At 40.3% G+C, this 114,576-nt stretch carries 123 protein-coding genes, 1 other RNA gene and 1 riboswitch (1 of these 125 only partly in view); of the genes, 96 read left to right on the top strand and 28 right to left on the bottom strand.

Annotated elements, in window-relative coordinates:
- Positions 1–51: 51 nt before the first annotated feature.
- Positions 52–399: a transfer-messenger RNA gene (gene ssrA / locus AB2B50_RS06420) on the bottom strand.
- Between the two features lie 205 nt (positions 400–604).
- Between ssrA and recJ the strand changes: the two genes are divergently transcribed.
- From recJ to dnaJ, 21 genes are all read left to right on the top strand, one after another.
- Positions 605–2,830 carry a single-stranded-DNA-specific exonuclease RecJ gene (gene recJ, locus AB2B50_RS06425; RefSeq protein ID WP_320692839.1) on the top strand — a complete coding sequence of 742 codons (2,226 nt, stop codon included), beginning with the start codon at positions 605–607 and terminating at the stop codon, positions 2,828–2,830.
- Between the two features lie 238 nt (positions 2,831–3,068).
- Positions 3,069–3,158: a DUF2695 domain-containing protein gene (locus AB2B50_RS06430; protein WP_083500971.1), complete on the top strand. Its 90-nt coding sequence runs from the start codon at positions 3,069–3,071 to the stop codon at positions 3,156–3,158.
- A gap of 230 nt (positions 3,159–3,388) precedes the next feature.
- A complete protein-coding gene (locus AB2B50_RS06435; protein WP_320692837.1) occupies positions 3,389–5,050 on the top strand; it encodes a ribonuclease J in 1,662 nt (553 codons plus the stop codon).
- Positions 5,051–5,118: 68 nt separating this feature from the next.
- A complete protein-coding gene (locus tag AB2B50_RS06440) occupies positions 5,119–5,898 on the top strand; it encodes an alpha/beta hydrolase (protein ID WP_320692836.1) in 780 nt (259 codons plus the stop codon).
- Positions 5,899–6,005: 107 nt separating this feature from the next.
- Complete coding sequence (locus tag AB2B50_RS06445) at positions 6,006–6,707, top strand: M57 family metalloprotease (protein WP_320692835.1); 702 nt, start codon at positions 6,006–6,008, stop codon at positions 6,705–6,707.
- A 70-nt stretch (positions 6,708–6,777) separates the two neighbouring features.
- Positions 6,778–8,601, top strand: a complete 1,824-nt coding sequence (gene uvrC / locus AB2B50_RS06450) for an excinuclease ABC subunit UvrC (protein ID WP_320692834.1) — start codon at positions 6,778–6,780, stop codon at positions 8,599–8,601.
- Positions 8,602–8,672: 71 nt separating this feature from the next.
- On the top strand, positions 8,673–9,623 hold the full coding sequence (gene rsmH / locus AB2B50_RS06455) for a 16S rRNA (cytosine(1402)-N(4))-methyltransferase RsmH (protein WP_320692833.1): 951 nt from the start codon (positions 8,673–8,675) through the stop codon (positions 9,621–9,623).
- A 9-nt stretch (positions 9,624–9,632) separates the two neighbouring features.
- Positions 9,633–9,950 (top strand): cell division protein FtsL, encoded by a 318-nt coding sequence (ftsL, locus tag AB2B50_RS06460; protein WP_049530143.1) that lies wholly within the window; start codon positions 9,633–9,635, stop codon positions 9,948–9,950.
- A 3-nt stretch (positions 9,951–9,953) separates the two neighbouring features.
- Positions 9,954–12,209 carry a penicillin-binding protein PBP2X gene (pbp2x, locus tag AB2B50_RS06465; RefSeq protein WP_320692832.1) on the top strand — a complete coding sequence of 752 codons (2,256 nt, stop codon included), beginning with the start codon at positions 9,954–9,956 and terminating at the stop codon, positions 12,207–12,209.
- A 1-nt stretch (position 12,210) separates the two neighbouring features.
- A complete protein-coding gene (gene mraY, locus AB2B50_RS06470) occupies positions 12,211–13,191 on the top strand; it encodes a phospho-N-acetylmuramoyl-pentapeptide-transferase (RefSeq protein ID WP_320692831.1) in 981 nt (326 codons plus the stop codon).
- Positions 13,192–13,321: 130 nt separating this feature from the next.
- A complete protein-coding gene (locus tag AB2B50_RS06475) occupies positions 13,322–13,849 on the top strand; it encodes an FUSC family protein (RefSeq protein WP_320692830.1) in 528 nt (175 codons plus the stop codon).
- A 75-nt stretch (positions 13,850–13,924) separates the two neighbouring features.
- Positions 13,925–14,281: a transcriptional repressor GlnR gene (gene glnR, locus AB2B50_RS06480; RefSeq protein WP_000659543.1), complete on the top strand. Its 357-nt coding sequence runs from the start codon at positions 13,925–13,927 to the stop codon at positions 14,279–14,281.
- Between the two features lie 35 nt (positions 14,282–14,316).
- Positions 14,317–15,663: a type I glutamate--ammonia ligase gene (glnA, locus tag AB2B50_RS06485; RefSeq protein WP_045763630.1), complete on the top strand. Its 1,347-nt coding sequence runs from the start codon at positions 14,317–14,319 to the stop codon at positions 15,661–15,663.
- Positions 15,664–15,783: 120 nt separating this feature from the next.
- Positions 15,784–16,104 carry a PadR family transcriptional regulator gene (locus AB2B50_RS06490; protein ID WP_320692829.1) on the top strand — a complete coding sequence of 107 codons (321 nt, stop codon included), beginning with the start codon at positions 15,784–15,786 and terminating at the stop codon, positions 16,102–16,104.
- Positions 16,104–16,679, top strand: a complete 576-nt coding sequence (locus AB2B50_RS06495; RefSeq protein WP_320692828.1) for a DUF2812 domain-containing protein — start codon at positions 16,104–16,106, stop codon at positions 16,677–16,679. Before AB2B50_RS06490 ends, AB2B50_RS06495 begins: the two co-directional genes overlap by 1 nt.
- Before the next feature lie 21 nt (positions 16,680–16,700).
- Entirely contained in the window at positions 16,701–17,207 is a 507-nt protein-coding gene (locus tag AB2B50_RS06500; RefSeq protein ID WP_320692827.1) for a DUF2812 domain-containing protein, read from the top strand.
- A gap of 166 nt (positions 17,208–17,373) precedes the next feature.
- Entirely contained in the window at positions 17,374–18,408 is a 1,035-nt protein-coding gene (hrcA, locus tag AB2B50_RS06505; RefSeq protein WP_000255788.1) for a heat-inducible transcriptional repressor HrcA, read from the top strand.
- 26 nt (positions 18,409–18,434) lie between these two features.
- A complete protein-coding gene (grpE, locus tag AB2B50_RS06510; protein WP_320692826.1) occupies positions 18,435–18,950 on the top strand; it encodes a nucleotide exchange factor GrpE in 516 nt (171 codons plus the stop codon).
- A 370-nt stretch (positions 18,951–19,320) separates the two neighbouring features.
- Positions 19,321–21,144, top strand: coding sequence for a molecular chaperone DnaK (dnaK, locus tag AB2B50_RS06515; protein ID WP_320692825.1), 1,824 nt, complete (start codon positions 19,321–19,323; stop codon positions 21,142–21,144).
- A gap of 284 nt (positions 21,145–21,428) precedes the next feature.
- A complete protein-coding gene (locus AB2B50_RS06520) occupies positions 21,429–22,061 on the top strand; it encodes a DJ-1/PfpI family protein (RefSeq protein WP_320692824.1) in 633 nt (210 codons plus the stop codon).
- Positions 22,062–22,328: 267 nt separating this feature from the next.
- Complete coding sequence (gene dnaJ, locus AB2B50_RS06525; RefSeq protein WP_320692823.1) at positions 22,329–23,465, top strand: molecular chaperone DnaJ; 1,137 nt, start codon at positions 22,329–22,331, stop codon at positions 23,463–23,465.
- Between the two features lie 199 nt (positions 23,466–23,664).
- Here dnaJ and AB2B50_RS06530 read toward each other — a convergent pair whose 3' ends face one another.
- From AB2B50_RS06530 to AB2B50_RS06540, 3 genes are all read right to left on the bottom strand, one after another.
- Entirely contained in the window at positions 23,665–24,318 is a 654-nt protein-coding gene (locus tag AB2B50_RS06530; protein WP_320692822.1) for a hypothetical protein, read from the bottom strand.
- Between the two features lie 85 nt (positions 24,319–24,403).
- Entirely contained in the window at positions 24,404–24,691 is a 288-nt protein-coding gene (locus AB2B50_RS06535) for a hypothetical protein (RefSeq protein ID WP_320692821.1), read from the bottom strand.
- A gap of 9 nt (positions 24,692–24,700) precedes the next feature.
- Positions 24,701–25,111: an HIT family protein gene (locus tag AB2B50_RS06540; RefSeq protein WP_070460226.1), complete on the bottom strand. Its 411-nt coding sequence runs from the start codon at positions 25,109–25,111 to the stop codon at positions 24,701–24,703.
- A 67-nt stretch (positions 25,112–25,178) separates the two neighbouring features.
- Between AB2B50_RS06540 and AB2B50_RS06545 the strand changes: the two genes are divergently transcribed.
- Both AB2B50_RS06545 and AB2B50_RS06550 read left to right on the top strand, forming a co-directional pair.
- Complete coding sequence (locus tag AB2B50_RS06545; RefSeq protein ID WP_049508263.1) at positions 25,179–25,910, top strand: ABC transporter ATP-binding protein; 732 nt, start codon at positions 25,179–25,181, stop codon at positions 25,908–25,910.
- The gene (locus AB2B50_RS06550; protein WP_320692820.1) at positions 25,907–26,956 is read left to right on the top strand and encodes an ABC transporter permease; all 1,050 of its coding nucleotides are present in this window, start codon (positions 25,907–25,909) and stop codon (positions 26,954–26,956) included. The genes AB2B50_RS06545 and AB2B50_RS06550 overlap by 4 nt, the downstream gene beginning before the upstream one ends.
- A 308-nt stretch (positions 26,957–27,264) precedes the next feature.
- On the opposite strand, the gene AB2B50_RS06555 is transcribed toward AB2B50_RS06550, so the two are convergent.
- Complete coding sequence (locus AB2B50_RS06555; RefSeq protein ID WP_320692819.1) at positions 27,265–27,594, bottom strand: helicase BlpT; 330 nt, start codon at positions 27,592–27,594, stop codon at positions 27,265–27,267.
- A 280-nt stretch (positions 27,595–27,874) separates the two neighbouring features.
- On the opposite strand from AB2B50_RS06555, the gene AB2B50_RS06560 reads away from it, so the two are divergent.
- The 39 genes from AB2B50_RS06560 to groL all read left to right on the top strand — a co-directional run bounded on the left by AB2B50_RS06560 (position 27,875) and on the right by groL (position 57,886).
- Positions 27,875–28,204, top strand: a complete 330-nt coding sequence (locus AB2B50_RS06560; RefSeq protein ID WP_320692818.1) for a LytTR family DNA-binding domain-containing protein — start codon at positions 27,875–27,877, stop codon at positions 28,202–28,204.
- A 13-nt stretch (positions 28,205–28,217) separates the two neighbouring features.
- Positions 28,218–28,955 (top strand): response regulator transcription factor, encoded by a 738-nt coding sequence (locus AB2B50_RS06565; RefSeq protein WP_320692817.1) that lies wholly within the window; start codon positions 28,218–28,220, stop codon positions 28,953–28,955.
- Between the two features lie 13 nt (positions 28,956–28,968).
- Positions 28,969–30,318: a sensor histidine kinase gene (locus AB2B50_RS06570; RefSeq protein ID WP_320692816.1), complete on the top strand. Its 1,350-nt coding sequence runs from the start codon at positions 28,969–28,971 to the stop codon at positions 30,316–30,318.
- 101 nt (positions 30,319–30,419) lie between these two features.
- On the top strand, positions 30,420–30,776 hold the full coding sequence (locus AB2B50_RS06575; protein ID WP_320692815.1) for a hypothetical protein: 357 nt from the start codon (positions 30,420–30,422) through the stop codon (positions 30,774–30,776).
- A gap of 477 nt (positions 30,777–31,253) precedes the next feature.
- The gene (locus AB2B50_RS06580) at positions 31,254–31,373 is read left to right on the top strand and encodes a PncF family bacteriocin immunity protein (protein ID WP_320692814.1); all 120 of its coding nucleotides are present in this window, start codon (positions 31,254–31,256) and stop codon (positions 31,371–31,373) included.
- A 277-nt stretch (positions 31,374–31,650) separates the two neighbouring features.
- A complete protein-coding gene (locus tag AB2B50_RS06585) occupies positions 31,651–31,803 on the top strand; it encodes a hypothetical protein (protein WP_049504290.1) in 153 nt (50 codons plus the stop codon).
- Positions 31,800–32,204, top strand: a complete 405-nt coding sequence (locus tag AB2B50_RS06590) for an immunity protein (protein WP_320692813.1) — start codon at positions 31,800–31,802, stop codon at positions 32,202–32,204. The genes AB2B50_RS06585 and AB2B50_RS06590 overlap by 4 nt, the downstream gene beginning before the upstream one ends.
- Positions 32,205–32,661: 457 nt before the next feature.
- A complete protein-coding gene (locus AB2B50_RS06595; protein ID WP_320692812.1) occupies positions 32,662–33,264 on the top strand; it encodes a CPBP family intramembrane glutamic endopeptidase in 603 nt (200 codons plus the stop codon).
- Between the two features lie 325 nt (positions 33,265–33,589).
- Positions 33,590–33,901: a role in replication gene (locus AB2B50_RS06600; RefSeq protein ID WP_320692811.1), complete on the top strand. Its 312-nt coding sequence runs from the start codon at positions 33,590–33,592 to the stop codon at positions 33,899–33,901.
- A gap of 224 nt (positions 33,902–34,125) precedes the next feature.
- Positions 34,126–34,815 carry a CPBP family intramembrane glutamic endopeptidase gene (locus AB2B50_RS06605; RefSeq protein WP_320692810.1) on the top strand — a complete coding sequence of 230 codons (690 nt, stop codon included), beginning with the start codon at positions 34,126–34,128 and terminating at the stop codon, positions 34,813–34,815.
- Between the two features lie 224 nt (positions 34,816–35,039).
- On the top strand, positions 35,040–35,834 hold the full coding sequence (gene ccrZ, locus AB2B50_RS06610; RefSeq protein ID WP_320692809.1) for a cell cycle regulator CcrZ: 795 nt from the start codon (positions 35,040–35,042) through the stop codon (positions 35,832–35,834).
- Positions 35,831–36,466 carry a tRNA (guanosine(46)-N7)-methyltransferase TrmB gene (gene trmB, locus AB2B50_RS06615; protein WP_049508543.1) on the top strand — a complete coding sequence of 212 codons (636 nt, stop codon included), beginning with the start codon at positions 35,831–35,833 and terminating at the stop codon, positions 36,464–36,466. Before ccrZ ends, trmB begins: the two co-directional genes overlap by 4 nt.
- A 126-nt stretch (positions 36,467–36,592) precedes the next feature.
- A complete protein-coding gene (gene rimP / locus AB2B50_RS06620) occupies positions 36,593–37,072 on the top strand; it encodes a ribosome maturation factor RimP (RefSeq protein ID WP_000338687.1) in 480 nt (159 codons plus the stop codon).
- A 42-nt stretch (positions 37,073–37,114) separates the two neighbouring features.
- The gene (gene nusA, locus AB2B50_RS06625) at positions 37,115–38,251 is read left to right on the top strand and encodes a transcription termination factor NusA (RefSeq protein ID WP_000032287.1); all 1,137 of its coding nucleotides are present in this window, start codon (positions 37,115–37,117) and stop codon (positions 38,249–38,251) included.
- A 22-nt stretch (positions 38,252–38,273) separates the two neighbouring features.
- Complete coding sequence (rnpM, locus tag AB2B50_RS06630) at positions 38,274–38,567, top strand: RNase P modulator RnpM (RefSeq protein ID WP_000857562.1); 294 nt, start codon at positions 38,274–38,276, stop codon at positions 38,565–38,567.
- Complete coding sequence (locus AB2B50_RS06635) at positions 38,560–38,859, top strand: YlxQ-related RNA-binding protein (protein WP_320692808.1); 300 nt, start codon at positions 38,560–38,562, stop codon at positions 38,857–38,859. The genes rnpM and AB2B50_RS06635 overlap by 8 nt, the downstream gene beginning before the upstream one ends.
- Before the next feature lie 16 nt (positions 38,860–38,875).
- On the top strand, positions 38,876–41,602 hold the full coding sequence (gene infB / locus AB2B50_RS06640; protein WP_320692807.1) for a translation initiation factor IF-2: 2,727 nt from the start codon (positions 38,876–38,878) through the stop codon (positions 41,600–41,602).
- A 167-nt stretch (positions 41,603–41,769) separates the two neighbouring features.
- The gene (gene rbfA / locus AB2B50_RS06645; RefSeq protein ID WP_001273596.1) at positions 41,770–42,120 is read left to right on the top strand and encodes a 30S ribosome-binding factor RbfA; all 351 of its coding nucleotides are present in this window, start codon (positions 41,770–41,772) and stop codon (positions 42,118–42,120) included.
- Between the two features lie 307 nt (positions 42,121–42,427).
- Positions 42,428–43,207 carry a hypothetical protein gene (locus tag AB2B50_RS06650; RefSeq protein ID WP_320692806.1) on the top strand — a complete coding sequence of 260 codons (780 nt, stop codon included), beginning with the start codon at positions 42,428–42,430 and terminating at the stop codon, positions 43,205–43,207.
- Between the two features lies 1 nt (position 43,208).
- Entirely contained in the window at positions 43,209–43,391 is a 183-nt protein-coding gene (locus AB2B50_RS06655; RefSeq protein WP_045763661.1) for a hypothetical protein, read from the top strand.
- Positions 43,392–43,712: 321 nt separating this feature from the next.
- On the top strand, positions 43,713–43,946 hold the full coding sequence (locus tag AB2B50_RS06660) for a DUF1858 domain-containing protein (protein ID WP_000368732.1): 234 nt from the start codon (positions 43,713–43,715) through the stop codon (positions 43,944–43,946).
- Complete coding sequence (locus tag AB2B50_RS06665) at positions 43,946–45,280, top strand: DUF438 domain-containing protein (protein ID WP_316108847.1); 1,335 nt, start codon at positions 43,946–43,948, stop codon at positions 45,278–45,280. The genes AB2B50_RS06660 and AB2B50_RS06665 overlap by 1 nt, the downstream gene beginning before the upstream one ends.
- A gap of 9 nt (positions 45,281–45,289) precedes the next feature.
- Positions 45,290–45,544, top strand: a complete 255-nt coding sequence (locus tag AB2B50_RS06670) for a DUF1912 family protein (protein WP_320692805.1) — start codon at positions 45,290–45,292, stop codon at positions 45,542–45,544.
- Positions 45,545–45,620: 76 nt separating this feature from the next.
- Positions 45,621–45,911: a DUF4651 domain-containing protein gene (locus tag AB2B50_RS06675; RefSeq protein WP_049527035.1), complete on the top strand. Its 291-nt coding sequence runs from the start codon at positions 45,621–45,623 to the stop codon at positions 45,909–45,911.
- Positions 45,908–46,225 carry a thioredoxin family protein gene (locus AB2B50_RS06680; RefSeq protein WP_320692804.1) on the top strand — a complete coding sequence of 106 codons (318 nt, stop codon included), beginning with the start codon at positions 45,908–45,910 and terminating at the stop codon, positions 46,223–46,225. Before AB2B50_RS06675 ends, AB2B50_RS06680 begins: the two co-directional genes overlap by 4 nt.
- Before the next feature lie 13 nt (positions 46,226–46,238).
- Positions 46,239–46,865 (top strand): YtpR family tRNA-binding protein, encoded by a 627-nt coding sequence (ytpR, locus tag AB2B50_RS06685; protein WP_320692803.1) that lies wholly within the window; start codon positions 46,239–46,241, stop codon positions 46,863–46,865.
- A gap of 42 nt (positions 46,866–46,907) precedes the next feature.
- Entirely contained in the window at positions 46,908–47,669 is a 762-nt protein-coding gene (locus AB2B50_RS06690) for an SDR family NAD(P)-dependent oxidoreductase (RefSeq protein WP_320692802.1), read from the top strand.
- Between the two features lie 75 nt (positions 47,670–47,744).
- Complete coding sequence (locus AB2B50_RS06695) at positions 47,745–48,140, top strand: single-stranded DNA-binding protein (protein ID WP_000282453.1); 396 nt, start codon at positions 47,745–47,747, stop codon at positions 48,138–48,140.
- Positions 48,141–48,328: 188 nt separating this feature from the next.
- Positions 48,329–49,312, top strand: a complete 984-nt coding sequence (locus tag AB2B50_RS06700; RefSeq protein ID WP_061862694.1) for a substrate-binding domain-containing protein — start codon at positions 48,329–48,331, stop codon at positions 49,310–49,312.
- The gene (locus AB2B50_RS06705) at positions 49,312–50,628 is read left to right on the top strand and encodes a sensor histidine kinase (protein WP_061862695.1); all 1,317 of its coding nucleotides are present in this window, start codon (positions 49,312–49,314) and stop codon (positions 50,626–50,628) included. Before AB2B50_RS06700 ends, AB2B50_RS06705 begins: the two co-directional genes overlap by 1 nt.
- 6 nt (positions 50,629–50,634) lie before the next feature.
- Positions 50,635–51,318 (top strand): response regulator transcription factor, encoded by a 684-nt coding sequence (locus AB2B50_RS06710; RefSeq protein ID WP_006147185.1) that lies wholly within the window; start codon positions 50,635–50,637, stop codon positions 51,316–51,318.
- Positions 51,315–52,613, top strand: a complete 1,299-nt coding sequence (locus tag AB2B50_RS06715) for an extracellular solute-binding protein (protein ID WP_320692801.1) — start codon at positions 51,315–51,317, stop codon at positions 52,611–52,613. Before AB2B50_RS06710 ends, AB2B50_RS06715 begins: the two co-directional genes overlap by 4 nt.
- Before the next feature lie 138 nt (positions 52,614–52,751).
- Positions 52,752–53,189: a PTS sugar transporter subunit IIA gene (locus AB2B50_RS06720; RefSeq protein ID WP_214262372.1), complete on the top strand. Its 438-nt coding sequence runs from the start codon at positions 52,752–52,754 to the stop codon at positions 53,187–53,189.
- Between the two features lie 14 nt (positions 53,190–53,203).
- Positions 53,204–53,698, top strand: coding sequence for a PTS sugar transporter subunit IIB (locus AB2B50_RS06725; RefSeq protein ID WP_000261775.1), 495 nt, complete (start codon positions 53,204–53,206; stop codon positions 53,696–53,698).
- 56 nt (positions 53,699–53,754) lie between these two features.
- The gene (locus AB2B50_RS06730; protein ID WP_061862698.1) at positions 53,755–54,597 is read left to right on the top strand and encodes a PTS mannose/fructose/sorbose/N-acetylgalactosamine transporter subunit IIC; all 843 of its coding nucleotides are present in this window, start codon (positions 53,755–53,757) and stop codon (positions 54,595–54,597) included.
- Positions 54,581–55,435: a PTS system mannose/fructose/sorbose family transporter subunit IID gene (locus AB2B50_RS06735; RefSeq protein WP_033586897.1), complete on the top strand. Its 855-nt coding sequence runs from the start codon at positions 54,581–54,583 to the stop codon at positions 55,433–55,435. The genes AB2B50_RS06730 and AB2B50_RS06735 overlap by 17 nt, the downstream gene beginning before the upstream one ends.
- A gap of 102 nt (positions 55,436–55,537) precedes the next feature.
- Positions 55,538–55,831: a DUF202 domain-containing protein gene (locus AB2B50_RS06740; protein WP_155458651.1), complete on the top strand. Its 294-nt coding sequence runs from the start codon at positions 55,538–55,540 to the stop codon at positions 55,829–55,831.
- 135 nt (positions 55,832–55,966) lie between these two features.
- Positions 55,967–56,251: a co-chaperone GroES gene (groES, locus tag AB2B50_RS06745; protein WP_320692800.1), complete on the top strand. Its 285-nt coding sequence runs from the start codon at positions 55,967–55,969 to the stop codon at positions 56,249–56,251.
- A gap of 15 nt (positions 56,252–56,266) precedes the next feature.
- Positions 56,267–57,886: a chaperonin GroEL gene (gene groL, locus AB2B50_RS06750; protein WP_320692799.1), complete on the top strand. Its 1,620-nt coding sequence runs from the start codon at positions 56,267–56,269 to the stop codon at positions 57,884–57,886.
- A gap of 98 nt (positions 57,887–57,984) precedes the next feature.
- On the opposite strand, the gene serS is transcribed toward groL, so the two are convergent.
- The 3 genes from serS to AB2B50_RS06765 all read right to left on the bottom strand — a co-directional run bounded on the left by serS (position 57,985) and on the right by AB2B50_RS06765 (position 61,211).
- Positions 57,985–59,259: a serine--tRNA ligase gene (gene serS / locus AB2B50_RS06755; RefSeq protein WP_320692798.1), complete on the bottom strand. Its 1,275-nt coding sequence runs from the start codon at positions 59,257–59,259 to the stop codon at positions 57,985–57,987.
- Between the two features lie 213 nt (positions 59,260–59,472).
- The gene (locus tag AB2B50_RS06760; RefSeq protein WP_153225089.1) at positions 59,473–59,844 is read right to left on the bottom strand and encodes a DUF956 family protein; all 372 of its coding nucleotides are present in this window, start codon (positions 59,842–59,844) and stop codon (positions 59,473–59,475) included.
- 2 nt (positions 59,845–59,846) lie between these two features.
- Positions 59,847–61,211, bottom strand: a complete 1,365-nt coding sequence (locus tag AB2B50_RS06765; protein WP_320692797.1) for an aspartate kinase — start codon at positions 61,209–61,211, stop codon at positions 59,847–59,849.
- 159 nt (positions 61,212–61,370) lie between these two features.
- On the opposite strand from AB2B50_RS06765, the gene AB2B50_RS06770 reads away from it, so the two are divergent.
- The 15 genes from AB2B50_RS06770 to AB2B50_RS06840 all read left to right on the top strand — a co-directional run bounded on the left by AB2B50_RS06770 (position 61,371) and on the right by AB2B50_RS06840 (position 73,807).
- The gene (locus AB2B50_RS06770; protein WP_320692796.1) at positions 61,371–61,931 is read left to right on the top strand and encodes a hypothetical protein; all 561 of its coding nucleotides are present in this window, start codon (positions 61,371–61,373) and stop codon (positions 61,929–61,931) included.
- Positions 61,932–62,041: 110 nt separating this feature from the next.
- Positions 62,042–62,827, top strand: a complete 786-nt coding sequence (locus tag AB2B50_RS06775; protein ID WP_320692795.1) for an enoyl-CoA hydratase — start codon at positions 62,042–62,044, stop codon at positions 62,825–62,827.
- Positions 62,828–62,918: 91 nt separating this feature from the next.
- Positions 62,919–63,353, top strand: coding sequence for a fatty acid biosynthesis transcriptional regulator FabT (gene fabT / locus AB2B50_RS06780; RefSeq protein ID WP_000386343.1), 435 nt, complete (start codon positions 62,919–62,921; stop codon positions 63,351–63,353).
- Positions 63,353–64,327, top strand: coding sequence for a beta-ketoacyl-ACP synthase III (locus AB2B50_RS06785; RefSeq protein WP_320692794.1), 975 nt, complete (start codon positions 63,353–63,355; stop codon positions 64,325–64,327). The genes fabT and AB2B50_RS06785 overlap by 1 nt, the downstream gene beginning before the upstream one ends.
- A 56-nt stretch (positions 64,328–64,383) precedes the next feature.
- Positions 64,384–64,608: an acyl carrier protein gene (locus AB2B50_RS06790; protein ID WP_000257840.1), complete on the top strand. Its 225-nt coding sequence runs from the start codon at positions 64,384–64,386 to the stop codon at positions 64,606–64,608.
- Between the two features lie 116 nt (positions 64,609–64,724).
- Entirely contained in the window at positions 64,725–65,699 is a 975-nt protein-coding gene (gene fabK / locus AB2B50_RS06795) for an enoyl-[acyl-carrier-protein] reductase FabK (protein ID WP_045763680.1), read from the top strand.
- Positions 65,692–66,612: an ACP S-malonyltransferase gene (fabD, locus tag AB2B50_RS06800; protein WP_320692793.1), complete on the top strand. Its 921-nt coding sequence runs from the start codon at positions 65,692–65,694 to the stop codon at positions 66,610–66,612. Before fabK ends, fabD begins: the two co-directional genes overlap by 8 nt.
- Before the next feature lie 32 nt (positions 66,613–66,644).
- Positions 66,645–67,379 carry a 3-oxoacyl-[acyl-carrier-protein] reductase gene (gene fabG / locus AB2B50_RS06805; RefSeq protein ID WP_320692792.1) on the top strand — a complete coding sequence of 245 codons (735 nt, stop codon included), beginning with the start codon at positions 66,645–66,647 and terminating at the stop codon, positions 67,377–67,379.
- A 22-nt stretch (positions 67,380–67,401) separates the two neighbouring features.
- A complete protein-coding gene (fabF, locus tag AB2B50_RS06810) occupies positions 67,402–68,637 on the top strand; it encodes a beta-ketoacyl-ACP synthase II (protein WP_320692791.1) in 1,236 nt (411 codons plus the stop codon).
- Between the two features lie 2 nt (positions 68,638–68,639).
- Positions 68,640–69,122, top strand: a complete 483-nt coding sequence (gene accB / locus AB2B50_RS06815) for an acetyl-CoA carboxylase biotin carboxyl carrier protein (RefSeq protein ID WP_070460151.1) — start codon at positions 68,640–68,642, stop codon at positions 69,120–69,122.
- Complete coding sequence (gene fabZ, locus AB2B50_RS06820) at positions 69,119–69,541, top strand: 3-hydroxyacyl-ACP dehydratase FabZ (RefSeq protein ID WP_000565515.1); 423 nt, start codon at positions 69,119–69,121, stop codon at positions 69,539–69,541. Before accB ends, fabZ begins: the two co-directional genes overlap by 4 nt.
- A gap of 11 nt (positions 69,542–69,552) precedes the next feature.
- Positions 69,553–70,920 carry an acetyl-CoA carboxylase biotin carboxylase subunit gene (gene accC, locus AB2B50_RS06825; protein ID WP_070460145.1) on the top strand — a complete coding sequence of 456 codons (1,368 nt, stop codon included), beginning with the start codon at positions 69,553–69,555 and terminating at the stop codon, positions 70,918–70,920.
- A 253-nt stretch (positions 70,921–71,173) separates the two neighbouring features.
- Positions 71,174–72,037 carry an acetyl-CoA carboxylase, carboxyltransferase subunit beta gene (accD, locus tag AB2B50_RS06830; protein ID WP_301559758.1) on the top strand — a complete coding sequence of 288 codons (864 nt, stop codon included), beginning with the start codon at positions 71,174–71,176 and terminating at the stop codon, positions 72,035–72,037.
- Complete coding sequence (locus tag AB2B50_RS06835) at positions 72,037–72,804, top strand: acetyl-CoA carboxylase carboxyl transferase subunit alpha (protein WP_320692790.1); 768 nt, start codon at positions 72,037–72,039, stop codon at positions 72,802–72,804. The genes accD and AB2B50_RS06835 overlap by 1 nt, the downstream gene beginning before the upstream one ends.
- A 277-nt stretch (positions 72,805–73,081) precedes the next feature.
- Positions 73,082–73,807 (top strand): CPBP family intramembrane glutamic endopeptidase, encoded by a 726-nt coding sequence (locus AB2B50_RS06840; protein ID WP_320692789.1) that lies wholly within the window; start codon positions 73,082–73,084, stop codon positions 73,805–73,807.
- Positions 73,808–73,861: 54 nt separating this feature from the next.
- Here AB2B50_RS06840 and nusB read toward each other — a convergent pair whose 3' ends face one another.
- The 8 genes from nusB to gatC all read right to left on the bottom strand — a co-directional run bounded on the left by nusB (position 73,862) and on the right by gatC (position 80,728).
- Positions 73,862–74,284, bottom strand: a complete 423-nt coding sequence (gene nusB, locus AB2B50_RS06845) for a transcription antitermination factor NusB (protein WP_049503062.1) — start codon at positions 74,282–74,284, stop codon at positions 73,862–73,864.
- Positions 74,277–74,666 carry an Asp23/Gls24 family envelope stress response protein gene (locus tag AB2B50_RS06850; protein ID WP_049503061.1) on the bottom strand — a complete coding sequence of 130 codons (390 nt, stop codon included), beginning with the start codon at positions 74,664–74,666 and terminating at the stop codon, positions 74,277–74,279. Before AB2B50_RS06850 ends, nusB begins: the two co-directional genes overlap by 8 nt.
- A gap of 28 nt (positions 74,667–74,694) precedes the next feature.
- Positions 74,695–75,255, bottom strand: a complete 561-nt coding sequence (gene efp / locus AB2B50_RS06855; protein ID WP_000568646.1) for an elongation factor P — start codon at positions 75,253–75,255, stop codon at positions 74,695–74,697.
- An 80-nt stretch (positions 75,256–75,335) separates the two neighbouring features.
- Positions 75,336–76,463, bottom strand: a complete 1,128-nt coding sequence (locus AB2B50_RS06860) for an SPFH domain-containing protein (RefSeq protein WP_320692788.1) — start codon at positions 76,461–76,463, stop codon at positions 75,336–75,338.
- A gap of 9 nt (positions 76,464–76,472) precedes the next feature.
- Positions 76,473–77,429: a zinc-ribbon domain-containing transport protein gene (locus AB2B50_RS06865; protein WP_320692787.1), complete on the bottom strand. Its 957-nt coding sequence runs from the start codon at positions 77,427–77,429 to the stop codon at positions 76,473–76,475.
- 85 nt (positions 77,430–77,514) lie between these two features.
- Complete coding sequence (gene gatB, locus AB2B50_RS06870; protein WP_320692786.1) at positions 77,515–78,960, bottom strand: Asp-tRNA(Asn)/Glu-tRNA(Gln) amidotransferase subunit GatB; 1,446 nt, start codon at positions 78,958–78,960, stop codon at positions 77,515–77,517.
- Entirely contained in the window at positions 78,960–80,426 is a 1,467-nt protein-coding gene (gene gatA, locus AB2B50_RS06875) for an Asp-tRNA(Asn)/Glu-tRNA(Gln) amidotransferase subunit GatA (protein ID WP_320692785.1), read from the bottom strand. Before gatA ends, gatB begins: the two co-directional genes overlap by 1 nt.
- Positions 80,426–80,728 carry an Asp-tRNA(Asn)/Glu-tRNA(Gln) amidotransferase subunit GatC gene (gatC, locus tag AB2B50_RS06880; RefSeq protein WP_320692784.1) on the bottom strand — a complete coding sequence of 101 codons (303 nt, stop codon included), beginning with the start codon at positions 80,726–80,728 and terminating at the stop codon, positions 80,426–80,428. Before gatC ends, gatA begins: the two co-directional genes overlap by 1 nt.
- A 211-nt stretch (positions 80,729–80,939) precedes the next feature.
- Here gatC and AB2B50_RS06885 point away from each other — a divergent pair, with 211 nt between their 5' ends.
- From AB2B50_RS06885 to AB2B50_RS06895, 3 genes are all read left to right on the top strand, one after another.
- Positions 80,940–81,614, top strand: coding sequence for a YwaF family protein (locus AB2B50_RS06885; protein WP_320692783.1), 675 nt, complete (start codon positions 80,940–80,942; stop codon positions 81,612–81,614).
- 34 nt (positions 81,615–81,648) lie between these two features.
- On the top strand, positions 81,649–82,341 hold the full coding sequence (locus AB2B50_RS06890) for a YwaF family protein (protein WP_320692782.1): 693 nt from the start codon (positions 81,649–81,651) through the stop codon (positions 82,339–82,341).
- A 206-nt stretch (positions 82,342–82,547) separates the two neighbouring features.
- Positions 82,548–84,092, top strand: coding sequence for a peptide chain release factor 3 (locus tag AB2B50_RS06895; RefSeq protein ID WP_001025409.1), 1,545 nt, complete (start codon positions 82,548–82,550; stop codon positions 84,090–84,092).
- A 681-nt stretch (positions 84,093–84,773) separates the two neighbouring features.
- Here AB2B50_RS06895 and AB2B50_RS06900 read toward each other — a convergent pair.
- The 9 genes from AB2B50_RS06900 to trkA all read right to left on the bottom strand — a co-directional run bounded on the left by AB2B50_RS06900 (position 84,774) and on the right by trkA (position 95,936).
- Complete coding sequence (locus AB2B50_RS06900; protein ID WP_320692781.1) at positions 84,774–86,102, bottom strand: dipeptidase; 1,329 nt, start codon at positions 86,100–86,102, stop codon at positions 84,774–84,776.
- A gap of 18 nt (positions 86,103–86,120) precedes the next feature.
- Positions 86,121–87,629 carry a YfcC family protein gene (locus AB2B50_RS06905; protein WP_320692780.1) on the bottom strand — a complete coding sequence of 503 codons (1,509 nt, stop codon included), beginning with the start codon at positions 87,627–87,629 and terminating at the stop codon, positions 86,121–86,123.
- A gap of 90 nt (positions 87,630–87,719) precedes the next feature.
- On the bottom strand, positions 87,720–88,670 hold the full coding sequence (arcC, locus tag AB2B50_RS06910; protein WP_075228481.1) for a carbamate kinase: 951 nt from the start codon (positions 88,668–88,670) through the stop codon (positions 87,720–87,722).
- 257 nt (positions 88,671–88,927) lie between these two features.
- Entirely contained in the window at positions 88,928–89,941 is a 1,014-nt protein-coding gene (argF, locus tag AB2B50_RS06915) for an ornithine carbamoyltransferase (protein ID WP_320692838.1), read from the bottom strand.
- 67 nt (positions 89,942–90,008) lie between these two features.
- A complete protein-coding gene (gene arcA / locus AB2B50_RS06920) occupies positions 90,009–91,238 on the bottom strand; it encodes an arginine deiminase (protein ID WP_320692779.1) in 1,230 nt (409 codons plus the stop codon).
- 356 nt (positions 91,239–91,594) lie between these two features.
- Positions 91,595–92,287 (bottom strand): CPBP family intramembrane glutamic endopeptidase, encoded by a 693-nt coding sequence (locus AB2B50_RS06925; RefSeq protein ID WP_320692778.1) that lies wholly within the window; start codon positions 92,285–92,287, stop codon positions 91,595–91,597.
- 61 nt (positions 92,288–92,348) lie between these two features.
- Entirely contained in the window at positions 92,349–92,981 is a 633-nt protein-coding gene (locus AB2B50_RS06930) for a hypothetical protein (RefSeq protein ID WP_320693308.1), read from the bottom strand.
- A gap of 162 nt (positions 92,982–93,143) precedes the next feature.
- Positions 93,144–94,583 carry a TrkH family potassium uptake protein gene (locus tag AB2B50_RS06935; RefSeq protein ID WP_320692777.1) on the bottom strand — a complete coding sequence of 480 codons (1,440 nt, stop codon included), beginning with the start codon at positions 94,581–94,583 and terminating at the stop codon, positions 93,144–93,146.
- 3 nt (positions 94,584–94,586) lie between these two features.
- A complete protein-coding gene (trkA, locus tag AB2B50_RS06940; RefSeq protein WP_320693309.1) occupies positions 94,587–95,936 on the bottom strand; it encodes a Trk system potassium transporter TrkA in 1,350 nt (449 codons plus the stop codon).
- A gap of 393 nt (positions 95,937–96,329) precedes the next feature.
- Between trkA and AB2B50_RS06945 the strand changes: the two genes are divergently transcribed.
- The 13 genes from AB2B50_RS06945 to AB2B50_RS07005 all read left to right on the top strand — a co-directional run bounded on the left by AB2B50_RS06945 (position 96,330) and on the right by AB2B50_RS07005 (position 107,020).
- Positions 96,330–96,833, top strand: coding sequence for a tRNA (cytidine(34)-2'-O)-methyltransferase (locus tag AB2B50_RS06945; RefSeq protein ID WP_320692775.1), 504 nt, complete (start codon positions 96,330–96,332; stop codon positions 96,831–96,833).
- Between the two features lie 48 nt (positions 96,834–96,881).
- Positions 96,882–97,099, top strand: a riboswitch (FMN riboswitch).
- A gap of 157 nt (positions 97,100–97,256) precedes the next feature.
- The gene (locus AB2B50_RS06950) at positions 97,257–97,820 is read left to right on the top strand and encodes an ECF transporter S component (protein ID WP_320692774.1); all 564 of its coding nucleotides are present in this window, start codon (positions 97,257–97,259) and stop codon (positions 97,818–97,820) included.
- Positions 97,810–98,460 (top strand): phosphatase PAP2 family protein, encoded by a 651-nt coding sequence (locus AB2B50_RS06955; protein ID WP_049503048.1) that lies wholly within the window; start codon positions 97,810–97,812, stop codon positions 98,458–98,460. Before AB2B50_RS06950 ends, AB2B50_RS06955 begins: the two co-directional genes overlap by 11 nt.
- A gap of 26 nt (positions 98,461–98,486) precedes the next feature.
- Positions 98,487–98,906: a chromosome partitioning protein ParB gene (locus tag AB2B50_RS06960; protein WP_320692773.1), complete on the top strand. Its 420-nt coding sequence runs from the start codon at positions 98,487–98,489 to the stop codon at positions 98,904–98,906.
- On the top strand, positions 98,881–99,363 hold the full coding sequence (locus AB2B50_RS06965; RefSeq protein WP_320692772.1) for a GNAT family N-acetyltransferase: 483 nt from the start codon (positions 98,881–98,883) through the stop codon (positions 99,361–99,363). Before AB2B50_RS06960 ends, AB2B50_RS06965 begins: the two co-directional genes overlap by 26 nt.
- 192 nt (positions 99,364–99,555) lie before the next feature.
- On the top strand, positions 99,556–99,981 hold the full coding sequence (rplK, locus tag AB2B50_RS06970; protein WP_001085808.1) for a 50S ribosomal protein L11: 426 nt from the start codon (positions 99,556–99,558) through the stop codon (positions 99,979–99,981).
- Positions 99,982–100,077: 96 nt separating this feature from the next.
- The gene (gene rplA, locus AB2B50_RS06975; RefSeq protein ID WP_001085672.1) at positions 100,078–100,767 is read left to right on the top strand and encodes a 50S ribosomal protein L1; all 690 of its coding nucleotides are present in this window, start codon (positions 100,078–100,080) and stop codon (positions 100,765–100,767) included.
- 211 nt (positions 100,768–100,978) lie between these two features.
- On the top strand, positions 100,979–102,679 hold the full coding sequence (locus AB2B50_RS06980) for an acetolactate synthase large subunit (RefSeq protein WP_049527360.1): 1,701 nt from the start codon (positions 100,979–100,981) through the stop codon (positions 102,677–102,679).
- Positions 102,672–103,148: an acetolactate synthase small subunit gene (ilvN, locus tag AB2B50_RS06985; protein ID WP_001253809.1), complete on the top strand. Its 477-nt coding sequence runs from the start codon at positions 102,672–102,674 to the stop codon at positions 103,146–103,148. Before AB2B50_RS06980 ends, ilvN begins: the two co-directional genes overlap by 8 nt.
- Before the next feature lie 218 nt (positions 103,149–103,366).
- Positions 103,367–104,389, top strand: a complete 1,023-nt coding sequence (ilvC, locus tag AB2B50_RS06990) for a ketol-acid reductoisomerase (RefSeq protein WP_045763621.1) — start codon at positions 103,367–103,369, stop codon at positions 104,387–104,389.
- Between the two features lie 80 nt (positions 104,390–104,469).
- Complete coding sequence (gene ilvA, locus AB2B50_RS06995) at positions 104,470–105,720, top strand: threonine ammonia-lyase IlvA (protein ID WP_045763620.1); 1,251 nt, start codon at positions 104,470–104,472, stop codon at positions 105,718–105,720.
- Between the two features lie 82 nt (positions 105,721–105,802).
- Positions 105,803–106,699: an SPFH domain-containing protein gene (locus AB2B50_RS07000; RefSeq protein ID WP_000243418.1), complete on the top strand. Its 897-nt coding sequence runs from the start codon at positions 105,803–105,805 to the stop codon at positions 106,697–106,699.
- A gap of 105 nt (positions 106,700–106,804) precedes the next feature.
- Entirely contained in the window at positions 106,805–107,020 is a 216-nt protein-coding gene (locus AB2B50_RS07005) for a capsule biosynthesis transcriptional regulator (RefSeq protein ID WP_001140700.1), read from the top strand.
- A 458-nt stretch (positions 107,021–107,478) separates the two neighbouring features.
- Here the strand turns inward: AB2B50_RS07005 and AB2B50_RS07010 are convergent, their stop codons facing one another.
- Positions 107,479–108,219 (bottom strand): amino acid ABC transporter ATP-binding protein, encoded by a 741-nt coding sequence (locus tag AB2B50_RS07010; protein ID WP_000081949.1) that lies wholly within the window; start codon positions 108,217–108,219, stop codon positions 107,479–107,481.
- Positions 108,219–109,784: an ABC transporter substrate-binding protein/permease gene (locus AB2B50_RS07015; RefSeq protein ID WP_320692771.1), complete on the bottom strand. Its 1,566-nt coding sequence runs from the start codon at positions 109,782–109,784 to the stop codon at positions 108,219–108,221. The genes AB2B50_RS07010 and AB2B50_RS07015 overlap by 1 nt, the downstream gene beginning before the upstream one ends.
- A 130-nt stretch (positions 109,785–109,914) precedes the next feature.
- On the opposite strand from AB2B50_RS07015, the gene AB2B50_RS07020 reads away from it, so the two are divergent.
- Entirely contained in the window at positions 109,915–111,810 is a 1,896-nt protein-coding gene (locus AB2B50_RS07020; RefSeq protein ID WP_320692770.1) for a DUF2207 domain-containing protein, read from the top strand.
- Positions 111,811–111,871: 61 nt separating this feature from the next.
- The gene (locus AB2B50_RS07025) at positions 111,872–112,717 is read left to right on the top strand and encodes an undecaprenyl-diphosphate phosphatase (protein ID WP_320692769.1); all 846 of its coding nucleotides are present in this window, start codon (positions 111,872–111,874) and stop codon (positions 112,715–112,717) included.
- 34 nt (positions 112,718–112,751) lie between these two features.
- Here AB2B50_RS07025 and dinB read toward each other — a convergent pair whose 3' ends face one another.
- The gene (dinB, locus tag AB2B50_RS07030) at positions 112,752–113,813 is read right to left on the bottom strand and encodes a DNA polymerase IV (RefSeq protein WP_320692768.1); all 1,062 of its coding nucleotides are present in this window, start codon (positions 113,811–113,813) and stop codon (positions 112,752–112,754) included.
- Between the two features lie 237 nt (positions 113,814–114,050).
- Between dinB and pflB the strand changes: the two genes are divergently transcribed.
- Positions 114,051–114,576, top strand: partial view of a formate C-acetyltransferase gene (gene pflB / locus AB2B50_RS07035; protein ID WP_075227578.1) — the 5' portion only. It continues 1,790 nt past the right edge of the window; the window shows 526 of its 2,316 coding nt (coding positions 1–526); its start codon is at positions 114,051–114,053; its stop codon lies beyond the right edge, outside the window.

Raw genomic sequence — 114,576 nt, forward strand, 5'->3', positions numbered from 1 at the left:
CGAAATCGAGACTTTGTCTATCGATTTCTGTCCCACCGCCTTTTTAAAATATAATGGAGCCGGTGGGAGTCGAACCCACGTCCAAACACCTGCTAACATATTTGTCTACAACCATAGGTTATGTATTGATTTAACAGCCTCTCGACACATAACTCAACCCTAGAAACTGCGAGTCTATAAATCTCTTATCAAACTGCTAGACAAAGCTTGATCGTATCTCGCTAATAATAAGACCTGTCATTGAACACGAGCAATCCAAATCGGGTCACGCCTGCTGGTTTTTAGGCAGCTAGAGCGTAAGAAGTGTTATTTTTTGCAGTTATATTTAACTGAGCGTTTACGTCGCCACACGAGTCGCAAAATATGCCTCATAATGCCTGTCGAATCCGTAACGACCCCAAAAGACAATACAATTATTATACCTTATCTGAGGGGAAATTGCAAAAATCAAGTAAAAAAAGAAATGACACTTTGGCATGTATATGTTTTAAAAGTGGCTGTTTAGAGCGATGAAGAGTCACAAATTAGTTAGAAAATCAAGAGAAAAACTGGAAATCATGTTATAATAAAACGATAGAATCGTAAGAAAGAGTGGATGATTTTTTTGATAATTCCTACTTATAATTGGCAATTTGCTCCGCAAGTTGAGGATGCGGATTTTACAAAGATAGCTAAGAAAGCTGGTTTGGGACCTGAAGTAGCTCGTTTGTTATTTGAACGAGGCATCAAGGATGAGACTAGTCTGAAAAAATTTTTAGAACCTTCTTTGGAGGATTTGCATGATCCCTACCTTTTACATGATATGGAAAAGGCAGTGGAGCGGATTCGCCATGCAATTGAGCAAGGGGAGTTGATTCTCATTTACGGGGACTACGATGCGGATGGGATGACTTCGGCTTCCATTGTCAAGGAAAGTTTAGAGCAGATAGGTGCTGAGTGTCTTGTTTACCTTCCCAATCGCTTTACAGATGGTTATGGTCCAAATGTCAGTGTCTACAAATATTTCATTGAACAACAGGGCGTGTCTTTGATTGTGACGGTGGACAATGGTGTGGCGGGGCATGAAGCCATTGATTTGGCTCAGTCTATGGGGGTGGACGTTATTGTGACCGACCACCATTCTATGCCTGAAGTTTTACCAGATGCCTATGCTATTATTCATCCTGAACATCCAGGGGCGGACTATCCTTTCAAGTATCTAGCAGGTTGTGGAGTTGCTTTTAAGCTAGCTTGTGCCCTTTTGGAAGAAGTGCAGGTTGAGTTGTTAGACTTGGTTGCTATCGGTACAATTGCCGATATGGTCAGCTTGACTGACGAAAATCGCATCCTGGTCCAATATGGTCTTGAGGTCTTGCGCAATACTCAGCGAATGGGTCTGCAGGAAATGTTTGAAATCGCTGGGATTTCGAGTAGTGATGTGACAGAAGAAACGATAGGTTTTCAGTTAGCACCACGTTTAAATGCCCTAGGACGCTTGGATGATCCTAATCCAGCTATTGATTTGTTGACTGGATTTGACGATGAGGAAGTGCATGAAATCGCTCTTTTGATTCATCAAAAGAATGAAGAACGTAAGGAAATTGTTCAGTCCATTTACGATGAAGCCAAGGGCATGGTGGATCCTGATAAAAGTGTTCAAGTTTTGGCTAAAGAAGGCTGGAATCCGGGAGTTCTTGGAATTGTAGCTGGGCGTTTGCTTGAAGAACTAGGTCAGACAGTTATAGTCTTGAATATCGAAGATGGACGCGCCAAGGGGAGTGCTAGAAGCATAGAAGCAGTCGATATCTTTGAAGCCTTGGACCCACATCGAGAACTGTTTATCGCATTTGGTGGTCACGCAGGTGCTGCAGGTATGACTCTTGAAGTGGAAAAGTTGGAAGTCTTGTCTGATGTTTTGGAAGCCTATATCCGAGAAAAAGGTGCAGATGCCCAAGGTAAAAACAATCTATTTTTAGACGAAGAACTGGATTTAGAGACCTTGAGTCTGGAGACGGTGAAAAGTTTTGAACGTCTAGCTCCTTTTGGGATGGATAACCAAAAACCTGTCTTCTATATTCGAGATTTTCAAGTTGAAAATGCTCGCGTTATGGGGGCTGGTAATGCTCATCTCAAGCTGAAGATTTCCAAAGGTGAATCCAGTTTTGAGGTGGTTGCTTTTGGTCAAGGGAAATGGGTGACTGAATACTCACAGACCAAGCAATTGGAACTGGCGGTGACTCTCTCTGTCAACCAATGGAATGGACAAACCACCTTGCAGTTAATGATGGTTGACGCCCGTGTAGAAGGTGTTCAGCTCTTTAACATTCGTGGCAAGAATGCCTTGTTACCAGAAGGGGTAGCCGTTTTGGATTTTACGCAAGAGCTACCTGATGTGACCTCTTGTTCAGCTATTGTCGTTAAGAATATTCCTGAGGATATATCCCTCCTTAAGAAAATCTGTCAGGAGCAGGAATTTTCAGCTCTTTACTTTAAAAATGATATAGCCAAGGCTTACTATTTGACGGGCTATGGCACAAGAGAGCAGTTTGCAAAATTGTATAAAACCATCTATCAGTTCCCAGAGTTTGACATTCGCTATAAACTCAAGGATTTGGCGGCCTATCTCAAGATTGAGCAAATCTTGTTAGTCAAAATGATTCAGATATTTGAAGAGCTTGGCTTTGTGACCATTGAAAATGGAGTCATGAGGGTGAATAAAGAGGCTGAAAAGCGTGATATAGCTGAGAGTCAGATTTATCAAAAGCTGAAACAAACTGTTAAAGAGCAAGAGATTATGGCGCTTGGAACAGTTCAGGAAATCTATGATTTCTTAATGGAAAAAAGTGAATAGAGATAGAAAGAGTTGGCTTGCTGACTCTTTTTTGTTTGCTAACAAAAACCTCTTCAATGAAAGGAATTTAGTGCTATAATGAGAGGAGTGAAGGACTGTTGAACCTTGTTGAAGAAAGTTATACTCTTCGAAAATCTCTTCAAACCACGTCAGCTTTATCTGCAACCTCAAAGCGGTGCTTTGAGCAACCTGCGGCTAGCTTCCTAGTTTGCTCTTTGATTTTCATTGAGTATTAGAAGTGGAAGTGATTTTGGGATTTTTAGAAGCAAATGGAGCCTACTGTGACTGCGAAGTGCTTTATAATGTTGCTGACTTATTTGAAGATTAGACAGGATGGGAGCAACAATTGTCTCATTTGATCCTCTTATTAGTGCTGCTTTGTCCGTTATTGAACGGAAAGAGATAGTTGAAGTGCGATTATCTGTAAGATTCATTTTGAAAATTAGTAAAAAAATGGTATAATGAATGGAAAAGATTCGGCTGAAAGTGAATTGGACTTTCAGAAAAAGAGAGCTTTTAAAGCTCTACAAACAGTTGAAGTGACTATTCGGAGGAAAAATGAATACTATTAAATTAACAACACTTGGTGGTGTGCGTGAAAATGGTAAAAACATGTACATCGCAGAAATTAACGACTCGATTTTTGTATTAGATGCAGGTTTGAAATATCCTGAAAATGAACAGTTGGGTGTCGATGTCGTTATTCCAAATATGGACTATTTGTTTGAAAATAGCGACCGTATTGCTGGGGTTTTCTTAACACACGGGCATGCGGATGCGATTGGAGCCCTTCCATATCTCTTGGCAGAAGCTAAGGTTCCTGTATTTGGCTCAGAGTTGACTATCGAACTGGCTAAACTCTTTGTTAAGGGAAATGACAGCGTCAAGAAATTTGATGATTTCCATGTGATTGATGAAAATACAGAGATTGATTTTGGTGGAACGGTAGTATCCTTCTTCCGTACAACCCACTCTATTCCAGAAAGTTTGGGCGTGGTCTTAAAAACGTCTGAAGGCAACATCGTCTATACAGGAGATTTCAAGTTTGACCAAACGGCTAGTGAATCCTATGCTACTGACTTCGGTCGATTGGCAGAGATTGGTCGCGAAGGGGTCTTAGCTTTGCTTAGTGACTCAGCAAATGCAGATAGCAATATCCAAGTAGCTAGTGAAAATGAAGTTGGTGTAGAAATCACGCAAACCATTTCTGACTGGGATGGACGTATCATCGTTGCTGCGGTTGCAAGTAACCTTTCTCGTATCCAGCAGGTTTTTGATGCGGCTGCAGAGACTGGACGCCGTGTTGTCTTGACAGGATTTGACATTGAAAATATCGTCCGTACAGCGATTCGCTTGAAAAAATTGTCTCTAGCAAGTGAAAATCTTTTGATTAAACCAAAAGATATGTCTCGTTTTGAAGATCATGAATTAATTATCCTTGAAACTGGACGCATGGGTGAACCCATTAACGGCCTACGCAAGATGTCTATTGGTCGTCACCGTTATGTTGAAATCAAAGAAGGTGACCTAGTTTATATCGTTACAACACCATCAATCGCCAAGGAAGCAGTGATGGCACGCGTGGAAAATATGATCTACCAAGCAGGTGGAGTTGTCAAGCCAATTACTCATAGCTTGCGTGTGTCAGGACACGGGAATGCGCGTGATTTGCAATTGATGATCAATCTCTTGCAACCTAAATATCTCTTCCCAATCCAAGGAGAATACCGGGAGTTGGATGCCCATGCTAAGGCTGCTATGGCAGTTGGTATGTTGCCGGAACGGATTTTTATCCCTAAAAAAGGGACTACCATGTCTTATGAGCATGGAGACTTTGTCCCATCTGGTGCTGTTACTGCAGGAGATGTCTTGATTGATGGGAATGCCATCGGAGATGTCGGCAATGTCGTCCTTCGTGACCGTAAGGTCTTGTCAGAAGATGGGATTTTCATCGTGGCTATCACTGTTAACCGTCGTGAGAAGAAAATCATTGCTAGAGCTCGAGTGCACACGCGTGGATTTGTCTATCTCAAGAAGAGTCGGGATATTCTGCGCGAAAGTACAGAGTTGGTGAACCAAACAGTTGAAGACTACCTCCAAGGTGAAGACTTTGATTGGGCAGACCTCAAAGGTAAGGTTCGTGACAATTTGGCTAAATTCCTCTTTGATCAAACAAAACGCCGCCCAGCTATCTTACCAGTGGTCATGGAAGCAAAATAAGGATTAAATAGTAGTAGAGAAAGTCGAGTTTCGGCTTTTTCTTATCTTAAGTGTATAAGGAGCAAGTTATGGCAGTAATGAAGATTGAGTATTACTCAGAAGTTTTAGATATGGAGTGGGGAGTAAATGTTCTCTACCCAGATGCGTCTCGGGTTGAGGAACCAGATTTTACAGATATCCCCGTTCTCTATCTCTTACATGGGATGTCAGGGAATCATAATAGCTGGCTCAAACGGACCAATGTAGAGCGCTTGGTGCGAGGGACTAATCTAATTGTTGTCATGCCAAATACAAGTAATGGCTGGTACACAGATACTCAGTATGGCTATAACTACTATACAGCTTTAGCAGAAGAACTGCCTAAAGTGCTCAAACGCTTCTTCCCTAATATGTCTAGCAAGCGTGAAAAGACTTTTATCGCTGGTTTATCAATGGGGGGCTACGGTTCCTTCAAATTGGCCCTATCAACCAACCGTTTCTCACATGCAGCTAGTCTTTCTGGGGCTCTTAGCTTCGAGGAGTTTTCTCCTGAAAGCCAAGATTTAGGGACGCGTGCCTACTGGCGAGGTGTTTTTGGTAAGCTTGATAACTGGGAAACCAGTCCTTATTCACTTGAAAGTCTTGCTAACAAGTCAGACAAGAAGACCAAACTCTGGGCTTGGTGTGGTGAACAAGATTTCTTGTATGCTGCCAATAACCTCGCGGTGAAGAATCTCAAGAAACTTGGTTTTGATGTGACCTATAGTCACAGTGCAGGGACCCATGAGTGGTATTATTGGGAAAAACAATTGGAACGGTTTTTGGCTACCTTGCCAATTGATTTTGTTTTGGAAGAACGCTTGTCTTAGTTTTAGTTTTCTTTCAGCTTACTCAAGTAAAATAAGGAATCTATCTTTAGAATGGGAATCCATGGTTTAAAGATGGATTCTTATTTTTTTAGGAAAGGCGGGAAATCATGTTCTGGATTATTCGTGTTCTATGTCGATTGTTACTAGGGATTTGGCGCATGTTCTGGCGCCTTGTGTGGACTCTTGTAGTCTTAATTCTCATTACTTTAGGGATTCTCTGGTATATGACAGGGGATTTATCTGGTGTCTTCAATCAAGCGGGGCAACTTGTTCAAGTTGGTCAGGCAGGTTGGCATCAATGGCAAGAAACTGGTAAGTTGCAAGGTTTGTCTCAGACTGATCATCATCAAGATTCAGGAGTAAAATGGCCCCAAGCACAGGCGACTATTTATATTGATCCTCAAATGGATGCAACCTTCCAAAAAGCCTACGCTGAGGCTATTGCCAATTGGAATCAGACTGGCGCTTTTAATTTTGTACTTGTGACAGAACCTGACCAAGCAACTATTTTTGCGACTGAAATGAATGATGGTTCCACATCTGTTGCTGGTGAGGCGGAGAGTCAAACAAATCTTCTAACCAAACAATTCACTTCTGTAACAGTTCGTTTGAATCATTATTATTTATCTAATCCAAACTATGGCTATACCTATGATCGTATCTTGCATACGGCAGAGCATGAGCTAGGTCATGCCATTGGGCTGGAACATACCAATGAAGTTTCAGTCATGCAGCCAGCAGGTTCTTATTATGGTATTCAGGCTCAAGATGTTCAAGCAGTTCAAGAACTTTATGAGTCTGGAGAATAAGTGATTTTCAAACGAAAAATAGAGCTCCTTGATGTAAGCAATGAAGGGGGCTTTTTGCTATAATGGAACTATGAATAACTTGATTAAATCAAAACTAGAGCTCTTGCCGACCAGCCCTGGTTGTTACATTCACAAGGATAAAAACGGTACGATTATCTATGTAGGAAAGGCTAAAAATCTACGTAACCGTGTACGGTCCTATTTCCGTGGGAGTCATGATACCAAGACAGAAGCCTTGGTGTCTGAAATTGTAGACTTTGAGTTTATTGTTACGGAATCCAATATTGAGGCCCTCCTTCTGGAAATCAACTTGATTAAGGAAAATAAGCCTAAATACAATATTATGCTCAAGGACGACAAGTCCTATCCTTTCATCAAAATTACCAATGAGCGCTATCCTCGCTTGATTATCACCCGTCAGGTCAAGAAAGACGGAGGTCTCTATTTTGGACCCTATCCGGATGTGGGGGCGGCCAATGAAATCAAGCGACTTCTGGATCGGATTTTCCCTTTTCGCAAGTGTACTAATCCACCATCGAAGGTTTGTTTTTATTACCATATCGGCCAGTGCATGGCTCACACCATTTGTAAAAAAGATGAGGCCTATTTCAAAGCTATGGCCCAAGAAGTATCTGATTTTCTTAAGGGGCAGGATGACAAAATCATTGATGATCTCAAAAGTAAGATGAACTTGGCAGCCCAGACTATGGAATTTGAGCGTGCGGCTGAATACCGTGATTTGATTCAGGCCATTGGAACTCTTCGGACTAAGCAACGGGTTATGACTAAGGACCTCCAAAACCGTGATGTCTTTGGTTATTATGTGGATAAGGGCTGGATGTGCGTTCAGGTTTTCTTTGTCCGTCAGGGCAAGTTGATTGAGCGTGATGTCAACCTTTTTCCTTACTACAATGATCCAGATGAAGATTTCCTGACCTATGTTGGGCAGTTTTATCAAGAAAAATCTCATCTGGTTCCTAATGAAATTTTGATTCCTCAGGATATTGATGACGAGGCTGTTAAGGCTTTGGTGGATACCAAGGTTCTCAAACCCCAACGTGGAGAGAAAAAACAACTGGTTAATCTGGCTATCAAAAATGCGCGTGTAAGCTTGGAGCAGAAATTTAACCTACTAGAAAAATCAGTTGAGAAGACACAAGGGGCTATTGAAAATCTAGGGCGACTTTTACAAATTCCAACCCCAGTCCGCATCGAGTCCTTTGACAATTCCAATATCATGGGGACTAGTCCTGTTTCTGCCATGGTTGTTTTTGTTAACGGGAAACCGAGCAAGAAGGATTACCGCAAGTATAAGATTAAGACAGTTGTTGGACCAGATGACTATGCCAGTATGCGAGAGGTTATCCGCAGACGCTATGGTCGAGTCCAACGTGATGGCTTGACACCGCCAGATTTGATCGTCATTGATGGGGGGCGAGGTCAGGTTAATATCGCTAAGCAAGTTATTCAAGAAGAGTTGGGGTTAGATATTCCCATTGCAGGTCTGCAAAAGAATGACAAGCACCAAACCCATGAATTGCTTTTTGGAGATCCGCTTGAGGTGGTAGAGCTATCTCGCAATTCTCAAGAATTTTTCCTCCTACAACGCATTCAGGATGAGGTACACCGTTTTGCCATCACCTTCCACCGTCAACTGCGTTCTAAAAACTCTTTCTCCTCTCAATTGGATGGAATTGAAGGCCTGGGTCCAAAACGCAAGCAGAACTTGATGAAATATTTCAAATCTCTGACAAAAATCAAGGAAGCCAGCGTGGATGAGATTGTCGCAGTTGGTATACCAAGAGCAGTAGCAGAGGCTGTTCACCAACACTTGAATCCTCAAGAGCGTGTAGAACTAGCTCAGGTAGCAGAATCGCCTGCTGAATACAAGTGATAAAGTAACAAGAAAAGGTTTTTGCTTTAGCGAGTGCAAGCTAGTCAGAATTGTGGTAAAATAGATAAGATATGACTAAAGAATTTCATCATGTAACGGTCATGCTCCATGAAACCATTGATATGCTTGATGTAAAACCTGACGGTATTTACGTTGATGCGACCTTGGGTGGAGCAGGCCATAGCGAGTATTTATTAAGTAAATTAAGTGAAAAGGGGCATCTCTATGCCTTTGACCAGGACCAGAATGCCATTGATAATGCGCAAAAACGTCTGGCACCTTATATCGAAAAAGGAATGGTCACCTTCATCAAGGACAACTTCCGTCATTTGAAAGCCCGTTTACAAGAAGCAGGTGTAGAAGAAATTGATGGCATTTGTTACGACTTGGGAGTTTCAAGCCCGCAATTGGATCAGCGTGAACGAGGTTTTTCTTATAAAAAAGATGCGCCACTGGACATGCGGATGAACCAAGATGCTAGTTTGACAGCTTATGAGGTTGTCAATCACTATGACTATCATGACTTGGTTCGTATTTTCTTCAAGTATGGCGAGGACAAATTCTCCAAACAGATCGCTCGGAAGATTGAACAGGCGCGTGAGCTGAAGCCGATTGAGACAACGACAGAATTGGCCGAGATTATCAAATCTGCTAAGCCTGCCAAGGAACTCAAGAAAAAAGGTCATCCGGCCAAGCAAATTTTCCAAGCTATCCGTATTGAGGTCAATGATGAATTAGGAGCTGCAGATGAGTCCATCCAACAAGCTATGGAATTACTAGCAGTGGACGGAAGAATCTCAGTCATTACCTTTCATTCGCTGGAAGATCGCTTGACCAAGCAATTGTTCAAGGAAGCTTCAACAGTGGAAGTGCCAAAAGGCTTGCCTTTCATCCCAGATGATCTTAAGCCCAAGATGGAATTAGTCTCTCGCAAACCGATTTTACCAAGCAAGGAGGAGTTGGAGGCCAATAATCGTTCCCACTCAGCCAAGCTACGAGTAGCTCGAAAAATTCATAAGTAAGGGGATAAAATGGTAGAAAAAAGAGAAACGACGAGCCAATTATTGCAAGCTCGTATCAAGAGATTTTCACGTGTTGAAAAGGCCTTTTACCTTTCAATTGCCATTACAGCCCTTGTCTTAGCTATCAGTGTGGTATATATGCAGACCAAGCTCTTGCAAGTCCAGAGTGAACTAACCACTGTTAATGCTCAGATTGAAGAAAAGAAGACAGAGCTGGATGATGCTAAGCAAGAAGTCAATGAATTGATCCGTTCAGAGCGTCTGACAGGAATTGCGGATTCGCAAGAACTAAAATTAAATAATGAAAATATCCGATCGGCGGAGTAGTATATGAAAACCTGGAAAGAAAAAATAGTACACTTTGCCATTAAGAATCGCAAATCTCCCCTTGAAAACCGCAGACGAGTTGGGAAGAGCCTTAGTCTCTTAGCCGTCTTTCTCTTTGCTGTTTTTTTGGTTAACTTTGCGGTGATTATTGGTACGGGGAAGAAGTTTGGTGTTGACCTGGTCAAAGAAGCCAGTAAGGTTCACCAAACGACTCTAACAGTTCCTGCTAAGAGGGGAACCATTTATGATCGTAATGGAACGCCGATTGCAGAAGATGCAACCTCCTACAATGTTTATGCGGTCATTGATAAGGATTATAAGTCAGCTAATGGAGATGTTCTATATGTAGAAGAATCTCAGTACAATAAGGTAGCCGAAATTTTCCATAAGTACTTGGATATGGAGGAGACCTACGTCAAGGATCAACTCTCTCAACCAAATCTCAAACAGGTTTCCTTTGGTGCTAAAGGAAATGGAATTACCTACGCTAATATGATGTCCATTAAACAGGACTTAGAAGCTGCGAAGGTTGAGGGTGTTAATTTTACAACTAGTCCCAATCGAAGTTATCCAAATGGAAAATTTGCTTCATCCTTTATTGGTTTAGCACAGTTACATGAAAATGAAGATGGGACAAAAAGTCTTATTGGTACATCTGGTATGGAGAGCTCCTTAAATAGCTTGCTGGCAGGTACAGATGGTATTATTACATACGAAAAAGACCGTCTAGGTAATATTGTTCCTGGTACGGAACAAGTTACCCAACAAACAGTAAATGGAAAAGATGTCTACACGACCTTATCCAGTCCTTTGCAGTCCTTTATGGAAAGTCAAATGGATGCCTTCCAAGAAAAACTAAAAGGCAAGTATATGACTGCAACCTTAGTCAGCGCCAAGACTGGAGAAATTCTGGCGACAACTCAAAGACCGACCTTTGATGCTGATACCAAAGAAGGAATTACCGAAGACTTTGTTTGGCGTGATATCCTTTACCAAAGTAACTATGAGCCAGGTTCGACCATGAAGGTAATGACCTTGGCGGCAGCGATTGACAACAACACCTTCCCTGGGGGAGAATACTTCAATAGCAGTGAATTTAAAATAGCGGATGCGACGACTCGAGATTGGGATGTTAATGATGGTTTGACTACTGGTGGGATGATGACTTTCTTACAAGGTTTCGCTCACTCCAGTAATGTTGGAATGAGTCTACTTGAACAAAAAATGGGAGATACTACTTGGTTGGATTATCTAAACCGCTTTAAATTTGGGGTCCCAACTCGCTTTGGCTTGACAGATGAATACGCTGGTCAACTTCCAGCTGATAATATTGTCAATATTGCTCAAAGCGCATTTGGTCAAGGGATTTCAGTAACACAAACACAAATGCTTCGTGCTTTTACAGCCATTGCTAATGATGGGGTTATGCTAGAACCTAAGTTTATCAGCGCCCTTTATGATCCTAACGATCAGACAGTGCGGAAGTCGAAAAAGGAAATTGTAGGTAATCCTGTATCCAAAGAAACAGCTAGTTTGACTCGAGAGAATATGATTTTGGTTGGTACAGACCCTGTCTATGGTACCATGTACAATAAAATTACTGGTAAACCAATCGTTACTGTTCCTGGTCAGAATGTTTCTGTCAAATCTGGAACAGCTCAAATTGCCGATGAGCAAAACGGAGGATATTTAGTTGGGAAAACCAATTATATCTTTTCTGTAGTAACCATGCATCCTTCTGAAAATCCAGACTTTATTCTTTACGTGACAGTTCAACAACCAGAACACTTTTCTAACCCTTGGTTTGGAGAGTTTGCTAATCCTATTCTTGAACGAGCTTCTGCCATGAAAGAATCTCTTAATCTTCAGTCTACAGCTAAAAATCTGGATCAAGTTACAACAACAACTAGTTATGCAATGCCAGCGACCAAGGACTATAGTCCGGGAGATATGGCAGAGGAACTGAGACGCAATCTTGTTCAACCAATCGTTATCGGTTCAGGAACAAAAATCAAGGACAGTTCAGTGGCAGAAGGAACAAATCTAGACGCTAATGAGCAAATCTTACTCCTTTCAGACAAGGTAGAAGAGATGCCTGACTTATATGGCTGGTCTAAGAAAAATGTTGAAACCTTTGCCAAATGGTTGAATCTTGAAGTTGAATTTGAAGGTACAGGAGAAATTGTTAAAAAACAAAGTGTTCGTTCTAATACAGCTTTAAAAGATTTACAGAAAATAAAAATAACTTTAGGAGATTAGAATGCTAGTTTCTATCTTTCCTGGAATCCTTACTTTTGTTCTTACAGTGGTAGGAATTCCAGCTTTTATCCGTTTTTACCGTAAAGCACAGATTACTGGTCAACAGATGCATGAGGATGTTAAACAACACCAGGCAAAAGCTGGGACGCCGACAATGGGAGGGATTGTCTTCCTCGTAACAAGCGTTTTAGTTAGTTTAGTTCTTGCACTTTTAACTAATCAACTAACCAACAATGTTGGAATGATCCTCTTTATCCTAGTCTTATATGGTTTGGTTGGTTTCTTAGATGATTTCCTCAAGGTTTTCCGTAAAATCAACGAAGGACTTAATCCTAAACAAAAACTCTTACTCCAGTTAGTCGGAGGAGTGATCTTCTATTTCTTTTATGAAAGAGGAGGAGATATCTTAAATGTATTTGGCTATCCTTTGCATTTGGGTGTTCTGTATATTCTCTTCGCCCTCTTCTGGTTAGTCGGTTTTTCGAATGCTGTTAACTTGACTGACGGGATTGATGGCTTGGCAAGTATCTCAGTAGTGATTAGCCTATCTGCCTATGGAGTCATTGCTTATGTACAAAACCAATTGGATATTCTCCTAGTGATTCTTGCCATGATTGGTGGTCTTCTTGGTTTCTTTGTCTTTAACCATAAGCCTGCTAAAGTTTTTATGGGAGATGTGGGAAGTCTTGCTCTTGGAGGAATGTTGGCAGCTATTTCTATGGCGCTGCACCAAGAATGGACGCTACTCCTGATTGGTATAGTATATGTTTTTGAAACAACATCTGTCATGATGCAAGTTACCTACTTTAAGTTGAGTGGCGGAAAACGTATCTTCCGAATGACACCAGTTCATCACCATTTTGAGTTGGGTGGATTTTCTGGTAAAGGTCAATCCTGGAGTGAGTGGAAGGTCGATTTCTTCTTCTGGGGAGTGGGCTTGCTTGCTAGTCTCGTGACCTTGGCTTTCATGTATTTATTCTAAAATAGAATATTGGAATATAAAAGAGAAGGATTTATACCCTTCTCTTTTTAGTTCCTATTTTCTTCAATTGAGGAATCCTTTTCTCAAAAAAGTAAAATTATGATAAAATGGAAAAAAGAAAGATGAAATGATGAGTTATTTTAAAAAGTATAGATTTGATAAATCTAAGTTTAAGTTAGGGATGCGAACGTTTAAAACAGGAATCGCTGTTTTTTTGGTTCTCATGATTTTTGGTTTTTTTGGATGGAAGGGACTTCAGATTGGGGCTCTTACAGCCGTTTTTAGCTTGAGAGAAGACTTTGATAAGAGTGTCCACTTTGGGACATCACGTATTTTAGGGAATAGTATCGGTGGTTTTTATGCGCTGATGTTCTTTCTCTTGAACAACTTTTTTCATGGAGCCTTTTGGGTAACTCTTCTTGTTGTTCCAATTTGTACCATGTTAACCATTATGACAAATGTTGCCATGAACAATAAGTCAGGAGTTATTGGGGGAGTTGCAGCTATGCTGATTATTACCCTATCAATTCCAAACGGAGAGACTGTTTTGTACGTGTTTGCTCGAGTTTTTGAAACATTTATGGGTGTTTTTGTAGCAATTCTTGTAAATTACGATATTGATCGTTTACGGAGTATTTTATTGAAAAAAACAAAATAATGTCACAAGATATAACATTATTGATTGACGATTGAATTTTTTTAGACTATAATAGACAGAAAGAAGGAAGTGTACATGAAGGAAAAAGAATTTCGTCGCAATATGGCAGTTTTTCCAATTGGTAGTGTTATGAAACTGACCGATCTTTCGGCGCGCCAAATTCGTTATTATGAAGACCAGGAATTGATTAAGCCTGATCGTAACGAGGGCAATCGCCGTATGTATTCTTTGAATGACATGGATCGATTACTTGAGATTAAAGATTATATCTCTGAAGGTCTGAACATTGCTGCCATCAAGAAAAAATATGCTGAACGTGAGGCGAAGTCTAAAAAACCAGTGAGTCAAACTGAAGTACGAAGAGCGCTTCGGAATGAAGTTCTCCAACAAAGTCGCTTCGCTTCTCAACAATCACCTTTTGGTCGCGGTTAGGCAACCGCAAGTCGTCATATATAAGGAGAAAAACCATGCCAATCACAGCTGCAGATATTCGTCGTGAAGTTAAGGAAAAAAATGTAACCTTTATCCGTCTCATGTTTTCAGATATTTTGGGAACTATGAAAAACGTCGAAATTCCTGCTACAGATGAACAACTAGACAAGGTCTTGTCAAATAAGGCTATGTTTGATGGATCTTCTATTGAAGGGTTTGTTCGTATCAACGAATCAGATATGTACCTCTACCCTGACTTGGACACTTGGACAGTCTTTCCTTGGGGAGATGAGAACGGTAGTGTCGCAGGATTGATCTGTGATGTCTATACAACAGAAGGGGAACCATTTGCAGGAGATCCTCGTGGAAACCTCAAACGTGCTCTTCGTCACATGGAAGAAGTTGGATTCAAATCTTTCAACCTTGGACCAGAGCCAGAATTCTTCCTATTTAAGCTTGATGAAAATGGAGATCCAACTCTTGAGGTAAATGACAAGGGTGGTTACTTTGATTTGGCGCCTACTGACCTTGCTGACAACACTCGTCGTGAGATTGTCAATGTCTTGACCAAAATGGGATTTGAAGTTGAAGCAAGTCACCACGAAGTTGCTGTAGGTCAACATGAGATTGACTTTAAGTACGATGAAGTTCTTCGTGCTTGTGATAAGATTCAAATCTTTAAACTCGTTGTAAAAACAATTGCGCGTAAACATGGTCTCTATGCAACCTTTATGGCTAAACCAAAATTTGGTATCGCTGGTTCAGGTATGCACTGTAATATGTCCTTGTTCGATGCGGAAGGAAACAATGCCTTCTTTGATCCAAATGATCCAAAAGGCATGCAGTTGTCAGAAACTGCTTACTACTTCCTTGGTGGTTTGATCAAACATGCCTATAACTATACAGCAATCATGAACCCAACCGTTAACTCATACAAACGTTTGGTTCCAGGCTACGAAGCCCCTGTTTACATCGCTTGGGCTGGCCGTAACCGTTCACCACTTGTCCGCGTACCAGCATCACGCGGAATGGGAACACGTTTGGAGTTGCGTTCAGTGGACCCAATGGCGAACCCATATATTGCTATGGCTGTTCTTTTAGAAGTTGGTTTGAACGGTATCGAAAACAAAATCGAAGCACCAGCACCAATCGAAGAAAATATCTACATTATGACTGCTGAAGAGCGTAAAGAGGCTGGCATCACAGACCTTCCATCAACTCTTCACAATGCTTTGAAAGCTTTGACAGAAGACGAAGTGGTTAAGGCAGCTCTAGGTGAGCACATCTATACTAGCTTCCTTGAGGCCAAACGTATCGAGTGGGCAAGCTATGCGACCTTCGTTTCGCAATGGGAAATTGACAACTACCTAGATCTATACTAATAATAAATCAAAAAGATTGTCCGTGAGGACGATCTTTTTTTTCTTGCATTTTATATCGAGGTGTGATATATTTTGTATAACGAAATGCGATATATCGAACTAAATAGGAGGTCTGGTTAAATGGAATTATCAGATAAGATTAGGCGTGTCTACCTTCCCATGACTGAAACGGGATTTTATATTCTGTTCTGTCTGCAAAAGAAGAACCATGGTTATGGTATTACACAAAAGGTCAAAGAGATGACAGCTTCACAGGTTTCGATTAGTCCTGGAACTATGTATGGAACCCTGTCAAAGATGGAAAAGGATGGTTTGATTTCCTTTGTCCGAGAAGAGGAAAAACGGAAAATCTATCAGATTACAGACTTGGGTCGCAAAGTTTTAGAGATTGAGTTGAAACGTATTGAACGGATCTATAGAAACAGTCGGGAGGAGCTTTGATGGAAAAGAAAGTTGTTTATAGAATTGCTACCATTGCGGATTATGATAGAGAGGCTCTCTATCTCAGGGAAATGCATGCTCAGGGCTGGAAACTTAAGGAAGTAAGTTATTCTAACTTAGTAGTTGCGGTTAAGTATACATTTGAAAAGTGCCAACCGGAGCAGGTGGTTTATCAGTTGGACTTTTATCCTATGAAAAAATCAGAGAGAGCCACCTATTTACAGCTGTTTAAAGATTGTAGCTGGGAGCATATTACAGACTTTAATGGTTTTTCCTATTTTAGAAAACCTTATTCTCAAATTGAATCAGATGCCGAGTTTGAAATTTATAATGATGCGGCCGGGAAGTTAGCTATGGTCAAGCGCATTTTAATAATGCGGATGCTTCCTGTCTTGCTTCTCTTTTCAGCGCTACTACCGGTTTTCTCAAAGTTACTCAGTGGAAGAGGTTCTTTCAGTTGGGGAATGTTTTTGATTGTTAGCATAGACTGTACTTTATTGATCGTTTTTGCGATTCAGATTTCTTATATTTGTTGGAGATTGTTTCAAAAGTGGAAAGAATTATCTGATAAATAAAACCATTTTGGAGGTTAGACAATGAATAGCAAAGTACAATTTCGAATGTTTACCATTTTTGATTTGGATAAGGTAGAAGATTATTTGCATGAGATGCATTTGAAAGGTTGGAAATTTAAATCGAATCGTTTTGGATTTTTCTATTTTGAACAATGCCAACCTGATGATGTGATTTACCGTGTGTGGAATACTAGCTACCTTAGAAAAAATGAGCTAGATTTACAAAGTATTAAGGATAGAGGATGGGAATTTGTGGAAAATTGTTCTTATACTGTTTTTCGAAAAGCAAAGTGTGATTTAGTTCCGAATGATCAATTTTTCATGGACAATCGTCTTAGATGGGATGGTGTGAAATCTGGACTTCGTACATCTACAGTTTCTATCTCTGGTGGTCTTGTTGTTTGTATGAGCCTGTTTCGCGAAAATCTCTCTCGGTCTTTCTTCCTTATTTTTGCCCTATATGCTCTCATGATTTCTTATCTAATCTATAGTTTTTACAGACTTAGACGGAAATATCTGGTTGATTGACATTAGTTTCTAGGTCCTCAGACCGATTTTTAGCACTCTTGATAAAAGAGTGCTAATTTTTTGAGTTTTTGTCTTGACATTCTTTTCTAAGGGTGTATAATAGAATCATAAGTTAGCACTTGGATGTATCGAGTGCTAAAACGATCTATCAGAGAGGAGTAGCGAGATGGTTACAGAACGTCAGCAGAATATTTTAAATCTGATTATTGACATCTTTACCAAAACGCACGAACCTGTTGGATCCAAAGCATTGCAAGAGTCTATCAACTCAAGTAGTGCTACCATTCGAAATGATATGGCAGCCCTAGAAAAGCAAGGTTTGCTTGAAAAGGCTCATACTTCCAGTGGTCGGATGCCGAGTGTGGCTGGATTTCAATACTATGTCAAACACTCCCTATCCTTTGACCGTTTAGCTGAAAATCAAGTTTATGAGATTGTAAAAGCCTTTGATCAAGAATTCTTCAAGCTTGAGGATATTCTTCAAGAGGCAACGAAAATCTTGGCAGACTTGAGTGGTTGTACGGTTGTAGCACTAGATGTCGAACCAAGTAGGCAGAAGCTAACAGCTTTTGATATTGTTGTCCTCGGACAACATACAGCTCTGGCAGTTTTTACGCTTGATGAGTCTAGAACAGTTACCAGTCAGTTTTTGATTCCGAGAAATTTCTTGCAGGAGGATTTAAATCGCCTCAAGACCATGATTCAAGAGCGTTTCCTGGATCAAACTGTTTTGGATATTCACTACAAGATTCGGACAGAGATTCCGCAGATTATCCAACGTTACTTTACAACAACGGATAACGTCATGGACCTCGTTGAACATATCTTCAAAGAAATGTTCAATGAAAATATCGTGGTTTCTGGAAAAGTCAATCTTCTGAATTTCGCAAATCTAGCAGCTTATCAGTTTTTTGATCAGCCACAAAAAGTAGCTTTAGAAATTCGAGAGAATCTGATTGGCGACCAGATGCAAAGTGTCCGAGTTGCGGATAGCCAAGAATCTTGTCTTGCTGACTTAGCGGTGATTAGCAGTAAGTTCCTGATTCCTTATCGTGGATTTGGAATTCTTGCGATTATAGGTCCGGTCAATCTGGATTATCAACAATTAGTCAATCAACTCAATGTCGTCAATCGAGTTCTGACTATGAAGTTGACAGATTTTTACCGCTATCTCAGCAGTAACCACTATGAAGTGAATTAAGATTGAAATCATTAAAGGAGGCGAAAATGGCCCAAGATATTAAAAATGAAGAAGTAAAAGAAGAGGAAGTTGTGGAAACAGCTGAAGAAACAACTCCTGAGAAGTCTGAACTGGACTTGGCAAATGAACGTGCCGAAGAATTTGAAAACAAATATCTTCGAGCTCATGCAGAGATGCAAAACATTCAGCGCCGTGCCAATGAAGAACGCCAACTCTTGCAACGCTATCGCAGCCAAGATTTGGCAAAAGCAATCTTGCCGTCACTGGATAACCTTGAACGTGCCCTTGCCGTCGAAGGGTTGACAGATGATGTGAAGAAGGGCTTGGAAATGGTCCAAGAAAGTTTGATACATGCTCTGAAAGAAGAAGGAATTGAAGAAATTCCAGCAGATGGAGAATTTGACCATAACTACCACATGGCCATTCAAACAGTTCCAGCAGATGACGAACATCCAGCAGATACCATCGCACAAGTCTTCCAAAAAGGCTACAAACTCCATGACCGCATCCTAAGACCGGCTATGGTAGTGGTTTATAACTAGGCAATTCTGACGGTAGCTAAAGCAACTCGTCAGAAAACGGCAATCGCTATGGCGTTTGCCTAGCCTCCTTACTAACTCGTCGTCGAAATAAAATCGATTTCGACTTCTCGTGTCGCAATTTACATAATAGAAACCTTGTCCGAAACGACACTAAACTATGAAAGAAAGATAAACAATGGTTCAGCTTTGCCAATAGTGAGCGAAGCGAACCAAAGGCGATACTCTTCGCCGTGGCGGTATCTTCGCAAACTTTGAGACCTTAGGCTCAAAGTTTAGTCAAAGAGATTGACGAAGTCAAGCTCTGACGGCGTCGCCACTTAAGAAGAGTATCAAAAAGAAAAAAGAGAATAAATAACAAGGAGAAAAACACATGTCTAAAATTATCGGTATTGACTTAGGTACAACAAACTCAGCAGTTGCAGTTCTTGAAGGAACTGAATCAAAAATCATCGCAAACCCAGAAGGAAACCGCACAACTCCATCTGTTGTGTCATTCAAAAACGGTGAAATCATCGTTGGTGACGCTGCAAAACGTCAAGCAGTCACAAACCCAGATACAGTGATCTCTATCAAATCTAAGATGGGTACTTCTGAAAAAGTTTCTGCAAATGGTAAAGAATACACTCCACAAGAAATCTCAGCTATGATTCTTCAATACTTGAAAGGTTATGCTGAAGACTACCTTGGTGAAAAAGTAACTAAAGCAGTTATCACAGTTCCAGCTTACTTCAACGATGCTCAACGTCAAGCAACAAAAGACGCTGGTAAAATCGCTGGTCTTGAAGTAGAACGTATCGTCAACGAACCAACTGCAGCAGCTCTTGCTTATGGTTTGGACAAGACTGATAAAGAAGAAAAAATCTTGGTATTCGACCTTGGTGGTGGTACATTCGACGTATCTATCCTTGAACTCGGTGATGGTGTCTTTGATGTATTGGCAACTGCAGGGGATAATAAACTCGGTGGTGACGACTTTGACCAAAAAATCATCGACCACTTGGTAGCAGAATTCAAGAAAGAAAACGGCATTGATTTGTCAACAGACAAGATGGCCCTTCAACGTTTGAAAGATGCAGCTGAAAAAGCGAAGAAAGACCTTTCTGGTGTAACTTCAACTCAAATCAGCTTGCCATTCATCACTGCTGGCGAGGCTGGACCTCTTCACTTGGAAATGACATTGACTCGTGCGAAATTTGACGATTTGACTCGTGACCTTGTAGAACGTACAAAAGTTCCAGTTCGTCAAGCTCTTTCAGATGCAGGTTTGAGCTTGTCAGATATCGACGAAGTCATCCTTGTCGGTGGTTCAACTCGTATCCCTGCCGTTGTAGAAGCTGTTAAGGCTGAAACTGGTAAAGAACCAAACAAATCAGTAAACCCTGATGAAGTTGTGGCTATGGGTGCTGCTATCCAAGGTGGTGTCATCACTGGTGACGTTAAAGACGTTGTCCTTCTTGACGTAACTCCATTGTCACTTGGTATCGAAACAATGGGTGGAGTATTTACAAAACTCATCGACCGCAACACAACAATTCCAACATCTAAATCACAAGTCTTCTCAACTGCAGCAGACAACCAACCAGCCGTTGATATCCACGTTCTTCAAGGGGAACGCCCAATGGCAGCAGATAACAAGACTCTTGGACGCTTCCAATTGACTGATATCCCAGCTGCACCTCGTGGTATCCCACAAATCGAAGTTACATTTGACATCGATAAGAACGGTATCGTATCTGTTAAAGCCAAAGACCTTGGAACTCAAAAAGAACAAACAATTGTTATCCAATCTAACTCAGGTTTGACAGACGAAGAAATCGACCGCATGATGAAAGATGCAGAAGCTAACGCTGAAGCAGATAAGAAACGTAAAGAAGAAGTTGACCTTCGTAACGAAGTAGACCAAGCAATCTTTGCGACTGAAAAGACAATCAAAGAAACTGAAGGTAAAGGCTTCGATGCAGAACGTGATGCTGCCCAAGTTGCCCTTGATGAGCTTAAGAAAGCCCAAGAAGACAACAACTTGGACGAAATGAAAGCAAAACTTGAAGCTTTGAACGAAAAAGCACAAGGACTTGCCGTTAAACTCTATGAACAAGCCGCAGCAGCGCAACAAGCTCAAGCAGGAGCAGAAGGCGCACAAGCAACAGGAAACGCAGGCGATGACGTAGTAGACGGAGAGTTTACGGAAAAGTAAAACAATCCAGTGGATTGTTTTAGCGGAACCTCCTGAAATAAAGAAAGGTTCCGAGATTTTAGGATTCCTTTAATCCGAAACTCAATTCAGCCTAACTCGTTAAGAAAGACTAATCACTAAAGTGATTGTCATTCTACGGCAATCGCTATGGCGACTTGCCTAAACGCCTTACTAGTTCAAAAACAAAGTATAATCGACTTTGTTTTTGAACGTCGTAATGATAAGAAGAAATCCAGAGGTTGCAACCCAGCCTCTGTTTTTCGGTAAAATAGAGGATGTTGCGTATGAAAAAAGTACTTTGTATCATTTATCCTAATTTTTCTCTTTATGAGATAACCGCTTTAACAAGTACTTTAGCTCTGTCTTTTGACATCACGATTGATTATGTCGCTTCAGATCACTCGATGGTGGTCTCTGAGGATGGTTTGCCCTGTCAACCAACGAAAACACTAGATCAGATCCGTATAGAAGAGTATTCTTGTGTGATTTTGCCAGGAATGGTAAACATAGGACCTGCCCTACAGGATGAGAAATTGATTTCGTTCTTGAGGGGCCTTGGTGAGCAAGATATCCTCATTGCAGCCATTTCTTCAGCGCCTCTTTTATTGGCGAAAGCAGGCTTGTTGAAGGACACGAAATTTACAGGTGGAATTTGGCAAAACTTCTTTGACTATTTTGAATTTCTTCCTCGTGAGAATTTCCAACCTAAAGTGCTTGTGCAAGATAAACAAATCATTACGGCTATAGGCTTTGCGCACCAAGAGTTTGCAAGGAAAGTGATTCTAAGTTTAGGGTTGGCAGAGAATACGGACAACTATTTTAAAGAACAGAATGAGTACGCAGAAAAGGATTTGATATTTACTCTATCAGATGAAGAGTTTGATCAAGTGAAGCGATGTATAGAAAACACCCTCTAAAGATTTACATGAAATTTATAGAAAGGAACAAAGAGTGTTTGGGAAATTGTAGCCGAGCTCTGAAGTTTCTTACTCAATATAAAAGAAAGGAATTGAACCCGACCTACATCGAGGTTTGATTTACAACATCAATAGAAAGGACAAAGAGTGTTCGGGGAATTGAACCCGAGCGGAAAGCTTGGAAATTAGATAAACCGCCTAAGAAATCAGGATTTCTTGTCGGTTTCCTAAATTTCAGTCGCTTTCTGTCCGCTCTTAGTATCTTGTATGAACAATACTGAATTTTACGACCGTTTGGGCGTTTCGAAAAATGCATCTCAAGATGAGATCAAGAGGGCCTATCGGAAATTATCTAAAAAATATCACCCAGATATCAACAAGGATCCTGGTGCTGAGGACAAGTACAAGGAAGTTCAAGAAGCTTATGAAACTTTGAGCGATGAACAGAAACGTGCTGCCTATGACCAATATGGTGCTGCTGGTGCCAATGGTGGTTTTGGTGGTGCTGGCGGTTTCGGTGGCTTCGATGGAGCAGGTGGTTTTGGCGGATTTGAGGATATCTTCTCAAGCTTCTTTGGTGGTGGAGGTGCCTCACGTAATCCAAACGCCCCTCGTCAAGGTGACGACCTCCAGTATCGCGTTCATTTGACTTTTGAAGAAGCTATTTTTGGTACAGAAAAGGAAGTCAAATACAATCGTGAAGCAAGCTGTCGTACTTGTAATGGGTCTGGTGCTAAACCTGGAACAAGTCCAGTTACTTGTGGACGCTGTCATGGTTCAGGTGTGATCAATGTTGATACCCAAACACCTCTCGGCATGATGCGTCGCCAAGTAACCTGTGATGTCTGTCATGGCCGTGGTCAAGAAATCAAAGATCCATGTACAACCTGTCATGGAACTGGTCATGAAAAACAAGCCCATAGTGTACACGTAAAAATCCCTGCTGGTGTGGAAACAGGTCAACAGATCCGCCTAGCTGGTCAAGGTGAAGCAGGATTTAACGGTGGACCATATGGTGACTTGTACGTGGTGGTTTCAGTTGAAGCTAGTGATAAGTTTGAACGTGAAGGAACCACTATCTTCTACAATTTGAACCTCAATTTTGTTCAAGCAGCACTTGGTGATACAGTAGACATCCCTACAGTTCATGGTGATGTAGAATTAGTCATTCCAGAAGGAACTCAGACTGGTAAACGATTCCGTCTACGTGGTAAAGGTGCGCCTAGCCTTCGTGGTGGTGCCCTTGGTGACCAATACGTGACTGTCAATGTCGTGACTCCAATAGGCTTGAACGAACGACAAAAAGCAGCCTTGAAAGAATTCGCAGCTGCAGGTGATCTAAAAGTCAATCCAAAGAAAAAAGGCTTCTTTGACCATATTAAGGATGCCTTTGAAGGAGAATAAAGCATAAAGTAAAAAGAGCCTTCGGGCTCTTTTTCGTGCAATCTTAAGACTTTTATACTCAATGAAAATAAAAGAGCAAACTAGGAAGCTAGCCGCAGGTTGCTCAAAGCACTGCTTTGAGGTTGCAGATAGAGCTGACGTAGTTTGAAGAGATTTTCGAAGAGTATTAGCATGGGAGAAAGAATCTCCAACTAGTTTACTATTGATATTTTTGAATGAGTAAGCCAGCCTCATCCATGTCCTGGATGAGTTGCTTAAGTTCTGCTTCCTTGCCAGGCTTAACGGTGACGGTATCAATGCGCTTAATCGCCGAATTATCCTGGATATCCACCAAGGTCAACGCTTTTTCATAGAATGCGATTCCCTTTTTCATGCTTTCCGAATCATTCAAAGTTAGAATTGTGTAAGAAGGATTTGATTTCTTTCCGTTTTCTCGGAAATACTTCTCGCCTTCCTCCTCTAAAAATTGGGATAAACCATGATTAAACAAGTTATCTTCTACTTTTCTATAGGAAATGTCACCTGCCTGTAGAACGTAGACTTTGAGTCGGTTTTTAGTGAGATTAGGGCTTTCTTTTAGGACTGGGTGGCTATCAATGACCTCGTCTGAGAAAGTCACATAAAAATCTAAGCCCCCACCCTCGAATTGATAGCTTCCATTTGATTCTACTTTTTCAGGAGGTAGGTCAAGGGAGATAAAGATTTGTTTTAAGGCCTCATTTCCTTCTCGGATGTCACTCGGTGAGGCCTTGAACAGATTGGCCAGTATTAGAAATGCCAGGGCTACAAGAAGGCAGAGGACACCACAAATAATCAGGATGATCCGCGTCAAAACTTTAAAAAACTGTTTCATTTTCATGCCCTCACTTGTCTATTAGGATCTGCTAACCCAAAATGGATTTAAAGGGGATATAAGGAAAGTTGGAATTTTCCTCTCCTTAGTTTTTTTCAGTTTCTTGTAATTCTTTTATCACACTAAGTCTTGCTTGAAGGTCTTTTTCAAAGACTTTAAACTTATAGGTCAAATCTTTTTGATATTCCTTGATGAGTTCTTTTTGTTGGTCGATAATTTGCAGGCTATCTTGTATGATATCCAAGTCATCCTTAATGGCTTCAACGCGATCAGTAGTATCTAAAACTTCTTCAGTGATAGCTTGGCGATTCTTAACGAGGAGGTATGAACCGACTGCAGAGCCTGCAAAAAGTAGTAAATTTGATAGTTTCATAGTGACTCCTTAAGCGTTTTTGATTGTTTCAGCGACTTGGGCAAGTTTGTCGAAGTCTGGTTCATGTGCGATAAAGTCAATTTTTAGGTCATCATCTGCACTATAGCGAGGAACGAGGTGGACATGGGTATGGAAAACCGTTTGTCCAGCAACTTCTTCACAGTTGGCGATGATATTCATACCTTCAGCTTTGGTAGCTTTCATGACTTTTTGAGCAATCTTTGGAACTTGGGCGAAAAGTTGGCTAGCACTTGCAGCATCCATTTCTAAAAGATTGCGGTAGTGTTCTTTGGGTACGACCAAGGTGTGACCAGGTGTTACTTGTGAGATATCAAGGAAGGCAAGAACTTGATCATCTTCGTAAACCTTTGATGCGGGAATCTCCCCTGCGATAATTTTACAAAAAATGCAATCTGACATAAAATCTACCTCTACTGTATTGAATTTTGATATAATATAGCTACATTATACCAGATTTGGAGAAAATATGTTAGAAATTAAAAATCTGACAGGGGGCTATGTTCATGTCCCTGTCTTGAAAGATGTGTCCTTTACAGTCGAGAGTGGACAGTTGGTCGGTTTGATTGGTCTCAATGGTGCTGGAAAATCAACGACTATCAATGAAATTATTGGACTTTTGACACCTTATAGTGGAGAAATAAACATCGACGGACTAACCTTAGGTGCAAATCCTCGTGAATATCGTCAGCAGATTGGTTACATTCCTGAAACTCCTAGTTTGTACGAAGAATTAACTCTCAGAGAACATATCGAAACGGTTGCCATGGCCTATGGTATTGAGCAAAACCTAGCTTTTGAACGTGTAGAACCTCTTTTAAAAATGTTCCGTTTGGATCAGAAGTTGGATTGGTTCCCTGTTCATTTTTCAAAAGGGATGAAGCAGAAGGTCATGATTATCTGTGCCTTTGTTGTGGATCCGAGTCTCTTTATCGTCGATGAACCTTTCCTTGGCCTTGATCCCTTGGCAATTTCGGACTTGATTCAGCTTTTGGATCTTGAAAAGAAAAAAGGGAAGTCCATCCTCATGAGTACCCACGTTCTTGACTCTGCTGAAAAAATGTGTGACTCTTTTGTCATTCTCCACAAAGGTCAAGTCAGAGCTAAAGGGGATCTTGAAGAGCTGAGACAAGCTTTTGCCATGCCAGAAGCAAGTCTCAATGATATCTATTTGGCTTTGACCAAAGAGGAGGACCGATGAAAGACTTGTTTCTAAAGCGAAAGCAGGCTTTTCGTAAAGAGTGTGTCGGTTATCTGCGCTATGTGCTCAATGATCACTTTGTCTTGTTTTTACTGGTCTTAGTAGGTTTTCTAGCCTATCAGTATAGTCAGCTACTTCAGCATTTTCCTGAGAATCATTTACCAATCCTAGGTTTAATTGGGATTGTCTCTGTTTTACTCTTACTTTGGGGAGGAATAGCGACCTATGTGGAAGCGCCTGATAAGCTCTTTCTCTTAGTAGCTGAAGAAGAAGTGAGAGAACACATCCAGAAGCAAAGTCTGGCCTCCTTCATCTTTTGGGTCAGTGTACAGACTCTCTTTTTGCTCTTTTTTGCTCCTTTATTTTTAGCCATGGGTTTGGGCTTAGGAGTTTTTGGGGTCTATGTTCTTCTTTTGGGAGTCGGGAAATATTTCCTGCTTCAGAAAAAAGCAGGCAAGTTTTTTAGTGCAAATCATCTGGACTGGGACTGTGTGATTGCCCAAGAAAGTAAACGCAAGCAGTTTTTACTCCGCTTCTTTGCCCTCTTTACCCAAGTCAAGGGAATTTCAAACAGCGTCAAGAGACGAGCTTATCTAGATGTTATCCTAAAAGCAGTTCAGAAGGTGCCGAGCAAGATTTGGCAGAACCTCTATCTTCGTTCTTATCTGCGAAATGGAGATCTTTTTGCCCTCAGTCTTCGCCTCCTCTTCCTATCTTTGCTGGCGTTGATCTTTATCGAGCAGTCTTGGATTGCGACAGCAGTAGTGGTTCTATTTAACTACCTCTTGCTCTTTCAGTTATTGGCCCTTTATCATGCCTTTGATTACCAATATTTGACGCAACTTTTCCCGCTAGATAAGGGGAAAAAGGAAAAGGGATTACAGGCAGTTGTCCGAGGATTGACAGGTCTTGTTTTATTGGTTCAATTGGTAGTTGGGTTGATTACCCTCCAAGAAAAACTAGCCCTTTTAGCCCTGCTTGGAGCTGGATTGGTCTTACACATCTTGTATCTCCCTTATCAGGTGAAACGTCGGATGCAGGATTAAATCTTATAAGATTAGAAAAAAATGAGGTTGGGACAAAAGATCCCGACCTCACTTTTTTATTAGCAATCAAACTTTGACGCGGTAGCTGATTGAACTTTTTGTTCGTCTTTTAGACTCCAAAAAGCTCCTAATCATTCTCGCGGGGCTGGGACTACGAAATCGAGACTTTGTCTATCGATTTCTGTCCCACCGCCATTTTTATTTACGTAACTTCAATGAATACCAAGGAGCAAGCCAGGAAGCTAGCCGCAGATTACTCAAAAAAAAGTTTTAAGGCTAACATGGTTTGAAAAGATTTTTGAAGACTATTAGAAGATAAGGGTTGGCCCGTAGAGACTTAACTTGGTCTTGACTTGGTCAAAGTGGAAGCGGTCATAGGCTCTCCAAGCGGCGCGAGTAAGGGCATCTGGATTGAGGGCACTGAGGCCCATGAGAAGACTGGAGGTCTGGTAAAATTTTTCCAGCTCAATCAAGAATCGATTATCCACTGTCTCAGCTTTAGAGAGAAAGCGGAGGATATTGTCCAGTTGCTCCTGAAAGCGGACATCGTCAGCTGTTGCCTTTTTGCAGACTTGGTAAGCTTTGTTTAACTCAGTTATCAGTGTCTGAGCTCTTTTGATGGGGTCTGAATCCGTCATGAGAATTCCTCCTTTGTGATGGTTTTAAAGTTGTTTTAAGCCTTTGTCTTTCTATAATCCTAGCCTATCACTTTTTACTCTTTTTTTACCTTCAAATCTTTAATTGTCATTGAAATTTCCTGAATGGTAATAGCGGGATTTTATGATAAAATAGTTGTAAGGTTATCATAGTTATTTTGTAAAAACTTCGACACTTTAGGAATTTTTAAGAACCGTTTAGGATTTGGCAAAAAATGGATTCTAGACTTATGCTATCCTCTCTTCAGGAGGATTTTTATCCATGATTTATATCATCATCCAAAAAGAGAAAGAAATTTTCAAATTAAACATAAAGGATATCTACTATATCCAAACGCATCCAAGTAAAGCCCATACCGTGCAAATTGTTACAGAAGACGCTAGCTTTGATTTGTTTCAAAATTTAAGCAAGCTTGAGAAACAATATGGGGAAACCTTAACGAGATGTCATCGAAATTGTCTGGTCAATCTTGAACGAGTAAAATCCATGGAACTCCAGTCAAAGACTCTTTTTCTTGGAGAAGAAGGTCGATATGCCGTTCAGTATTCCAGACGTCGCTATAGAGAAATTCGCCAAAAATGGTTGAAATAAGGAGAGTAAGAAGATGAGAATATTTGTTTTAGAAGATGATTTTTCCCAACAAGCCAGAATTGAAAAGACGATTGAAAAACTTTTGAAAAAACAGAGTATCACTCCCAGTTCTTTTGAAGTCTTTGGGAAACCAGACCAACTGCTGGCAGAGGTGCATGAGAAGGGTGCGCATCAGCTTTTCTTTTTGGACATTGAGATTCGAAACGAAGAGATGAAGGGGCTAGAAGTGGCTAGAAAGATTCGGGATCGGGATCCTTATGCCCTGATCGTCTTTGTGACGACTCACTCGGAGTTTATGCCCCTGTCCTTTCGCTACCAAGTGTCAGCTTTGGACTACATTGATAAGGCCTTGTCGGCAGAGGAGTTTGAATCTCGTATCGAGACAGCCCTCCTCTATGCCAATAGTCAAGATAGTAAAAGTCTGGCGGAAGATTGCTTTTACTTTAAATCAAAATTTGCCCAATTCCAGTATCCTTTTAAAGAGGTTTATTATCTTGAAACGTCGCCCAGAGCCCATCGTGTTATTCTCTATACCAAGACAGACAGACTGGAATTTACAGCGAGTTTAGAGGAGGTTTTCAAGCAGGAACCTCGTCTCTTGCAGTGCCATCGCTCTTTTCTCATCAATCCTGCCAATGTGGTTCGTTTGGATAAGAAAGAAAAACTGCTTTACTTTCCCAATGGTGGAAGCTGTCTGATCGCGCGTTATAAGGTCAGGGAAGTGTCTGAAGCTATCAATAACTTGCATTGAGTTAGGAGAACTTATGTATAATATTTGGATTATATTGTATACACTTGTTACTCAGGGACTAGAAATTGTCATTTTTTTTAAGGTGGATGGAATTGGTCTCACTTTTGAGAGAATTTTTAAGGCTTTTCTTTTTAAGATACTATTGGCCTTTGTTTTTGTAATGATTAGCTATATAGTAGGAAATACTTACCTATCTTATTTTATGGAACCCTTGTACGGCATCGGCTTATCTTTCTTATTGTTAAGGGGGTTTCCTAAAAAACTCCTTGTCTTTTATGGTCTCTTTCCAATGATATTGGTGAATCTCTTTTATAGAGGTGTTTCTTATTTTGTGCTTCCATTTTTGGGACAAGGGCAAGTACATGCTGACTACTCATTTACTTGGTTATGTATAATAATTTTCAATTTCTTCATTTCTCTAGCTTTTTTGAAATGGTTGAACTATGATTTTACTAGTTTGAGAAGGGAGATTCTAGATAAAGATTTTCAAAAGTCCCTGACTAAGATTAACTGGATAATGGGGGCCTACTATCTAGTCATGGAAACTCTGTCTTTCTTTGAATATGAACAAAGCATTCAATCAAAGACTGTTCGTCATCTCATCCTAGTGTTTTACCTGCTCTTTTTTATGGGAATTATCAAGAAATTGGATACCTATTTGAAGGACAAACTCCATGAGAGACTGAACCAAGAGCAGGCCTTGCGTTACAGAGATATGGAGCGGTATAGTCGGCATATAGAGGAGCTTTACAAGGAAGTACGGAGCTTTCGCCATGATTATACCAATCTCTTGACTAGCTTACGTCTGGGCATTGAAGAGGAGGATATGGAGCAGATAAAAGAGGTTTACGACTCCGTCTTGAAGGACTCTAGCCAAAAATTGCAGGACAATAAATATGACCTTGGCAGATTGGTGAATATTCGTGACCGTGCCCTTAAAAGTCTCCTAGCAGGCAAATTTCTAAAAGCCAGAGAAAGGGATATTGTCTTTAATGTCGAAGTTCCTGAGGAGATTCAAGTCGAGAGTATGAGCCTGCTTGATTTTCTGACTATTGTGTCTATCCTATGTGACAATGCCATTGAAGCTAGTGCAGAGGCCAGTCAACCTCGTGTCTCAATCGCCTTTATAAAAAATGGAGCACAGGAAACCTTTATCGTTGAAAACTCCATCAAAGAAGAGGGGATAGATGTTTCTGAAATCTTCTCTTTTGGAGTTAGTTCTAAAGGGGAGGACCGAGGTGTTGGTCTCTATACCGTCATGAAGATTGTGGAAAGTTATCCCAATGCCAGTCTCAATACCACCTGTCAAGATCAAGTCTTTCGTCAGGTTTTGGCGGTTCATTTGCTGTCAAGTTCTGATTAGAGAATGTGTGAACAAGAGGACATAGGCATTTTAGGTTGAAAAACACTGCAACGATTTGTCTTTATCCAGCCTGACTTTTTATAATATTCGAGGAAAAATAAATGAACCAGAAATCTTATTTTATAGCTTGTTCTGTACTAATCATCCTATCCAATCTTCTCATGTTTTCTCTAGTCAACGAGGAAGAAGGTACAGGAGCTAATCTGATTATAATTGTTGCAACCTGTGTCTTGCTACCAGCCTTTTTACATGCAGTTGAAAATCAGCAGACATCATTGGTTAGGGCAGAATCCTTGCTCCTCATTCAGATGGCAGTGATATCCTTAGTCCGTCTCATCAGCCGAATAGAGAGGACACCTGAAATCTTACATACAGGCGTCACCCTTCTAGTTTTAGCAAGCTGGGTAGCCTTTATCGTCCTAGCTATCATGAGAATGTATCAGAAAAAAGGGAAGTAAGGATGAGAGCATTTTGATTGGTTATGGTTTATTAGGGCAAGCATATTTTTGGTGCTTGCTTTTTTTCTACAATTTAAGAAGTTTCGATGACCATTCATGATTTGGGGGAATTTGTAAGCTTAAATAAGGTAAGATAAAACTCACAAATGTAAATGGGTATTTTTATGAAGATCATATTCTATATTATTCTCTTCGCTTTTCAAACCTATCTTATTTATCTATCTTTAAGTATCTCTGATAAAAAACAAAGGACCATTGAATTAACATCATTGAATTGTTTTATCATATTATTTTTAATCTATGATAAATTAATTTTTCTTTTTATTGCTTATATTTTTTTGATAATTTTTATATTAAACTTGTTCCGTGACTGAAAAGTGATATATTATGTGAATATAAAAACAATGTTACAGTTGGCTATTAAAGGTGCTCAAATATTTGAAATTGTAGGTAGAGGGGCTGTATTTGGTGGTAATTATGGATTTTAAAAGTTTTATCATTGGTTTAGTAATTGGTATATTTGGTCGTTATATGGATGATTTAATTAGAAAAATATTTTCAAAATCTCCGAAAAAGAATACGGATAGTACCGCCTAAAAAATTTTCTCCCCTTTATTTGCTAGCTTAATCTACAGGGGAGTTTCTTTAATATTGCTTCGCTTGTCACAATGATATGTGATAGCAGGATAAAAATCTACAAATTAAGTTGGTATCAATATGGTGTAAAGGGCAAGCATATTTTCCGTGCTTGCTTTTTTTCTACAATTAAGGAGGTTTTGATGACCATTTATGATTTGAGTGGTCCAAGGTCAAAATGAGTGCTATACTGGCAGTGTAAAGATTCTTGCTCAACAAATATTTAGGAGGAAGTCTTATGAAGAAAAAAATACTTGTCATTTTCATCTTGTATCTAATCATGTCTCCGCTTGGGGAGAGTAATTGGTATCATTTATTTTATACCATAGCCTATCTGATTGCAGTTATAATCTATTTTGCTTTAATGAAAAAGAAAGGAGCAAAGAAATGAAAACTTTTCTTGCTAAAAAACGGAACATCTTCCTTGCGAGATTGTTCCTAGGTCAGTTGCCCTTGCTTGTCTCTGCTTATCTATTTCTATCACGTCAGTTTTTACATTTTTCCTTAGTTTTCCAATTTCTTTTAGTGATTATTAACTTGGCTTCTATTTTGGTCACTGTTTATCTCACTAGGGAGATGAGAATAAGAGAGTTTGAAGATGATGATTTGGTCAATCCTAGAACCAATCAACTTATGTTTATCGGTTTGACAGGCTTTATGTCGATTATCGGTTTGTATAGAGGTATGACAGCAGCCGAATCTTATCAGCAACTGATTGGCTATATTGGTGCCGTTCTATGCTTGCTTATCATGCTTTTGCTCATTTGGGGTTTGAAGTATTATAAAAAGTAAGATAAAAAAGATTTACAGGCAGTATATTCAGACTACGGGATTTTTTCAAGAGGGGTTCTTGCAATTTAAGATGTCTCGATGACAATTCAAGATTTGGATGAAAAAAACTAAAAAACAGTACTATACTAAAAATTGCAAGGATACCAATGCTAAATAGAAATAAAGGAGTGATTCCTATGGTGAAAAAAATAGTTACGATTCTTGTGTTGTATATAATCATGCAAACCTGTCTTTATCCACTTAGGGGAAATGAGTGGTATTATGTAATGAATGCACTAGCATACTTTGCTTCGGTTTATATCTTCATTCAGTTCAATAAAAAAATGGAGAAAAAACTACTTTGAATCTTGTTTAAAAGAGAATTTTTATGGCTTTAGAATAGATCATCTAAATAGGCTGGATGATTTTAAAATAATATCTGCATTTTGATGACGATAATAGGAGAGAGGTTGTATTTATGACTATTTTTAACAAATGTCATGCTGTGTTTGTTGGATTTTTAGCCTTTATAATAGTTACTACAGTAGGCTATACCATCAATCAAGGGGATTTTTTTCAAAACGAGTACCTATTTATTATCGCAAAGACTTTCTGGATTTCACTGAGTGTCGCCTATGCGAAGTGGTTTGATATGATTTCGCTTAGAAGTTTAACGAAGAAAGAAATTCTACTTTTTATTGGAAGCTTTCTTATTTGTGTGCTGGTAAATATAGGTTATTATAGTTTTTTTACAGTCTCTTCTGGTGCTGGATATCAACACCTTGAGGCTACTAGTACAGGAATTTCCTTATCCTTTATTGCAAGCGTGACAGTTTTTGGGCCTATTTTGGAGGAATTTGTTTTCAGAGGTATCCTTCAAGGTGCGGTTTTTGATAATTCTTGGTTGGGGCTTGTACTGACTGCCTCTCTCTTCTCTTTCCTGCATGCTCCTTATGATGTTCCTTCGTTTATCTATTATCTATTTGGAGGTTTCATGCTGGGCTTTGCTTATAAGAAGATTCAAAATCTATCGGTACCTATTTTAGTCCATATCTGTTACAATTGTTTATCATTCTTCTAGTAGTTGACAGTGCTTAAATTTATAAAGGAATATAGAGGACGGTCAGTTAGTGCCATAGCGACTAGGGAACTAACCTGGTATATGTGAAATCAATAGATGGAGGAATCATATGAAAAAGTATGTGTATTTTTTAGATTGCTTTGCCCGAGTTGTAGTGATATTGATATCGCTTGTTCTTTGTATAAGAGTACTCATGATTTCTAATGAACTCTGGAGAAATGTTCTTGTACTGGTAAGTACTCCTGTTACGATCTATAGTCTGGTAAGACATAGGCCAGGTAAGAAGAACATAAAAATCCCGCAAGAGTCCTGAAAGATTAAAAAGATGCAAGCAAAATATAAAAATCAAATAGTAGAAGTTTGGGAAATTGGTAAAGACACTCCTAAACCAAGTTGGGTAGAAGACGCCTTTCAAAAGAATTACATAGTATGGCTAGACAATCATGTCCGAATTTTAATGGCAGGACTTCAGTCTTCTCTTGTAACCAATCTCAAAATCGGGCTAGTCGGAACGGCAGGAGGAGGTTTTGCTGGTTATAGTATGTATGTCCTTGGCTATCCAGGAGATTATCTTGACCTCACAAATCATAGAGTGGTATCTGCCAATGCTTTTCATCGAGACTATCAAGTTTTATAAAATGATCGTGTGGGAAAAGGATGATTGTCCTATTGAAAAGACTTGGCTACAACTAGACGGAAAACGAGTGACTAGCTAGGTACAGTTTCGAACAGTAACAAAATTAGACTACGGTGGAGAAGTATTAGCTTGTCAAAGGTTTAGTGAGAACTACAGAGACTGAATGTGGAGAATTAAATGATAATTGGTGGCAGTTACGATAGCAAAGCTATGAAGGAGCTTCTATGAAAAAATATTCTATTCTTTTCAAAACGAGTGCAGTCCTTTCTTATTTATTTTTGTTTTTCGGATTGTTTTGGACTACCCAATTTTGGAGAAATTATTGGGAGTTTTCATCTTGGGTAGGAAATGTTATCTGGATTCGAAACATCATCAGTGTTCTCTTTATCGGCCTGATGGTTTGGATTTTGATCAGGTCGGGTCATGCTTATCTCTTTTGTATCCCTAGGAAAAAGTGGTTGAGCTATTCTGTTCTGACGGTGTTAGCAGCTGTCGTGCTTATCTGCTTTAACTATCTGACAGCTAAACACGTTCAGGGGACAAACGAAAGTTGGAATTTGTTTATTGTCTATAGTGAGACGAATTTTGCAGAGTTCGGTGTTTACCTAACCTTAATCGTACTAGGACCTCTGATGGAAGAATTGGTATGTAGGGGACTGCTTCAACATGCCTTCTTTAAGAATTCAAGATGGGGACTGGATATTCTATTTCCGTCGATTTTGTTCGCCTTACCTCATTTTTCAAGTTTTCCTAGTCTACTAGACCTTCTGGTTTATACAGCAGTTGGGTGTATATTTGGTGGTTTGACACGCTATACCAAGACTATCTATCCTTCTTATACGATTCATATTGTTAATAATATCATCGCAAACTTACCATTTATCATGACTTTTTTGCATAGGGTATTTACATGATGAGAACCAGTTGCAAGCTTGAATTATCAGATTAAGCACAGATTTTTCCTTACAATTTACTGATTAAAAATTTGAAAAACCAAGGCTAGGTAGATCTCTCTGCTTGGCTTTTTCTTTTAACAAGATTGGATAAAGGGCTTTTATTTGAGAATCAGGTCTGGACTGGTTGACGAATAGGCTAAAAACTAGTAGAATAGTAAGGAAACTTTATACGGAGGAAAGAAATGGACTTGGGTGATATTGAGCTAACGCTGACCCCTATACCTGGGAAAAGCGGAAAAGCTTATATGGGAAGCTACCCTGATGGGAAGCGCGTCTTTATTAAAATGAACACCTCTCCAATCCTACCTGGTTTAGCCAAGGAACAAATCGCTCCTCAATTATTATGGACTCGCCGTTTATCGGATGGGCGTGATATGTGTGCCCAAGAATGGTTGAATGGTAAAATTTTGACCCCTTATGATATGAATCGCAAGCAGATTATCAATATTTTGAGTCGTTTGCATCGTTCGCGTCCTTTGATGACGCAATTGACTCGTTTGGGCTATTCTTTAGAAACACCTTTAGACTTGCTTCAGGCTTGGTTAAAAGATGCTCCAGAATCCTTGAAGAACAATCAATATCTAAGAATGGTAGTAGAGGATTTGCGAGGAAGTTTGCCAAACTTTAGGGAAGATTATGCAACGATCGTTCATGGAGATGTACGACATAGTAATTGGATTGAGACAGAGAGCGGTCTTATTTATTTAGTGGATTGGGATTCCGTTCGTTTAACGGATCGCATGTTTGATGTGGCGCATATGCTATGTCACTATATTCCAGACTATCAGTGGAAAGAGTGGTTGACTTATTACGGTTACAAATACAACCAAACAGTCATCAGCAAACTATTTTGGTATGCTCAGTTATCCTTCTTGAGCCAGATTGCCAAATATTATACAAATGAAGATCTAGAAAATGTCAATCGGGAGATTTATGCCTTGCGCATCTTCCGTGACAAGTATGGAAAGAAGAGATGAGAGTTAGAAATCGTAAAGGGGCAACAGAATTACTAGAGGCTAATCCTCAGTATGTTGTCTTAAATCCTTTAGAAGCCAAAGGAAAATGGCGAGACCTCTTTGGAAATGACAATCCTATCCATGTTGAGGTTGGTAGTGGTAAGGGAGCCTTTGTGTCAGGTATGGCCAAGCAAAACCCTAATATCAACTATATTGGGATTGATATTCAAAAGTCTGTTTTGAGTTATGCCTTGGACAAGGTATTGGAAGTTGCTGTACCCAATATTAAGTTGTTGTGGGTTGATGGTTCTGATTTGACCGACTACTTTGAAGATGGTGAGATTGATCGCTTGTACCTAAACTTTTCAGATCCGTGGCCTAAAAAGCGCCATGAAAAGCGTCGTCTAACCTATAAGAGTTTCTTAGATACCTTCAAGCGTATCTTGCCTGAACACGGTGAGATTCATTTCAAGACAGATAACCGTGGCTTGTTTGAATATAGCCTAGTGAGTTTTTCTCAATATGGCATGAAGCTCAACGGAGTTTGGTTGGACTTGCATGCCAGCGACTTTGAAGGCAATGTCATGACAGAATATGAAGAAAAATTCTCAAGTAAGGGTCAGGTTATCTATCGAGTTGAGGCAGAATTTTAAGAAAAAGCTTAAAATCAAGCCTTCTGAGTGCTTATACTTTACATAAGTAGTCAAAAGTGCTATACTGTAAGTAAGAATATGAGAAAGTGAGGCGGGGAAATATCTTCGCCTCTTGCTTATGAGGAGGTGGACGCAATCGCAACTATCGTAGAATTAGTCAGAGAAGTCGTAGAACCGGTCATTGAAGCTCCCTTTGAACTCGTGGATATCGAGTACGGAAAGATTGGCAGTGACATGATTCTTAGTATTTTTGTAGATAAACCAGAGGGAATTACCTTGAACGACACAGCGGACTTGACAGAGATTATCAGTCCTGTCCTAGATACTATCAAGCCAGATCCCTTCCCAGAACAATATTTCCTAGAAATCACCAGTCCAGGCTTGGAGCGTCCTTTGAAAACCAAGGAAGCAGTCGCTGGAGCGGTTGGGAAATATATCCATGTTGGACTTTACCAAGCCATCGATAAGCAAAAGGTCTTTGAAGGAACCTTGCTAGCCTTCGAAGAGGATGAGTTGACTATGGAATATATGGACAAGACACGTAAGAAAACGGTCCAAATCCCATACAGTTTGGTGTCAAAAGCACGTTTAGCAGTAAAATTATAGTAAAAGAAAGGAAGCTTTTGAAGATTCAAAAGTGAATAGAAGATGAGTAAAGAAATGCTAGAGGCCTTCCGCATTTTGGAAGAAGACAAGGGAATCAAAAAAGAAGACATCATTGATGCAGTGGTGGAATCACTTCGTTCAGCCTATCGCAGACGCTATGGTCAATCAGACAGTGTAGCCATTGATTTCAACGAAAAGACAGGTGACTTTACAGTTTATACTGTTCGTGAAGTAGTTGATGAAGTATTTGATAGCCGTTTGGAAATCAGCTTAAAAGATGCTCTTGCCATTAACTCAGCTTACGAGCTTGGGGACAAGATTAAATTTGAAGAAGCACCAGGTGAGTTTGGTCGTGTAGCAGCTCAATCTGCCAAACAAACCATCATGGAAAAAATGCGCAAGCAAACACGTGCCATTACCTACAATACTTACAAAGAGCATGAGCAAGAAATCATGTCTGGTACGGTGGAACGTTTTGACAATCGCTTTATCTATGTCAACCTTGGCAGCATCGAAGCACAATTGTCAAAACAAGACCAAATCCCTGGGGAAGTCTTTGCTTCTCATGATCGTATCGAAGTTTATGTCTACAAGGTTGAAGACAATCCTCGTGGTGTGAACGTATTTGTGAGCCGTAGCCATCCAGAAATGATTAAACGTTTGATGGAACAAGAAATTCCTGAGGTCTATGACGGAACTGTTGAAATCATGAGTGTTGCTCGTGAAGCAGGTGACCGTACCAAGGTTGCTGTTCGTAGCCACAATCCAAACGTGGATGCGATCGGGACAATCGTCGGACGTGGTGGTGCTAACATCAAGAAGATTACTAGCAAATTCCACCCAGCTCGCTACGATGCTAAGAGCGATCGTATGGTTCCAATCGAAGAAAACATCGACGTTATCGAATGGGTAGCAGATCCAGCTGAATTTATCTACAACGCTATCGCTCCTGCTGAAGTTGACCAAGTTATCTTTGATGAAAACGACAGCAAACGTGCCTTGGTCGTTGTGCCAGATAACAAGCTTTCTCTTGCGATCGGTCGTCGTGGACAAAACGTTCGTTTGGCAGCTCATTTGACTGGCTACCGTATCGATATCAAGTCTGCAAGTGAGTTTGAAGCCATGGAAGCAGCAGAACAAGCTGACCAGGTAGAAACAGACGAATTGGTCGAAGAATAAGAGCTGATCAGAGGAGGGGAAGATGAAAACTAGAAAAATCCCTTTGCGCAAGTCTGTGGTTTCCAATGAAGTGATTGATAAACGCGATTTACTTCGTATTGTCAAGAACAAAGAAGGACAGGTCTTTATCGACCCGACAGGCAAGGCTAATGGTCGCGGCGCTTATATCAAGCTAGACAATGCAGAAGCCCTTGAGGCCAAAAAGAAAAAAGTCTTTAACCGTAGCTTTAGTATGGAAGTTGAAGAAAGCTTTTATGACGAGTTGATTGCTTATGTCGATCACAAAGTGAAAAGAAGAGAGTTAGGACTTGAATAAGCAAAAAATTATCAATCTCTTGGGTCTTGCTCAGCGAGCAGGGAAAATCATCTCGGGTGAGGAAATGGTAGTCAAAGCCATCCAAGACCAGAAAGTAAAGCTGGTATTTCTCGCTCATGATGCCGCTCCCAACCTGACCAAGAAGATTCAGGATAAAAGTAATTATTATCAAGTAGAAGTTATTACCGTGTTTTCAACACTGGAATTAAGCATAGCAGTCGGAAAATCAAGAAAAGTCTTGGCTGTGACAGATGCTGGATTTACAAAGAAAATGAGGTCTCTTATGGAATAGAAGAGGAGGACATGATTTGTCTAAGAAAAGATTGTACGAAATCGCAAAAGAACTTGGAAAAGAAAGTAAGGAAGTTGTAGCGCGTGCAAAAGAGTTGGGCTTGGATGTGAAAAGCCACTCATCAAGTGTGGAGGAAGCAGCTGCTTCAAAAATTGTAGCAAGTTTTAAACCTGCTCCTGCTCCAAAGCCAGTTGTCACTAAGGAAGAGGCAAAACCAGCAGCAACTGTTGCCCCTAAAGAAGAAAAAGTGGCACCAGCAAAACCGCAGAGTCGAAACTTTAAGGCTGAGCGTGAAGCACGTGCAAAAGAGCAGGCTGAACGACGCAAGCAAAATAAGGGTAATAACCGTGACCATCAACAAAATGGGAATCGTCAAAAAAATGATAACCGTAACGGTGGTAAACAAGGTCAAGGTAATCGCGACAACCGTCGATTCAATGATCAAGGTAAAAAACAACAAGGTCAGCAAAATCGTGGGAATGATCGCCGTCAGCAAGAGGACAAACGTCCAAATCAGGCTGGCCCACGCATTGACTTCAAAGCCCGTGCAGCTGCTCTAAAAGCAGAGCAAAATGCAGAATATGCTCGTTCAAGTGAGGAACGCTTCAAGCAGTCTCAAGCTGCCAAAGAAGCCTTGGCTCAAGCAAACAAACGCAAGGAACCTGAGGAAATCTTTGAAGAAGCTGCTAAATTGGCTGAACAAGTACAGCAAGTTCAACCAGTGGTTGAAGTAGCTCCTGCAGCTAAAGAACCTGTAGTGGATACACGTCGTAAGAAACAAGCCCGACCAGACAAAGATCGTGATGATTACGATCACGAAGAAGATGGTCCTAGAAAACAACAAAAGAATCGAAGTAGTCAAAATCAAGTGAGAAATCAAAGAAATAGTAACTGGAACAATAACAAAAAGAATAAAAAAGGCAATAAGCAAAACAACCGTAGTCAGGCACCAAAACCTGTTACAGAGCGTAAGTTCCATGAATTGCCAACAGAATTTGAATATACAGATGGTATGACCGTCGCGGAAATCGCAAAACGTATCAAACGCGAACCAGCTGAGATTGTTAAGAAACTCTTCATGATGGGTGTGATGGCGACACAAAACCAGTCCTTGGACGGTGAAACAATCGAACTCCTCATGGTAGATTACGGTATTGAAGCTAAACAAAAGGTTGAAGTGGACAATGCTGATATTGAACGTTTCTTTGCTGAAGATGGTTATCTCAATGAAGATGAACTTGTAGAGCGTCCACCAGTTGTTACCATCATGGGACACGTTGACCATGGTAAAACAACCCTTTTGGATACCCTTCGTAATTCTCGTGTTGCTACGGGAGAAGCCGGTGGTATCACTCAGCATATCGGTGCTTATCAGATCGAAGAAAATGGTAAGAAGATTACCTTCCTTGATACACCAGGACACGCGGCCTTTACTTCTATGCGTGCGCGTGGTGCTTCTGTTACCGATATTACCATCTTGGTCGTAGCGGCAGATGACGGGGTAATGCCTCAGACTATCGAAGCCATCAACCACTCAAAAGCGGCTAATGTTCCAATCATCGTAGCTATCAACAAAATCGATAAACCAGGTGCTAACCCAGAACGTGTGATCGGTGAATTGGCTGAACATGGTGTTATGTCAACAGCTTGGGGTGGAGATTCTGAGTTCGTAGAAATCTCAGCCAAGTTCAACCAAAATATCGATGAACTCTTGGAAACTGTTCTACTTGTGGCTGAAATTCAAGAGCTCAAAGCTGATCCAACAGTTCGTGCCATCGGTACTGTTATCGAAGCTCGTTTGGATAAAGGAAAAGGTGCGGTCGCAACCCTTCTTGTTCAACAAGGTACTTTGAATGTCCAAGATCCAATCGTTGTCGGAAATACTTTTGGACGTGTCCGTGCTATGACCAACGACCTCGGACGTCGTGTTAAGGTTGCAGGCCCATCAACACCAGTATCGATCACAGGTTTGAACGAAGCGCCAATGGCAGGTGACCACTTTGCCGTTTACGAAGATGAAAAATCTGCCCGTGCAGCTGGTGAAGAACGTGCTAAACGTGCTCTTATGAAGCAACGTCAAGCTACTCAACGTGTCAGCCTTGAAAACCTCTTTGATACCCTTAAAGCAGGAGAACTCAAGTCTGTTAACGTCATCATCAAAGCCGACGTACAAGGTTCTGTTGAAGCTCTCTCTGCATCACTTCAAAAGATTGATGTGGAAGGTGTTAAAGTAACTATTGTTCACTCAGCAGTAGGTGCTATCAATGAATCTGATGTGACTCTTGCCGAAGCTTCAAATGCCTTTATCGTTGGTTTCAACGTACGCCCTACACCACAAGCTCGTCAACAAGCAGAAGCTGACGATGTAGAAATCCGTCTCCACAGCATCATCTACAAGGTTATCGAAGAGATGGAAGAAGCCATGAAAGGGATGCTTGACCCAGAATTTAAAGAAAAAGTTATTGGTGAAGCGATCATCCGCGAAACCTTCAAGGTATCTAAAGTGGGAACAATCGGTGGATTTATGGTTACCAGCGGTAAAGTTACCCGTGATTCTAAAGTCCGTGTTATCCGTGACGGTGTCGTTATTTACGATGGTGCCCTAGCTAGCTTGAAACACTATAAAGATGACGTTAAAGAAGTTACAAACGGCCGTGAAGGTGGTCTCATGATTGACGGCTACAATGATATCAAGATGGATGATGTGATTGAAGCTTATATCATGGAAGAAATCAAGAGATAATAGAGAAACGATAGCCGATTTGACTCGTCGTCAACAACGCCTTGATGAACCCTTAGTTCTATCTATGGCTTGTTTCCTAGATTCAAATGGCTCTAGTTCCTCTATCTACTAGACAAAGCTAGGTCTGCTGGCCTAGCTTTTGGTTCAATTGAGAGAAAGGAAAAAGCATGGCAAATCATTTCCGTACTGACCGTGTGGGCATGGAAATCAAGCGCGAAGTCAATGAGATTTTGCAAAAGAAAGTCCGCGATCCGCGTGTCCAAGGTGTGACTATCACTGATGTTCAGATGCTAGGTGATTTATCAATGGCCAAGGTTTACTACACTATTTTGAGTAATCTTGCCTCAGATAATCAAAAAGCTCAAGTCGGGCTTGAAAAAGCAACCGGAACTATCAAACGTGAACTTGGTCGCAATTTGAAATTGTACAAAATTCCAGATTTGACCTTCGTCAAAGACGAATCCATCGAATATGGAAACAAGATTGACGAGATGCTACGCAATCTGGATAAAAATTAATACTCTTCGAAAATCTCTTCAAACAACGTCAGCGTCGCCTTACCGTAGGTATGGTTACTGACTTCGTCAGTTCTATCCACAACCTCAAAACACTGTTTTGAGCAACCTACGGCTAGCTTCCTAGTTTGTTCTTTGATTTTCATTGAGTATAAGAAAGAGGGGAAACCCTCTTTTTTTGTGTCTATAAGTAGGTCATTGTCTAGTCAGATTAGATGAGTAGAAATCAATAAAATAAATCTTGAAAATATCATTTATTCCATAAATATGATAAGATAAAGCTTGATACGAATGAAAAACGGAGATAGAGATGGCTAAAGAAGATGTGGCGATGCAAGTGTTGCAACAGGTAGTAAAACTTCCTGTCGTCAAAGTGAACCGGTCAAAATTTTTAATGGATAAATTCTCTAAGAAAGTGGCTTCAAAGGATATTCCTAGATTATTGGAAGAAGGGCCGACAGCTTTATTACCTCAGGAAACCTTAGATCGAGTGGCCAATGCCTGTATTAAAGATAATGTTTTACTGGCAAGTGGGACATCTGTTTTGGCAGGTTTACCTGGAGGTATTGCCATGGCAGTTACCATTCCGACAGATGTAGCCCAGTTTTACGCATTTTCATTAAAACTAGCCCAGGAGCTAGGCTATATTTACGGCTATGATGATCTCTGGGCTTCGCGAAATGAGCTGAGCGAAGAAGCTAAAAATACCCTTTTGCTCTATCTGGGAGTGATGTTGGGAGTAAATGGTGCGGGCGCTCTACTTCGTTCTGGTGGTGTTACAGTTGCTAAGCAAGTGATGAAAATTGTAAACAAAAAGGCTTTGACAAAGACTCTTTGGTATCCAATTTTGGAAAAAGTTCTGAAAATCTTTGGAGTGAATCTGACCAAGGGAGGATTGGCTAAGGGGATGGGAAAAGTTATTCCTATCTTAGGTGGAGTCCTATCAGGTGGCTTAACTTTTGCGACCATGAAACCCATGGGAGAAAGATTGCAAAAAGAATTGTCCAAATTGATTAACTACGATGAAGCACAATATCAAAGAGATGTTGCCACTATCCAAAAAGAGGTTGAAATCATCGAAGGAGAATGACATGGGGATCATAACAGTACTGGCCAAAACCTACGGTAATTATCTTCTTACAAGGCAAGCTTTAAAAGTTGCAGAAACCATAAAAAAAGATGAAAACACAGTAGTTAGTTTGGCGAAATTAGTTCTCGTAGATAAGCTTATGGATACAGCCACTTGGTTGATGAAGCCGGAGGATAAAGAATGAAATCTTTTTGGAGGTTCTTTACTCTTCTTTTTATAACACCAATTGTTGGTTTGATAAAAATTCTCTGGTTTCTAATCTCTTTCGCCTTCCAATTACTGTTCTATAAGATTCTTTTCAAGATCATAGATTGGTTTTTCAAACTTCTCTGATGATCATGGTAAGGATAAGACTTTGAGGTTTTACTAGGAAGAGTCTATATAATTAGAAATAATGAAGTGATACGAAATAAACTAGCAAGTCTTCTACTGCTAGTTTTTTAATCTTTGCCCTTGTGGTATAATAAAAAAGAAAAAACTGTTAGAGAAAATGATGGAGGTTATGATGGACAATATCATTGATGTATCTATTCCTGTTGCTGAAGTGGTGGACAAGCATCCAGAAGTTTTGGATATCCTAGTAGAACTTGGTTTTAAACCTCTTGCAAATCCCTTGATGCGAAATACAGTCGGACGAAAAGTATCGCTCAAACAGGGGTCTAAGCTGGAGGGAACTCCTATGGACAAGATTGTACGCACACTGGAAGCAAATGGTTACGAAGTGATTGGATTAGACTAATGGCAGATGAACGAATTCATGTCCTACGGGATATTTTATTAGAATTACATAATGGAGCCTCCCCTGAATCCGTTCAGGAGCGCTTTGATGCAACCTTTACAGGTGTATCTGCTATTGAGATTTCCCTTATGGAGCACGAGTTGATGAACTCTGACTCAGGCGTAACCTTTGAAGATGTCATGGAGCTCTGTGATGTCCATGCCAATCTTTTTAAAAATGCTGTTAAGGGCGTAGAAGTTGAAGATACCGAGCATCCAGGTCATCCTGTCCGTGTTTTTAAAGATGAAAATCTAGCCCTTCGTGCTGCCTTGATTCGTGTTCGTAGATTATTAGATACATATGAGTCTATGGAAGACGAGGAAATGCTTGCGGAGATGCGTAAGGGTTTGGTTCGGCAGATGGGACTTGTAGGTCAATTTGACCGTCACTACCAGCGCAAGGAAGAGCTCTTCTTTCCTATTATGGAGCGTTACGGACATGATTCGCCACCAAAAGTTATGTGGGGAGTGGATGACCAGATCAGGGAACTCTTTCAAACAGCTTTAGCGTCAACCAAGTCATTGCCAGAAGTGTCCATTAGCATTGTAAAGGAAACTTTTGAAGCTTTTGCGACTGAATTTGAGAGTATGATTTTCAAGGAAGAATCTATCCTCCTCATGATTCTACTAGAATCCTTTACCCAGGATGATTGGATTCAGATTGCTGAGGAAAGTGATGCTTATGGCTATGCTATCATCCGACCATCTGAGAAATGGGTACCTGAACGTAAAAGCTTTGGTGAGAAGAAAAGTGTAGAAGAACCAAGTCAGCCAGAAACTGTAGAAGGCCAAGTTCAGAAGGTTATCGATACGCCAGAAGGGCAGTTTACCATCACTTTTACACCTAAGGAAAAGGAAACGGTGCTAGATCGCAATAGCCAACAGGCCTTTGGCAATGGCTATCTCTCAGTTGAGCAGGCAAATCTTATCCTTAATCACCTGCCTATGGAGATTACCTTTGTTAATAAGGATGATATCTTCCAGTATTATAATAACAATACACCAGCGGATGAGATGATTTTCAAGCGGACACCGTCTCAAGTCGGGCGCAATGTTGAACTATGTCATCCGCCCAAGTACCTTGATAAGGTAAAGACCATTATGAAAGGTCTTCGTGACGGGGTCAAGGACAAGTACGAGATGTGGTTCAATTCCGAGTCACGAGGTAAGTTTGTCCATATCACCTATGCTGCAGTACACGATGAAAATGGAGAATTTCAAGGTGTATTGGAGTATGTTCAGGATATCCAGCCTTACCGTGAGATTGATACAGACTATTTCCGTGGATTAGAATAAGGAGAAAAAATGAGTTACGAACAAGAATTTATGAAGGAATTTGAAGCCTGGGTCAATACCCAGATCATGATTAATGATATGGCGCTCAAGGAAAGCCAAAAAGTCTATGAAGAAGACCAAGATGAGCGTGCTAAAGATGCCATGATTCGCTATGAAAGCCGCTTGGATGCCTACCAGTTCTTGCTAGGCAAATTTGAAAATTTTAAGGCAGGCAAGGATTTCCATGATTTACCAGAAGGTTTATTTGGTGAGAGAAACTATTAAGTTTTCAATATTGGTAAAGGGGAGTGGGACTCCCTTTTTCATTGTTCCTTGAGCCTTTTTGTGTTACAATGTTAGCATGAAAACGAAAAATATTATTAAAACAGGTTTAGTCGTGGTAGGGCTTGGAGCTCTTGCTTTTGGTGCTAAGAAAGTCGCTGATGATCACAAACTCATGAAGAACCAGGAAGAGTTGACAGCTATTGTGCGAGACTACTTTTCAGAAATGGGTGAGATTGGAACTCTCTATGTCCAAGTGTACGAAAGTAGCTTAGAACGTCTTGTTGGTGGTGTTATTTTTGAAGATGGTCGTCACTATACCTTTGTCTACGAAGATGAAGATCTCATCTACGAGGAGGAAGTCTTATGATTTCTCCTAAGAGTATAGAAGAATTAGCAAATCTAGTAGAACAGGATGGCAAGAAGGTCCTCCTTTTTGTTGCGGATTGGTGTGGCGATTGTCGCTATATCTATCCAGCTCTGCCAGAGATTGAAGAGACCAATCCAGAGTTTACCTTTATACGAGTAGACCGTGATGAGTACATGGACTTAGCCAAACTTTGGGATGTTTACGGAATTCCAAGTCTTGTTGTTTTAGACAAGGACAAGGAGATTGGACGCTTTGTCAATCGTGACCGTAAAACCAAGGCACAAATTAACGACTTTTTAGCAGGATTAAAATAGGAGAAAAGAAAGAATGATTTTTACATATAACAAAGAACATGTCGGTGATGTCCTTATGGTCATCGTGAAAAACAGTGGCGATGCTAAACTAGATGTTGAACGTAAAGGCAATGTGGCGCGTGTTTTCCTGAAGGAAACAGGTGAAACTGTTGCTTGGAATATTTTTGAAGTTTCTAGCTTATTCGAAATTGAGGAACGTGGCCAAGTATTCTTGACAGACGACCAAGTAGCTCGTTTGAACCAAGAATTGCAAGCTCAAGATTTTACCGAAGAGATTATCAATGACAAGGAACCGAAATTTGTGGTTGGAGAAATTGTAGAGATGGTGGCACATCCAGATAGTGATCACTTGAACATCTGTCAAGTTGCTGTTGGAAATGAAAAGACAGTGCAAATCGTGGCAGGTGCTCCAAATGCGCGTCTTGGTTTAAAAACCATTGTAGCTCTTCCAGGAGCTATGATGCCAAAAGGCAATCTCATTTTCCCAGGGGAACTTCGTGGGGAAAAGAGCTTTGGGATGATGTGTAGTCCTCGTGAATTGCATTTGCCAAATGCTCCACAAAAACGTGGTGTCATTGAACTGTCAGACGACCAAGTTGTTGGGACTCCGTTCGATCCAGCAAAACACTGGACAGCTTAATCCGTAACAGTTATCTATGCTGTTCGCTTGAGGGAAAATAAGATGGCAAAAAATGTTGTGATAACAGGTGCAACATCAGGTATTGGTGAAGCTATTGCGCGTGCCTATCTAGAAAAAGGTGAGAATATCGTTCTCACAGGGCGTCGAAGAGAAAGACTTGAAGCTCTCAAAACTGAGTTCGCAGAAGCTTTTCCAAATCAAAAAGTTTGGACCTTTCTTTTAGATGTTACGGATATGAGCATGGTTAAGACTGTCTGTTCAGATATTCTAAAAACTGTGGGTCAGATTGATATATTGGTCAATAACGCTGGACTTGCTTTAGGCTTAGCTCCCTATCAGGACTATGAAGAGTTGGATATGCTGACCATGCTGGATACCAATGTCAAGGGCTTGATGGCAGTCACTCGTTGTCTCTTGCCTTCTATGGTGACTGCAAATCAAGGTCATATCATTAATATGGGTTCAACCGCAGGTATTTACGCCTACGCTGGTGCAGCAGTCTATTCAGCAACCAAGGCTGCAGTCAAGACCTTTTCGAATGGACTACGGATTGATACCATTGCGACTGATATCAAGGTGACAACCATTCAGCCTGGTATTGTAGAGACTGACTTTTCTAAGGTCCGTTTCCATGGAGATGAGGAACGGGCGTCGACGGTCTATCAGGGACTCGAAGCCTTGCAGGCACAAGATATCGCAGATGCTGTGGTTTATGTGACCAGCCAACCTCGTCGTGTGCAAATCACAGATATGACCATCATGGCCAATCAACAAGCAACTGGATTTATGATTCATAGAGACTAACATTATTTTAAAAAAGTTACAAATTTTGTAACTTTTTTCTTTTTCCTTCGAATAGATAAGTAGGAGGATGAAAAAATGTATAATAAAGTTATTATGATCGGACGTTTGACGTCTACACCAGAGTTGCACAAAACCAACAATGATAAGTCTGTTGCACGAGCAACTATCGCAGTGAATCGCCGTTATAAAGATCAAAATGGGGAACGTGAAGCTGACTTCATTAATATTGTAGTCTGGGGCAAACTTGCTGAAACCTTGGCTAGTTATGGAAGCAAGGGTAGTCTCATTTCTGTGGATGGGGAACTTCGTACCCGTAAGTTTGAGAAGAATGGCCAGACCAACTATGTAACAGAAGTTCTCTGTACAGGTTTCCAACTCTTAGAAAGCCGTGCCCAACGTGCTATGCGTGAAAATAATGCAGGACAAGACTTAGCAGATTTGGTCTTGGAAGAAGAGGAACTTCCATTTTAATATCAATCAAATAGAAGAGCTGGTTCGCCTATAGACCAGCTTTTTCTATTATTTTTGTGCTATTGTTCGGAAATTAATTCTTAAATAGGTCAAATAAATGCACTTGTACAATAAAATCAAGCACTTTTTTTGAAAAAGTAGTAGAATAAAGTAATATATATTCAAAATTTTCAGAAAAGGAATGAAATTTGACGAAAAATAAAGAGAAAATAGAATTGTTGAAATGGCTGATAAAGCGTCTATTACTGCTGATTCCAGTGGTCTGTGTTCTCTTATGGGTTTTCGGCCGTTGTCAAACAAGTGGCATCAAGGATCAGACTAAAATTGGTGTCACCTATATGACCATGAACAATGGGTTCTATAAAAGTATTCATTCGGAAATTAGTCGAATTGCCGATGAAAGAGGAGCTCTTGTTTATGTCCGAGATCCAGAATTGGACGAAGAAAGACAGAGCCAACAGATTGATGATTTTTGTGCTCAAAAAGTTGATATGATAGTGATCAATCCGGTCAAGGGGGATAGCCAGTCAATTTTAACTGCTCTTGAAAAAGCTAGAAAACAAGGAATTAAAATCATTGCGGTCGATACCCAACTGAAGAATTTTAAGCCAGATGCAAGTATTGTATCCGATAACTACCAAGCGGGAGTATTGATTGCTAAAGAGTTGATGAAACGTTCTTCTAGTGCTCGGGTCCTCCTTTTGGAACATAAGGGGACTGTTTCAGCAGATACGCGGATTCAGGGCTTTAAAGACACTATTGAGGGGCACAGTTCTTATCAGATTGTATCGGAACTGGAAACCAAGGGGCAAACGGAAATCGCCATGCCGGCTGTCCAGAATTTTTTACAATCAGGGGTTGAAATTGATACCTTGGTTGCCTTAAATGATCGCTCAGCTATAGGAGCTCTGGCTGCAATTAAGGAGCAAGGAATAACTTACCCCGTTGCGATTTATGGAATCGATGGTTCACCAGATATGAAATCTTTGTTGCACTCGACGGATGATGTTGTGGGGACCGTTGCTCAGTCCCCTTTGAAGATGGGAGACCGCGTGATGGAGGTTATTCAAGATATTGTTGAAGGGAAGAGCTATACCAAAGAGGTGAGCATTCCAGTTGAAATGATGACAAAGGAAAACATTGATCAGTTTGATGTGAATGGGTGGCAGTAATGAGAAAGTTTAGAGGTGTTCGATACAGTTTGGCCATTCTTATGGTCGTCAATTTTATCGCTGTTATGCTAAACAGTATCATCTATCTTCAAGCAACCAACTATATCATAGCTCAACGCCAAGCCTCTCTATTATTAGAGCGTCTAGAGCGTATTCCCTTTGCTCCATCTACGACTTTTTGGTTGTCTGCAGTTTTGTTTGCTGGGATTGCTTTGATATCGATGAGTCGATATCTGCCTCAAACGAGTCGATGGTCTATTTTTGATAAGAGGAATATTCTGGAGATTCTCCTGATGCTGCTTCTGATGTGGGTTCAAAATGTAGCTTATAACGGGCTCATTCTCTTGGTTTTTGCGGATATCTTCTATGGTTCCAAAGAGTTGAATACCAAGAGAGATCGGAAGTATTGGTTTGCCTTTATCCTAGTGAGCTTCTTGATGCTCCTTGTGACAAATTCAGATGTCTTTTCGCTTTTCTTCCCGATTCCGTCCTTAGATGTCTATATTCATTTTTATCCTGAATCTATTCGCATTCTGGCCTTTTTCTTAAAGAATTCCCTTTATGCCTCGAATATGGTATTCTTCATTATTTCACTTTTGTTTTATATTATGAACGTCCTTGCGGAGAACCACGAAGTAGAGGAAGAATTGGCCATGGTGTCCAAGGTTAATACGGAGTTGAACAATTATATGGCCTTGTCTGAGAAGATTGCAGAGGATCGGGAGCGTAAGCGGATTGCTCGTGAGATTCATGATACTCTGGGGCACGCACTAACAGGCATCTCAGCAGGTTTAGATGCTGTTGGGGTCTTGATCGATATCGATCCAAATCGGGCAAAAGAGCAGGTGAAAAACGTATCAGAAGTGGTCCGTGAAGGAATCCAAGATGTGAGAGGTTCTCTTAATCGTCTTCGTCCGGGAGCCCTTGAGGGACGAACTCTCAAAGATGCTTTAGAAAAGACCATCCGCGAGTATCAAATTCTTTCCAACTTACAAGTTGATCTAAACTATGAATGGGTAGATGTCGATATGGATGTCATGATTGAAGATACGATCTTTCGTGTGATTCAAGAGTCTATGACCAATGCGGTTCGCCACGGTCACGCCAGCCAACTAAAACTCCATTTTTTTGAGGATAAAGAGAATTATTTGATCGCTTTGCAAGATAATGGAGTTGGGTTTAAAACCTTAACTTATGGTTATGGACTCAAACAGATGATGGAGCGTATTTCAATTCTAGGAGGTCAGCTTCAATTTGAAAGTCGCGATGGATTTTTCACACGTGTCAGTTTACCAAAATATAAAGAAGGGAGATAAGATATGGTGATTAAAGTAATGGTGGCAGATGACCAAGCCTTGATTCGAGAATCTTTGAAAATTATTTTGTCGGCTCACTCCGACATCGAAGTAGTAGCTACAGTGGAAGATGGGAATCATGTCTTGTCCAGTATTCCACAGACGCATCCTGATCTGATCCTGATGGATATTCGGATGCCAGGCATGGATGGGGTTTTGGCTACAAAAGAAGTAAAAGAACACTATCCGGATATCAAAATTATTATTTTAACAACTTTTGACGATGATGAATTTATCTATAGTGCACTCAAGTATGGTGCTTCAGGATATCTCTTAAAGGGAGCCTCTACAGAAGAGCTCTATGAGGCTATTAAGGTGGTGCATCAAGGTGGAGCTATGATCAATCCCAATATCGCAAGTAAGGTCTTTCAGATCTTCTCTCAAATGGCCAAATCGAATTTCTCTATTGCTGTGGATGAGGACAACGTCAAGGATTTGAGCACGACAGAATGGCGAATTATTCAAGAAGTCGGCTATGGCGAGTCAAACAAAGAAATTGCTGCCAAACTTTTCTTGTCAGAAGGAACTGTGCGCAATTACTTATCAACGATTTTGGCGAAATTAAACCTAAGAGATCGAACGCAATTAGCAATTTGGTCAGTTCAAACAGGAGTGACTAGACGCGATTTTTCAAAAGGAAATACGGAATGAAATTAAACCGAAAGCATCTTTGTTGGGGAATCGTTCTCCTTTTTGTGCTCTCTTTGAGTACTGGTTTTTATTGGTGGAAACAACAACCGATCGTGCTCCATATAGGCGTTTATGCAGGATCTAGTTGGGATGTACCGACCAGTCAACGCTCCCATGCTTTGGATCTTGCGATTCAAAAATTTGAAAAGTCCCATCCTAATGTCCGTGTGGAATATGAAAATGGGATTCCACAGTCGGATTATTCAGACTGGCTCTCAGAAAAGATTGTTTCAGGAAAGACGCCGGATGTGTTTATGGTTTCTGAGCAAGATCTGTCCTTATTGGCGGCACGTGGCGTTCTAGAAAAGTTAAATGGCTATATGAATCATGAAGACCAAGCTGCTTTTTATCCTGTTGCATTTGAATCAGGTGTCTATCAGGGGCAATCCTATGCCTTACCTTATGAAAGTAATCCTATTTTGATGTGTGTCAATAAAGATTTGCTGGATAAAGAAGGCATTGAGGTTCCCAAGGAAGGTTGGAGCTTGGAAGAGTTCTATACAATTTGTAAAAAACTAACCAAAGATACCAATGGAGATGGTCAATTGGATCAGTTTGGGAGTACAGAATATACCTGGAAAGAAGCTTTGGCAGCAAATGGGGGTAGTCTCTTTCAAGGTGGGATGCTTAAACTTACGGCTCCAGAAGTCAAAGAATCATTGACTTTTCTGCAAAAATTGGAAGACCTGAATAAGAACTACAAGGTGAGTTACAAAGATTTTGACCAGGGGAAAGTCGCTTTTTATCCCATGACTTTGGCTCAATATAGAACCTATAAACCTTATCCTTACCACGTTTATAAATATTCAAACTTTACCTGGACCTGTATCCCTATGCCTGCTAAGTCAAAAACTACAAAGGCGACTTTGGTTACGACGACTTCTTTTGCCATGTCTGCTCGGACTCCTCATTCCAAGTTAGTTTGGGAATTGATGCAATTGTTGACAGAAGATCCAGAAATTCAACAACTCCTCTTTGCTCAATCTCAAGGGATTTCCGTTATGCCACAGGTGGTACAAAGTCAATCTAGTAAAGATCTTCTACAGGTAGATGATTTTGGCACGGATTCCTTGACCAATCAGACCTTGAATCGTATCATGGAACAAGCTGTTGAAAGTAGTCCCAAGAATGTCTCTAAAGAAATGTTGGAAAAGCTGGACTACTTGATTGGCAATGCTTTGCGCTATCAAGATGTCGAGAACCGCTTGCCTCAAATTCAGAGGGAAATTGAAAGTAGTCTTCAGGTAGGAGTTTAAAAAAATAAGATGACATTGTGTCAAGTGACAGATGTCATTTTTTTGTTGCTAAATGTCATGTTTATAATGTGACATTTGACAATGTAAAAACGCTTCCAAATATTCTACAATAGAGTCAAATAAAGGAGGTGTAGCAAAATGAAATATCTCATTTTAGTCAGTCATGGTGGATTGGCAGAAGGACTAAAAACATCGCTAGCTATGTTTGCTGGTGACAAGATGAATCAGGTCATCGCAGTTGGACTTAAAGAAGGAAAATCGGTCGATGACTTTGCAGTTGATTTTAGAGAGAGCATTTCAGAATTGACAGCAGATGATTCTGTGCTAGTCTTAGCAGATATTGTAGGTGGTAGTCCATTAACTACGGCAGCCACTGTCCTAGAAGAAGCTGGAAAGCTAGATGGAGCTTTGATTCTTGGTGGGATGAACCTGACCATGGCCCTGACAGCAGTTGTGATGAAGGATGTGTTGGATGGAGACGATTTGTCAGCAACTATCTTATCAGAAGCACAATCTGCACTACAACCTTTTGAAGTTTCAGCCACTAGTGCTGAAGAAGATGATGACGATATTTAATAGGGAGGTACCTTATGGTAGTAACATTTGTACGGATTGATGACCGCATGATTCACGGTCAAACAGTCACACGCTGGGCAAAAGAAAAACCATGTGATGGTTTGATTGCCGTAAACGATGCAGCAGCATCAAACAAGGTTTTGATCCAAGCTTACAAAGGCGCATCAGACAAGAAAACCTTTGTATGGACAAAAGAAGCCTTTAAAGAAAAGTCAGCAAAAGTAACGGAATCTGACAGTCGGTACTTCTTGATTACCAAAAACCCAATCGATATGAAGGAAATTTTGGTGGATCAAGGTTTTGTCCCAGGTGATGTTAAAGAAATCATCGTTGGCCCTGCAAATGATCGTCCTGGTGCTGTGAAATTGGGCAATAATCAATCCATCACTCAGGAAGAAGCAGAAGCCTTTCAGGCTATTCAGGCAGCAGGTTACAAGGTTAAATTCCAATTGTTGCCGGATGTTTCAATTGGTTACTGGGACGATTTCAAATCTAAATTTGGTTTTTAAACCTAACAGTTTTATTAGTTAGGTAAATAAATTTACAAACATAAGGAGCGTTTGTTATGACAATTTCATGGATTCAAGCAATCTTGCTTGCTGTTTTCGCCAGCTTGTCTTCAATGCCTGGTATGGGAGGTTCCAGTATCGGGAACTATACACTCGGTCGTCCCTTGATCGGTGGGTTGATTTCAGGTTTAATTCTTGGAGATGTGACAACCGGTATTATGGTCGGGGTTGCCCTTCAAGTCGTTTATATCGCCTTGGTAACACCTGGTGGAACCGTATCTGCTGATGTTCGTGCAATCTCTTATATCGGTGTTCCTCTTGCTATCTTGTTTGTGCATGCAAATCACATCACAGACGAAGCTGGAATTGCAGCAGCTGCAGCCCCAATCGGTGCGGCCGTTGGGACAATCGGTACTGTTCTTTTCTACGGTACAGCTACAATGAACTTGCTTTGGCAACACATTGGTTGGAAAGCTGTTGAAGAAGGAAACTTTAAAAAACTCTACGCAGTTGACTGGATTTATCCTTGGATCTCTCACTTCCTCTTCTCTTTCCTTCCAACTATGATTATCACTAAATATGGTGAAAACATGGTTGATTTGATGAAACTTTACCTTCCTATGGATGGTTTCTGGATGAAAGCCCTCTTTACAGTTGGAGCCCTTCTCCCATGTGTCGGTATTGCTATCTTGTTGAAACAAATTGTTACAAAAGCAACTGACTTCATTCCATTCTTTGTTGGATTTACCTTGGCTAAATCTCTAGGATTGAACTTGGTAGCTAGTGCAGTTGTTTCATTGATCTTTGCAGTAATCTACTATGAACTTGAAGTAATCAAATCTATGAAAGCTGCTCCAGCTGGGGTTGTTTACGTAGACGATGATGAGGAGGATATTTAAAATGGCTGATAGAAAGAAAATTTCAAAGAAAACATTAGCAAAAGCATTTCATCATTGGTATTATGGTCATTTGACTTGTTTCTCTCAAGAACACATGCAAACCTTCGGGTACTTGACTTCTATGCTTCCAATCGTAGAAGAAATGTATGATACAAAAGAAGAACAAAAAGATGCTATGCAAACCTATACTGCCTTCTTCAATACTGAACCACAACTTGGCTCTCTCGTTGTAGGGATTACGGCTGGTTTGGAAGAAGCGCGTGCAAATGGAGATGCAGTAGATGGTGAAACCATCAATGGTATGCGTGCCGGTTTGATGGGTCCAATCGCTGGTATCGGTGACTCATTGGTCGTTGGGACCTTGATTCCAGTTCTTTTGGGGATTGCCCTCGGTCTCTCTAAAGGTGGTAACATCGCTGGTGCTATCTTCTACATCGTCGTATGGAACCTCTTAGTATACTTTGGTATGCGCTTTGCCTTCTTCAAAGGATATCAATTGGGGGATAAAGCCGTTGAATTTCTAGTAGGACCAAAAGGACAAGCTCTTCGTAAAGCGATTAGCGTTGTTGGTGGTATGGTTATCGGTGCGGTAGCAGCAACTTGGGTATCTGTTACAACAGCCCTTCAATTCGAGAATTCTGAAGGAAAAGTCTTCTTAAATATCCAAGAAAAGATTGATGGTGTTTATCCAGGTCTCTTGACAGCAACTTTCATCACTATTTGCTGGTGGTTAATGTCTAAGAAAAAAGTTTCACCAAACAAAGTAATGTTGCTTCTAGTTGTTGTCGCTTTGGTTGGTGTTGCTCTAGGTATCTTTGACCCGCATCTTAATTACTAAGCTAAAGAAAAGCACATATTTACTAGTAGAAAATTTTGAGAATGAAGTAGACCAACCTCCTTCTCTTACCCTTCATTCTCAATTTTTGTCAGGAGGATCCTCATGGTTACAAAACAAGAACTTGTTAATGGATATGAAACAGAAATTAAGTATCAACGTCATATGATTGAAAATCTTGGCCGTTGGTTTAGCTTACTCTTTATCATTACCAGTGTAGGTATGGTCTTGATTTATCTCTTTCATAATAGCTTACTCCCAATCTTAATTTTCGGAATTTTACTTGCCTTAGTTGGAATATTGGGAATGGTGGTTTTTGGATATGGTATTTATCGAGGACGGATCAATCTCCAAAAAGTCGTCGATGATTTTAATCGAAAGTTAATAATTCTAAAGTGATCTTTAAGGAACATCTCATTCATTTTGAGGTGTTTTTTTCTTGACTATTTCTGACTAAGTGATACAATAGAACTATGGTTTAGCACTCGTTAGTAAAGAGTGCTAACAATATGATTATGTTATGGAGGAAAACAGATGTTGAAACCATTAGGAGACCGCGTGGTCTTGAAAATTGAAGAAAAAGAACAAACTGTTGGAGGCTTTGTCCTTGCAGGATCAGCTCAAGAAAAAACAAAAACAGCTAAAGTAGTGGCTACAGGACAAGGTGTTCGTACCTTGAGCGGTGAACTAGTTGCTCCAAGTGTAAAAGTTGGAGATCAAGTTTTAGTCGAAGCTCATGCAGGTATCGAGGTCAAAGATGGCGATGAAAAATATGTCATCGTTGGTGAAGCTAGCATTTTAGCAATCGTGGAAGAATAAGAGGAGGAAGTAAGTATGGCAAAAGACATTAAATTTTCATCAGATGCTCGTTCAGCTATGGTACGTGGTGTTGATATCCTAGCTGATACAGTTAAAGTAACCTTGGGGCCTAAAGGCCGTAATGTTGTTCTTGAAAAATCATTCGGCTCACCATTGATTACCAATGATGGTGTAACAATCGCTAAAGAAATCGAACTAGAAGACCATTTTGAAAATATGGGTGCCAAATTGGTGTCAGAAGTGGCTTCTAAAACCAATGATATCGCTGGTGACGGGACAACTACTGCAACAGTATTGACCCAAGCTATTGTTCGTGAAGGGATCAAAAACGTTACGGCTGGCGCAAACCCAATCGGTATCCGTCGTGGAATTGAAGCAGCGGTTGCTACAGCTGTAGAAGCCTTGAAGAACAATGCTATTCCTGTCGCAAACAAAGAAGCTATCGCGCAGGTTGCTGCTGTCTCATCTCGTTCTGAAAAAGTAGGTGAGTACATCTCTGAAGCCATGGAAAAAGTTGGTAAGGATGGAGTCATCACCATTGAAGAATCACGTGGGATGGAAACAGAGCTTGAAGTTGTAGAAGGAATGCAATTTGACCGTGGTTATCTATCACAGTACATGGTCACTGACAATGAAAAAATGGTTGCAGACCTTGAAAATCCATACATTTTGATTACAGATAAGAAGATTTCAAATATCCAAGAAATCTTGCCACTTCTAGAAAGCATTCTTCAAAGCAGTCGTCCCCTCTTGATTATTGCAGATGATGTTGACGGTGAAGCCCTCCCAACGCTTGTCTTGAATAAGATTCGTGGAACTTTCAACGTAGTTGCTGTTAAGGCACCAGGATTCGGTGACCGTCGTAAGGCTATGCTGGAAGATATCGCGATTTTGACAGGCGGAACTGTTATCACAGAGGATCTTGGTCTTGAATTGAAAGATGCTACCATTGAAGCGCTTGGTCAAGCAGCTAAAGTGTCTGTTGATAAAGATAGTACAGTCATTGTAGAAGGTGCAGGTAATCCTGAAGCAATTGCTAACCGTGTTGCTGTCATCAAATCACAAATTGAAACAACAACTTCAGAATTTGACCGTGAAAAACTCCAAGAACGCTTGGCTAAGTTGTCAGGTGGGGTAGCAGTTATCAAGGTCGGAGCTGCGACTGAAACTGAGTTGAAAGAAATGAAACTCCGTATCGAAGATGCTCTTAACGCGACTCGCGCAGCTGTTGAAGAAGGAATCGTTGCAGGTGGTGGTACTGCCCTTGTTAATGTTATCTCTGCTGTTGCGACCTTGGAGTTAGAAGGTGATGAAGCAACAGGACGTAACATTGTTCTTCGTGCCTTGGAAGAACCTGTACGTCAAATCGCTTACAATGCAGGTTATGAAGGTTCAATTGTTATTGATCGTTTGAAAAATGCAGAGCTTGGAACAGGCTTCAATGCTGCAACAGGTGAATGGGTCAACATGATTGAAGCAGGAATTATCGATCCTGTTAAGGTTAGTCGTTCAGCCCTTCAGAACGCAGCTTCAGTAGCAAGTTTGATTCTAACGACAGAAGCAGTCGTAGCTAACAAGCCAGAACCAGCTGCACCAGCGCCAGCTATGGATCCATCTATGATGGGTGGCTACTAAGAAATAAATAAAAACAGGTAGAATGAAAGATTTCTACCTGTTTCTTTTGAATTACTCAAAAAGAGGAAGCACAGCCTCCTCTTTTTACATCTATTTAATTATGGTTTGATAACTTCAGCTCCACCCATGTATGGACGAAGAACTTCTGGAATGGTCACAGAACCATCTTCGTTTTGATAGTTTTCAAGGATAGCAGCGACTGTACGTCCGACAGCAAGTCCAGAACCATTCAAAGTATGAAGAAGTTTAACCTTACCATCGGATTCATCACGGTAACGGATTTGGGCACGACGAGCTTGGAAATCTTCTGTATTTGAACAGCTTGAGATTTCACGGTAGGTATTTTGCGCAGGGATCCATACTTCCAAGTCATAAGTCTTAGCAGCTGAGAAGCCCATGTCTCCTGTAGAAAGAGCAACCACACGGTATGGAAGGTTGAGTTTTTGAAGGATGTTTTCAGCGTTGGCTGTCATCTTTTCCAATTCTTCGTATGATTCTTCAGGTTTGGCAAATTTCACCATTTCTACCTTGTGGAATTGGTGTAAACGAATCAAACCACGAGTATCACGACCAGCTGAACCAGCTTCAGAACGGAATGATGGACTCATAGCAGTAAAGTAGATTGGCAAGTCTTTTCCATCAAGAATTTCATCACGGTAGTAGTTGGTCAGAGGAACTTCAGCAGTAGGAATGAGGACGTAGTTCGTATCTTTCAATTCAAACGTATCTTCTTTGAATTTTGGATATTGACCAGTACCGAACATAGAATCATGGTTAACCATGTAAGGTGTGATGACTTCAGTGTAACCTTCTTTTCCATGCTCATCCAACATGAAGTTGTAGATAGCACGTTCCAAACGAGCCCCAAGTCCTTTATAGAAGAGGAAGCGCGCTCCAGTTACCTTTCCACCACGTTCCCAGTCAAGAATACCAAGATCTTCACCTAGATCCCAGTGAGCTTTTGGTTCAAAGTCGAACTCGCGAGGAGTTCCCCAACGGCGAACTTCTACGTTATCATCTTCGTCTGCACCGATAGGCACGCTATCAGCTGGGATGTTTGGAAGAGTTGTGGTAAATTCTGTCAATTTAGCATCAATTTCTGCCAATTCTGCATCGAGTGCTTTTACCTCAGAAGATAGGGTTTGCATAGCTGCAATCTTGTCGTCTGCATTTTCCTTGTTACGTTTAGCTTGGGCAATCTCAGCAGAAACTGTGTTACGTTCAGCCTTGAGGGTTTCAACCTTAACCAAGATGTCACGTCGTTTGGCATCGATTTCTTTCATCTCGTTCAAGATAGCAGCATCTACACCACGTGTAGCTAGTTTTTCTGCGACAGCATCAAAGTCTGTACGAATACGTTTGATATCTAACATATAAACTCCTTTATGAAAAAAGCACACCTGACAAAGCGTTGGAGTGGCAGGGCCACGGTTCCATCCAACTTCACAGGTGTGCACTTGATTCTGTATTTGATTTAAAACAACGGTAGAATTTCAATTAAATCTTCTATCTGCTCGCAGCACCCGCAGACTTTCTGAAAGAAGGAAGTAACCTACTTATCCGTTTCTATGATTATACTAAACTTTCTATTTTTTTGCAAATAGATTTTTAATTTTTCGGCCAATGATTTGGACTAAGGTAGGAAGTTTGACTACCTTGTCATTTCCCAGTTTTTCACGAGCTATTTTAAGAATTTTTCCAGAGTCTTTTGAGGCGAAGAGGAATTTTCCTTGATCTGTAAAGATTTCAAAATGACGACTAACCTTGCGACCTGAAACATTGGCTCCAATTTGGTTAACGCTGGACCATGGGATTTGAATATAGTCCTCGACATTACGATCTGAGTAAAATTCTAGCGCATGATCTCCAACCAGAAATTTTCCAACCTTTCCTGTAATGGAGAGATAGGAAGTTCCAGTTGTTTGCAAGTCGACGACTTTGTTGAGGGATTGTGCCATACTTAATCTTCCTTATTTTCACCGAAAAATGCTTGGTAGAGTGCTTTAAGAGCGGCTTTTTCTTGGTCTTTATGGACAACAAACATGATAGAAACTTCACTAGAACCTTGCGACATCATTTGGATGTTAATGTTGTTTTCAGATAGGGCACGAGTGGCTGTAGCAGTTACCCCGATATGACGCTTCATTTTTTCCCCAACAATCATAATGATAGAAAGATCGTGTTCGATTTCAGCGTGGTCTACCTCTGCTTTTTGGACTAACTGACGAAGGATTTCTTCTTCCTTGATAGGAGTTAATTCTCGTGAACGTAGAATGATAGACAGGTCATCGATACCAGTTGGCATGTGTTCCCAACCAATATTAAGGTCCTCAAGAATTTGAAGAACTTTACGACCAAAACCGATTTCGCGATTCATCAGATACTTAGACATGTTGATGCTGACAAAGCCAGAATCACCAGCAATTCCAACTACAGGGAATTCATCACTACTGTGTTTCAGAACGATGCGAGTACCTGGATGATCTGGATTGTTGGTATTTTTAATGACAAGAGGAATTTTCCCACGGTAGGCTGGCAAGAGAGCTTCATCATGAAGGACTGAGAATCCAGCATAGGCCAATTCACGCATTTCACGATAGGTCAATTCAGGGATAGAGTGTGGCTTATGGATAATACCGGGATGGGCAGCAAAAATTCCGTCAACATCAGTAAAGTTCTCATAAAGGTCAGCTTTTACCCCTGCCGCGATGATAGAACCAGTGATATCTGACCCCCCACGTGAGAAGGTACAAATTTGGTCTTCTTTCGTAACACCGAAGAAACCAGGGATAACAAGAACTTCTGAACTATTATTGAGTTCTTCAATTTTGTCATAACTTGAAGGGATGATACGAGCATTTCCAGGCTCACTAGTAACTACAATTCCAGCTTCTCTTGGATGGACATAACGTGCTTCAATTCCGTTTTGATTGAAGAAAGCAGCAATTAGCTTGGCATTATTATTTTCCCCTGCAGCCAGGAAGGTATCATAGAGAAACTTATTATCTTCAATTGGAAGAGTAGCTAGAGAGCGAATGCTTTTTGAAATTTTGTCTAAAACGGCTGGTTTAAGACCTAATTCGCTAACCATAGCAGCATAGCGATCAATAATCCAGTTTTGGCTTTTGCTAATATCATTTCCAGCTACATAGTCGCGGTAGTATTTAATCAAGGCATCTGTCACCTTGGTATCTTCAGAATTGCGTTTACCAGGTGCAGATACAACCACAAAACGACGTTCTGGATCACTTTTGACAATATTTAAAACTTTTTCTAACTGACTAGCAGAGGCAAGCGAGCTTCCACCAAATTTAACAACCTTCATAAGAACTCCTAAAGTAAGTATTTTATACGATTATAGCAGAAAGAAGGGCTTTTTTCAATCTGGAAAATGTCCTATATAATTGTTTGAAAGTCTCATCAGGAAAGCTTATAATAAAGGTGTAGGAGGAAAGGCTCTTCTAACGAAAGGAGTTGGGGGAAGATGATTAAAAGAGTAGTTTGTTTAATCTTACTAGTCCTTACCTTCGTGATGATTCCTACAAATATCGGAGCAAGTTCTCAACCTCTTCCCAGTGGTCGTTTGACCGGAGAAGAATTAGCGATGGAATATGCTCAGGAAGGTCAGATTTCAGTTGAGAGGGCTAAAATTATCTTATCTATCGGCTTGTCAGATAGTAAGGCAAGGACCTATCGAATTCTCTCTGAAAAGCTTATCGTCAATCCTGACTATGAAGCTAGAGTCAAGTTTTACTGTCGAACAGATGAAAGTGGACAATTTAGAGGAATCACGAAACTCTTAGCTGCAAGTCTGGTCAACAAGGACGGGGATAAGGAAGCTCCTTTTACAGGGAATCTTTTTGCCTACCTAGAAGATCCAAATCGTATTTTTTACATGGTTTCAGGAGAATTCTACCATAAAGGATTCAACAAAGAACAGCTCTATCAGAGAGAAGGAGGGCGGATGCTTGAAGTCATTTATGATTTCATGGATGATACAAGTACTGGTTTACCTTTATTTTTAGAGACCAAACTAAGTTTTTAAAATCGGCCGATACACTTTTGGTCGATTTTTCTCTTGTTTAATAAATCAAAAAAAGATATAATTTGAAAATAAAATAATTTAATTTTCGTTGTAAATTTAAAGGAGTGGTTATGAATCATATTCTCTATCAAGTTCAAGACGATTTAGCGATACTAACTTTAAATCGTCCTGAGGTGGCCAATGGTTTTCATATTCCTATGTGTCAAGAAATTCTAGAAGCATTGGAATTGGCTGAAAAAGATGCTTCGGTTTCGTTTGTTCTCATTAATGCTGCCGGCAAAGTCTTCTCTGTTGGGGGCGATCTAGTAGAAATGAAACGTGCTGTCGAAGAGGATGATATTGCCTCCCTCACCCAAATTGCGGAGTTGGTAAATACGATTTCTTATAAGATTAAACAAATTCCTAAACCAGTCATTATGGAGGTGGATGGAGCAGTTGCTGGGGCAGCAGCTAATATGGCTTTGGCAGTTGATTTCTGTATTGCTTCTGACAAAGCTAAATTCATCCAGGCCTTTGTAGGTGTGGGCTTGGCTCCAGATGCGGGAGGTTTATTCTTGCTTACACGATCACTTGGTGCGACTCGGGCAACGCAATTAGCTATGACGGGTGAAGCTTTCACAGCAGAAAAAGCACTGGAAGCTGGAGCTGTCTATCGTCTTTGTGCTAGTGATCAATTAGAAAAGACAAGAGAGCAACTATTGAAGAAGTTGAGACGAGGTTCTTCCAACTCCTATGCTGCTGTTAAGAAGTTAGTCTGGGAGAGCGAATTTAAGCAGTGGCACGAGTACGCACAGCTAGAATTGGAATTGCAAAAATCTCTATCTTATACGGAAGATTTCAAAGAAGGTGTTCGTGCACATTCTGAGAGAAGACGTCCAAAATTTGTCGGGAAATAAAAAAATACTTGCACAATTCTTTGAAGTTTGATATACTTTTTTTGTCAAATGTTTTGATAGTTAAACTTTTTTGATAAGGGAGGGAAGAGAATTGGACTACCAACGGATCAATGACTATTTAACATCTATTTTTAATAACGTCCTGGTGATTGAGGAAGTAAGTTTGCGAGGTAGTCGTTTCAAGGACATCTCTATCAAGGAAATGCACACGATTGATGTGATTGGTAAGTTTCCAGATGTGACACCAAGTCAAGTGTCCAAAGAGTTGATGGTAACTCTAGGAACAGTGACAACTAGCTTGAACAACTTGGAACGAAAAGGTTACATCGAACGTTTACGTTCAGATCAGGATCGTCGTGTAGTACATCTGCATTTGACCAAGAAAGGTCGACTCGTACATCGTCTCCATAAACGTTTCCACAAGGCCATGGTCGAAAGAATTATCGAAGGCATGAGCCCAGAGGAAATGGATGTCATGAGTAAAGGTTTGACCAATCTTTATCAATTTTTGGAGGATTTGAAATAATGGCTTTTGCAAAAATAAGCCAGGTTGCTCATTATGTACCAGAGCAGATTATCACAAATGAGGATTTAGCTCAGGTTATGGATACGAGTGATGAATGGATTTCAAGTCGAACTGGGATTAAGGAACGTCGCATTTCTAAGACAGAATCAACTGGAGATTTGGCAACGGCAGTTGCAAAACAACTCCTAGAGAAGTCAGGGATTTCTGCTGAAGAGTTGGATTTTATCATTCTAGCTACGATGACACCTGACTCGATGATGCCTTCAACAGCCGCTCGTGTTCAGGCTAAAATCGGCGCTCATAAGGCTTTTGCCTATGACTTAACAGCTGCCTGTAGTGGCTTTATCTTTGCCCTATCAACTGCAGAGAAGTTTATCTCTTCGGGAGTTTATCGTAAGGGTCTAGTTATCGGTAGTGAAACCATGTCAAAAGCTTTAGACTGGTCGGATCGCTCAACAGCTGTCCTATTTGGAGATGGAGCTGGGGGCATCTTGTTAGAAGCAAGCGAAGAGCCACATTTCCTAGCGGAGAGTCTCAATAGCGATGGTTCGCGTAGTGAGTGTTTGACCTTTGGACAGACTGGTTTAACTTCACCATTTTCAAATCAAGAAAAACCCGATGCTTTCTTGAGAATGGATGGCCGAGCAGTTTTTGATTTTGCGATTCGAGATGTTGCTAAGTCTATAAAAAATACCATAGAAGAGAGTCCTCTGTCGGCAGAAGAACTAGACTATCTCTTGCTTCATCAAGCTAATATTCGCATTCTAGATAAGATGGCTAGAAAGATCGGTGTAGATCGAGACAAGCTTCCTGCCAATATGACCAAGTATGGAAATACCAGTGCGGCAAGTATTCCGATCCTACTTTCAGAGTGTGTAGAGGAAGGGCTCATTCGTTTAGATAGTAGCCAAAAAATTCTCTTGTCAGGCTTCGGCGGAGGTTTGACATGGGGCACGCTTATTGTTACAATTTAGGTAATCATGTGGTGAACACATTGTTATAAAAACTATTTATTTTAAAGGAGTCTATCATGGCAGTATTTGAAAAAGTACAAGAAATTATCGTTGAAGAACTTGGGAAAGACGCATCAGAAGTAACACTTGAATCTACTTTTGATGATTTGGATGCAGATTCATTGGACTTGTTCCAAGTGATCTCAGAAATCGAAGATGCTTTTGATATCCAAATCGAAGCTGAAGACAACTTGAAAACAGTTGGTGACTTGGTTGCTTACGTTGAAGAGCAAACAAAATAATTAAAATAAATGAAGAAGGAGTAGGGGGGACCCGCTCCCTCTTGTTTAGGTAATAGTTTGACTGTCAAATTATAATGTAGTCGAACTATTACGTAAGCAAGACATATGGAGGCACTATGAAAACACGTATTACAGAATTATTGAATATTAAATATCCTATCTTCCAAGGTGGAATGGCCTGGGTGGCAGATGGTGACCTTGCTGGAGCTGTTTCAAAAGCAGGTGGTCTAGGTATCATCGGTGGAGGAAATGCTCCTAAAGAAGTGGTTAAGGCTAATATCGATAAGATTAAATCTTTAACAGACAAGCCTTTTGGTGTCAACATTATGCTTCTGTCTCCATTTGTTGATGATATTGTTGACCTCGTCATTGAAGAAGGGGTTAAGGTAGTCACAACTGGCGCAGGAAACCCAAGTAAATACATGGAGCGATTCCATGAAGCGGGAATCACCGTTATTCCAGTAGTTCCTAGTGTTGCTTTGGCTAAACGGATGGAAAAAATCGGTGCAGACGCTGTTATTGCAGAAGGTATGGAAGCAGGTGGACACATCGGTAAATTAACGACCATGACCTTGGTTCGTCAAGTTGCAGCTGCTGTTTCAATTCCTGTTATCGCTGCTGGTGGTATTGCAGACGGTGAGGGAGCTGCAGCTGGATTTATGCTTGGTGCAGAAGCTGTGCAAGTAGGAACTCGTTTTGTAGTTGCTAAAGAATCAAATGCTCATCCAAACTATAAAGCTAAAATTTTAAAAGCTCGTGATATTGACACAACGATCTCAGCACAACATTTTGGACACGCAGTTCGTGCCATTAAAAACAAATTGACTCGTGATTTCGAGCAAGCTGAAAAAGATGCCTTCAAACAAGAAAATCCAGATTTAGAAATCTTTGAACAAATGGGCGCAGGAGCCTTAGCTAAGGCTGTTGTCCATGGTGATGTGGATGGCGGTTCAGTGATGGCTGGTCAGATTGCAGGTCTGGTTTCGAAAGAAGAAACTGTTGAAGAAATCTTAAAAGATATTTACTACGGTGCAGCTGAAAAGATTCAAGCAGAAGCTGCTCGTTGGGCAGGAGTTACAAGAAATGACTAAAACAGCCTTTCTATTTGCAGGTCAAGGAGCCCAGTACCTAGGAATGGGGCATGAACTCTATGACCAATATGCTATCGTCAAGGAAACAATTGACCAAGCTAGCCAAGTCTTGGGGTATGACCTTCGTGACTTGATTGATAATGATGAAACAAAGCTACATCAGACTCGTTACACGCAACCAGCTATTTTAGCTACGTCCGTTGCTATTTACCGACTACTAAAGGAGAAAGGTTATCAGCCTGATATGGTGGCAGGTTTGTCTCTTGGAGAATATTCTGCCCTGGTAGCTAGTGGTGCACTGGATTTTGAAGATGCAGTGGCTCTAGTTGCTAAACGTGGAGCTTATATGGAAGAAGCAGCACCTGCTGGATCAGGAAAAATGGTAGCTGTGCTTAATACACCGGTTGAAGTAATTGAAAAAGCTTGTCAAGAAGCCTCTAAACTTGGTGTTGTAACTCCAGCTAACTACAATACTCCAAGTCAGATTGTTATTGGTGGTGAGGTAGTGGCGGTAGATCGTGCAGTTGAACTTTTGCAAGAGGCAGGAGCAAAACGCTTAATTCCGCTAAATGTTTCTGGACCTTTCCATACAGCTTTATTGGAATCTGCTAGTCAAAAATTAGCTCAAGCCCTAGAAGATGTTGAGTTTAGTGACTTTGTTTGTCCACTTGTTGGCAATACAGAAGCAAAGGTCGTGGAAAAAGAACGAATTGCTGAACTCCTGACTCGTCAAGTTAAGGAACCCGTTCGCTTTTATGAAAGTATTGCAGTCATGCAAGAAGCTGGTGTGACGCGTTTTATAGAGATCGGTCCTGGGAAAGTTTTGTCTGGATTCGTCAAAAAGATTGATAAAACTGCTCAACTTGCAAATGTGGAAGATCAAGCAAGTTTACAAGCACTCTTAGAAAATTAGACCAAACTGGTAGAAGTTCTGAAAGGAGAAAAATGAAACTAGAACAGAAAAATGTCTTTATTACAGGCTCAAGTCGAGGAATTGGTCTTGCCATTGCTCATAAATTTGCCAGCTTGGGAGCCAATGTTGTCTTGAATAGTCGTGGTGAAATCTCCGAGGAGCTTCTAGCCGAATTTAAACCATACGGAGTGAAGGTCCTTGCTATTTCTGGTGACGTTTCTGATTTCGCGGACGCAAAGCGTATGGTGGACCAAGCCATTGAAGAGCTGGGTTCAGTTGATGTTCTCGTTAATAATGCTGGGATTACTCAAGACACTCTCATGCTTAAGATGACAGAAGAAGATTTTGAGAAGGTCTTGAAAGTCAACCTGACAGGCGCTTTCAATATGACACAATCAGTCTTGAAACCGATGATAAAAGCACGCGAAGGTGCTATCATCAATATGTCTAGTGTCGTTGGTTTGATGGGAAATATCGGTCAAGCAAACTACGCTGCTTCCAAGGCAGGTTTGATTGGATTTACCAAATCGGTAGCACGTGAGGTTGCCAATCGCAATGTGCGTGTCAATGCCATTGCTCCAGGAATGATTGAATCAGATATGACTGCAGTTCTATCTGATAAGGTGAAAGAAGCTATGTTGGCACAAATTCCGATGAAACAATTTGGCCAAGCTGAGCAAGTCGCAGAGGTGACAGCCTTTCTTGCAAGCCAAGATTATCTAACGGGACAAGTCCTTGCAATTGATGGTGGACTAACCATGCAATAAGAGTTAAAATAGAGGTATAAAAATGAAACTAAATCGAGTAGTAGTAACAGGTTATGGATTAACATCTCCGATCGGGAACACACCAGAAGAATTTTGGAACAGTCTTAAAAATGGAAAGATTGGAATTGGTGAAATCACCAAATTTGATCACAGTGCTTTTGATGTTCATAATGCGGCAGAGATCCAGGATTTTCCGTTTGATAAATACTTTGTAAAAAAAGATACCAATCGTTTTGATGACTATTCTTTGTATGCCTTGTATGCAGCTCAAGAAGCAGTGAACAATGCTAATCTTGATGTAGAGACTCTTGATAAAGACCGCTTTGGTGTCATCGTTGCATCAGGTATCGGTGGAATTAAAGAAATTGAAGATCAAGTGCTTCGACTTCATGATAAGGGACCAAAACGTGTAAAACCATTGACACTTCCAAAAGCTTTGCCAAACATGGCTGCAGGAAATGTTGCTATGCGCTTTGGGGCAAATGGGATTTGTAAATCTATCAATACAGCTTGCGCTTCATCAAATGATGCTATCGGAGATGCCTTCCGTTCTATCAAATTTGGTTTCCAAGATATCATGCTGGTTGGTGGTTCAGAATCATCTATTACTCCATTTGCCATTGCTGGTTTCCAAGCCTTAACAGCTCTTTCAACAACAGAGGACCCAAATCGTGCTTCTATTCCATTTGATAAGGATCGTAATGGATTTGTCATGGGTGAAGGATCAGGTATGTTGGTTCTTGAAAGTTTAGAGCATGCTGAAAAACGTGGTGCAACTATCTTAGCTGAAGTTGTTGGTTACGGTAACACTTGTGATGCCTATCATATGACTTCACCACATCCAGAAGGACAAGGTGCTATTAAAGCTATCAAACTTGCCTTGGAGGAAGCTGAGATTACACCAGACCAAGTAGCCTATGTCAATGCTCATGGCACATCAACTCCTGCTAATGAAAAAGGGGAGAGTGGTGCTATCGTAGCAGTTCTTGGTAAGGAAGTACCTGTATCTTCAACCAAGTCATTTACTGGACACTTGCTTGGTGCAGCTGGTGCAGTTGAAGCCATTGCAACAATTGAAGCAATCCGTAACAACTATGTACCAATGACAGCCGGAACAACAGAATTATCAGACTACATTGAAGCAAATGTTATTTATGGACAAGGCGTGGAACGTGAAATTCCTTATGCTATCTCAAACACTTTTGGATTTGGTGGGCATAATGCAGTTCTTGCTTTCAAACGTTGGGAGAATAAGTAAAGATGAATTTAAATGAAATCAAAGATTTGATGGCACAATTTGACCAGTCAAGCTTGAGAGAATTTTCTTATAAAAATGGAACGGATGAGTTACTCTTCAGTAAGAATGAAGCAAAACTTGTTGCAGAAACAAGTCCAGCACCTCAACCTGTGGTTCCAGTAGTTGGAACTACAGTAGCACCTCAAGCTCCAACTTCAACACCAGCTGTAGAAGTAGTTTCAGAAACAAGCGCTACGGAATCTGTAGCTGAAGGAGATCTAGTAGAGAGCCCACTTGTCGGAGTTGCTTACTTGGCTGCGGGACCAGACAAACCTAATTTTGTTTCAGTCGGTGATACTGTTAAAAAAGGCCAAACCTTGGTCATCATCGAAGCCATGAAGGTCATGAACGAAATTCCAGCACCTAAAGACGGTGTCGTAACAGAAGTTCTTGTTGCTAATGAAGAAATGGTTGAGTTTGGGAAAGGCTTGGTACGTATCAAATGATTGATATTCAAGGAATCAAAGAAGCTTTGCCACACCGCTATCCCATGCTCTTAGTGGATCGTGTCTTAGAAGTTAGCGAAGATACAATTGTTGCCATTAAAAATGTGACGATTAACGAACCTTTCTTCAATGGACATTTTCCTCAATACCCAGTTATGCCAGGAGTCCTCATTATGGAAGCTTTGGCACAAACAGCAGGTGTTTTGGAATTATCAAAACCTGAGAACAAAGGGAAGCTCGTTTTCTATGCTGGTATGGACAAAGTCAAATTTAAGAAGCAAGTTGTTCCTGGTGATCAGCTTGTCATGACAGCAACGTTTGTCAAACGTCGTGGCACAATCGCCGTAGTAGAAGCGAAGGCAGAAGTAGATGGTAAGCTTGCAGCAAGCGGGACTCTGACCTTTGCTATTGGAAACTAGGGAGGTTTTCCATGTTTCGTAAGATTTTAATTGCCAATCGTGGTGAAATTGCTGTTCGTATTATTCGTGCGGCACGAGAATTAGGAATTGCCACAGTCGCTGTTTATTCGACTGCTGATAAGGAAGCTCTCCACACGCTTTTGGCTGATGAGGCTATCTGTATCGGCCCTGGGAAGGCTACAGAATCTTATCTGAACATCAATGCTATCCTTTCAGCTGCGGTCTTGACTGAAGCTGAAGCCATTCACCCTGGATTTGGTTTTTTAAGTGAAAATTCCAAATTTGCCACCATGTGTGAAGAAGTCGGTATCAAATTTATCGGACCATCAGCTCGTGTCATGGATATCATGGGGGATAAAATTAACGCCCGTGCTCAAATGATTAAGGCTAATGTTCCCGTCATTCCAGGTTCAGATGGAGAAGTCCATACTGCAGAAGAAGCGCTTGCTGTTGCCGAAAAAATTGGTTATCCAGTTATGCTGAAAGCTTCAGCTGGAGGTGGTGGTAAAGGGATTCGTAAGGTTGAAAAAGCAGAAGATCTTGTTTCAGCCTTTGAAACAGCCTCTAGTGAAGCTAAAGCCAACTTTGGTAATGGAGCTATGTACCTAGAGCGTGTGATTTATCCTGCTCGACATATTGAAGTACAGATTCTTGCTGACCAAATGGGGCATGTTATTCACCTAGGTGAGCGTGACTGTTCGCTTCAACGGAATAACCAAAAAGTTTTAGAAGAAAGTCCTTCAATTGCTATCGGGAAAACACTTCGTAATGAAATTGGTGCTGCAGCTGTTCGTGCAGCGGAGTCTGTAGGCTACGAAAATGCTGGTACGATTGAATTCCTACTAGATGAAGCAAGTGGGAAATTCTACTTTATGGAGATGAATACGCGTGTCCAAGTGGAACACCCAGTAACCGAATTTGTTTCTGGTGTGGATATTGTCAAGGAACAAATCCGTATCGCAGCAGGTCAACCATTGACTTTGAAGCAAGAAGATATTGTTCTAAAAGGACACGCCATTGAGTGTCGAATTAACGCAGAAAATCCAGCCTTTAATTTTGCACCAAGTCCAGGTAAGATTACCAATCTTTATCTACCGAGTGGTGGTGTCGGCTTGCGTGTTGACTCTGCAGTTTATCCAGGTTATACCATTCCGCCATACTATGATAGTATGATTGCTAAAATTATTGTTCATGGCGAAAATCGTTTTGATGCTCTCATGAAAATGCAACGAGCTCTTTATGAACTCGAAATTGAAGGGGTTGTCACCAATGCTGATTTCCAACTCGATTTGATTTCAGATCGTCGAGTGATAGCAGGTGACTACGATACTTCATTCTTGATGGAAACTTTCTTACCACACTATCAAGAAAAAGAATAATGTAATACTCTTCGAAAATCTCTTCAAACCGCGTCAGCTTCGCCTTGGATTATATATGTGACTGACTTCGTCAGTCTTATCTACAACCTCAAAGCAGTGCTTTGAGCAACCTGCGGCTAGCTTTCTAGTTTGTTCTTTGATTTTCATTGAGTATAAAAATAGTATAAGACTGAAAAGGGNGCGGCTAGCTTTCTAGTTTGTTCTTTGATTTTCATTGAGTATAAAAATAGTATAAGACTGAAAAGGGGGATGTATGGCTCTATTTAGTAAAAAAGATAAATATATTCGAATCAATCCCAATCGTTCGACTGTAAATCAACCTCAGATCAAGCCAGAGGTTCCAGATGAGCTCTTCTCCCAATGTCCAGGTTGCAAATATACGATTTACCAAAAGGATTTGGGGAGTGAGCGTATATGCCCTCACTGTGGCTATACCTTCCGTATTTCAGCTCAAGAGCGTTTAGCTTTAACCATTGATATGGGTACGTTTTTGGAAATGTTTAAAGGGATTGAGACTCAGGATCCTTTGAATTTTCCAGGCTATCGTAAAAAATTGACTTTGATGCGTGAAAAGACAGGTCTTGATGAGGCTGTTGTAACAGGAACAGCTTTGATTAAGGGAGAGAAGGTTGCCCTTGGCATCATGGATTCTAACTTTATTATGGCGTCAATGGGGACAGTTGTTGGTGAGAAAATCACTCGCTTGTTCGAATATGCGACCGCTGAAAAATTACCTGTCGTATTGTTTACAGCTTCTGGCGGAGCACGCATGCAGGAAGGAATCATGAGCTTGATGCAGATGGCCAAAATCTCTGCAGCAGTCAAACGTCATTCCAATGCAGGTCTCTTTTATCTGACAATCCTTACAGACCCGACGACTGGAGGAGTAACAGCTTCCTTCGCTATGGAAGGGGATATCATCTTGGCAGAACCCCAAAGTTTGGTAGGTTTTGCTGGACGCCGTGTGATTGAAAATACAGTAAGAGAAGACCTACCAGAAGACTTCCAGAAAGCAGAGTTTCTTCTAGAGCATGGCTTTGTAGATGCAATTATTAAACGGCGAGAATTGCCAGATACGATTGCTCGATTAGTAAGGTTACATAAGGGGGATTGTTGATGAATATTGCAAAAATCGTCAGAGAAGCACGTGAACAAACCCGCTTAACTGCCTTGGACTTCGCAACAGGAATTTTTGATGATTTTATTGAGCTGCATGGGGACCGCTCCTTCCGTGATGATGGTGCTATTATTGGTGGTATCGGTTGGTTGGGAGACCAAGCAGTGACTGTTGTTGGAATCCAAAAAGGTAAAAGTTTACAAGATAATCTTAACCGTAACTTTGGTCAACCTCATCCTGAAGGTTACCGAAAAGCCCTTCGTTTGATGAAGCAAGCAGAAAAGTTTGGTCGTCCAGTTGTAACCTTTATCAATACTGCGGGTGCCTATCCTGGTGTAGGAGCAGAAGAACGTGGTCAAGGTGAAGCCATTGCTCGTAACCTCATGGAGATGACCGACCTAAAAGTGCCCATTATCGCCATTATTATCGGAGAAGGTGGCTCTGGTGGAGCTCTAGCTCTAGCAGTGGCTGACCATGTTTGGATGCTAGAAAACTCTATCTATGCAGTTCTCAGTCCCGAAGGCTTTGCTTCCATCTTGTGGAAAGATGGCACGCGTGCCATGGAAGCAGCTGAGTTGATGAAAATCACTTCCCATGAACTTTTGGAGATGGAAGTCGTAGATAAGGTTATTTCAGAGAGAGGCCTCTCTGCCAAAGAGCTGCTAGCTCGTGTAAAAAATGAACTTCAAACAGAAATTGAACAATTAAAACAATTACCGTTGGAGAAACTTTTGGAAGAGCGTTATCAACGCTTTAGAAAGTATTAAAAAGTAAGCTAGAACTAAAAAAGGTTCTAGCTTTTTGGTTTCTCTCAAAAATTCATTTCAGGATTAAAAATTGACAGTTGAGGAAATGGAACTGAGAGTCGTTAAAAAAAGATGTATATTATATAATAAGGAATGATCATCTATAAGTGCTACAGAGAATAGACTTAGTTTTTATAGATTTTATGCTGTGTTTGGTCAGTATGTAACTGATAAACTGAATAAGGGGGTGTTATTTTTTTCCTCCATCAAGGTAATTTAAATTTTTTAAGGAGTGAGTATGAAAAAACTTTGGCATTTGGGAGTCTATACATTCTTTATATTCCTCTCGGTTTATCTACTAGAGTTTAGTAGTCTTCATCTGACTAAGTTTTTAGGATGGGGGATAGATGGTTATTATAGCATTTCAGCAGTTGGGGAAGTAACTCTTTTAGTGATGTTTGTCTGCTGGTTAAAAAAGAAAAAAATGCTCTATATTCTTGAAAAAAAGGGCTCGAAGAAGTCAAGATTCTTTTACCTTGTAATAAGCCTAGTGGCTACTTATTTTGTTCGTCAGTTGTTGAATACTTTTCAGTTACAGTTTCATCACTTAATTGATAACAAGTTTATTTTTCAAGACCTTATTTCGACTTTATATTCAAATGGACAACCTACTTTTTTAGCGACTATTTTCTACTTTATATCTAGTGTTATCATTGCTCCTATATTTGAGGAGAGCGTTGATAGAGGATATTTTATGAATACCTTCTTTCCAAACTCTAAGTATTATCTGGATGTTTTCTTATCAGCCCTTATTTTTGGAATCAGTCATTTGGTGTTTTCCCATCGAGATCCCATCAGTTTGATGTTTTATAGTTTAGGAGGCCTTTTCTTTGCTCTTGTCTACCGTTGGACAAAGAATCTAAAAATCACAATCCTGTGCCATAGTTTTTTCAACTTTCTCACTTATGCCAAGCCCATCTGGATTTTTGTTTATAATTATGTCTATTACCACTTTTTTAGATAGTGGAAGGCAAAGAAAAAAGTGTTTGATAATTGTCAAACACTTTTTCTATATTATTTAATCTTCTTCTGTCACAAATTGACTAAGGAGTCCATTGATGAAACGGGCTGACTTTTGATCTGAAAAGCTCTTAGCAAGTTCAATAGCTTCGTTAACAGCTACGAGTTGAGGAGTATCAAATGAAGTGATTTCAAAAACTCCTAGGCGTAGTAAATTCTTTTCTACCAAAGTCAGACGATCGATGGTCCAACCGGTTTTCAAATGTTGAGTAATTTGTTTGTCCAGATCATCCTTTTTAGCTTGGACACCAGAAACGAGCTCTACAAGGAAGTTAGGAAGTTGTACGTCTGTATCTTCGCGATCATGTGTGTAGGCGAAGCGACAAGCAGTTTCTAGATCTGAACCAAATTCAAGACTCATCAAGGCTTGGAAGGCACACTTACGTAGTTCACGTCTAGATTCTAATAATGGACTAGTCATTGAGGAAGTCCTCGTCGAATAAGTCTTTCAATTCTGGTTTTGGTGTTTTATCTGGAACGATACCTGCAACGTGAATGTTGACAGCAGAGATTTCAACATCAGCCATGTTACGGACAGCATCCTTAACAGCTTTCTGGATAGCCATAGCAACCTTAGGAACTTTGACACCGTACTCTAGGTAGAGGTAGATATCAGCTGTGAGCTCATCGTTTGCTTCTTTTAGATATACGCCACGACCAAGAGAAAGTTTTGAAAGGGTGTCAGATACTGATTTGTTTGAAAAAGAGTGTACTCCTTCAACTTTCGCAGTTGCAATAGCAATGATTTTTTCAAGTACACGTGGGGCGATGACGATTTCGCCAAGTTGTTCTTCAATTCCCATAGAATGACCTCTTTCTAGTTTCTAGAGATTAGGCGCGAGAAACGTAAGTTCCTTCTGCAGTGTTGATAATCAATTTTTGACCTGCTTCGATGAAGTCTGGAACGTTTACGACAAGACCAGTTTCCATTGTTGCTGGTTTACCAGAACCTGTAACAGTAGCACCTTTGATAGATGGTTGTGTTTCAGCAACTGTCAATTCAACAGTAGTTGGTACAGTTACACCGATTACTTCAGTTCCGTAGAATTGGATTTTTACATCTGAGTTTTCAAGGATGTAAAGCAATTCGTTTTCAACATTCACAACAGGAATTTCGTATTGGTCATAAGTTTCTGTATTCATGAAGTAAGCTGTGTCGTCCATTTTGTACAAGTATTGAGCTGGAACTGTTTCGATGATCGCTTGCTCAAATTTTTCTTCTGGGCGGTAGCTTGTTTCAAATGTTGAACCAGTACGGACATCACGCAATTTCATACGCATGATAGTGTTTCCTTTACCTGGTTTGTGGTGGCTAGCTTCCAAAACGCGGATCAATTTTCCTTCAGCTGTTTCAAAAGTCATACCAGCCTTTAGTTTACTTGCTTCAATCATGTTTTTACCTCTTTAATAAATAGTTTACTCTTTATTGTACCATAAAATGCAATAATTCTCAAATATCAGATGAGCTTGAATTAGTTGACTGGTACGATATTTCCTTCTTCATCTTTAGTTACGAGAACATACTTACCGTCTACCTCGATGTAAAAGTTCTTGCTTGCAGTTTGCCCGTTATTTTGAACAGGAGCTTGAGTTTGGGCTTGTTGGTTGAGTTGACCGCCAAGTGTTTGTCCTAGATTCATTCCCATAATCATGTTCATACCATTGCCATTGCCTTCATTGTTAGCAGCAGCGATGAGAGCTTCATTACGAGCACGACGTTCTTCAATCTCAATCGTATTGTACTTCATAGCGACAAGTTCGCTATCAAGCTTACGGACAATATCTAAGCTTTCTTGATCATAGCTCAAATCTTCAAGTAGAATGTTGGTTGTTTCAATCCCATAAAGTCCAGCCCATACCTTGTTAACTTCTTGTTTTGCTAGCTCATTGAAAGTATCTTGATTGGCATTAAGGCTATAGATATCTACCTTGTTTTCATTGGTAAATTTAGCAATTGCAATGGCAATCTTTGGTGCGATATTTTGTCGAAGTGTTCCTTGAGCTACATCTTGTAATGTAAAAGCTTTATGGTCTTCAATTTGTTGACTGATGGAGCTGACATAGAATAGGACTGGATCAGCAACTTTGATATCAAATAAGCCGTAGAAGCGGATGTTAAGTAATTGTTGATAACGTTCACTGAAGTATTCTACAGCATTCTGTGTACCGAATTTATTTCCGGCAACGGGTTGCATACGAATAAAGATGATTTCTTGTTGGGTAATGACTTGACCACCAAATGAGAAGCGGTTTTTGAAATTTTCCCAAGTACCCTTTAGGCCACCTTTTTCAAGAAGCCAGGCATTGTCTCCAGAACGCCATTCGTGGCTACCAGCTTCTAAAACGTCTCCAAGGAAGGTACCGTTGTTCACTAGAATAGCGACATAGCCTTGAGGAACAATAACGACACTACCATCTGTTAGTAGTCCAGTGTTTTGATTGCTTTGTCTAGATTTGCCATCTGGATCTTTTGAAAGAAGTTGGCCTTTAATGGCCAAAGCATCGGCTGTTAGGTTATTTGGAAGTACGATCGCTTCTTTAAATTTGCTATCGTTGAAACTATTAAGCCCTGAAGATAGGGCGGCACGAATAAATCCCATAATTTCCTCCTAATTATAAAGTTCGTCTTCATCCACAACTTCATAGGTATCAAGAACCCATTGATTTGGACTACGTGTGAGCTCAGCTCCGCAGTATTCACATTGGCTAATAGCTGAGATTTTAAGTGGAGCACCACAGTTTGGACAGTGGTCGCTAACAGCTTCATCTTGAACATTGTTTTCGGTTTGGCTACCATGTTTGCGGATAAAGTTCATTTGATAAACTGTAAATAGATCTTGTTTAGGGTCTCCTTCGATAACCTTACGAGTCTCATCATCGATAACATAGTCTCTGAGTGTAGATGAAAGGATAACCACTAAAGTATCATTTCCATCTGGATTTTCGTAGAAATCTTTAATGCGGATATTTTCAACATAGACTTTTTCTAAAACATTGGTTGTTTTTGCCCGAATATGATCTTCGAGTTGAGTACTATGTTGGGAATAGAGACTAGTACTTTCGAGAGAGCGAACCAAATTCCAATCCTTTTTAGTCCAGGCTGCCTGCAACTGAATATAGACTTCTTTAACCCATGAAGCGAAGGCATCAGCATCAAAGTTTGGATCACCATATTTGACACGATTAACAGCTAGTGTGTTGTGTTCTACTCGGCGATGGCTAGGTGGATTATACCCAGTTGAACTACCGTAAGACTTGCCAGAAGATGAATTCTGGTCGCTTAGATATTTGATGAACATGTAGAGTAAGAAACCTCCAACACCAAACATGATAAGCATGTTCATACCAGTACCTAAAGAACCACCTGAACTAGAGGAGCTACTTCCAGAGCGATAGCTACTTTTATAAGAGGAGCTGCGACTTGAGCTACTGCGGCTGCTACTTCTTGAACTACTTCGGCTAGAGCTACCACTTCGCGAATGGCCAACGCCAGCATCAATTGAGTTAAATGGTGTGAAGAAGAACAACAATAAACAAGTGGCGAGAAGAGTATATAACTTTTTCATATGTCTCCTAACTATGTGAGTACAAAGTGCAAGGCATCAAGCAATGACTGACTTCATCAACTTGTGACAGTTATATTGAGATTGATTATTGATCGTTTTTCAACTTAGCCAATTCTTGGGCAAGTAGTTTAAGAGCGACTTGTGGGTTAGCTTGACCCTTGGTTGCTTTCATGAGGAATCCAGTGAAGGCCTTGTCAGCGTTACGTTTTCCCGACTTGAAGTCGGCAACAGCGACTTCATTATCCGCAAAGACTTGATGAATAATTGGAATCAAAACATCAGGATCTGAGATTTGAACTAAACCAGCTTTTTCTACGTATTCACGCGCTCCACCACCATTTTTAGCTAGGTGAACAAAGACTTTCTTGGCAATCTTAGATGAAATCGTACCATCTTCGATGATGGCAATCATTTCTACCAAGTTTTCTGGTGTCAATTCGATTTGTTCCAGTGTCTTACCTTCGGCGTTCAAGAATTGAGCGACTTCACCTTGGAGCCAGTTAGAAACTTGTTTAGCATCACCACCGAGGGCGACAGCTTTTTCAAAGAAGTCAGAAGTGACTTTGTTTGCAGTCAACTGGCTAGCATCGTAGTCTGATAATCCGAGTTGAGAGACATAGCGAGCACGGCGCTCTTTTGGAAACTCTGGTAACTCCGTACGCATCTCTTCGATCCATTCATCTGAGATTTCAAAGAGTGGTAGGTCTGGTTCTGGGAAGTAGCGGTAGTCTGCAGCACCTTCCTTGACACGCATGAGGATAGTTGCCTTGTTAGCTTCGTCGTAACGGCGTGTTTCTTGGCGGATTTGACCGCCTGAACGAAGGATTTCAGCCTGACGTTGCACTTCGTATTCAAGACCCTTACGCACGTTTGAGAAGGAGTTTAGGTTTTTCAACTCAGTTTTGGTACCAAATTTCTCTTGACCATAAGGACGAAGGGAGATGTTGGCATCCACACGCATGGAACCTTCTTCCATCTTAACGTCGGAAATACCAGCATATTGGATCACTTCCTTGAGGGCTGTTAGATATGCATAAGCTTCTTCAGGAGAACGCATGTCGGCTTCAGATACAATCTCAATCAATGGCACCCCTTGACGATTAAGGTCGACATAAGAGAAACCATCTGTTCCGTGAGTATTTTTACCAGCATCTTCTTCCAAATGGGCACGCTCAATACCGATTTTCTTAGTTGTACCGTCTTCTAGCTCCACTTCAATCCAGCCGTTATAACCGATTGGCTCATCAAATTGAGAAATTTGATAGGCTTTAGGATTATCTGGATAGAAGTAGTTCTTACGGTCAAAGTGCATCTTCTTGTGGATGTCCATGTTGAGGGCAAGAGCTGCTTTGATACCAGCATCGACTACACCCTTATTGAGAACTGGCAGAACTCCTGGGAAAGACCAGTCAATCACGTTGGTGTTGGCATTTTGGTCATTTCCAAAGTGGGCAGATGTAGGTGAGAAGATTTTTGAATTGGTGTTGAGCTCTACGTGGACTTCAAGTCCAATGACTGTTTCAAAGTTCATTAGTTATCACCTCCAAAAATCACGGGTTGTTGTTTGTGGTAGTCTGTTGTTGCTTCAAAAGCAGCAGCAGCTTGGTAGATAGTCTCTTCAGAGTATTTTGGACCAATCAATTGTAGACCGACAGGTAAACCCTGAGCAAATCCTGCAGGAATTGAAATTCCTGGGAGACCTGCCAAGTTGACCGGGATGGTCAAGAGGTCTGCCAAGTACATGGCAACTGGATCGTGGTTGAGTGAATCCAAGTCAAAGGCTACGCTTGGAGCTGTTGGACCAAGGATGAGATCGTAATCTGCAAAGACTTTTTCAAAATCTTGGATGATGAGGGTACGCACTTGACCAGCCTTCTTATAATAAGCATCGTAGTAACCTGATGAAAGGCTGAAAGTTCCAAGCATGATACGACGTTTCACTTCGTCACCGAATCCTTGGCTACGAGTATTAACGTAAATCTCGTCCAAGTTCTTAGCGTCTTCAGCACGGAAACCATAGCGGATACCGTCAAATCGTTGCAAGTTTGATGATGCTTCTGATGAAGCGATGATGTAGTAAACAGCAACCCCATATTTTGAGTGTGGAAGGCTAACTTCTTCCACGATAGCACCTAGTTTTTCAAAGTGTTTGGCTGCGTTGAGGATGGTTTCTTTAACTTCTGGATCAATACCTTCACCAAGGTATTCCTTAGGCAAAGCAATTTTCATGCCCTTGATGTCTTGACCGATTTTTGAAGTAAAGTCGGTAATGCGGACAGGAGCAGAAGTAGAGTCTTTTGCATCTTCGCTAGCAATAGCATTGAGCAAGAGCGCATTTTCCTTAACGGTAGGAGCAAAAGGTCCAATCTGGTCTAATGAGCTACCAAAGGCAATCAGACCAAAACGTGAAACTGTTCCGTAGGTTGGTTTGAGACCGACAATTCCGTTGAATGCAGCCGGTTGGCGGATGGATCCACCTGTATCAGAACCAAGAGACAAACGGACTTGTCCTGAAGCTACAGAAGCTGCGGAACCACTAGATGATCCACCAGGAACCTTGTTGTGGTCCCAGGCATTTTTAGTTGCACCGTAGTAAGATGTTTCACCAGAACCACCCATGGCAAACTCGTCCATGTTGGTTTTCCCAACAACGATCATGCCCTTAGATTTTGCATTGGCAACAGCTGTCGCATCAAAGATTGGTTCGTAGTTGTAGAGCATTTTTGAGGCAGCAGTTGTGAGGATACCGTCTGTAGAGATGTTATCCTTAACAGCAAGTGGAATTCCTGAAAGGACATTGTCAGCGTCAATTCCAGTTTCGTCAATAGCTTTAGCTTGAGCAAGAGCTTGATCTTCAGCGATAGTGACAAAGGCATTGATAGCTTCTTCACGCGCCTTGATATCTTCAAGCGTTGCTTGCGTTAGTTCGGTTGCAGAAATTTCCTTAGATACAAGGAGGTTGTGCAACTCTTCAATGGTTTTATTGTTAAAAGTCATTAGGCATCTCCTCCATCGTCCAGGATAGCTGGTACCTTGATATAGTAATTGTCTTTTTCAGGTACATTTTTAAATAAGCGATCACGGTCAGTTCCCTCTTCGGCTACGTCTGGGCGAAGAACGGTCTTGCGATCTGCCATGGTAGTCGTTGGTTCGACATCAGTAGTGTCGACTTCGTCGAGCAATTCGACCATATCAACAATCTTAGACAAGGTTGTCGCAAACTCAGCAGTTTCTTCTTCTGAGAATTTTAATTTTGAAAGATTGGCAACGTGTGTTACCTCTTCTTGCGTAATTTTCATCTTGCATCCTTTCGTGAAATGATGATTATTTATCTGTTCTATTTTACCATATTTTCCTATAAATAAGGTAAGTCAAGTTGAAAAGAAGTAGAAATTGAAAAAGGATTTTAATTCGATATAATGGTTGAAAATAGAAGCAAGAACAGCATTGGTTTTTAGTCGGCAAACAAGATGGAGACATTTACCGATTCGAATAAGTTAAGGAGAACATATGACAATTTGGGATTTACTTTTTACCAGTAAAAAAACAGTCCCTCCAGACTTGGGGACATGGTACATTTTGTTACCGACTTCTTTGCTAGTCATAGCTGCTCTATCAATTCGCTATGCCTCCTCTAAACCTTATCGAGATTTTTGGTATTGGGGTCAATTGATTCAATTACTGATTATCAACGTTTGGTATATTGCTGCGCGCCTGCCCCTGTCTGAGGCTCTCCCTTTTTATCATAGCCGCATGGCTATGTGGATGATTCTTTTTGCCCCTAATAAGACCTTTTTCAAACAATATTTTGCCTTGGTTGGAGTATTTGGTTCTATTATGGCTTTAGTTTATCCAGTTTTTTATCCGTTTCCTTTCCCTCATGTTTCGTCGGTCAACAATGTTTTCGGACACTGGGCCCTCTTGGCTAACTGCTTGATTTATCTTATTAGATATTATAAAGTTGAAAAAGGGGATACTTGGAAAATATGTCAGATGACCTTTGGTGTCAATGCTATTATCTTTCTAGCCAACCTCTTGACAGGAGGGAATTATGGCTTTTTGAGTATTCCCCCTGTGATTGGGGATCATGGCGCCTTGGTTAATTATTTGATAGTGACCAGTTTGATGACAGGGATCCTCGTCCTTATCAATCAACTCGTTAAATATAAACATAAGAATAGTTAATGTAGTACTGAATTCGTTACCTTAAGGAGATTTTATGCATCATTTTATTACAAGAACCCAAACCACACCACCGCCTATTCCGATTTTCTGGTATTGTGTCATGATAGGCCTTCTTGCCTTGTCTATTTATGCTTCTCTTACTTACTACAAAAATCCCAAATTTGTTCGATTATTTAAGTGGATTCAAATAGCGCAACTGCTAGCTCTTTACACTTGGTATATTGGTTTTAGCATTCCATTTTCGAACAGCCTGCCTCTTTACCATTGCCGTTTGGCCATGTTTGCAGTAGTTTTCTTGCCAGATAAATGGAAAACCAAGCAGTATTTTGCCCTTATGGGGGCTAGTGGAGCAGTATTTGCTTTGGGCTATCCGGTTTTTGATCCATATGATTTCCCGCATATTACCAGTTTTTCATTCCTGATTGGGCATTATGCTCTCTTGGTTAATTCCTTGGTCTATCTCATGAACCACTACGATAAGACCTTACTTAAAAAGTATCGCATTATCGCCTACACTTTTGTTCTCAACCTTTTCCTAGTTGGAGTTAATCAAGTAACAGGTGGGAATTACGGGCTTTTGAATACCACGCCTTTTATCCCAGATGCTCCTATATGGATAAAGTATCTTCTGGTTTCAATCATTCTATCTGCAGCTCTAGTACTCTTTGATATCTTGTTTAAGAAACGTTGGCAAAAGAAAATTGCTCTAGAAACGATTCATCTGTGAAGCGATATTAAGAGTGATAGATATAAATAATCAACAAAAGAATCTGAAGAGCAGGTCTAGTATCTTGACCTGCTTTTTCTTGTGTAAGCAATTGAAAAACTCTCTAAAATCCGATATAATGGAGTGTTGAAAGGAATTTTAGAGTCCGATGTAATAAAGAGTGATTATAAATTGAAATTATTAAAAAGTAGAAAGAAAGAGAACTTATGAACATTCAAGAAGAAATTAAAAAACGCCGTACCTTTGCCATCATCTCTCACCCGGACGCGGGTAAAACGACTATTACAGAGCAATTGCTCTATTTTGGGGGAGAGATTCGTGAGGCAGGTACTGTAAAAGGAAAGAAAACAGGAAACTTTGCTAAGTCAGACTGGATGGATATCGAGAAACAACGTGGGATTTCGGTAACCTCATCTGTCATGCAGTTTGACTACGATGGGAAACGGGTAAACATCCTAGACACTCCAGGACACGAGGACTTTTCAGAAGATACCTATCGGACCTTGATGGCGGTGGATGCTGCGGTCATGGTAGTGGACTCTGCCAAGGGTATCGAGGCCCAAACCAAGAAATTGTTTGAGGTTGTCAAACACCGCGGGATTCCAGTCTTTACCTTTATGAACAAGTTAGACCGTGACGGTCGTGAGCCACTGGATCTCTTGCAAGAATTGGAAGAAGTTCTAGGTATTGCGAGCTACCCGATGAACTGGCCAATCGGGATGGGGAAAGCCTTTGAAGGCTTGTATGACCTCTATAACCAACGTTTGGAACTCTATAAAGGGGATGAACGCTTTGCTAGTCTGGAAGATGGGGACAAACTATTTGCTAGCAACCCATTCTACGAGCAAGTCAAGGATGACATCGAACTCTTGCAAGAAGCTGGAAATGAATTCTCAGAAGAAGCCATCCTTGCGGGTGAATTGACTCCGGTATTCTTTGGATCAGCCTTGACTAATTTTGGTGTGCAGACTTTCTTAGAAACCTTCCTCAAGTTTGCTCCAGAACCACACGGTCATAAGAAGACAGATGGAGAAATTGTCGATCCTTACGACAAAGATTTCTCAGGATTTGTCTTTAAAATTCAAGCCAACATGGACCCTCGTCACCGTGACCGTATCGCCTTTGTCCGTATCGTATCGGGTGAATTCGAGCGTGGTATGAGTGTTAATCTCCCTCGTACTGGTAAGGGAGCTAAGCTGTCAAATGTTACTCAGTTTATGGCTGAAAGTCGTGAGAATGTCACTAATGCCGTAGCTGGAGATATCATCGGGGTTTACGATACCGGTACTTATCAGGTTGGGGATACACTAACTGTTGGAAAAAATAAGTTTGAGTTTGAACCATTGCCAACCTTTACACCTGAGATTTTCATGAAAGTTTCTGCTAAAAACGTCATGAAGCAAAAATCTTTCCACAAGGGAATTGAGCAATTGGTGCAAGAAGGAGCTATTCAGCTTTATACCAACTACCAAACAGGTGAATACATGTTGGGTGCCGTTGGTCAATTGCAGTTTGAAGTCTTCAAACACCGTATGGAAAATGAGTACAATGCAGAAGTGGTTATGAGCCCAATGGGTAAAAAGACGGTTCGCTGGATCAAACCTGAAGATCTGGATGAGCGTATGTCTTCAAGCCGAAACATCCTTGCCAAAGACCGCTTTGACCAGCCTGTTTTCCTCTTTGAAAACGACTTTGCCCTCCGTTGGTTTGCAGATAAGTATCCGGATGTAGAGTTAGAGGAAAAGATGTGATTCAGTAAGTCTACTTGATTGCAAAGCAATCTAAGTAGACTTACTGAATCACTAACTTAGTTTTACAAATGGAATCGATTTGTAAAACTAAGTGTCGTAATCTAATAAACACTATCCACTAAGACGGTTTACCTAAACGCTTCACTAGGCAAAGCCCACGAATCGATACCATTCGTGGGCTTTGCCGTCGTAACAGAAAGGAAGTGGTCTAGCTACCTGTCTTACTAACTGCGTTTGGCAAATGAAATCGATTTGCCAAACTCTGTGTCGTAGTTCAGTAAATTTATGTGGTTGTATAACAATCTAAGTAACTAACGCCAAGTTTCTATGGAACTTGGCTAGGCGCTCCACTAGTAAAACTTTCCGTCGTAAGGATTAGATAGTGTATTACCTACCTGCCTTACTAACTCATCGACGAAAAATAATCGTTTTCGCCTCTTCGTGTCGTAATGCTCTGTGTCGTTATCTAACAATTGGTAACAGTTAGAAAGTGGTCTAGCTGCCTGCCATTGTCATACTAATTGCGTGTTGTAGCGGAAAATGAGTACCTTAGTTGGTCCCATACCTCAAATCTATTGAAAAAAGCCAAGAAAAATATCTTCTTGGCTTTTCTTGTAGGCTGGTGTTAACAAAATTCCTAAAACTCCGCCCTGGTGAGGGACGGAGTTTAGGAGGTCTTTTTTAGGTCGCTAATCGGTAAACAGCTTCAGCATAGATATCCATAGCATGATAGAGATCATCTAGGATTGCATATTCATTTGCTTGGTGTTCCGTTTGCTCTCTTCCTGGGAAGAGGGCACCAAAAGCGACACAGTTTGGCATCGTACGTGCAAAGGTTGCACCGCCAGATGATAGAGCAGGACTATTGTCACCAGTTTTTTCTTCATAAACCTGCATGAGTGTAGTGACGAGCATACTATCTCTTGCCACGTAAAGTGGTGCTAGGTAGTCAAATTCTTGGTAGCTAAGTTGGTAAGATTTTGCACACTCTATCAGCTTATTGACAAGTTCATCCTTGTCAATAAGGACTGGGATTCGGATATCAATTCGAATCTCAGAACTTTCGGGAGTAATGATTAAGGCGGCCACATTAAAGGATAAATGTCCAGAAGGCTGGTCACTGATATCACCAAAGATTCCTTTTCCTTGACCCTCTTGACCAACTTCTTTGGCAAGAAATGTAAGTGCAGGATGGGATTGAATGGAATCAAGGACGGTGGCTAGTCGAATGACTGCATTAATCCCTTGACTGGCATCCTTGGCATGCTTAGATAGTCCTAGAACAGTAAGGGACTGATCATTTTGTTGATAATCGTAGCCAGCAGCTATTAGACCTTCTTGGAGTTGTTCCATAAGTGGTCCTAGATAAGTTGCCTTATCAGGTACGACATTGAAAGCTCCACCTATATCTAAGGCGAGTTGTTCTGATCCAGGTCCATGAAGTTTGACCTGAAGGAGCCCTTTTTCTGCATAGGTTAATGGGAATGATGAGTCAGGAGCAAATCCCATGCTGGCCTGTTCTTCAAGGGCATTATATCTTGCCATGCAACGCCAAAGAGTTTCCTCATCAGTACCAAATATGAAACGAACCCGTTTTTTGAATTGAATTCCTTGGTCAAGTAAGCTTTTGACTGCGTAAAGGGCTGCAAGAGAAGGTCCTTTATCATCCTGCGAGCCCCGACCATAAATCCGCCCATCTCTGATACTAGCTTCAAATGGAGGAGTTTCCCACTCTGTCAAATCGCCTGCAGGAACTACATCTAGGTGGCAGAGGATGGCAAGGAGATCCCCCTCACCAACTTCTGCATACCCATAATATCCTTGAGTATCAAGATAGGTTTTAAAACCAAGATCTTGACACAAGTCTAGCGTTTTTTTCAGGACATCTTGAATGGCTTGACCAAAGGGAGTGCCATTTTCACCTTCATTGAGAACAGAAGGATAAGAGATGATTGTTTTCAAACTTTGAAGAAAATCCTCTTTGATTGATTCTGTAATATAGGATTTCATCCGTATTTCCCCTTTTGACTATAAGAATGGCACTAGGGTACCCAAGATAAGAAGTAGAATACTTGCAATGACAATTGAGATGACAAGTTTTCCGACAAATTTCCACCAAGTTCCAAGGCTGACACGACCGAGAGCAAGAGCTCCCATGACAATACCTGAAGTAGGAGTCACTAGGTTAAGGACACCAGATGCAGATTGGTAGGCAGTAACAATCAGGCTGGCTTTGACATTGACAAATTCTCCAAGAGGAGCCATGATCCCCATGGTTGCACTAGCCAGACCAGATGAAGAAGGAATGAGGAAGGACATAGGTAGGTAGAAGATATAGGTTAATACGATGAAGATTTGAGGAGAGAGACCTTGAAGGCCAACTTCACCCCAATGTAGAATGGTTGCAGTAATCATACCATCGTTCATGATAACTTGGATACCACGAGCAACCGCACAAATCAAGGCTACTGAAAGCAAATCTGCAGCACCAGTTAAGAAGGTAGAGACGATTTTTCCTTCTTTAAGACCATAGACAACACCAATCAAGATCCCCATGACGGCAAAGAGCATAGCGCCTTCTGGGAAGTACCAGCTACCGAATGGTTGAGCAGATGAACCGATGATGCCTCCGATTACAGGAAAACCGATTAACCAATTTTTGAAGTCTTCAAAGATAGTAACATGCAAATCAACCCAAGGGATGAAACTTGCAATCATAATGATAAAGGTTACTACAAATAAAGCGAGGACATGTTTTTGTTTCTTGCTCAAGGTAGATGGTGCATCATCGTTTTCTGAAACATTAAAGTGTTTGATATCTTCTTCGCGTTGAGCGTAAACGAGTGATTTAGTAGGATCTTTTTGAATCTTTTCTGCATAACGATAGACAAAGTAAGTGCTGATACCTGTCATTACGAACCAGAAGATAACACGGAGAATAACACCATCCATGGATGAAATGCCTGCAGTATCAGAAGCAATAACAGTAGCAAATGGATTCAATGTAGATGCCAAACAACCAACTTGAGAACCTAGTAAGATGATGGCTACGGCAGTAATACTATCAAAACCAACTGCCATCATCACAGGAATAAGAAGGGGATAGAAGGCCATAGTTTCTTCTCCCATACCATAAGTAGTTCCTCCAAGTGCGAAGAGGGGCATGAGGATGAGAATCAACATTTTTTCGCGGCCCTTATATTTTTTAACGATGGAGGCAATTCCTACATCGAGTGTACCAGTAGCATTTACGACACCAAGGAAACCTCCGACCATAAGGATAAAGAAGGCAACGTCGATAGCTGCGCTGGTTGGTTTGTGACCGAGCATGGCACGAATTGGTGCCATGAGGACATCGTAAATCCCTTGAGGATTTGAGTCAACAGTTTGATAGGTACCTGCGATGAGGTTACCTGCTTCATTGGTATCATACTTACCTGCTGGAATGATCCAGGTTAAAAATGCCATGATGGTAATGATGATAATCAAAACAGTGTATGCTGAAGGCATTTGAAACCTTTTTTTATTTTCACTCATTTGTTTTTCCTCCTAAACTATGTCACACAGTATAAAAACGAATGATGTGGCAAGAGTGCTGACTAAACTTTCTTGAAAGGTATGACTAAACTATTCATCTTTCACGATGATTGTTCCACTTTCAGATTCAATCAAAGCTCCTAGATTGATAAGAGAAGTGATAACTGCTTTTCCTGCTGGACGATTAGTCACAAAATCAATGGCAGCTTGGATTTTTGGTAGCATACTACCAGGAGCAAATTGCCCCTCTTGAATGTATTTTTGAAGTTGACTTACAGTTACCCGTTCCAACTTTTCTTGATTTGGTTTGTTATAGTTGATATAGGCATAATCGACGCCAGTTAAAATGATGAAGAGATCTGCTTCGACTAGCTCTGCCAAGCATTGCGATGCAAAATCCTTATCGATGACAGCTTCTACTCCTGAGAAGTAACCGTTTTCATTTTTGGTTATAGGAATACCTCCACCGCCTGCTGCGATGACAATTTGTCCCTTGTCCAAGAGTGTGCGTATACTATCGATTTCTTTGATATAAACAGGTTTTGGAGAAGCCACTACCTTACGCCAACCACGACCTGCATCTTCTTTAAAGTTAGCCCCAGTTTTTTCGCTTTCTGCTTTAGCCTCTTCTTCTGAGTAGAATGGACCAATGGGTTTACTTGGATTGAGAAAGGCAGGATCATTCTTGTCCACGACAACTTGTGTGACAACAGAAACGACAGTTTTATCAAGATGAATATCCTGTAAAGCATTTTCCAGAGCATTCTGGAGCCAAAAACCGATGCTACCCTCTGTCATAGCAACAAGTGAATCGAGAGGAAAGGCAGGGTTTTTTTCGGAATTCGCTGCTAGGTTTTGGAGGAGGAGGTTACCGACTTGAGGTCCATTGCCATGGGTGATAATCAATTCATCGCCATTTTGGATGAGTTTCACCAGATGGCGTGCTGTTTCTGCTAGAGCAGCTTCTTGAGCTTGAGCAGATGGATCTGTGGATAGAATGGCATTTCCTCCAAGAGCGACAACGATTTTACGATGAGACATGAGCGCTCCTTTCTTTTGGATGAACAAAAGCAAATTTTGGTTAAAAGCTTGGATTTGGAAATTGAGAAGAAAGACTTTTGACAGACGAGTTGAGTTGAAATTGCGAATAACTGGAAGACAGTTAATTGTTATTGTTATGAGGTTTTTGCTTGAATGGTGACTATCAGCAAACTCCAACTCAGAGCTCGTAACTATTACAAAAAGGGACCGGACTAAAACACTAGTCTCAGCCCCTAAGCTGTTTCTTATAGTTTGTATCACACTTTAGGAATGTAGAGATTTCCTAGTGTAGCAGCCATAACGGCTTTAATGGTGTGCATACGATTTTCTGCTTGATCAAACTGACGAGCATATTTGCTATGGAAGACCTCATCAGTTACTTCCATTTCTTTAACGCCAAATTTCTCATCTACTTGTCTGCCATAGATTGTGTTTGTATCATGAAAGGCTGGTAAGCAGTGGAGGAAGATTAAGTTTTCATTGCCTGCTTTCTTAACAAGATCCATATTGACTTGGTAAGGTTTTAGCAAAGCGACGCGTTCTGCAAACTTATCTTCTTCGCCCATAGATACCCAAACATCAGTGTAAAGGACATCAGCCCCTTTTACAGCTTCGTCAGCATCTTCTGTGATGAGAATGTGAGCCCCACTTTCTTTGGCATATCCCTCAGCCAGAGCAACAACTGCTTGATCTGGGAAAAGTTCTTTTGGTGAAAAGACATGAACGTTCACCCCAAGGATGGCTCCTGTTACTAGAAGGCTATTGGCAACATTATTACGGCCGTCACCACAGTAAACCAAAGTCAAACCTTCAAGATGTCCGAAATTTTCTAGTACTGTCAAATAGTCTGCAAGCATTTGAGTTGGGTGCCATTTATCCGTCAAGCCATTCCAAACAGGAACACCAGAGAATTTAGCTAATTCCTCAACCATATCTTGACTAAAACCACGGAATTCAATACCATCAAACATATGTCCCAAAACTTTTGCGGTATCTTCAGTAGTTTCTTTTTTACCTAGTTGAATATCGTTGGCCCCTAGGTATTCTGGATGTGCACCAAGATCAATTGCTGCAGTAGTGAAGGCTGCGCGTGTACGTGTAGAAGTTTTTTCAAATAAAAGAGCAATATTTTTACCAGCTAGATAGCGGTGTTCGATGTTTCGTTTTTTAAGATCCTTCAAGTGAGCTGAAAGTCCAATCAAATATTCGAGCTCTGCACGGGTAAAATCTTTTTCAGCTAGAAAACTTCTTCCTTGAAATACTGAATGTATCATTCTATATATCCTTTTCTAACAAGCATGATTCTGCTAGCAGATGCTAGGCAGAAATAGGAAGAATCTAAATGTCTTCGCGTTCAAACGGCATTGACATGCAACGAGGTCCACCACGACCGCGTACCAATTCCCTTCCACGAATCTTAATTAAACGAAGTCCGTATTCTTCAAGTTTTTTATTAGTCACAGTGTTGCGTTCATAAACGACTACGACACCTGGTGCAATAGCGAGAGTGTTAGAGCCATCATTCCATTGTTCACGAGCAGCTGCAACGATATTCCCATCACCACAAGGAATGAGTGTAACTTTTTCTAAACCAAGGTTTTGAGCAAGGAGTTCTGCCAAATCTCCTTTTTCTTCAACAATCTTGAGTTTTTCATTTTCGTAAGTAACAGAATAAACGCGAAGGTTGCCTTGGATTTCAGGGTGGATTGTAAATTTGTCATAGTCTACCATGGTGAAGACGGTATCCAAGTGCATGAACTTACGGTTGTTTGAAAATTCAAAAGCCAAAACTTTCTTGAAGCCAACATTCTTTTTGAAGATATTAACCAAAAGTTTTTCGATAGAAGCAGCATCAGTGCGCTGAGATATCCCAACTGCTAGGACATCTTTGGAAAGAACAAGTTCATCTCCACCTTCAATACGAGTAGTTTCTTCACGGTTATAGATGAGCTCTACCTTACCTCCATAGATTGGGTGATGCTTGAAGATGTACTTACCATAAAGTGTTTCGCGATTGCGTGTATCGGCGTACATGTGATTAAGTGATACTGCATTCCCGATAGTCGCAAATGGGTCGCGAGTGAAGTAAAGATTTGGCATTGGATCGATGGCAAACGGATAGTTAGATTCAACCAAGTCAGTTAATCCTTTGCCTTCTTCAGGGATGTCAGGTAATTCAACTTTTTGAACACCTGACATTGTTTTCTTGATCAGTTCAAGGTTGTCGTCAATATCATGAAGCAGTTTTCGGATGGCATTTTTAGTTTGTCGACCACGAATATTTGCTTCGTTGAGGTATTCTTCGATGAACTGGTCACGTATTTCAGGAGAAGTTAATGATTCAGCAGCCAATTGTTCAAGATAGAGCACTTCGATTCCTTCGTCACGGAGTGCCTGAGCAAAGGCGTCGTGTTCACTTTGGGCATCTGCTAAGAATGGGATGTCATCAAAGAGCAACCTCTCAAGGTGATCTGGCATCAAGTTTTCTAATTCTTGACCCGGACGGTGCAACATAACTTTTTTCAGTTTTCCAATTTCTGAGAAAACATGAATTGGATGTGAAGACATGGGAATCCTCCTTTTTTCTCGTGTGTACCAAATTATATTGGTATCGCTTACAAATTAATAGTATCACAAATTAATATGCATTACAAGAGATATGATAAGGCCTAAAAGGCTTTAAAATGCCTATTTCAAAGGATTTCTTACATTTTTTTATAAGAATATTCACAAATATACATGTTGAATTAACTTATTTTTATATTCTATAAAATTTATGCATAAAAATATTTTTAAAATTTTTTTAAAAATTTTTTTAAGTTGGTAGAAAAAATGAATTTTTCCGAGATAAAGTGCTGTTTGAAACAAAAAAATCCCTTAGAGCAGGACGATTGATCTAGCCTAAAGGAATGGATAGTTGGGTATTAGATACCGAAATTTTTCATAAAAATTGTGAAGAGTGCCAGTAAGATGAAGCTGATACTATTAAGTAGCATATGGACCGAGATAGACATTTCCAAACGTCTGGTACGATAAGCAGTCCAAGAGAGGACGGCTGACATCCAACCATAAATCAAGAAGGAAGGGAGATTAGAAGGCATATGTGCAAGAAGGAAGATTAGCCAACCAATGACATAGCCAAACTTTTCGTAGCCTTGGAAGAGTTTGGTAGGAATAATCCCGCGACAAATGATTTCTTCACAAATAGGTGCGATTAAAACGATGAGGAAGAAACTGCTAATCAGAGAGCTTTCAGAAACAAGGTTGTTAATTACTTGTTGATTAGCAGTTGTTGTTTGTTTCACGAGTTGTAACCAGATTCCACCCACAAGATTTCCAACATAAATAGCTAGATAGCTTAAGACAATGCGAGGAAGATCGTTAATGGTGAGAAGTTTAGATTTTAAATCCAGCAACTTGCTCTTATGGGCTCCGTATAAAAAGATAGCAAGTACAAGAATCGAAATAAGGGACACAAGAATTGTTGACCAGATTGGATTAAACTGAATTTTAGTTAGTATAGCTAGAGTTAGCATAGGAGTCTGAGATAGAAAGATAGCTACTAACAAAATCCCAAACCAAGCGAGTCGTTTACGAAAATCTTTAAAAAAGTTCATTGATGTATCTCCTAAAAAATTTTTATTAATTATAACATAATTATTGCAAGGATTCTATTTGTTACCATAAGAGGAAGGTACAAACGACAAATAGAATATCCCGAATCAAATGACTGTAGAATGACACCTCTTGTCTTAAGTTTTTTGGGAATAAAAAACTGAGAAATAAAGCGCCAAGGCCAATATAAAAAGCGATGGATAAAATGGTGATTGGATTACGTAGGAAGATTAAAATGGAAATGAAGATGATGGAAAATCTCACTTCCTTGCTACTGGAATTTTTTTGCAACCTTCTCCATTTTTCCAAGGGGAAAAAGGTAATAAGATCAACTCCAAAGAGAAAAAAGAAGGAGGGGAGGATGAGTTCTACAGCTTCTTTTTGAAGTAAGTTGACAGTAACGATAGTATCTGATAGAACCATCCCAACCCCGCAGAGGTTGACCACAATCATCATACTATAAAATAAAAAGATAAAGCGACTCCTATCAATCAGTCTATCTCTTTTCAGGTTGTGATTAGATAAATAATGCATAAAGGCACAAGACCCAGATAAGCCCAATAAAGCCAGTAGAAAATAAAAACAGGATTGTTTGAGGGCCAGAGAGGTTCCAGACCAAAAGATACAACTACAAAATGCCAGTTGGATTAAGGCAAAGAACAAGAGTAGTCGAATTGATTTTATGACTTTTTCCATAAAGTATCCTCTATATTTTTTTCTTATTATAGCTAAAAGATAGGAGAGAAAAATCCTTAAATTCCCAATTGTCGATTTTTAGAGCTGTCTTGTCTTTTAAACTAAAAAATCCCCCTTCAAGGGTTCCTTGAAGAGGGGAGATAGGTTGTACAGTTGATTGTTCTAACGTTTAGACCAAGTGCGCTTCATAAAGAGCAGTATGATTGGATAGATTTCAAGACGTCCTGCAATCATTGCAAAAGATAGTAGAAGTTTTGAAAATGGACTAAAAATTGAGAAACTTGCAGTTGTTCCTAAAATAGGACCGATATTGTTAAAACAACTGAAAACAGCACTCGTGACAACCATTAAATTATTGGTATCTAAACTGACGATGAAAATCAAACTGAGTAGAATCATGATATAAACCACAAAATACTTCAGGATCTTGTGCTGGGTATCCTTATCAATAACCGTTTGATTAACCTGAAGGGTTAACACACGGTGAGGTGATATGGTAGACAAGATTTGATTTTTAGCAATTTTAGATAGGATGACTCCACGGATGACCTTGAGACCACCAGCGGTAGAACCAGCAGAACCACCGATTGCCATCAGCATTAGCAAGATGTATTGAGAGAACAAAGGCCAGTTCGTGATATCTCCATATCCAAAACCGGTAGTGGTAATGATGTTAGATACTTGGAAGAAGGCCATCTCAAAACTTTGAGAAACTCCGCTATAGAGGTGAAGCGTGTTGAGTGTGATTAGACCAGTAGATATGGCTACAATCAAGAGATATGCTCGGAGTTCTTCATCAAAAAAGAATTCCTTGATACGACGGAGCATGAGGTAGTAGTAGAGATTGAAATTGACACCAAACATCAAAACCCCGACACTTGTCAGATAGGTGATGAGAGAGCTTTGGTAGTGGGCAATACCGTCGTTATAGACAGTGAAACCTCCAGTTCCAGCGGTTCCCATAGCAATAACAAAACTATCGTAGAGTGGCATCCCAGCAAGGTAATAAATAACCACAAAGAGGGCGAACATAGCCAGGTAGAGGATGTAGAGGATCTGAGCTGTGTTTTTAAGCCTAGATACCACTTTACCAAATACTGGGCCAGGAACCTCTGCCTTCATAACTTCTAAGTGGCTATTTTTAGCGTTGTCCATAATCGCTAAAGCAAACACCAGCACCCCCATCCCTCCGATGAGATGGGTAAAGCTACGCCAGAATAGAAGAGAACGGCTTAAGACAGAAACATCGTTGAGGATAGTTGCTCCTGTCGTTGTAAAGCCAGAACTAATCTCAAAGAAGGCATCTATGAGATTGGGGATTTGTCCAGAAAAAACAAAAGGAAGAGCTCCAAAGAAAGACCAGAGGATCCAACATAGAGCAACAATCAAGACCCCTTCTTTTGCATAGATACGTTGTTTTTTTGGCTTGCTAATGATGCCGAGAACTCCTAGAACCACAAGTATACCAATAGTAGAAAAAAGAGCTGTGAAAACTTGGCTAGATTCTCGATAATAGAGAGCAACACTAACAGGAACTAAGAGTAGTACAGCTTCTATCAAGAGCAATTTTGCGAGAAGAAAGCGAATCATACTTCTATTCATGGCTTACCTCTCTAGCAAATCGTAAATCTTGGTGATATTTGACAGTAGTGTGATAACCACTAGCTTATCACCGACTTGAAGACTATCTTCACCAGTTGGGAATATAGTTTTTCCATTACGAATAATAGCAGCAATCAACAAATCTTTTTTGAATTTAAGTTGAGACAAGGGTTTGCCAGTCATTTTATTGGCTTCCTTGATGAGAAATTGAAGTGTCTCAAGCTGTCCATTTGCAAGGTGGTGCATAGCCTGAAGGTCTGAATATTGAGCATTAGCACGACCATGGATAAAGTGCATAATGGTATCGACAGCGATTGTTTTTGGTGTGATGATACTAGAAAACTCTGGAGCATGGATAATCTCTAGAAGGCTGGTTCGGTTGACCTTAGTGATATTTTTCTGAACACCTACACTATCTAAGAACATAGAAGTAATGATATTTTCTTCGTCAACGCCAGTAAGAGTTGCGACAGCATCGTAATGTTGAGCACTTTCTTCTAGGAGAATATCTTTTGCCGTTCCGTCACCTTGTACAATATAGAGTTTGGGATATTTTTGGCTGAAAAATGCTGCACGATCTGGATTGAGCTCAATGACCTTGGTATCGATACGGCTATCCTTTAAAATGCCAACGAGATAGTAAGCGATTTTTCCTGCACCGACAATGAGCAAGCTCTTAACAACACGAGATTTGACATAGTTATGAAAGAGCATCATATCAACTCGATCACCTGTAACAAAGATTCGGTCCTTGTCTTGGAGGACCATATCTCCACTTGGAATCATGAGCTTATGGTCTCGCTCAATAGCACAGACGATCACATTGCCAAACTTTTTCCGAAAGTCTGCGATAGACATCTGACAAATATTGCTATCCTTACGGACAACAAATTCCATTAGACTAACCAAACCACCTGCAAAACGCTCAACAGATAGAGCATTTGGGAAATCGATAATATTAGCGATAGCACGAGCTGCAAGGAGTTCAGGATTGACAATCAGAGAGAAACCTAGAATATTTTTTTCTTTGAAATAGGGGTTGGAATATTCAGGATTGCGGACACGAACAATAGTTTCTTTAGCCCCCATTTTTTTAGCCAGAAGAGCTGAAACCATGTTGACTTCATCATACTGAGTCATAGCAATAAAAATATCACAGTCTTGGACATTAGCTGCTTCTAGTATAGCAAAATCAGCTCCATTACCTGCAATTCCCATAATGTCAAAACGGCTTGTCATGTAGTTAAGAACAGTTTCATTTTGTTCAATGAGGACAACATCATGATTGTCAGCGACAAGCGAACGACAGAGGGCAGAACCAACTTTCCCCCCTCCGACAAGAATAATCTTCATGTTATATAACCTACTTTTTCAATATGTATCTATCATACTCTTTTTTAGAATAAAATGCACTCGGCAACCGACTCTTTTCATTATTAGGGTGGAAAATTGTCTCATTAATAATCTTACTTGTTCAAAATTTAAGATATAAATCAGCTATTTTCGTCTAATTCTAATGAATATAGAAGCATTTTTAACTAATGTAAATATGTTTGTAAAAAAATTGAAAAAATCAAGTCATTTCTATTGACAATCAAGCTGAAAGTGATATACTAAAACAGTAGTTTCGCTGATTTACTTCAAACCTGTTGTGAGGTAAGTTAACGACGCCTTAACCACGCTGTTTGCTGAGCTTGACTCCGGGCAGTGTGGCTATTTTTTTGCACTAGTGAGAGGAAACAAGGCATGACAAATCACATTGTATTATTTGAACCCCAGATTCCACAAAATACGGGTAATATTGCTCGTACTTGCGCAGCAACGAATGCGCCCCTTCATATTATCAAACCGATGGGTTTTCCTATTGATGATCGTAAGATGAAGCGGGCAGGTCTAGATTATTGGGACAAGCTTGAGATTCATTTTTATGATAGCTTGGCTGATTTTATGGGAAAAATGGATGGTCAGCTCTACCTGATTTCCAAGTTTGCAGAAAAAGTCTATTCAGATGCAGATTTCACGACAGAAGGAGATCATTATTTTCTCTTTGGGCGAGAAGATAAGGGCTTGCCTGAGGAATTTATGCGTGAGCATCCAGAAAAGGCTCTCAGAATTCCTATGAATGATGAACATGTTCGTAGTCTGAATGTATCTAATACAGTATGTATGATTGTCTATGAGGCTCTCCGACAACAAAACTTTGTGGGTCTCGAACTGGTTCACACTTATGAAACAGATAAATTGAAATAAACACTTAGATAAAATGCTTGCGCTTGCAAGCTTTTTTTGTTATCATAAAGGGGTCTTCAGGGCTGGGTGTAATTCCCGACCGGCGGTGACTTTTACTAGCTATTTTGGCTTACTCGTCGTTGTCTTGTCTCGATATACTTAAGTATCATCTTCGACTGCGGCGCCTAGATTAATCCAAAATATCTTAGTAAAAGAAGTCCGCGAGCGCAAGCTGATGTGGTGAGATTCCACAACCGACAGTATAGTCTGGATGGGAGAAGACGAAAGAATGGCTTTGTCTATTCTAATTGATTTTTTATAGGTAAATTGCAACCGCTTGCTTAAACAGAGTGAGGGGAAACTTTTGGAATATAAAAATAGAGGGTAGATAGAGGAATCCTTTCCAACTTCTTCTGATTTTATAGAAAATTGGAGGAACCTGTTATGACAAACACACGTCGACTTTCGACCATTGCAATTCTATCAGCGCTTTCATTTGTGTTGATGTACTTTGACTTTCCGCTTTTGCCAGCGGCATCCTTCTTGAGGGTTGAGTTCAGTATTTTACCGGTCCTTGTGGGCTTGGTAGTCTTGGATTTACCAGCAGCTTTTGGAGTGCTTTTCCTTCGGTCCTTGTTGAAAATCCTTTTGAACAATCAAGGGGTTAGTACCTATATTGGTTTACCGATGAATATTGTTGCCTTGGGAGTCTTTGTGCTTGCTTTTGGTTTGATTTGGAAAAAAGAGCGAACAACTATGCGTTTCGTCCTAGCTTCACTAGCTGGTACGCTTGGTTTGACTCTAGCTATGCTAATTCTGAACTACGTCTATGCTGTTCCTTTGTACGCTAAGTTTGCTAATTTTGATATTGAGAAAATCTTAGGATTGAGCAACTACCTGATGACTATGGTCTTGCCTTTTAATCTGATTGAAGGTATTATCTTTGCCATCTCTTTCTGGTTGTTGTTTGTCCTTTTGAAACCAACTTTAAAATACTATGAAAGATAAACAAACATATTTGATGAAGGGCTCTTTTGCCCTTTTGCTTTTTGTAATTTTAGGTTATATTGTTAAGTTTTACCCTAATATGCTGATTGGCTTTGATCAACCAATCCAGACTGCTATTCGAGGTGACTTACCTGCTTCCTTGACCTTCCTTTTCAGAACAATCACACATTTAATTGATATCCCAGTCATTATCACTTGGGTTCTCATTGTAGCTTTTATTTTTTACCGTAAGCAATGGAAACTGGAAAGTTATCTCATGCTGGGGAATTTGACTTTAGCTGGAATCTTAATCGTAACTTTTAAAAATATCTACCAACGACCTAGACCAGAAATAGTACATCTAGTAGAGGAAAAAGGTTTTTCTTTTCCTAGTGGACATTCTCTAGCTGTGACGCTCATGGTAGGATCTTTGATTGTGATTTTGAGCCAACGGATTAAGAATACAACTTGGAGAAAAGTCGTGCAAATCTTGCTAAGTCTATATCTCGTTAGTGTATTGGTATCCAGGGTCTATCTGGGAGTTCACTACCCATCAGATGTGATTGCCAGCCTTTGTGTAGGCCTAGGAGTTTTGTTTATGGAGTTTCCTTTCTATGATAAACTGCGTTTTCAATGGCGCTTCAAAGGAAAGCAGAAGTAGGAATTGCCCCTTCTTGAGGAGATAAAATGGAAGTCAACATAAAAGATCTTCATCCGACTCAACTATACTTATCAGAAAAGAAGTTACAAGATATCCAGATGCTTTATCAGTCGAAAGAAAAGCCCAATATCAATCCAATCAGTGTTCTTGCATATGGAAATTGCTTCTTGATTACAGATGGGCATCACAGGGCTTATCAGGCTTTGTTGGTAGGCCAGGATACAATTTCTGCTGAGTTTGATAGAGATGGAGGTGACGAACTATATCATCTCTATGCGCAAGCTTGTGAGAAAAGAAAGATATACTCTGTTCTGGATTTAAAAAATCATATCTTACCCCAAGATGAGTATGAAGCAAAATGGTATAACTGGTGTGATGGTTTTAATCAAGCAGTGGAGCTAGTATTAGGAGTAGAAAATGATGACAAAGATCATTCAGATAGATGATTCCTTACGTTTAGTTCCCTATTTTTTAGCAGATCATCATGATGCAGCTTTGGCCTGGTATCAAGATGTGGATTTGGTAGAACTTGTAGACGGTATTAGAATACCCTATAGTTCAGAAAAATTAAATGCTATGTATTCCTATTTAGAGAGTCACGGGGATTTGTTCTGGATTGAGTTTCGAGAAAAGGGAGAGTGGCTTCCAATTGGGGATGTAACCTTATCTCAGGAGAATCTTCCTATTGTGATTGGCAATCCGACTTATCAACATCAGGGACTTGGACGCAAGGTTTTGAAGGTTTTGATTGATCTAGCTCGTCAAAAGGGTTGGAAACAATTGAACGTTCAAGAAATTTACACTTTCAATCGGATTTCTAGAAGATGTTTTGAGTCTCTTGGTTTTGTGGAAAGCGGTGCTACTGAAAAGGGCTTGAGTTTTGTACGGACTTTAATCGAATGAATGCTTTCCATCATGGTAGAAGATTTTGAAGATTGATTTCACCAAAAAATGTAACATAAAGAAATATCAAAAATAAAAATATCTCTTGCATTTTTTTAAAAATAGTGTATAATAGATGGGTATGTGTAAAGCATACTTGTGGGAGGTAAAAATCTCTAAATTACCGCCAAAACCACAAAGGAGGATTTAAAAATGGCTAAAAAAGTCGAAAAACTTGTAAAATTGCAAATCCCTGCTGGTAAAGCTACACCAGCTCCACCGGTTGGACCTGCTCTTGGTCAAGCTGGTATCAACATCATGGGATTCACAAAAGAGTTCAACGCTCGTACTGCTGACCAAGCTGGTATGATCATTCCAGTTGTTATCTCTGTATACGAAGACAAATCATTTACTTTCGTTACAAAAACACCACCAGCTGCTGTTCTTTTGAAAAAAGCTGCAGGTGTTGAAAAAGGATCAGGTACACCTAACAAAACTAAGGTTGCTACAGTTACTCGTGCACAAGTACAAGAAATTGCAGAAACTAAAATGCCAGATTTGAACGCTGCAAACATTGAGTCTGCAATGCGTATGATCGAAGGTACTGCTCGTTCTATGGGATTCACTGTTGTTGACTAATCAATAACATCCCTATATAACCCGCAAGACTTCATCATTTCGAGAAGTGACGTGGGAGATGAAAATCGATTGAACCACTTACAAGGAGAATAGAAAATGGCTAAAAAAAGCAAACAACTTCGTGCTGCTCTTGAGAAGATCGACAGCACAAAAGCATACAGCGTAGAAGAAGCTGTAGCTCTTGCAAAAGAAACTAACTTTGCAAAATTTGATGCAACTGTAGAAGTTGCTTACAACTTGAACATTGACGTTAAAAAAGCTGACCAACAAATCCGTGGAGCAATGGTATTGCCAAACGGTACTGGTAAAACAGCTCGCGTTCTTGTATTTGCACGTGGTGCAAAAGCTGAAGAAGCAAAAGCTGCTGGTGCAGACTTTGTTGGTGAAGATGACCTTGTTGCTAAAATCAACGACGGTTGGTTGGACTTCGATGTAGTTATCGCTACACCTGACATGATGGCTCTTGTTGGACGTCTTGGACGTGTCCTTGGACCTCGTAACTTGATGCCAAACCCTAAAACTGGTACTGTAACAATGGATGTTGCTAAAGCAGTTGAAGAGTCTAAAGGTGGTAAAATCACTTACCGTGCAGACCGTGCAGGTATCGTACAAGCGATCATCGGTAAAGTTTCATTTGAAGCTGACAAGTTGGTTGAAAACTTCAAAGCATTCAACGAAACAATCCAAAAAGCTAAACCAGCTACTGCTAAAGGAACTTATGTAACAAGCTTGACAATCACAACTACTCAAGGTGTTGGTATCAAGGTTGACGTTAACTCACTTTAATTAGTAATAATTTAACATGAAAGGTTGAAGACAGATCTGTCTCAACCTTTTTTCTGTTAAAAAATATAAATACGTATAAACTTTCTAATTCATTTAATATTGTAAAATATCTAGATAGAAAATTCAGAAAATTTGCTCTTTTCTCTTGAAAATTTTTGAAAAAATGGTATCATAGTAACAAGCTATTTTTAAGAGAAGAGAAAGGGGAACGATGGAGAAAATCATTTTAGACTCACCTAAGTCGGGATCGGATCTTGTTTTGGAAACACTTCGCGACTTAGGAATCGACACGATTTTTGGTTATCCTGGTGGAGCAGTACTTCCTTTATATGATGCTATTTATAATTTTAAGGGAATCCGCCATATTCTAGGTCGCCATGAGCAGGGCTGTCTTCACGAAGCTGAAGGTTATGCTAAGTCAACAGGAAAACTGGGTGTTGCAGTCGTCACAAGCGGACCAGGAGCTACAAATGCCATTACAGGGATCGCAGATGCTATGAGCGATAGTGTTCCCCTTTTGGTCTTCACAGGACAAGTTGCAAGAGCGGGAATCGGTAAGGATGCTTTTCAAGAAGCTGATATCGTTGGTATCACCATGCCAATCACTAAGTACAATTATCAGGTTCGAGAAACTGCGGATATTCCGCGAATTATTACAGAAGCTGTGCATATTGCGACTACAGGTCGTCCAGGACCAGTCGTCATTGACCTACCAAAAGATGTTTCTGCGCTTGAGACAGACTTCATTTACTCTCCAGAGATAGATTTACCAAGTTATCAGCCAACACTTGAGCCAAATGATATGCAAATCAAGAAAATCTTGAAGCAATTGTCTAAGGCTAAAAAACCAGTCTTGCTAGCTGGGGGTGGGATTAGTTACGCTGAGGCTGCAGCAGAGTTAAATGAATTTGCAGAGCGTTATCAAATTCCAGTTGTGACAAGTCTTTTGGGACAGGGGACAATTGCAACTAGCCATCCACTGTTTTTGGGAATGGGTGGAATGCATGGTTCCTTTGCAGCAAATATTGCCATGACTGAGGCTGATTTTATGATTTCTATTGGTTGCCGCTTTGATGACCGTTTGACTGGAAATCCTAAAACCTTTGCTAAGAATGCAAAAGTAGCGCATATTGATATCGATCCTGCAGAGATTGGTAAGATTATCGCAGTTGATATTCCGGTTGTTGGTGATGCGAAAAAGGCTTTGCAGCAGTTACTAGCTGAGCCAATCGTTCGTAACAATACTGAAAAGTGGATTGAGAAAGTTACCAAAGATAAGAATCGTGTTCGTTCTTATGATAAGAAAGAACGTGTGGTTCAACCTCAAGCAGTTATTGAACGCGTTGGTGAGTTGACCAATGGCGATGCCATTGTCGTAACAGACGTTGGACAACACCAAATGTGGACGGCTCAATACTATCCTTACCAAAACGAGCGTCAATTGGTAACATCAGGTGGTCTAGGAACCATGGGATTCGGAGTCCCAGCAGCTATTGGTGCTAAGATTGCTAATCCAGATAAAGAAGTTGTTCTCTTTGTCGGAGATGGCGGTTTCCAGATGACCAATCAGGAATTGGCAATCTTAAATATTTACAAGATTCCAATCAAGGTCATCATGCTTAATAACCATTCACTCGGGATGGTTCGCCAGTGGCAAGAAGCCTTCTATGATGGTCGAACTTCAGAGTCGGTCTTTGATAGCCTTCCAGATTTCCAATTGATGGCTCAAGCCTATGGAATTAAGAATTATAAGTTTGATAATCCTGAAACTCTTGAGAAGGATTTGGAAGTCATCATGGAAGATGAACCAATGTTTATTGAAGTAGACATTTCTCGGAAAGAACATGTTTTACCGATGGTCCCAGCTGGTAAGAGTAATCATGAGATGTTGGGGGTGAAGTTTAATGCGTAGAATGTTAACAGCCAAACTTCAAAACCGTTCAGGTGTTCTCAATCGCTTCACAGGAGTTTTATCGAGACGTCAAGTCAATATCGAAAGCATTTCTGTTGGCGCAACGGAAAATCCTAACGTATCACGAATTACCATTATCATCGATGTTGCCTCACATGATGAGGTGGAGCAAATCATCAAACAACTTAATCGTCAGATTGATGTAATTCGTATTCGTGATATTACGGATCAGCCCCACTTAGAACGAGAAGTAATTCTTATAAAGGTTTCAGCGCCTGCTGAAAAACGTGCAGAAATTTTGGCTATTATCCAACCTTTCCGTGCAACAGTAGTCGATGTAGCTCCAAGTTCCATTACCATTCAGATGACTGGGAATGCAGAAAAGAGTGAAGCTTTGATTCGAGTCATTCGACCTTACGGTATTAAGAATATCGCTCGTACGGGTGCAACTGGATTTACCCGCGACTAATACTCTTCGTAAATCTCTTCAAACTACGTTAGCGTCGCTTTGCCGTAGGTATATGTTACTGACTTCGTCAGTCTTATTTACAACCTCAAAGCAGTGCTTTGAGCAACCTACAGCTAGCTTCCTAGTTTGCTCTTTGATTTTCATTGAGTAAAAGAATCCAACTTAAATTTGTTAAACTAGCCTAACAGGCAATAAAAATAGAAAAGAGAGAAAAAACTATGGCAGTTCAAATGGAATACGAAAAAGATGTAAAAGTAGCAGCACTTGACGGTAAAAAAATCGCCGTTATTGGTTATGGTTCACAAGGACATGCGCACGCTCAAAACTTGCGTGATTCAGGTCGCGATGTGATCATCGGTGTACGTCCAGGTAAGTCTTTTGATAAAGCAAAAGAAGATGGTTTTGACACTTACACAGTAGCAGAAGCAACTAAATTGGCTGATGTTATCATGATCTTGGCACCAGATGAAATCCAACAAGAATTGTACGAAGCAGAAATTGCTCCAAACTTGGAAGCTGGGAATGCTGTTGGATTTGCACATGGTTTCAACATCCACTTCGAATTCATCAAAGTTCCTGCAGATGTTGACGTCTTCATGTGTGCTCCTAAAGGGCCAGGACACTTGGTACGTCGTACTTACGAAGAAGGATTTGGTGTTCCAGCGCTTTACGCTGTCTACCAAGATGCTACAGGAAATGCTAAAGACATCGCTATGGACTGGTGTAAAGGTGTTGGTGCAGCGCGTGTAGGTCTTCTTGAAACAACTTACAAAGAAGAAACTGAAGAAGATTTGTTTGGTGAACAAGCAGTACTTTGTGGTGGTTTGACTGCTCTTATCGAAGCTGGTTTTGAAGTCTTGACAGAAGCTGGTTATGCTCCAGAATTGGCTTACTTTGAAGTTCTTCACGAAATGAAATTGATCGTTGACTTGATCTACGAAGGTGGATTCAAGAAAATGCGTCAATCAATTTCAAACACTGCTGAATATGGTGACTATGTTTCAGGTCCACGTGTAATCACTGAACAAGTCAAAGAAAATATGAAAGCAGTTCTTGCGGATATCCAAAATGGTAAATTTGCTAACGACTTTGTAAATGACTACAAAGCTGGACGTCCAAAATTGACTGCCTACCGTGAACAAGCAGCTAACCTTGAAATTGAAAAAGTTGGTGCAGAATTGCGTAAAGCAATGCCATTTGTCGGTAAAAACGACGATGATGCATTCAAGATCTACAACTAATTTTTAAGAATATAAACAGAAGGCGAGTTGGGGGGAACCTAACTCGTTTTTTATCTTGAAAACTCATCGAGGAGGAGATTATGCTAAGTGCAAAAGATGTGGTGAAAGCCCACAAGGTTTTGAGTGGTGTAGTAGCCAATACGCCACTTGACTACGATCATTATTTATCCGAAAAATACGGAGCGAAAATTTATCTTAAAAAGGAAAATGCTCAACGTGTCCGTTCTTTTAAAATTCGTGGGGCTTATTACGCAATTTCCCAATTGACAAAAGAGGAGCGTGAACGTGGTGTAGTGTGTGCTTCAGCGGGCAATCACGCTCAAGGAGTTGCCTACACATGTAATGAGATGAAGATTCCTGCAACAATCTTTATGCCAATTACGACACCTCAACAGAAAATTGGTCAGGTTCGTTTCTTTGGAGGAGATTTTGTTACTATCAAATTAGTAGGGGATACTTTTGATGCTTCAGCCAAGGCTGCTCAAGACTTTACCGTAGCTGAAAATCGTACTTTTATTGACCCCTTTGATGATCCCTATGTTCAAGCTGGTCAGGGTACGGTAGCCTATGAAATTTTAGAAGAAGCTCGTAAAGAATCTATTGAATTTGATACTGTCTTGGTACCTGTTGGAGGCGGAGGTCTCATTTCAGGTGTTTCTACTTATATTAAAGAAACAAATCCTCAGATTGAGGTCATTGGAGTAGAGGCTGAAGGTGCTCGTTCTATGAAGGCTGCCTTTGAAGCTGGGGGACCGGTTAAACTTAAAGAAATTGATAAGTTTGCGGATGGAATTGCCGTGCAAAAGGTAGGGCAGTTGACCTATGAAGCAACACGCAAACATGTAGAAACTCTTATCGGTGTAGATGAAGGCTTGATTTCTGAGACCTTAATTGATCTCTACTCTAAACAAGGTATCGTAGCAGAACCTGCGGGTGCTGCTAGTGTTGCAGCTCTAGAAGTATTATCCGATTATATTAAGGGCAAGACTATTTGTTGTATCATTTCTGGAGGGAATAATGACATCAACCGTATGCCAGAGATGGAAGAACGTGCCTTGATTTATGATGGTATCAAGCATTACTTTGTAGTGAATTTCCCACAACGTCCGGGAGCACTTCGAGAGTTTGTAAATGATATCTTAGGACCTCATGATGATATTACTCGTTTTGAATATATCAAACGAGCTAGCAAGGGAACTGGTCCAGTACTAATAGGGATTGCACTTGCTGATAAACATGATTATGCGGGATTGATTCACCGGATGGAAAAATTCGACCCGTCTTATATTAACTTGAATGGGAATGAGACCCTATATAATATGCTTGTTTAATATGCTATGAAATTTTTATCATATTATTTGCCTAACCTATTTACTAGTGCTATAATGTAAGTGAAGAAAGGGGGAGATTCCCATGGTTTTAAAAGTTATACTTGTTCTAATTATTCTAATGCTTATTGTAGGAGCTATATTAATGAGCTCAATCTATGTTGTTCGACAACAATCAGTAGCTATCATTGAACGATTTGGTAAGTATCAAAAATTGAGCAATAGTGGTATTCACCTAAGAGCACCATTTGGGATTGATAAAATTGCAGCTCGTGTACAACTGCGTCTCTTGCAAAGTGAAATCGTTGTGGAAACCAAGACTCAAGATAACGTATTTGTGACGATGAATGTTGCGACACAGTACCGAGTAAATGAACAAAATGTTACAGATGCTTACTATAAACTAATGAGACCTGAGGCTCAAATCAAATCTTATATTGAAGACGCATTGCGCTCATCAGTTCCTAAGTTAACTTTGGATGAATTGTTTGAGAAAAAGGATGAAATTGCATTAGAAGTTCAAAAACAAGTAGCGGAAGAAATGTCAACGTATGGGTACATTATCGTCAAAACGCTCATTACCAAAGTAGAGCCGGATGCGGAAGTCAAGCAATCGATGAATGAAATCAATGCTGCTCAACGTAAGAGAGTAGCAGCACAAGAATTGGCCGAAGCAGATAAAATTAAGATCGTAACAGCGGCCGAAGCAGAGGCAGAAAAGGATCGCCTACATGGTGTGGGGATCGCAGAGCAACGAAAAGCAATTGTTGATGGACTTGCTGATTCTATTAAAGAGTTAAAAGGAGCCAATGTTGAATTAACTGAAGAGCAAATCATGTCAATCTTGTTAACTAACCAGTATTTAGATACATTGAATAATTTTGCAGAAAAACAAGGTAATAATACAATTTTCTTACCAGCAAATCCTAACGGAGTTGAAGATATACGAACCCATATATTATCGGCTTTAAAAGCCAAGTAAACTAAATCTTAACGTCTTATTTGATTGGATATATGTTTTTTTATTGACAAATGCCATAAAAACGTATACAATTAAATATCGTAAAGAATAAAATAGGAGAAAAACATGGCTAAGACTAACTTTGAAAAAGTAGAATCAGTTGTTAGCTGGGTTCGTGATAAGAAGATCACTGGTTATCGTATTTCTAAAGAAACGAATGCACGTGAAATGTCTATCATTGCTCTAGCTCAAGGACGTGCAAAAGTTAAAAATATTTCCTTTGAAACAGCCCTTGGATTAATTGATTTCTATGAAAAAAATCATGAAAAATTTGAAGATTAATCTTTGGATACAAGCAGACTCTAATTAGGGTCTGCTTTTATTTATGGAACGGCGAAATAGCCATGCTATGACCTGCTCAACAAATCTATTTATCAGGATGAACTAGGTTGACAGGGATCTGAGTGATCTCATACTCTTCGAAAATCAAATTCAAACCACGTCAGCTTTGCCTTGCCGTACTCAAGTACAGCCTGCGGCTCGCTTCCTAGTTTGCTCTTTGATTTTCATTGAGTATCACTCATGAAAATCAAATAAAAGATTAGGAGTATAGCTACAAGCAATACTTGTTCAGGAAACAGAAGAAGGGATAAAAGAGATTTTTAAAGTATATAAAAAGAGGTCGGAATAAAAAACTCCGACCTTGATTTTTATGTTCATGAGCCTTTGACTCAATGTTGATTTGGGATTGAATAGGAAAACAACTCTTGGTTGAAGAGGTTTATTCAACCATTTTTGTCTTATCCTAAATAGCGTTGTAAAAATTCTCTTGTACGTTCCTCTTTAGGATTTGTAAATAAATCTTCAGGTTTGCCTTCTTCTGCAATAACACCTTTGTCCATAAAGATGACACGGTGTGATACGTCACGAGCAAATTCCATTTCGTGGGTTACAACGATCATTGTCAAGCCTTCTTGAGCTAGTTCTTGCATGATTTTTAGAACTTCACCGACCATTTCAGGATCAAGGGCTGAAGTTGGCTCATCAAAGAGAATGGCATCAGGGTTCATAGAAAGTGCGCGAGCAATGGCGACACGTTGCTTTTGACCACCTGAAAGTTGCTTAGGTTTAGCTTGCCAGTAGCGCTCTCCCATTCCAACTTTTTCAAGGTTTTCTTTAGCAATTTTCTCTGCTTCTGATCGTTCACGTTTGAGAACGGTTGTCTGTGCAACAATCGTATTTTCAAGAACATTGAGATTTTCAAAGAGGTTAAAGGACTGGAAAACCATGCCTAGCTTTTCACGATAGTGAGTGAGATTATAGCCTTTCTCGAGGACATTTTCACCGTGATAAAGGATTTCACCTTCAGTTGGTGTTTCGAGAAGGTTGATAGAACGTAGGAAGGTTGATTTACCACTACCGGAACTACCGATGATAGAAATCACTTCTCCTTTATGAATAGTGAGAGAGATGTCTTTTAGGACCTCGTTTTGCCCGTAGGATTTTTTGAGGTGTTTGATTTCAAGGATTGGTTGACTCATTATTTCAAATCCTCCGTTTGCATTTGGTTAGCACCTGTCGTGTAGGTATCCATATCCATACGTTTTTCGATGAAGCGTAGGATACGCGTTACTGTGAAGGTGAGGACAAAGTAGATAACTGCGATGATGGTAAAGGTTTGGAAGTACTGGTAGGTTTGTGTTGCTACCGTATTTCCTGAGAAGTAAAGCTCTACAACCGAGATAACGTTCAATACAGAAGTATCCTTGATGTTGATGACAAATTCATTACCAGTCGCAGGTAAAATGTTGCGAACGACCTGTGGTAGGACAACCTTACGCATGGTTTGATTGTGGGTCATACCAAGTGCAGTCGCTGCTTCAAATTGTCCCTTATCAACAGCTAGGATACCACCACGAACAATTTCAGTCATGTAAGCACCAGTGTTGATTGAAACGATAAAGATAGCAGCTAGCGTACGGTCTAGGTTGATCCCGAAAGCTTGAGCAGTTCCATAGTAGATAACCATAGATTGTACAATCATAGGTGTTCCACGGAAAATTTCGATATAGATATTGAGAATCCAACCGATTAGTTTTTGGATACCAAAGATAAATTGGTTTTCAGATAGAGGTGCTGTACGGAAGACACCGATAGCAAGACCGATAGCGAGACCAACGATGGTACCGATAATTGAAATGAGAAGGGTAATACCAGCACCACGCAAGAGTTGTTGCCAGTTTTCAGTCAGAATTTTAGCGACTTGACCAAAGAAATTACTGTTGCCTTCTTCTGTCGTAGTAGATTCTGCTGGTTGCTCTTTAATCATACGATCCATGAGTGCAACTTGTTCATCTTTAGAAATGGTTTCAATACTGGCGTTGATTTGGCTAATACGGTCATCATCTTTACGAAGTCCAATAGCGATAGATGTATCTTCTTCACCAGTTTTAAAACCAGGTTCAGGCTGAATCATTTTGAACTTAGCGTTTGCTGATTCGGCGGTGAGAGCTTCTGGTCGTTCAGAAACATAGGCATCAATGACACCAGCTTCAAGAGCTTGACGCATTTGGGCGAAATCTCCCATGGCAGTTTCCTTCTGAGCGCCTGAGATTTGTGAAATCAAATCATAAAGGTAAACACCTTGTTGAGAAGTGATTTTTGCTCCGCTAAAGTCCTCTAGTGATTTGGCGTTTGCATAGGCAGAATCCTTTTTGATCAAAAGTACAGGTTCGCTAGTGTAGTAGCTGCTTGAAAATGCAATTTCTTGTTTGCGTTCAGCAGTTGGGCTCATACCTGCAATGATCATATCAATCTTACCAGAAGTAAGGGCTGGAACAAGTCCTTCCCACTTGGTTTTAACAACCAAGGGCTCTTTTCCTAGGTCCTTAGCAATCTTTTTAGCTATTTGAACGTCGTAACCATTAGCATATTGGTTGGTTCCATCGATTTTGACAGCGCCGTTACTGTCGTCATCTTGAGTCCAGTTAAAGGGTGCGTAGGCTGCCTCCATACCGATGCGTAAATATTCATCGGCTTGGACCTGGCTAACTAGTCCTAGAGTAAGGGCCAGGCTAGCAAGGATAGTTAAGCATAATTTTTTCATGTTTTCTCCTATTTCTAGTCTAAAATTGCTTCTCTCTATTGTATCGAAAAAGCGGAACTTTTTCAATCTTAGTAAACCCTTACTTGTGAAAAATGATATAATAGTGAAAAAACTTGAAAGGGAGTATACGATGAAAAAAAGATGGCTATTTACTTTGGTGTTTGCCTGTTTGCTATTGGTACCGCACCTGGTTTTTGCTGTAGACTTTGATATTCTATCTTATAAGGGAGATTTGAATATTCATGCAGATAATACAGCAGTTTTCCAACAAACAATCACCTATCGTTTTAAAGATGATTTTAATGGTCAATCGGTTGGACTAGGAAAAGCAGGGAAAATGCCAGAAGGCTTTGAGATTGATGATGATCCCACTGTTCTAGTATCAAAGAATGGGGAAATTATAGAAGATGCCCTTTCCTACACAAAGGAAAATGGGAAAGGCTATCAAGTAATAATTTTAAATCCAGGAAAAGCTGGAGATACTGTACGTGTAACCATTACCTGGCAATTAAAAAATCTTCTTTTCTTATATCAGGATATTGCTGAGCTGAATTGGCAACCACTGACAGATAGTTCAGGAGACATCAAAGACTTAGAATTCCGAGTAACTTCAGATAGTCCGGCAGAGAAAGTCTTTTTTCATACTGGAAAACTCCTCAATGAGGGTAGTGTCGAAAAAGTAAATGATATTTATCGAGTGAAGATGAAAAATCTTCCTAGAAAACGTCAAGTTGAGCTACATGCCTATTGGCCCAGAGAGGCTTTCTCGTTAGCTCCAAGCCAAGGGCTGGAAGAAGAGCGTTTAAGAGATTTCAAAAAAATTGAAATAGAAATAAAAGCTAGCAAAGTGCAAGCTAGTCTCATGATAAAGTGGATTTTTCCAATAATCTTTATCGTGTTATTGATGATGACCATCATGTATTATCGAGCATTTCGTAAACATACGGCCCTCAAAAAGGTATATCCAAAGGATCATCGACTCTACGAACCCCCAATGGATCTACCTCCAATGGTTTTGGCGGAGGCTATTTACTCTACCTCCTTGGAGGAAATCAGTCCCTTGAATAAGAAGAAGTTTGGCAAATTCTCTTTTGAACGATTGATTCAGGCGACCTTGCTAGACTTAGTTGATCGAGGGCATTTATCTATTTTTCAGGGTGAAGAAGAACCGTGGATAAAAATCAATAGTGAAAAAGGCTTGTCGAATTTTGAAAAAGAATGCTTGCGGATGACTCTCTCAACTAATAAAGAACTGGCTCTTTCAGACCTTTTTCTAGAGTATCAAGTTTCTTCAGGACTATTCCATGGAGCTAAGGAAGCTGATGAGCAGCATATTCGCGAATTCGGTTTGCATCTCAAGCGTTCCTTCGAGAGACGACTTCAACGCATGCAAAGTTGTGTTCGAGACAAGGTAAAAATTCTACGTCTTCCAAGCTATTATCGTCCTTTGACTGATAAAGAAAGTAGTCTTGTGAATGGTATGAAAGTCTGTTCAGCTATAACAGGTTTAATAGGTTTTCTTGTCTTTTATTATAGTCTGCGAACACGTGGTTATTTTTCACTTCCTTTACTTTCCCTAGGTTTAATAGGCTTACTTGCCAGTGCCTTAGTTTATTTTGTGACTCGAGGTCCATCTCGTGATGGAGTCTTAAACGAAGAAGGGGCAGAAGCCTATTACCTTTGGACAAGTTTTGAAAATATGCTTCGTGATATTGCTCATCTTGATAAGGCTGAACTAGAGAGCATTGTACTTTGGAATCGTCTTTTGGTTTATGCAACTCTGTATGGATACGCAAAGAAAGTGAATAAGATCATGAAGCTCCACAATATTCAACTTGAAAACGAAACTATGAATCTTTATGTATCTTGTGGATGGGATAAACAGTTTCATATATCTGCTGCTCACATTAATCAATACACTTCGGTCGCAAATACAGCAAGTACCTTCTCTGTATCATCTGGAAGCGGTAGCTCTGGTGGAGGTTTCTCAGGCGGTGGCGGTGGTGGAAGTATCGGCGCTTTCTAAAGAAAACTCAACACAGTCTTTAAAAGTATGATATAATGGAGGGTAGAAAAAGGAGTAATCTATGTATTTTTTTGAAATTTTAAAATCAATCTTTTTTGGGATTGTTGAAGGAATTACGGAATGGTTGCCGATTTCAAGTACTGGTCACTTGATTTTGGCAGAAGAGTTTATCCAGTATAAAGATCAAAATGAAGCTTTTATGTCTATGTTTAACGTAGTCATTCAACTGGGTGCGATCCTAGCCGTTATGGTTATCTACTTTAACAAACTTAATCCCTTCAAACCAGGTAAGGATAAAGTTCAAGTTCGTAGAACTTGGCAATTATGGTCCAAAGTATTTGTTGCAACTCTCCCTCTTCTTCTAGTCTTTAAGTTTGATGATTGGTTTGATACTCACTTCCACAATATGGTTTCAGTAGCCATTATGTTGATTGTTTATGGGGTTGCCTTTATCTATCTTGAAAAACGTAACAAAGCGCAAGCGATTGAGCCAACAGTCACAGAGCTAGATAAGTTGCCTTATAAAACAGCCCTCTATATCGGACTTTTCCAAGTCTTGGCCCTTTTACCAGGGACTAGCCGTTCCGGAGCAACTATCGTCGGTGGTTTATTAAATGGAACCAGTCGTTCGGTGGTAACTGAGTTTACCTTCTACCTAGGAATTCCAGTTATGTTTGGAGCCAGTGCTTTGAAGATTTTTAAATTTATCAAGGCAGGAGAAGTCTTGAGCTTTGGTCAATTTTTCTTACTTTTAGTTGCCATGGTAGTCGCTTTTGCAGTCAGCATGGTTGCCATTCGTTTCTTGACCAGCTATGTTAAAAAACACGACTTTACGATGTTTGGTAAATACCGTATTGTCCTTGGTAGTATCTTGCTAGTTTATAGCTTTGTACGATTATTTGTATAAGAAAAAAACCTTGAGGGAAGATTCCGTCAAGGTTTTAAAATCCAGTCACTGTGACTCCCAATAAACGGACGTCTTTATCTTTATCTGTCAGAGATTCGTAAAGTTGGATAGCCATTTGTGAAATCGTTTCAGCATCTTGGATCTTTTGAGATAAGCTTTTCCGCTTAGTCATTGTAGAAAAGTCAGCATAGCGGATTTTTAAAATAACAATCTTTCCAGATTTTTCATGTTTTTGAAGACTTAGGGCAACTCTTTCCGAAAGGAGGGTTAGCTCTTTTTTGATATCCTCTTCTAGATTGAGAATCTTACTATAAGTTTTTTCTTTTCCGATAGACTTACGAATGCGATTGGATTTGACGGGAGAATTATCAATGCCACGAGCCTTGCGATACAGGTCAAAACCGAGTCGACCAAAACGGTCAATGAGACTAATTTCAGAAATTTTTAAAAGATCAGCGCCTGTAAATACTCCCATTTGATGCAATTTTTCAACTGTTTTCTTACCTACACCGTGGAATTTAGCGATATCCATTTGTTTGAGAAAATCTTCAGCTTCATCAGGGAGAATAACTGTCAGACCTCGAGGTTTTTGGTAATCGCTAGCGATTTTAGCTAAGAATTTATTGTAAGACACACCAGCAGAAGCGGTCAAATGAAGTTCATTCCAAATATCTTGTTGAATTAGTCGAGCAATCTTAACGGCAGATTTGATGCCGAGTTTGTTTTCAGTCACATCTAGATAAGCTTCATCGATACTCATAGGCTCGATCTTATCTGTATAACGTTTGAAAATATCTCGAATCTGTTGACCGACAGCAGTATATTTTTCGTAGTTTCCAGAAATGAAAACGGCTTGAGGGCAACGTTCATAGGCTTCTTTAGAACTCATAGCTGAGTGTATGCCAAAGACTCGCGCTTCATAGCTACAGGTAGAAACAACTCCTCGACCACCAGTTTTTCTAGGGTCGCTACCAATAACAACGGGTTTCCCTTTAAGCTTAGGATTGTCTCTAATTTCTACCGCAGCAAAAAAGGCATCCATGTCAATATGGATGATTTTACGAGATAAATCATTCATCAGTGGAAAAATCAACATGGAGAAACCCCTCAGTGCTAGTTTGTTTAATTTTATTATACTCTTTTTCTGAAAAAAATGAAAATCAAATAACCTCTTTCAAAAATATAATACAGTTTGTGGTATATTTTAAACTGTATTAGAAAAGAAAGTGTTAAAAAAGTGAGTTTTTAGTTGTTGAAATCGTTTACTGTGTGGTATACTGGATACATGAATGTAACAGATGACTGTTACTAGAAAGAAAAAAGAGGAATTAACATGGTTGTTAAGACAGTTGTTGAAGCACAAGATATTTTTGACAAAGCCTGGGAAGGCTTTAAAGGTGTTGACTGGAAAGAAAAAGCAAGTGTATCACGCTTTGTACAAGCTAACTACACACCTTACGATGGAGACGAAAGCTTCCTTGCAGGACCAACAGAACGTTCACTTCACATCAAAAAAATTGTAGAAGAAACTAAAGCACACTACGAAGAAACTCGTTTCCCAATGGACACTCGTCCAACTTCTATTGCTGATATTCCTGCTGGATTTATCGACAAAGAAAACGAAGTGATCTTTGGTATCCAAAATGATGAACTCTTCAAATTGAACTTCATGCCAAAAGGTGGTATCCGTATGGCTGAAACAACTTTGAAAGAAAATGGATACGAACCAGATCCAGCTGTTCACGAAATCTTCACTAAATATGTAACAACAGTTAACGACGGTATCTTCCGTGCCTACACTTCAAACATTCGTCGTGCTCGTCACGCTCACACTGTAACTGGTCTTCCAGATGCCTACT

This window comes from Streptococcus fermentans (assembly GCF_040888305.1).
GTDB classification, from domain to species: Bacteria; Bacillota; Bacilli; order Lactobacillales; family Streptococcaceae; genus Streptococcus; species Streptococcus fermentans.

Excerpts from the sequence above, each read along its gene's own strand:
- pbp2x (WP_320692832.1), top strand. The coding sequence starts at position 9,954 with ATGAAAACCTGGAAAGAAAAAATAGTACACTTTGCCATTAAGAATCGC.
- gatC (WP_320692784.1), bottom strand. The coding sequence starts at position 80,728 with ATGAAAATTACGCAAGAAGAGGTAACACACGTTGCCAATCTTTCAAAA.
- AB2B50_RS06540 (WP_070460226.1), bottom strand. The coding sequence starts at position 25,111 with ATGTCAGATTGCATTTTTTGTAAAATTATCGCAGGGGAGATTCCCGCA.
- AB2B50_RS06715 (WP_320692801.1), top strand. The coding sequence starts at position 51,315 with ATGAAATTAAACCGAAAGCATCTTTGTTGGGGAATCGTTCTCCTTTTT.
- AB2B50_RS06735 (WP_033586897.1), top strand. The coding sequence starts at position 54,581 with ATGAGGAGGATATTTAAAATGGCTGATAGAAAGAAAATTTCAAAGAAA.
- AB2B50_RS06850 (WP_049503061.1), bottom strand. The coding sequence starts at position 74,666 with ATGGGAATTGAAGAACAACTTGGCGAAATCGTCATCGCCCCACGTGTA.
- AB2B50_RS06550 (WP_320692820.1), top strand. The coding sequence starts at position 25,907 with ATGAAAGACTTGTTTCTAAAGCGAAAGCAGGCTTTTCGTAAAGAGTGT.
- AB2B50_RS06860 (WP_320692788.1), bottom strand. The coding sequence starts at position 76,463 with ATGGGATTTATTCGTGCCGCCCTATCTTCAGGGCTTAATAGTTTCAAC.
- AB2B50_RS06595 (WP_320692812.1), top strand. The coding sequence starts at position 32,662 with ATGACTATTTTTAACAAATGTCATGCTGTGTTTGTTGGATTTTTAGCC.
- AB2B50_RS06495 (WP_320692828.1), top strand. The coding sequence starts at position 16,104 with ATGGAAAAGAAAGTTGTTTATAGAATTGCTACCATTGCGGATTATGAT.
- AB2B50_RS06490 (WP_320692829.1), top strand. The coding sequence starts at position 15,784 with ATGGAATTATCAGATAAGATTAGGCGTGTCTACCTTCCCATGACTGAA.
- AB2B50_RS07000 (WP_000243418.1), top strand. The coding sequence starts at position 105,803 with ATGGTTTTAAAAGTTATACTTGTTCTAATTATTCTAATGCTTATTGTA.
- AB2B50_RS06600 (WP_320692811.1), top strand. The coding sequence starts at position 33,590 with ATGCAAGCAAAATATAAAAATCAAATAGTAGAAGTTTGGGAAATTGGT.
- AB2B50_RS06695 (WP_000282453.1), top strand. The coding sequence starts at position 47,745 with ATGTATAATAAAGTTATTATGATCGGACGTTTGACGTCTACACCAGAG.
- dnaJ (WP_320692823.1), top strand. The coding sequence starts at position 22,329 with ATGAACAATACTGAATTTTACGACCGTTTGGGCGTTTCGAAAAATGCA.
- fabF (WP_320692791.1), top strand. The coding sequence starts at position 67,402 with ATGAAACTAAATCGAGTAGTAGTAACAGGTTATGGATTAACATCTCCG.
- accD (WP_301559758.1), top strand. The coding sequence starts at position 71,174 with ATGGCTCTATTTAGTAAAAAAGATAAATATATTCGAATCAATCCCAAT.
- AB2B50_RS06445 (WP_320692835.1), top strand. The coding sequence starts at position 6,006 with ATGTTCTGGATTATTCGTGTTCTATGTCGATTGTTACTAGGGATTTGG.
- rbfA (WP_001273596.1), top strand. The coding sequence starts at position 41,770 with ATGGCAAATCATTTCCGTACTGACCGTGTGGGCATGGAAATCAAGCGC.
- AB2B50_RS06475 (WP_320692830.1), top strand. The coding sequence starts at position 13,322 with ATGAGTTATTTTAAAAAGTATAGATTTGATAAATCTAAGTTTAAGTTA.
- AB2B50_RS06835 (WP_320692790.1), top strand. The coding sequence starts at position 72,037 with ATGAATATTGCAAAAATCGTCAGAGAAGCACGTGAACAAACCCGCTTA.
- gatB (WP_320692786.1), bottom strand. The coding sequence starts at position 78,960 with ATGAACTTTGAAACAGTCATTGGACTTGAAGTCCACGTAGAGCTCAAC.
- AB2B50_RS06545 (WP_049508263.1), top strand. The coding sequence starts at position 25,179 with ATGTTAGAAATTAAAAATCTGACAGGGGGCTATGTTCATGTCCCTGTC.
- glnA (WP_045763630.1), top strand. The coding sequence starts at position 14,317 with ATGCCAATCACAGCTGCAGATATTCGTCGTGAAGTTAAGGAAAAAAAT.
- AB2B50_RS06935 (WP_320692777.1), bottom strand. The coding sequence starts at position 94,583 with ATGAATAGAAGTATGATTCGCTTTCTTCTCGCAAAATTGCTCTTGATA.
- AB2B50_RS06890 (WP_320692782.1), top strand. The coding sequence starts at position 81,649 with ATGCATCATTTTATTACAAGAACCCAAACCACACCACCGCCTATTCCG.
- AB2B50_RS06690 (WP_320692802.1), top strand. The coding sequence starts at position 46,908 with ATGGCAAAAAATGTTGTGATAACAGGTGCAACATCAGGTATTGGTGAA.
- AB2B50_RS06790 (WP_000257840.1), top strand. The coding sequence starts at position 64,384 with ATGGCAGTATTTGAAAAAGTACAAGAAATTATCGTTGAAGAACTTGGG.
- uvrC (WP_320692834.1), top strand. The coding sequence starts at position 6,778 with ATGAATAACTTGATTAAATCAAAACTAGAGCTCTTGCCGACCAGCCCT.
- AB2B50_RS06500 (WP_320692827.1), top strand. The coding sequence starts at position 16,701 with ATGAATAGCAAAGTACAATTTCGAATGTTTACCATTTTTGATTTGGAT.
- AB2B50_RS06900 (WP_320692781.1), bottom strand. The coding sequence starts at position 86,102 with ATGAAATCCTATATTACAGAATCAATCAAAGAGGATTTTCTTCAAAGT.
- AB2B50_RS06530 (WP_320692822.1), bottom strand. The coding sequence starts at position 24,318 with ATGAAACAGTTTTTTAAAGTTTTGACGCGGATCATCCTGATTATTTGT.
- AB2B50_RS06660 (WP_000368732.1), top strand. The coding sequence starts at position 43,713 with ATGGACAATATCATTGATGTATCTATTCCTGTTGCTGAAGTGGTGGAC.
- AB2B50_RS06925 (WP_320692778.1), bottom strand. The coding sequence starts at position 92,287 with ATGAACTTTTTTAAAGATTTTCGTAAACGACTCGCTTGGTTTGGGATT.
- AB2B50_RS06535 (WP_320692821.1), bottom strand. The coding sequence starts at position 24,691 with ATGAAACTATCAAATTTACTACTTTTTGCAGGCTCTGCAGTCGGTTCA.
- accB (WP_070460151.1), top strand. The coding sequence starts at position 68,640 with ATGAATTTAAATGAAATCAAAGATTTGATGGCACAATTTGACCAGTCA.
- dnaK (WP_320692825.1), top strand. The coding sequence starts at position 19,321 with ATGTCTAAAATTATCGGTATTGACTTAGGTACAACAAACTCAGCAGTT.
- AB2B50_RS06840 (WP_320692789.1), top strand. The coding sequence starts at position 73,082 with ATGAAAAAACTTTGGCATTTGGGAGTCTATACATTCTTTATATTCCTC.
- ilvC (WP_045763621.1), top strand. The coding sequence starts at position 103,367 with ATGGCAGTTCAAATGGAATACGAAAAAGATGTAAAAGTAGCAGCACTT.
- AB2B50_RS06575 (WP_320692815.1), top strand. The coding sequence starts at position 30,420 with ATGAACCAGAAATCTTATTTTATAGCTTGTTCTGTACTAATCATCCTA.
- mraY (WP_320692831.1), top strand. The coding sequence starts at position 12,211 with ATGCTAGTTTCTATCTTTCCTGGAATCCTTACTTTTGTTCTTACAGTG.
- AB2B50_RS07020 (WP_320692770.1), top strand. The coding sequence starts at position 109,915 with ATGAAAAAAAGATGGCTATTTACTTTGGTGTTTGCCTGTTTGCTATTG.
- AB2B50_RS06680 (WP_320692804.1), top strand. The coding sequence starts at position 45,908 with ATGATTTCTCCTAAGAGTATAGAAGAATTAGCAAATCTAGTAGAACAG.
- AB2B50_RS06770 (WP_320692796.1), top strand. The coding sequence starts at position 61,371 with ATGATTAAAAGAGTAGTTTGTTTAATCTTACTAGTCCTTACCTTCGTG.
- rplK (WP_001085808.1), top strand. The coding sequence starts at position 99,556 with ATGGCTAAAAAAGTCGAAAAACTTGTAAAATTGCAAATCCCTGCTGGT.
- AB2B50_RS06955 (WP_049503048.1), top strand. The coding sequence starts at position 97,810 with ATGAAAGATAAACAAACATATTTGATGAAGGGCTCTTTTGCCCTTTTG.
- grpE (WP_320692826.1), top strand. The coding sequence starts at position 18,435 with ATGGCCCAAGATATTAAAAATGAAGAAGTAAAAGAAGAGGAAGTTGTG.
- AB2B50_RS06650 (WP_320692806.1), top strand. The coding sequence starts at position 42,428 with ATGGCTAAAGAAGATGTGGCGATGCAAGTGTTGCAACAGGTAGTAAAA.
- AB2B50_RS06965 (WP_320692772.1), top strand. The coding sequence starts at position 98,881 with ATGACAAAGATCATTCAGATAGATGATTCCTTACGTTTAGTTCCCTAT.
- accC (WP_070460145.1), top strand. The coding sequence starts at position 69,553 with ATGTTTCGTAAGATTTTAATTGCCAATCGTGGTGAAATTGCTGTTCGT.
- AB2B50_RS06960 (WP_320692773.1), top strand. The coding sequence starts at position 98,487 with ATGGAAGTCAACATAAAAGATCTTCATCCGACTCAACTATACTTATCA.
- groL (WP_320692799.1), top strand. The coding sequence starts at position 56,267 with ATGGCAAAAGACATTAAATTTTCATCAGATGCTCGTTCAGCTATGGTA.
- AB2B50_RS07025 (WP_320692769.1), top strand. The coding sequence starts at position 111,872 with ATGTATTTTTTTGAAATTTTAAAATCAATCTTTTTTGGGATTGTTGAA.
- AB2B50_RS06590 (WP_320692813.1), top strand. The coding sequence starts at position 31,800 with ATGAAAACTTTTCTTGCTAAAAAACGGAACATCTTCCTTGCGAGATTG.
- gatA (WP_320692785.1), bottom strand. The coding sequence starts at position 80,426 with ATGACTTTTAACAATAAAACCATTGAAGAGTTGCACAACCTCCTTGTA.
- ilvA (WP_045763620.1), top strand. The coding sequence starts at position 104,470 with ATGCTAAGTGCAAAAGATGTGGTGAAAGCCCACAAGGTTTTGAGTGGT.
- glnR (WP_000659543.1), top strand. The coding sequence starts at position 13,925 with ATGAAGGAAAAAGAATTTCGTCGCAATATGGCAGTTTTTCCAATTGGT.
- arcA (WP_320692779.1), bottom strand. The coding sequence starts at position 91,238 with ATGTCTTCACATCCAATTCATGTTTTCTCAGAAATTGGAAAACTGAAA.
- AB2B50_RS07010 (WP_000081949.1), bottom strand. The coding sequence starts at position 108,219 with ATGAGTCAACCAATCCTTGAAATCAAACACCTCAAAAAATCCTACGGG.
- AB2B50_RS06930 (WP_320693308.1), bottom strand. The coding sequence starts at position 92,981 with ATGGAAAAAGTCATAAAATCAATTCGACTACTCTTGTTCTTTGCCTTA.
- rsmH (WP_320692833.1), top strand. The coding sequence starts at position 8,673 with ATGACTAAAGAATTTCATCATGTAACGGTCATGCTCCATGAAACCATT.
- AB2B50_RS06520 (WP_320692824.1), top strand. The coding sequence starts at position 21,429 with ATGAAAAAAGTACTTTGTATCATTTATCCTAATTTTTCTCTTTATGAG.
- AB2B50_RS06865 (WP_320692787.1), bottom strand. The coding sequence starts at position 77,429 with ATGAAAAAGTTATATACTCTTCTCGCCACTTGTTTATTGTTGTTCTTC.
- AB2B50_RS07005 (WP_001140700.1), top strand. The coding sequence starts at position 106,805 with ATGGCTAAGACTAACTTTGAAAAAGTAGAATCAGTTGTTAGCTGGGTT.
- ytpR (WP_320692803.1), top strand. The coding sequence starts at position 46,239 with ATGATTTTTACATATAACAAAGAACATGTCGGTGATGTCCTTATGGTC.
- nusA (WP_000032287.1), top strand. The coding sequence starts at position 37,115 with ATGAGTAAAGAAATGCTAGAGGCCTTCCGCATTTTGGAAGAAGACAAG.
- AB2B50_RS06655 (WP_045763661.1), top strand. The coding sequence starts at position 43,209 with ATGGGGATCATAACAGTACTGGCCAAAACCTACGGTAATTATCTTCTT.
- AB2B50_RS06665 (WP_316108847.1), top strand. The coding sequence starts at position 43,946 with ATGGCAGATGAACGAATTCATGTCCTACGGGATATTTTATTAGAATTA.
- nusB (WP_049503062.1), bottom strand. The coding sequence starts at position 74,284 with ATGACTAGTCCATTATTAGAATCTAGACGTGAACTACGTAAGTGTGCC.
- AB2B50_RS06740 (WP_155458651.1), top strand. The coding sequence starts at position 55,538 with ATGGTTACAAAACAAGAACTTGTTAATGGATATGAAACAGAAATTAAG.
- trkA (WP_320693309.1), bottom strand. The coding sequence starts at position 95,936 with ATGAAGATTATTCTTGTCGGAGGGGGGAAAGTTGGTTCTGCCCTCTGT.
- AB2B50_RS06730 (WP_061862698.1), top strand. The coding sequence starts at position 53,755 with ATGACAATTTCATGGATTCAAGCAATCTTGCTTGCTGTTTTCGCCAGC.
- AB2B50_RS06555 (WP_320692819.1), bottom strand. The coding sequence starts at position 27,594 with ATGACGGATTCAGACCCCATCAAAAGAGCTCAGACACTGATAACTGAG.
- groES (WP_320692800.1), top strand. The coding sequence starts at position 55,967 with ATGTTGAAACCATTAGGAGACCGCGTGGTCTTGAAAATTGAAGAAAAA.
- AB2B50_RS06905 (WP_320692780.1), bottom strand. The coding sequence starts at position 87,629 with ATGAGTGAAAATAAAAAAAGGTTTCAAATGCCTTCAGCATACACTGTT.
- AB2B50_RS06675 (WP_049527035.1), top strand. The coding sequence starts at position 45,621 with ATGAAAACGAAAAATATTATTAAAACAGGTTTAGTCGTGGTAGGGCTT.
- fabD (WP_320692793.1), top strand. The coding sequence starts at position 65,692 with ATGACTAAAACAGCCTTTCTATTTGCAGGTCAAGGAGCCCAGTACCTA.
- AB2B50_RS06560 (WP_320692818.1), top strand. The coding sequence starts at position 27,875 with ATGATTTATATCATCATCCAAAAAGAGAAAGAAATTTTCAAATTAAAC.
- ccrZ (WP_320692809.1), top strand. The coding sequence starts at position 35,040 with ATGGACTTGGGTGATATTGAGCTAACGCTGACCCCTATACCTGGGAAA.
- AB2B50_RS06435 (WP_320692837.1), top strand. The coding sequence starts at position 3,389 with ATGAATACTATTAAATTAACAACACTTGGTGGTGTGCGTGAAAATGGT.
- AB2B50_RS07015 (WP_320692771.1), bottom strand. The coding sequence starts at position 109,784 with ATGAAAAAATTATGCTTAACTATCCTTGCTAGCCTGGCCCTTACTCTA.
- AB2B50_RS06565 (WP_320692817.1), top strand. The coding sequence starts at position 28,218 with ATGAGAATATTTGTTTTAGAAGATGATTTTTCCCAACAAGCCAGAATT.
- serS (WP_320692798.1), bottom strand. The coding sequence starts at position 59,259 with ATGTTAGATATCAAACGTATTCGTACAGACTTTGATGCTGTCGCAGAA.
- AB2B50_RS06585 (WP_049504290.1), top strand. The coding sequence starts at position 31,651 with ATGAAGAAAAAAATACTTGTCATTTTCATCTTGTATCTAATCATGTCT.
- AB2B50_RS06705 (WP_061862695.1), top strand. The coding sequence starts at position 49,312 with ATGAGAAAGTTTAGAGGTGTTCGATACAGTTTGGCCATTCTTATGGTC.
- AB2B50_RS06895 (WP_001025409.1), top strand. The coding sequence starts at position 82,548 with ATGAACATTCAAGAAGAAATTAAAAAACGCCGTACCTTTGCCATCATC.
- fabZ (WP_000565515.1), top strand. The coding sequence starts at position 69,119 with ATGATTGATATTCAAGGAATCAAAGAAGCTTTGCCACACCGCTATCCC.
- rplA (WP_001085672.1), top strand. The coding sequence starts at position 100,078 with ATGGCTAAAAAAAGCAAACAACTTCGTGCTGCTCTTGAGAAGATCGAC.
- AB2B50_RS06605 (WP_320692810.1), top strand. The coding sequence starts at position 34,126 with ATGAAAAAATATTCTATTCTTTTCAAAACGAGTGCAGTCCTTTCTTAT.
- ilvN (WP_001253809.1), top strand. The coding sequence starts at position 102,672 with ATGCGTAGAATGTTAACAGCCAAACTTCAAAACCGTTCAGGTGTTCTC.
- fabK (WP_045763680.1), top strand. The coding sequence starts at position 64,725 with ATGAAAACACGTATTACAGAATTATTGAATATTAAATATCCTATCTTC.
- AB2B50_RS06580 (WP_320692814.1), top strand. The coding sequence starts at position 31,254 with ATGGATTTTAAAAGTTTTATCATTGGTTTAGTAATTGGTATATTTGGT.
- hrcA (WP_000255788.1), top strand. The coding sequence starts at position 17,374 with ATGGTTACAGAACGTCAGCAGAATATTTTAAATCTGATTATTGACATC.
- AB2B50_RS06950 (WP_320692774.1), top strand. The coding sequence starts at position 97,257 with ATGACAAACACACGTCGACTTTCGACCATTGCAATTCTATCAGCGCTT.
- ftsL (WP_049530143.1), top strand. The coding sequence starts at position 9,633 with ATGGTAGAAAAAAGAGAAACGACGAGCCAATTATTGCAAGCTCGTATC.
- trmB (WP_049508543.1), top strand. The coding sequence starts at position 35,831 with ATGAGAGTTAGAAATCGTAAAGGGGCAACAGAATTACTAGAGGCTAAT.
- AB2B50_RS06885 (WP_320692783.1), top strand. The coding sequence starts at position 80,940 with ATGACAATTTGGGATTTACTTTTTACCAGTAAAAAAACAGTCCCTCCA.
- AB2B50_RS06760 (WP_153225089.1), bottom strand. The coding sequence starts at position 59,844 with ATGGCACAATCCCTCAACAAAGTCGTCGACTTGCAAACAACTGGAACT.
- AB2B50_RS06945 (WP_320692775.1), top strand. The coding sequence starts at position 96,330 with ATGACAAATCACATTGTATTATTTGAACCCCAGATTCCACAAAATACG.
- AB2B50_RS06765 (WP_320692797.1), bottom strand. The coding sequence starts at position 61,211 with ATGAAGGTTGTTAAATTTGGTGGAAGCTCGCTTGCCTCTGCTAGTCAG.
- AB2B50_RS06725 (WP_000261775.1), top strand. The coding sequence starts at position 53,204 with ATGGTAGTAACATTTGTACGGATTGATGACCGCATGATTCACGGTCAA.
- fabG (WP_320692792.1), top strand. The coding sequence starts at position 66,645 with ATGAAACTAGAACAGAAAAATGTCTTTATTACAGGCTCAAGTCGAGGA.
- AB2B50_RS06720 (WP_214262372.1), top strand. The coding sequence starts at position 52,752 with ATGAAATATCTCATTTTAGTCAGTCATGGTGGATTGGCAGAAGGACTA.
- rnpM (WP_000857562.1), top strand. The coding sequence starts at position 38,274 with ATGAAAACTAGAAAAATCCCTTTGCGCAAGTCTGTGGTTTCCAATGAA.
- efp (WP_000568646.1), bottom strand. The coding sequence starts at position 75,255 with ATGATTGAAGCAAGTAAACTAAAGGCTGGTATGACTTTTGAAACAGCT.
- AB2B50_RS06980 (WP_049527360.1), top strand. The coding sequence starts at position 100,979 with ATGGAGAAAATCATTTTAGACTCACCTAAGTCGGGATCGGATCTTGTT.
- AB2B50_RS06570 (WP_320692816.1), top strand. The coding sequence starts at position 28,969 with ATGTATAATATTTGGATTATATTGTATACACTTGTTACTCAGGGACTA.
- AB2B50_RS06785 (WP_320692794.1), top strand. The coding sequence starts at position 63,353 with ATGGCTTTTGCAAAAATAAGCCAGGTTGCTCATTATGTACCAGAGCAG.
- AB2B50_RS06440 (WP_320692836.1), top strand. The coding sequence starts at position 5,119 with ATGGCAGTAATGAAGATTGAGTATTACTCAGAAGTTTTAGATATGGAG.
- arcC (WP_075228481.1), bottom strand. The coding sequence starts at position 88,670 with ATGTCTCATCGTAAAATCGTTGTCGCTCTTGGAGGAAATGCCATTCTA.
- AB2B50_RS06670 (WP_320692805.1), top strand. The coding sequence starts at position 45,290 with ATGAGTTACGAACAAGAATTTATGAAGGAATTTGAAGCCTGGGTCAAT.
- AB2B50_RS06775 (WP_320692795.1), top strand. The coding sequence starts at position 62,042 with ATGAATCATATTCTCTATCAAGTTCAAGACGATTTAGCGATACTAACT.
- dinB (WP_320692768.1), bottom strand. The coding sequence starts at position 113,813 with ATGTTGATTTTTCCACTGATGAATGATTTATCTCGTAAAATCATCCAT.